Here is a 114361-nt window from a genome sequence, read left to right on the forward strand (position 1 = left end):
GTCCGGCCGCACCAAAATCGTCTCGAAGTGAAACCGGAGAACCCATGGCAAACCTCCATCCGTTTGCCATCTTGAATCAGAAAAACACCGTTCCGGAAAGCCCCTATATGAGTCCCACTCACAGAGACTTGGTATTAGTGACGAGACCGCCGAAAGCAGCAATCGCCGGGCAATATCTGCTGTCAGGGGCAAAACAGACCTACCGCTAACGCGACTGGGAGTCCGGCAATAGTCGCCAGCCGCTTTTCAAATGGTCGACTTTGAATTTGTCGGCGCAACCCACTGCGGCGGATACTGAACGGTCAATCCTATGCTATAAGAAGAACACTTTGAATTTCGCTTCAAGAGAGTACGCGCATGAGTATGAAAGCAGCAGAACGATCAGCTGGCTCAGATCTGGTACTTGCCACGCAGGGACAGAAGTTTGGAACAATCCTCGCCGACCCGCCATGGCAGTTCCAAAATCGAACTGGCAAGATTGCTCCTGAGCATCGTCGACTATCGCGCTATCCGACGCTTACACTGGAAGACATTTGCGCACTGCCCGTATCAGGTTTGGCAGCCGAAATGGCGCATCTCTACCTCTGGGTGCCAAACGCATTGTTACCTGAAGGCCTTCGTGTGATGACGGCCTGGGGCTTTCAGTATAAATCGAACATCGTGTGGCACAAGATTCGGAAAGACGGTGGATCTGACGGTCGGGGCGTCGGTTTTTATTTCCGTAACGTCACTGAGCTTCTCCTCTTTGGAACGCGTGGCAAGAACGTCCGGACCTTCGATCCAGGAAGACGTCAAGTGAATATGATCGAGGCTCGAAAGCGGGAACACAGCCGCAAGCCGGACGAGCAATATGACATTGTCGAGAAGTGCAGCCCTGAGCCTCGCATCGAACTCTTCGCCCGCGGTGGCCGAGAAGATTGGACAGTTTGGGGCAATCAATCGGTAGAATACGTACCGACCTGGTCGACGATTAGATACCGGGAAGTCGCCGTCTAGTATGATTACCCCGGACAAAGGGCCCAGAGCCCGACCCGCTCATGGCTGCAAAGGACGCTGAACCGGTCGCCGAGATTGGTAGCGATACCAGTGGCAGTCTGCATAGACCTTGGATCTGCGTCACCAAGTCGCGCAATATCGTCGATCGCATCTCTCACGTCGGCCCAAAGGTCGCTCAACGTTTCGGGTGGCACCTCGATGGCCCAAAGTCCCCGCGTTTCGCCAATCGGCCTCCACCAAAATTCCAATTCGTTCTCGCGGAAACCTGCCTTCTGGAGCAAATCGTTCGCGGAACCTGTCGCAATCCGAAGAAGCAAGACCGCTCGGGATGTCACCGAAAACACGTCTATCGCTTGGCCAATGGGGGCGTTAGTAGAGTAGTGGAAGATAGTCGGATCTTTTGGGACCTGGCGCCGCAGTAGGAAATCACGCCAACGTTTTGCAGCCGACTGAGATAGTCCTCGGGCGGCAAGTATCTGGTCTACCAATCGAACGAACTCTCGATTGCCGCGGTCGGCGATTGTGCCTGTTGAACCGGCGAAGTGCCGTTCCAAGGCGTACCGCAGGATGTGTCGGTCAATCTCCTCAAAACTTGATGGGATGCTCGGCTCAAGTGCCGCCCAGAGGTCTTGCACAAAACCAAGCCTGGCGGTTGGAGTAATCGTCCACGTGGACGGAATACCATCAGGCCGATAACTAGACTCGTTTCTTGCGTCCCGATCTCTTGTCGCAAGATTTAGATCCATACCCCACTGTTGGAACCAGTCTTGAGCTTGGGGCGCCAGAGTTTGGCTACCACCAACTGGTAGAAACCAATCGTCGAGGGTATGGCCTTCCGGCCGAACAAGCCTCGCAAACAACGCACCAGACGAAGGTTGTTGACTCCAATATTTCAAGGCCGCCCAAGCTATTTGGTGAGTGCCCAAATTCGTGGTGAGGCGGGCCGTCGCATTGACGTCGCTGACAATAAAGTGCCTGTGATTGAAGACCCCAATACCAGCTCCCGCGAGCAGCGACATACCAGCTCGCAGTTCTGCGTAGTAGGCCAAGTGCAGAGCCCGGTGAGCGTCGCCGGTCATTAGACACGCGACCGTGCGCCCCACGTATCCCCATGCATCATTGGCGTGGAGCACCGCGCTGGCCGCGATATATTGGGCCAAATTTCTCTTCTGCCGTTGAGTGAGTGGGTGGTCTCTTTTCAGCCTCTCGACGACGCTTTTTGCATATCGATTGGTTTTTCCGATCCACCGGGAATCTCTCACGAACCGTTTCAGACCGGCGAATGTATCCTGTATGTCCGACCGCGAAAGTGCCGCGATTGGCGTTTGATCTGCAACGGGGAGCGTCATGTCCGCTCCTCGTCTACAAAATGTTTAGCTGCGTCAGCCACCTCACCTTTGCCTTTAGCTAAGTGTTCCAGGAGCTGTGTACGAAGCTCTTTGTATCCACTGCTTCCCCTGAAAACGAGCTTCGCCCGGCGATCTTGTTCCTCTAACTCTGGCGCCGAGCTCGTCCGCCAGTCGAAACCGGCGAGCGACTGGCCGACTGATTTGAGGAAAGGAGCGAAATCCTGCTTTTCAAGAGTCTTCAGATGGCCCTCAACGGACTTGACCGGGTCAGAGGGCGCGCGTTCATTCGGAATCCAATTGTTTAGTTTCAGCACAGTCGCCCGGATGTAGCAAAGGTCGTTCACAACCTGGAGGTAGCCGCGCACGCCCTGATCGGTCGCAATCAGCGAGAACGGACCGTAAAAGGCTAAATCGTCCTTGAATGTTCTCTTCTCTGGGCGTTGCCGCAACTTTTCGGCCCAATCCGCCGTTGATGCTTGGACGGCGGTCTTAAAAATGTTCCAAATGAAGATCAGGAACGCGGACTGTTGGGCTCTACTCCAGCCCAACACCTCGCCGACACGCTTTGAGCGTCCACCAAAGAGACCGCCAGCTTTGCCTGCTCGGCCCTCCCAGGGTCGAACGAATGTGGCGATAAGTGACTTGACCCAGGCGCTCTGCGAAACCCAAGGAATTTGGCGCTCGCCGAGCATATTGATACGATCATACCAAGGGCTCGAAGGATGTGACCAGAGGATCTCTGTCAGTTCCTGTGCCCGGGTCTCTCGGTAGATAGCGTGTCCCTCAGCTCGGTCGAGCCAGTCTTCGCTGCGAAGCAACGGATAGAGGTCGAACGCCAAGCTGGCGTTAATCCGCTTAGGTTTGATGTTGATGGTCCAGAAAAGATAGGCCTGCCAACTAATATCCAGGCCAACAAAGGCCACAACGGGGAGTTCAAAGCCGGCGATCTGCGAGCTGTTGTCGAAGGCCCAAAGTCGGTGCTGGCCATCGATCACTTCGAAAGGCGGCAACTTGGTCGGCGACCAGTCCGCAGTCCACTTCGCGTAGGGAAGCTGTAGCGTGCAGATACCATCAGCGTCTAACATTACAGCCAGGTCGCGATTTTCGATCATCGCTCCGCCGCGTTCACTGCCCTTGACCAGAATATTTAAAACCACCGCTGTCGGCAGCCATCCGGGTTTTCTTAGGTCGTTAAACTCTACACTTAGACGCTTTGTCTTGCTTAGTGTCGACCAAGGGTAGCCGTATTCCACAAACCGGCTGATTTCTTCTGACCGTCCAGGGTCATGTTGACGCTGGATGCCAAGGTCAGCGGTACGAGGCTGGGCGTTCTTAGCCTGGCGACGGACGATCCCGGACAAGCTTCGTAGCTCTCGGGCTGGCAACGAAAATATGTAAAAGTGCGGAGGCGGTTTGGTACGGTATTCAGTGGGATCAAAGTCAATCTTATTCCAACCAGGCAACCACTGGCGGACCTTCAATGCTTGGATTTGGCGAAGTTTGGCTTCAGGCATCAACCAGAACCCTGCGTGTATAGTCCATCAACCTCTTTCGACCTACGATCGGCTATTATCGGCTTGCCATTGCAAACATCCAGTATTCTAACAGAGAAGTCGGTCGTTTTGACCATCGACTATTCACTGTTGAATCTAGATTGAACCGCCACGTATTGGATTCAGTCCAATGTCCACCTAAGGTCGGGAACGGACTTTGAACGATCCCATCAGGAATATCTGGTCCGGGCCAAAGCAGACAAATTAGAGTCAAAGCGAACCACCTTGTTCGACGGCGTCTCCCGTCACACGCGGGAGGGTATGGCGTTCAAGCGCTTGGCCGAACGCGAGGGCTTCCACGAGGCGGCGGCGCTGCGCGACAGTGGCCAAGCGATCCCGGACGGGACCGAGTGATGTGGCAACGAATGCGGCCGTTCGGCGCCGACCTTTTCGGCGTCGAATAGCTGTCGTTCCGAACGTGCTTATCCGTTTTGCCGCTATATGCCGACGCTATCCGGCCCCTTGTCGTATTGCGCGAGATGACCAACAGCGGACATTCTCCAAATGTTACCTTCCAAAAGCATGTACGATGGGGGCAGGCTATCTTGCCGGCCAAATACGACTGCAATAACGAAAGAGGAATCAGGATGAACCGACGTGCCGTTCTAACGATCGCAGCTTCGTGCGTAATGGGATTGACGCTGTTTGCCGGAAGCGCAAGTACACAACAACCTTCCGATATCGAGGCGATCAAGGCCGCGCACCAAGCTTTCTATACGGCGCTTTCCGCGAAGGACGCCAAAGCGATGGAGGCGGTATGGGCAAACAAGCCGTATGTCACCAATATCGGTCCAACGGCTGAGACGATAGCCGTCGGATACGCGAATGCTGTGACCGAGTATTGGCCGGCCACATTCGATTTGTTCTCGCAAATTGATGTTTCTCCGTTGTCGATCGCTCACATTCAGGTCGGCGAGAAGCTGGCTTCGGTCGTGGGCACCGAAAGCGTTGTCCTGCTGCGTAAGGGCGGCGGCGAGCCTCTAGAATTCGAAGCCCTTGTCACGAATGTCTTTGAGGAGGACGGCGATCGTTGGCTGATGATTTCTCATCAAGCGCAAACCGTCAAAAAATAGAATTTGAACCCCAAACACGGGCCAATCCGAGTACCTCGCGAGATCGCTTTGCTATATGGGGAATTTGGCTATTGGGGCTCTGCCGCCAGCCGACCACTTCGGCATCCGCGTCCTAGTGACCGACTTCCATTGTGGGTCGAAGGCCGAAGACAGTCGATCATCCAAGCGCCTCGAAATGGTCCTCCCGGAGGCGCACGGTTCTGTCGGACTGCAGCACCCACAACTCTCGCGTGATTTCGCCATGCGCCTTGTTCATGTTCCATTTGGAGGAGAGGACGGCGGACTCGTCGTCGATCACGTCGATATTGGGGTCGATATAGGCGACATCGGAAAACCCGTCTTCGACCAACTTCGTCCAGAAAGCCTCGATTTCCGCCCGCCCGGTGAACGTGCCGAACGGCGTCGCGACCATGACGGCGTCCTCCTCATAGCAAGAGGCACAGCCGGCCGCATCGCCGCTATTGAAGAAATTTCGCCACCTCTCGCTGGCGGCGATCGTGGCTTCTTCCATCGGGTGGGTCATGACCGTCTCCTGCGTTTACTGTTTCCGCCACCCTTGCTGCTCGGCGATTCGCCAACGACCGGCAGGGTGACCCAATGACTCACGATACCAAAGATGGGCCGGGTTTGCGTGTACCGCGGCGCGCGGTCCGCAGCCGCCCGCACCGTCGAAGCCGGTTCTTCAGGGCACCGGTTGATCTACGGTCTTATAGGCCTCAACCAGACTGGGAGAATCTTCGCAGCGTGTGCGCGGCAGGCCGTCATGCACCTCGAGCCACGGCATCGCACTTTCGACACCCAAATGGTAGGTCGGCGCATAGCCCTTCGGGTCGTCCAGGCTGGCGGTGAAGATCATGGTCCACTTCGTCCACTGCCCGACCAATCCCCGGTACACCAAACCGGTCCCGCAATCAGCGCAAAAACCCCGCTCGGCGATTTTCGAGGATTGATAAAATTTGGGTTCGCCCGCGATGAACCGAACCGATTCCGTAAGAAACGTCGTGCCCGCGACGATCGGCGCGCCGGTGAATTTTTGGCACATCCGACAGTGGCAAAACATCGAGCCCAACTCCGGCTCGGTGATCTCGTAACGAACCGTGCCGCATAGGCATCCGCCGGCGATGCGAATTGTTGTCTCGGCGGGCATGTCGATGAAAGGTCGGAAGGCGACCTTTGGCGACGATTTCGAGGACCCCGCGCTGTAGTGATAGGCGCGGATCGGCTTGGCGATATTCTTCACCTGATGGGCGCCCAAATCGGTGAACGGGTGCTCGATCTCGCCGTCGACGTGGGTGAACACAAGACTTGAGACGCACACGCCGTTCGGTTCGGCCAATTCCTGGAGACGGGCGGCGACATTGACCCCATCGCCATAGATGTCGTCGCCCTCGATCAGCACATCGCCGAGATTGATACCGATACGGAACCTGATTTGCTGGTCTTCGGGCATCTCCGCATTGCGCCCGACCATACCTTTCTGAATTGCGACGGCGCACTCGACCGCATCGACAACGCTTCGAAATTCGACCAGGATTCCATCGCCCATGAGCTTGACGATACGACCTTGGTATTGACCGATGGTTGGATCGATCAACCCATAGCGGTGACTCTGCAAGGCATGCAGCGTGCCGGTTTCATCCTCGCCCATGAGGCGGCTATAGCCGACCACGTCGGCGACCAGGATCGCCGCCAGCTTTCTTTCGATCTTGTCCTGCGACATGGCCGCCGACCTCTGTCCTATTCTCGGTTGCCGTTCAGCCTAGTGAATTCGGCCAAATCTGTCGAACGGCCAGAGCGCCATGGCGGCCACGCGACTGGTCCCGGACCTCGTGCGCTTGCCTTCGGACGCGCGAGCGGGGAAACTCGATGAACCTAGCGGCACCCAAGTTGCAACCCGCCGAGGATGGCCGGTGATCAACGACACAAACCGCAAGTGGTGGATCTTGGCCGCGATGGGCGGCTCCCTGGGGCTGGTCGTGCTCGACGAGACGATCGTCGGCGTCGCGCTGCCGACCATTCGGCAAGACCTGGCCATGACCGTGGTCGCCTCCCACTGGATCATCAGCGCCTATTTGGTGGTTTTCACCGGGCTCGCCGCGGCGTCGGGGAAGACCGGCGACATGGTCGATATCAGGTCCTTCTTCGTCGCCGGCGTGATGATTTTCGGGTTTTCGTCCATGGCTTGCGGCTTCGCCCAGAACGGCGCCTGGCTGATCACCGCGCGTGCCATTCAGGGCATCGGTGCCGCGATCATTTTCCCGACCTCGGTGGCCATGCTGACCAAGGTCTTTCCGCCGGAGCAGCGCGGCCTGGCGTTCGGCATCCACGTCGCCTGCGGCGGCACTTTCATGGCGCTGGGGCCGTTGGCCGGCGGCTTCATGATCGACGTTCTGTCGTGGCGCTGGATTTTCTGGATCAACCTGCCGGTGGCGGCCGCGGTCGTCGTGATCGTGTGGACGGGCTGGGCCGGGGCGACTCGCGCCACCGGCGCGGCGCGTTTCGACTACGCCGGCCTGGTCACACTCGTTTTCGGGCTGGTCGCCATCGTGCTCGGGCTCATGCAGGGCGGCGACTGGGGCTGGTCGGCGCCGGCGACCCTGGCGGCGCTGGTCGGCGGTACCGTTCTGCTCGCCGCCTTCGTCGCCATCGAGGCGCGCAAGTCGGCGCCACTGATCGAAGTCCGGCTGTTCCGCAACGCCACTTTCAGCGGTGCCAACCTGGCGATCTTTGCCGGGCAGTTCGGCCAGATTGCCGTCGTCGTCTTCATCGCCATCTATCTCCAGCACGTGCTCGGAATGAGCCCGCTGAACGCGGGGCTCGCTTTGCTGCCGGGGGTGTTAGCGCTGCCCTTCGCCCCCATTGTCGCCGGCCGGCTCAGCGACCGTTTCGGCGCGCGCCGGCCGGTGCTGGTCGGCGGATTTCTCTTCGCGCTGTCCTTGTTCGGTATCGCCTTTGCCGTCTCGGCAGAAAGCTATGGCTTGCTTGTGGTGCCTTTGATCGTATGGGGTTGCACCATGCCGATGCTCTACGTGCCGACGCGGCGAGCGGTCATGGCAACCGTTCCGGCGTCGGAGCACGGCGAGGCGGGTGGGATCAATCTGAACTGCCCAATTGCTCGGCGGCACCATCGGCATGGCGGTCTGCGGCACGCTGTTTACGATGACTGGCGATTATCGCGTCCTCTTCCTGACCTCGGGCGCCCTCGCGATGGTGGTCTTGGTCATCGCCTGGTTCACCATCGAGCGCCCTGCCGACGGCCAGCCCGCCGGATAGTCGAATTCCCGGCGAGGCAACCTGTCTCACATTGTGAAGGCCTGCCCGCCTCCGACCTGGGTTTCCAGTTCGCGCGCGCCGTGTCTATCCCTCCACCGGGCAACGCACGGAGAGCTCGACGGCACAACGCGCGTCGAGTGTGTTGAAGGTCGCATCGCGCTTGCAATCCCAGCCGCGATAGATCTCTTCCGTCCGCTTCGGGCAATGGGTCGGGCATTGCGGTCGGCGGGCGGCCGCTCCGGCCTCGCCGGCGGCGACCGCGCAGACCCGGTTGCCGAAATCCTGCGCCCCGCAAACCCGCGGCAGTTTCCTACGATTTCCACGTTCGCCGCGTAGATGGTGATGACGTCGCCGCAATCGAGAGTGTTCGGGATGGCCGCCGCATCGGCCGGCACGACGTAGTCGGGGAAGACGAAGGCGCCCATCTCGTTGACGAATGCCACCGCCGCGCAGCCGGCAACCGCGCCAGCCATCAGAATAACGCGCCACTACGAGCGGTAGCCAAAACCTGACCCGGAAATTCTCACAGCGTTCGCACCAGTTCGGACGCAAAAATCACTGCAAAGCAGATTCCCGCGGCGAACAGGGCGCGGAGGAACCGTCGTCTCTTCAACTCGCGCAGTTTCGACACCTTGAGCAGTTCGAAAGCGACCTCATTGATCGGGTCGCAGCGATCCGCACAGTCCCGAATTTCCTCGACGCTGCCATATTTTTTCGGGTCGACATAAAGGATGTGCTGCAAATTCGCGGTTTGCTCATTGGCGAGTTTCGGCGCCTTTTTTCGCGACGGGTATAGGACCTAGCCGAACAGCAGTATTGGCAGAATGACGATGCCCCAGGCGATTAGGATGCCGATAAGCACTCCGTCGGAGGATTTGGGGATCGAGTCGTCGATATTGCCGATAATTCCCAACGCGAAGATGTATCCAATCCCAACGATCTGCGACTTCGTATCGTAAGCACGCACAGTCGTTTGCGCCTCGTTCAAACTATCGCGCAGCAGGCCCAGAGATTGTGGATTCGCCGGTTCCATTCTTGCTCTCGCCAAATCACCGATCGAAAGCGTCACTATCATTATTGCGCCAATCGTTCAAACTCGGTGCAAAATCGGACGCGACGGAACGGAGGCGTGACATGGGCCAAGACGAACAACCTAGGGGGGTCGTCATCACCGGCGCCGCGGGCGATCTGGGCGGCGCTCTGGCCGCCAGCTACGCCGCCGAGGGGTTCGTCGTTTATGGCGCCGATATTCGCCCCGTTGCCGCGGCGGAATCGATTGTCGCGATCGAGACCGACGTCACCGATCGCGATGCGGTCAACGATCTCGCGCGGCGCGCAGGCGGCGGGACGCGGCTCTGCACGTGGATCAACTGTGCCGGCATCTTCGCGCCGGCACGGATCCGCGACGCCGACCCCACCGTCTGGGAGCGCATCATCGCGGTCAACCTGACCGGAACCTTTCATGGTTGCGCGGCCGCGCTCGGCATTCTCGGGGAGGCCGGCGGCGGCAGAATCGTCAATGTCGGATCGCTATCCGGTCATGTCGGCGGCACCGGTGTCCACCCGGCCTATGGCGCCTCCAAGGCCGGCGTCCACGCGCTGACCAAATCCTATGCCCTCGAGGGTGCAAGATTCGGCATTTGCTGCAACGCCGTCGCCCCCGGCGTTCTAGAAGGCGAAATGGGCAGCCAATTTTCCGAGGGCCAACGGCAGCGCCTGATCGACTCGAATCCGCTCCGTCGGTTGGGGACGATGGACGATGTCGTCGACGCGGTTCGGTTCCTCGCCGACCCCGTGCGCGCCGCCTATCTCAACGGTGTCATCCTACCGATCAACGGCGGCGCTTACATGCCGTCTTGAGTATTTGCGGACACGGCGCTAGCGCCGGCTCAGCACCTCTTCGAACATGCCGTCCGCGCGACTGCGCTCGCCGATGGCGACCAGTTTGCCGTCCTTCAGCGCATAGTGAGAGGTGCCACCCGGGTTGCGCTCGGTGACCTTGTGCCAAACGATCCGGATATCGTCGCCATGAACGGACAGCGATATATCGCTCTCATAGGTCCACGCATTAGGCCAGCCGGTCTTGAGCTGACAGCCATCCTTGACGTCGACCTCGGTCTCGACGACCGCGTTGCCGACATAGAAGAAAGGCGCCTGCCGCTCTTTGATGGATATCGTTCCCGACGTCGACTGGACCTCGCATTCGAGGTCCGCCTTGCCGTTGGCCCGCCATCGTCCGATCAGTAGCTTGTCGAGCTCCGGCTCGCTGATCCCTGTCGGTGTCGCGCCGTCCTTGACCGGCGACCGTTGGATCTTCTGCGTCGGAATGTCCAATTCTACCGTCTTCGGAACCGCTGGCTTCGGAACCGCGGCCACCTGCACTTCTTCGACCGGCGCCGGGGGCGAGATCGCTTCCGCCGTCGGCTCGGCCGCGAGCTCTTGCTCGAATACGATTCTTTCTTCTGCCGACGGCCTCAGAGTGGGGGTAATGGCCGGCTGCGGGGGCGCCTCGGCGACTACCGGTGGCTTCTCGGCGGCGGCTTCCGCGGTCGTTTCGGCGCTGTCGGCGGCCTCCGTCGAGCCCTCCTCCCATGGCGCTTCATCGGCCGCCTCGGCAACCGCGGGCAATGCCTCGGGCGGGCTGGCCGTCGGCTCCGGCGGTGCCGCAGCTTCGGGCGCCGCCTCGGCGACTTCGGGCGCCGGATCAGCGACTTCGGGCGCCGGATCAGCGACTTCGGGCGCCGCCTCGGCGACTTCGGGTGCCGGTTCAGAGACTTCAGGCGCCGGCGCCGCGGCCGGTTGTTCCTGGCTTGCCGGCGTCTCGGGCGCCGCCGCCTGCTGGGCCGACTCCGTTTCCTCCTCGGCATCCAACTGCTCGAGCGCCACCGCCGGACCGGTTACCGATAATGCGGCGATCTTGCCCGCGCCGGTTTCGCCCTCGCAAACCGCGCCCCAGGTGATTTCGCCGGTACAGACCGCTCCATTGCAGCGGATCTTGGCGCTCCCGCCCGCCGGCACGGACTTTCTGCTGATGAAGTCGCCGGCCCATTCGTAAGTCACGATCAGGTCGGTCTCGCAAATATTGGAAAACGAGAGCTCGCGCACGACGTTGTCTTCGATCGCGACGACTCGCCCGCCCCCGGCGGATATGCACTCGGCACCCCCGTCGTTGGTCGGCGTACAGGCCAACGCGACACCACTCGCCAATCCGGCGCCCGCGGCGGCGCAGATGGCTACAAACATCCCTTTCCGGATAGACAAGGCCGGCTCCCTTACCTGCTTTCCCCGATCGACGAAGTATACAAGAGGATGCGTCGGCGCGTCGCGCAAAAGTTCATGATTCGACGCCGGTTCCGGAAAAGATCACCGCGAATGCACGGCGTCGATTCGGCGGCCCGCATTCAGCCGCCGGCGCCGATGGCCTCGATGTCGAACGGGGTGTCCTGATACAAAGCGCTGATCCAATTGCCGAATATGAGATAACCGTAAGGTCGCCATATGTTTCTCGGTTCGGCCGCCGGGTCGTCGTTGGGGAAGTAATTGGCCGGAAGCTGGATATCCATCCCCGCCTCGACGTCGCGTTGGTATTCCTGGCGCAGCGTGTCCAAATCGTATTCGAAATGATTGAAAACGTAGAGGTCGCCGCGTTCGTTGTGCTCGATGACGGCGACGCCGGAATCGGCGGATTCGATGAGGATGGCGAGCTTGGCGTGGGCTTCGACATCGGCGCGTCGGGTTTCCGTGTGGCGCGACACGGGCATCGGAAACCGCTCGGGAAAACCCAACAGCGTCCGCCTTCCCTGCGCGACCACGTCCTGCTCGAACACGCCGAAGGCCTTCTGCGGCAGCTCGAATTTGGGGATACCGAATTCGTGGTAGAGCGCGGCCTGGGCACCCCAGCAGATGTTCAGGCTGCGGGTCACGTTGCGCCGCGACCACTCGAAAATACCGCGTAGCTCGGCCCAATAATCGACATCCTCGAACGCCATGCGCTCGACCGGCGCGCCGGTAATCACCAGGCCGTCGAACTTCTCATCCATGACTTCCCGGTGAGTCTTGTAAAACGTCTTCAGATGGCTTGGGCTGATGTTGCTCGGCGTATAGGTCGACGTCGTCAGCAGCGTCAAATCGACCTGCAGCGGCGTATGCGACAGCAATCGCGCCAACTGGATTTCTGTCTGGACCTTCTTCGGCATCAGATTGAGCAAAAGGATCCGCAGCGGTCGGATGTCCTGCCGCAGCGCTTGGTGGCTGTCGATGATCTCGACGCCCTCTCCCTCAAGCACGCGGCGCGCCGGCAAGTCATCCGGGATCTTGATTGGCATCGTCGGTGCTGACCCTCTACAAGCTTAGGTTCGGCGGCGCATACGCGGCATACGCCGTCGGCTCGACGTAGCAAGCACAGCCCGGCGCCAAAATCAACGCCGGCTCGGCCGTGGAGACCAAACCCCCCTGGGATCCACGCTCGCGACGATTGTCACGGTTAACTAGATCGGCTCATTGGCCTTTCAAGTCGAGGAAGGGCAACTAGGTCAGCACTCGGGAACTTGGCGCCCTTCCGGTAGTCGGGTCGCGGCGTCGCCACAGGCGAGGTCGATTTGATACTGGTACAGGGTAGCCCCGGAAAGGTCCGCGCCACGTAGGTCGGTGGCGATGAGATTGGCGCCGCGAAGATCGGCGCCGCGCAAATTGGCCTGCCTGAGATCGGCCTTGTAGAGGTCGGCGCCAAGCAGGATAGCCTCCGGCAATTCGGCTCGCGACAGGTCGGCCCGGCTCAGATCGGCCCGGTAGAGAAAGGCGCCCTTCAGATTGGCCTGATCGGGATTGACCCGTTCCAATTCGATACCCGCGAGTTCGGCCCCGGCGAGCCGGCATTCCGAACAGTTTCCGGTCGAACGAAGCCGCATCACATCGCCGGCCTCGAACGCGCCGGCGCCCGCCAGCGGAACGGTTAGGGCCGTCGCCATGGCAACCAAGAACGTGAGCGTCCGCATCGATTCGACCGCAACCTCAATTGCGCTTCATCCACTTTACCACCAATCGACCAGGCGGCGCGTGTTGCACACGGCGGCTGTTTGTTCTATTTTTGTTCTATCGCTCTTAACCATCGATGGGCGCATTGCCAAACAACGTTAATGGAGCAAGCCGTGGACGACGACCTGCAGGCCAAGGCAAGACGGTTTCATGACCTCCATCACGGCGACGGCGCCTTTATCATGCCCAACGCCTGGAACGCGGGCAGCGCGCGCATCCTCGCGGCGGGCGGATTCGAGGCGCTGGGGACGACCAGCGCCGGTGTCACCTACGGCCGCGGTGTCCCCGAGTACGAATACCGCGTGCCGGGTGAGGAGATGTTGGAGGCGTTCGGCCACATCGCCGCCGCCGTCGATGTGCCGGTCAACGGCGACCTCGAGGCGGGCTACGGCGACTCGCCGGAAGCGGTCGCCGAGACGATCCGTCAATCGGTCGCCCACGGCATGGTCGGCGGCGGCATCGAGGACCATACCGGTGACCCGGCGTCACCGCTCTACGACGCCGAGCACGCGGCCGATCGCATCCGCGCCGCGCGGGCGGCCGCGGACGACACGGGCATTCCTTACACGCTGACCGCGCGCGCCGAATGCTATCTCGTTAGCCACCCCGACCCCTTCGCCGAATCGGTCCGCCGCCTCAACCTCTATCGCGAGGCCGGAGCGGATTGCCTCTACGCGCCGGGGACCAAGGACAAGGACACCATCGCCGCCCTGGTTCGCGAGGTCGACGGGCCGGTCAATGTGGTCATGGGCCTCGCCGGCGTCGCCCTGTCGGCTCGCGAGCTCGAGGATCTCGGCGTCAAACGCATCAGCATCGGCGGGTCGCTGGCCCGCGCGGCGATGGCCGTGGTTCGCGACGCAGCCCGGGAAATGGCCGAAGCGGGCACGTTCACATTCGCCGCCGATGCCATCCCCGACGCCCAACTGTCGGAAATTTTCAGGCGCTACGAGACCCCCGACTCTTAAGTGCGCGGAGACAACGGCGGCTCGGCCGCCCGGCGACCAGACCGCGGCATATTCGAGACGGGCCGGCACCGCATTCGCAACGTCTGCGGTTGGTTCGGAAAAAAGTCACGGAGATTCAACGGAACCGACAAGTTGACGTCGCGATGGGTGGGTATCGTGGCTGCATCCATCAACACGGAGGAACGCCCATGCTCGTCAAAGAAAATGCCCGGCTGATTGTCCGCGCGGTTCACGTCTTTCGCGACGTCGAACGCGCCGAGACTTGGCTCAAGGCGCCCAACGCCTTGCTCCAGGGCGAAACGCCGCTGGAGGCGCTGAAAACCGTCGGCGGCGCGGCGCGGGTCGAACGACAGCTCAATTGGTACGCCGGCGACCGCGTCAAATCCGATAAAACGGATCATCTCCGCTCCGCCTGACCCGGCGCGCGCGTCCACCCGGTGGGCGGTAGGCCGCCGTCGGCCCGCCTTGTATAGTGGCTCCCTTACCCGCCGGGGACGCCTGCCATGGTCGCGCTCGTTCGCCCGTTGGCCGCCGCAATCGCCGTGGTCGCGCTCGCCGGGCCGGCGCGCGCCCAATCGCCGGTCCCGGTCGATGTCGCTTTGGTGCTCGCGGTTGACGCCTCGGGCAGCATCGATGCCGCCGAATTCGATCTACAGAAGGACGGCATCGCCGGTGCCATCACCGATCCGCTGGTGCTGTCGGCGATCGTCAGCGGACCGTTCCAGCGCCTGGCCATCGCCTATGTCGAATGGGGCGGGCCGGCGATGGCCGAGACCGTGGTCGGCTGGCATATCGTCGAGGACCGGCCATCCGCCGAGATGTTCGCCGCCGCGGTGCGCGGCGCCGGCCGTTCGCTGCAGAGCTACAACGCGATCGGCGATGCGATCGTCCACGGTGCGGCGCTGATCGAACACTGCCCGTGCGAGGCGTTTCGCGCCGTCATCGACGTCTCCGGCGACAACCCGGACAACCGCAGCGTCGTCCCGGCGCTCGTCGCGCGCGAGCTGGCCGCCGCCGCCGGCATTACCATCAACGCGCTGGCGATCCTCGAGGGCGGGCCCGTCGGGGCTTCGGGGCGGCCCTATCTGGTCGAGAATTACGAGGCCGAAGTGATCGCCGGACCGGGCGCGTTCGTCATCGCGGCCGAGGATCGGGCCGACTTCGCCACCGCCCTGCGGCGCAAGATGATCCTGGAGATAGCCGGCACCATGCCGGGCAATATGACCGCGGCCGCGATTGGCAGATCGGGCCAGCGCCTGTATGAAGCGTCCTTGATGCCTACCACGATGCGTCGGCGCGGGATCACCGGGCGCGGACGGTCGCTCGGTTGTACTGTGAATGGATACGCATGCTAACATGCGATTAGCTGCGGATTCGGAGCGAATGCCCGGCCGACACCGGACGGTGGGAGTAGTGGCATGGAGGCCTCGAGCGTAACGACGATAAGCGGCCGCGCCCGTGTGGCCAGCATGATCGGCAACGCGCTGGAATGGTACGACTTTGCCATCTATGGCTATTTCGCCGCCATTATCGGCCGCCAGTTCTTTCCCAACGAGGATCCGGCGGTCTCGGTAATCTCCGCTTTCGGTGTTTTTGCGATTGGTTTCCTCGCGCGCCCCGGTGGCTCGATCCTGTTCGGAAACCTCGGCGACCGCGTGGGCCGGCGCCGCGTACTGATCGTTTCCGTTCTTGCGATGGCTGGCCCAACCACCCTCATTGGGCTGATGCCGACCTACGAAGCTATCGGCTTCTGGGCCCCGGCCATCCTGATTATCCTGCGGCTCTTGCAAGGGCTTTCGGTCGGCGGAGAGATGACCGGTTCGATCACGTTCATGGTCGAAGGCGCGCCGAGCGGCCGTCGCGGCCTGGCCGGCAGTTGATCCTATCTCGGCGTCGGCATTGGGTTCCTGCTTGGTTCGGCGGCCGGATCATTGGTCACCGGCCTGCTCAGCCCGCCGGCGGTCGCAGATTGAGGCTGGAGAATTCCGTTCCTCTGCGGCTCCGTCATCGCCGTATGTGGCTATGTGATCCGGCGCCATGGCCTGTCGGAGGGCTATCAACCGAAAGATACCGGCGCCCCCTGGTACACAGGACCGCTACGCCAAGCGGTGACCAAGCATGGCCGGCAGATGATTCAAGCAATTGGAATTGCCGCTTTTTTCGCCGGCGGCTTCTATCTGATCTTCGTTTATCTGACGACCTATTTGACCAGTGTTGTCGGCGACCCCGCGGCCGATGCCTTCGACATCAACTCTATCAATATGGTCATCTATGCGGCGCTCTCAGTGGCCGGCGGCCTGCTCGGAGATCGCTTCGGGTTCGGGCGGGTGCTGCTGTCGACGGCGATCGCGGGGCTGGTCCTTGCGTGGCCGCTGTTTTGGCTTGTCGACCATGGCAATCCGGTGCTGGCGTTTCTTGGCCAGTTCGGCTTCGTACTGATCCTGGCACCCTATGGCGGGCTGTTCGCAACGACCATGGCGCTTCTGTTCCCGCCCGCCGTGCGCATGAGCGGCTTCTCGGTCTCTTACAATGTCGCCTTCGCCATTCTGGGCGGAACCGCGCCTTTGGTTGCGAGCTATTTGGTACACCGCGGCGCGGGCGATCTCTCACCCGCTTACGTCTTGATGATATGCGCCGCAATTTCGATCGCATCGCTCGCCTGGGCCTGGCGCGACCTGCCGACATCCAACAAATCGGCTTAGCCTATTCGTTCGCGGCTAGTCCTCGACATATCGTGGGGGTGGATGTCGCGTCCGGTTCACCTGCCGACGCAGAGGCCCGATACGCCATGCTGGCGCCGTTCTCGAACATGCGCCCTAATATTCGAGCTTCGGATCGACGCGGTTCAAGAGCGGCTTGCCGGCGACGAAGCGCTCGATGTTCTTGAACACGAGGTCGAGCGTCATGCCGAGCATCGTCGACGGATTGAGGCAGACGAAATTGGTTCCCTCCGCGGCATGCCCTTCGAGCGACTTGATATGCGGCAATTCGTGGGCGCGGTCCTCTTCGAGCAACGCCCGGGTCGTCCGGTCGTGGCGTTCTCGCATATTGAACCAATTGCCCTTGGCCGGCTCGTTCCAGTGTTCGATCTTCTTGGCGCTGATCGAGGCCTTGTGGACCATGGGGATGTGATAATCCTCCATCGCGTTCTCGATGTGGATCTTCCAGTTGCAGTCGACCTCATGGATCTTGCGCCGGGTGCAGACCAGGTTTTCGCAACCGTAGGACGCCATGGTCTCCGGAAAATCGCCGAGATAGTCGAGCAGCGGCCCGGCGTCGTGGTCGAAGTTGACGAAGATGAAGCCGCCCCAGGTTTCGAGGCGCAATTCGATGAGCCCGTTGTCCTCGAGCCGGAAGTCTTCGGTTTGGTCCATGCCGCCGGCCCCCTTGAGCCGCCCGTCGAGGTCGTAGGACCAGCCGTGATAGGGGCAGACGAACGAACGGCAATTGCCCTCGCCGCTCATCACCATCGCGCCGCGGTGCCGGCACGTATTGGCAAGCGCACGCACCCGGCCATCCTTGCCGCGCACGATTATGATCGGCACGCCGACAAAGGTCACCGTGAAGAAGTCGCCTGGTTCCGGAATACGGTCGACTCGGCCGAAGAAATTCCACACCTTCATGAACAGGTTTTTAATTTCGGCACGATGATAATCCTCCGACGTGTAACACCACGCCGGCAGCGTTTCCGCCTCGGTGACCGGCAGCCGCGATTTGGCATAGGTCGCGGGGTCGAACATGATCTCCGGGGATACTTGCATCCTGTCATCCTCCCTGCACCTCTGTCGCTGGGCCGTCCCGACGCGACGCCACTCCGGTCGACGGGTGGGCCCGCGGGCGGTCCTTCGCCGCTATTGTTATCGACGTTAATTGATTAATCAATCAATGTTGGGTTTTCGCCCATGCGCCGGTGGTGCTATCATCCGCCGGGCACAGAAAATGCCGAGCCATCACAGGCAGGGAGGACTGAGGAATGCGCAAGTTTACAGCAATGGTCGGGGCGGTCGCGCTGGTTGCGGCAGTGGGTGCTCTTGGCGCCAAGAGCCAGGCCGCCGATCCGATCAAGATCGGCGAAATCAACAGCTACACCGCCCTCGCCGATTTCACGCAGCCCTACAAGAAGGGCTGGGAAATGGCGGTCGAGGAGATCAATGCGAGCGGCGGCGTACTCGGCCGTCCGCTGGAGGTGATCGCCCGCGATGACGGCGGCAAGCCCGGCAACGCGGTCAAGATCGCCGAGGAATTGGTGACCAAGGAGGGGGTCGACATACTGGTTGGGACCTTCTTTTCCCACATCGGCGTCGCCGTCACCAACTATTCGAAACAGAAGGAGAAATTGTTCCTCGCGACCGAGCCGATGAGCGATGACATCGTGTGGAAGCAGGGTCATCGCTATACCTTCCGGCTACGGCCGAGCACCTATATCCAGTCGGCGATGCTGGCCGAAGAGGCGGCGAAGCTGCCGGCCAAGCGCTGGGCAATCGTGGCGCCGAACTACAAGTTCGGCCAGGACGCGGTTGCCGCCTTCAAGAAGGTCATGATGGAGAAGCGGCCGGACGTCGAATTCGTCGAGGAACAATGGCCGGCGCTGTTCAAGATCGATCCCGGCGCCACCGTTCAGGCCTTGGCCCAGGCCAAGCCCGACGGTATCTATAGCGCGCTGTTCAGCCGCGACCTGGCGGCCTTCGTCCGCGAAGCCGAACTGCGCGGCCTGTTGACCGACGACCTCACCGTCGTCGGGCTGTTGACCGGTGAGCCGGAATATATCGACCCGATGGGCGAAGAAGCGCCCAAGAACTGGATCGTCACCGGCTATCCCTGGTATGCGATCACCGATCCCGAGCACAAGAAATTCATCGAAGATTATCAGGCCAAGTACAATGAGACGCCGCGGATGGGGAGCCTCGTCGGCTATGTCTCGATGTATGCGGTCAAGGCGGCGATCGAAGCCGCCGGCGTTGTCGAACAGGAGGCGGTTATCGACGCCATGGAAGGTCTGACCTTCGATTCGATCGTCGGGCCGATCACCTTCCGGGCCAACGACCACCAGTCGACGATGGGCACCTGGGTCGGCCGCACCGCGGTCAAGGACGGACGGCCGATGATGGTCGACTGGAGCTACGAGAGCGGGCCGGCCTACTTCCCCAGCGACGACGAAATCGCGGAGATGAGGGGCTCGAACTAGCGCACTCCGACTGGCGGCGTGGCGCCCACCGATAGCGCCACGCCGTTTTTCCTGCACGGCTTTGCATTGGGGGACCGGTGAGCTTTTACCTTGTCCAGTTCCTGACCGGTCTGGCGAGCGCCTCTTCCTTGTTCCTGGTCGCCTCGGGGCTGTCGATCATTTTCGGCGTCACACGGGTGGTGAATTTCGCCCACGGCTCGTTCTACATGCTGGGCGCCTTCATCGCCTATTCGCTGGTCACTACCCTGCCCTCCGGACCGCTCGGGTTTTGGGGCGGCGTGATCGTGTCGGCCCTGATCGTCGGCGTCGTCGGCGTCGTCATGGAAGTGACGATTCTGCGCCGAATCTATCAGTCGCCGGAGCTTTTCCAGCTGGTCGCCACCTTCGGTGTCGTGCTGCTGGTCAAGGATGTCGCGCTCTTCATTTGGGGACCCGAGGACAAGCTCGGCCCGCGGGCGCCGGGCTTCGATGGCGCGGTCGACATCTTCGGCACCAAGTTGCCCGAATACGACCTCGTCATGATCGTCCTCGGCTTCGTCGTCCTCGGCGCCCTGTGGCTCCTCTTCCACCGCACCCGCTGGGGCGCCCTGGTCCGCGCCGCCACCGAGGACCGGGAGATGCTGGGAGCGCTCGGCATCAACCAGGTCATGCTGTTCACCGCCGTCTTCTTCCTCGGCTCGGTGCTCGCCGGCCTTGGCGGCGCATTGCAACTGCCGCGATCATCGGTCAGCCACCACATGGATTTGGCGATCATCGCGACCGTTTTCGTCGTCGTCGTGGTCGGTGGCATGGGAAGCATCCTCGGTGCCTTTCTCGCCGCCGTCATCATCAGCGAGCTCAACGCCTTCGGCATCCTGGTCTTTCCCAAGATCACCCTGGTTCTGATGTTCCTCGTCATGGTCGCGGTGCTCGTCATCCGGCCCTGGGGCCTGCTCGGCAAACCGGAGAGCGAGGCCGGCGGCGAACAATACGATGACGAGACGCTGGGCCGGCTGCCGGGCCGGCTGACGCGGTGGTTGCTGGCCGGCGTTTTCGTTCTGTTGCTGGCGCTGCCGGCCATCGTGCAGCCCTTCTACCTGGTGCTGATGACGGAGGTCTTCATCTTCGCGCTGTTCGCCGCCAGCCTTCACTTCATCATGGGCAATGGCGGCATGGTCTCGTTCGGCCACGCCGCCTATTTCGGGCTCGGCGCCTATGGCGCGGCGGTGTTCCTGATCTACGGCTCGACGCCGATGGAGCTGGCGGTCTTCCTCGCGCCCGCGGTCGCCGGCCTGGGCGCGCTTATCTTCGGCTGGTTCTGCGTCCGCCTGTCCGGGGTCTATATGGCGATGCTCAGCCTCGCCTTCGCCCAGATCGTGTGGTCGATCATCTTTCAATCGAGCGAGATCACCGGCGGCGAAGACGGCATGGTCGGGGTGTGGCCGGCGGGTTGGGCGAGCGGTCGCATGACTTTCTATTATTTGACCCTGATCATCTCTACCGGCGGCGTGTTGGCGCTGTGGCGGATGCTGTTCTCGCCCTTCGGCTACTCGGTCCGCGCCGGCCGCGATTCGCCGCTCCGAGTGGAATCGATCGGCATCAACTTCCGCGGCCAGAAATGGCTCGCCTTCGTCATCGCCGGTGTTTTCGCCGGCCTGGCGGGCGGACTCTATGCGTTTTCCAAAGGGATCGTCGACCCGACCACGGTCGATATTCCGCGCTCGATCGACGCCCTCATGATGGTCCTGATCGGCGGCGTGCAGACCCTCATCGGACCCCTGGTCGGCGCCCTCACATTTGTCGTCCTGGAGGACCGGCTGGCGACGTTCGAGTTCTGGCGTGCCATATTCGGCATCATCATCATCGCCATCTGCGTCGCCATGCCCAAGGGCATCGTCGGTTCGACCGGCGCCTTGTTCGCCCGGCTGACAGGACGCGAGCGGGCGCCATGACCGAGCTCGCTGTCAGCGACCTGCACAAATCCTTCGGCGGCGTCAAGGCGCTCAACGGCATCGGGTTCACCCTCGGTGCCGGCGAACTCCTGGCCATGATCGGCCCCAACGGCGCCGGCAAGACGACATGCTTCAACTGCGTCAACGGCCAACTCCATCCCGACACCGGTTCGGTCCGCTTCGACGAACACGAGCTCGTCGGCCTGGCGCCGCGCGAGATCTGGCGCCTCGGGATCGGCCGCACCTTTCAGATCACCGCTACTTTCGGCTCGATGACGGTGGCCGAAAACGTGCAAGTGGCATTGCTGTCCCACCACCGGCGGATTCGTGCCTTGTGGCCGCTGGCGACACGGATGTACCGCGACGAGGCATTGGCCCTTCTCGACGCGGTCGGCATGGCGGACCAGGCCGCTCGGCAGTGCGGCGTGTTGGCCTATGGCGACCTCAAGCGGGTCGAGTTGGCGGTGGCATTGGCCCACGATCCGCGGTTGCTGCTGATGGACGAACCGACCGCCGGTATGGCGCCGAAGGAGCGCATCGCATTGATGCAGCTGACCGCGCAAATCGTCAATCAGCGCGACATCAGCGTGCTGTTCACCGAACACGACATGGACGTCGTGTTCGCCAATGCCGATCGGATCATCGTCCTCAACCGCGGCGAGGTGATCGCCGAGGGCACGCCCGAGGCGGTGCGCGAGAATCCGATGGTGCAGGAGATCTATCTCGGCGCCGGCAGCATGTTCGGCGCCGCCGCGGAATTCGGCAATGCTTAGCGTCGCTGGAATCGACACCTTCTACGGCCGCGCCCAGATATTGGTCGATGTTTCCCTGGACGTCGCCGCCGGCGAGGTCGTCGCGCTGCTCGGCCGCAATGGCGCCGGCAAGACGACGACGCTCAAGAGCATCATGGGATTGGTTAGGCCCGCGCGCGGCGAGATCCATTTCGACGGCACGCGAATAAGCGGCCGGCGGTCGTTCGAGATCAGCCGGCTCGGCCTCGGTTACGTGCCCGAGGAACGGCGCATTTTCACCGACCTCACGGTCGACGAAAACCTCGAAGTGGCGCGCCAGCCGCCGCGCGCCGACGCGCCGGCCTGGACCGTCGAGCAGCTCTTCGACCTGTTCCCCAACCTCGCCGAAATGCGTGGGCGGTCGGCGCGGGCGATGTCCGGCGGCGAACAGCAGATGCTGACCATCGCGCGCACGCTGATGGGAAACCCGCGGGCGATCCTGCTCGACGAGCCGTCGGAAGGGCTGGCGCCGGTGATCATCGAGCAAATGGCGAGCACGGTGCGCGAGCTCAAATCGGAGGGCATGACCGTGCTGCTGTCCGAACAGAACCTGCATTTCGCCGGCCTCGTCGCCGATCGCGCGGTGATCATCGAATCGGGCCACATTCGCTATCAGGGCACGATGGCGGAGCTCGCCGCCGACGAAGAGGTGCGCGCGGCCTATCTCATGGTGTGACCGCGCGAACTCGAACCGTCCGCGGTCACCATTTTACCATAAGCCGCGACTGGAGCGCATAGGTGACACCCTCACCGCGCCATTGACCGCGGTCGCGATATCCGATTGAAGAGAGGCATGGGCGGCGTCCGCGCATGGACCATCCGCCACCGGAGAGGTGCCGACGCGATATGACCGTCGCCGTCCAATCGAAGGCCCCGGTCCAGGGTATATTGTGCGTTCTCGTGGCGACCATCGTTTTGTCGCTGCAGGATTCGATCATCAAGTTTCTGAGCCCCAGCTTTCCACTGCACGAAATCGTCTTGTGGCGGGCAACCATCGCCATCGGCCTGACCGTCGTCTTCGCCTATTTCGAAGGCGGCATCCATGTGCTCAAGACGCGACGCCTGGGCCTGCATCTGCTGCGCGGGTTCTTGCTGGTTATCGCCAACCTGACCTTTTTTCTTGGCCTGGCGGCGATACCACTGGCCGAAGCGGTGGCGATATTCTTCGTCGCCCCCCTGTTCATCACCGCGTTGTCGGTTCCGATCCTCGGCGAGCATGTCGGCATCAAGCGATGGCTGGCCGTCGTCACGGGCTTGGTCGGTGTCATCATCATCGTGCGCCCCGCCGATGACGTGTTCGAATTCGCCACCCTGCTGCCGGTGGCCGCCGCCCTTGCCTACGCCGCGATGCAGATGACAACACGCCGCCTCGGTGTCACCGATCGCGCCTCGACCTTGTCCTTCTACATTCAGATCTGCTTCTTCACCGCGAGCATCGCCATCGGCCTCGTCGTCGGCGACGGCCGCTACGCGAGCGGCGGGCACGCAAGCGTCGAATTCCTGTTGCGCGCCTGGTCATGGCCCGACACCGGCCACTTCCTGTTGCTGTCGCTGAACGGCCTCTTGATCGCCATCGGCGCCTACATGCTGTCTCAGGCCTACCGGATCGCCGAGGCCAACGTCATCGCGCCGTTCGAGTACGTGGCGCTGCCGATGGCAATATTCTGGGGGTTCATGATCTGGGGCGACCTGCCCGACGGCTGGGCGTTCGTCGGCATCTCCCTGATCATCGGCAGTGGATTGTTCGTTTTCTACCGCGAAGCCCGCAAGGGGCGAACGATCGCCGCCGCCAGGCCGGGCAGCAGAATTCGATAGCAGGCGGGCGCCGGATCACGGCCGTCGCCTTGTCGGAACCGGTCGGCTCGTTTATTAGAGGGATCGCAGTCGTCATTTGTGAAAGCCACCGGGACCATGACCCTGAGAGTCGCCATCGTTGGATCGGGGCCGAGCGGATTTTACGCCGCCGACGCTCTGGTGCGCGGCCGCGACGACATCGAGGTCGATATCATCGAACGGCTGCCGACGCCCTATGGCCTGATCCGCGGCGGGGTCGCGCCCGACCATCAGACGACCAAAAACGTGTCGCGCAATTTCGAGAAGACGGCGATGCGCGACAACGTGCGCTATTACGGCAATGTTTGCGTTGGCGACGATTTGGGCCTGGACGAACTGCGTGTCATCTACGATGCCGTCATCCTCGCCGTCGGTGCTCCCCACGACAATTTGCTGACCATCCCCGGCAGCGATTTGCCCGGGGTCATCGGATCGGCGGCTTTCGTCGGCTGGTACAACGGCCATCCCGACTTCACCGATCTCGACCCGCCTCTCGATCATCAGGCGGTCGCCGTCATCGGCAACGGCAATGTGGCGATCGACGTGGCGCGCGTGCTGACCAAGCCGAACGACGTCCTGGCCACGACCGATATCGCCCACCACGCCATCGCCGCGATTGCCGAGGCGCCGATCACGGATGTCTATATGATCGGGCGCCGCGGGCCCGTCGAAGCCAAGTTCACCAACGTCGAGCTTCGCGAAATGGGCGATCTGCCGGGCTGCATTCCGGTCGTCGATGCCGACCACCTGCCGGATTCGATCGACGTCGAGATGTCCGACCGCGATTTGCGGCTGAAGGCCAAGAACCTGGAAACCCTGCGCGGTTTCACCGAGTTGCATGACCGCGAACACGAGCGGCGGGTCCATTTCATGTTCTACGCGGCGCCGGTGGCGGTGCTCGGCGACGACCGGGTCACCGGCCTGAGGCTCGAACGGACCAAGGTCGTCGATGGCCGCGCCATGGGTACCGGCGAGTTCTTCGATATCGAATGCGGCCTCGTCGTACCGGCGATCGGCTACCGGTCGATGGCGATCGAAGGCGTCGAATTCAATCACGAGCGCGGCCTGATCGACAGCGACGACGGCCGCGTCGAACGTGGGCTCTATGTCGTCGGATGGGTCAAGCGGGGGCCGACCGGTGTCATCGCGACCAACCGGCCGGACGGCAAGATCGCAGCCGATCTCATTTTCGAAGATTTCGCCGACGGCGACCGGCCGGGCCATGCCGCGCTCGAAGACCTGCTGCGGGGGCGTGGGGTCAAGTGGGTGACCTTCGAGGCGTGGAAGACGATCGAGGCGGCGGAGGTCGCCGCCGCGACCAGCGGCGCACCGCGGCGCAAATTCACGACGATCGAGGACATGCTGTCGGCGCTCGATTAGGACACGGCGACGGCCCGCGCCCGCCGGCCATCTTCGAGCCAGGTGGGTGAAGGCCGGCCGTAATTCCCGGAACCGAATTGAATCGACGAAAGGCAGGGCCGATCATGCTCAATGAACAGCAGGAGAAATGGTGCGCCGAAAGCAAATGGGACTTTTCGGACCTCAAGGCGTTGTTCCTCAACTGCACGCTCAAGAAGTCGCCCGAAATGTCGCATACCGACGGCCTGGTGCGCATGTCGAAGGCCATCATGGAGAAAAACGGCGTGCAGGTCGACGAGTTGCGCCCGGTCGACCACGACATCGCCTATGGTGTCTACGGCGACATGACGGAGCATGGTTGGGACAAGGACGACTGGCCGCGGATTTACGAAAAAGTCAAAGCCGCTCATATCCTTGTCATTACCTCGCCAATTTGGCTGGGCGAGAAATCCTCGGTCTGCACCAAGGTGATCGAACGCCTCTATTCGACCTCGAGCGACCTCAACGACCGCGGCCAGTACGCCTATTACGGCCGGGTTGGCGGCTGCCTCATCACCGGCAACGAAGACGGCGCCAAACACTGCGCTATGAACATTCTCTACTCGCTGCAGCATCTGGGCTACGTCATCCCGCCGCAGGCGGATGCTGCCTGGCTCGGCGAGGCCGGTCCCGGCCCGTCCTATCTCGACCCGGATTCCGGCGGGCCGGAGAACGAGTTCACCAACCGCAACACCACGTTCATGACCTGGAACCTGCTGCACATGGCCCGGATGATCACCGACGCCGGGGGCATTCCGGCCCACGGCAACCAGCGCTCGGCTTGGGAGGCGGGCTGCCGTTTTGACAACCCCAACCCGCTTTACCGCTGATGGCCGAGAGGTGCGCGTCGTTGGCCCGGGGTTGACCCGCACCCGGCGTCGCCATATGACTGGGTTGCTTCTTCGAAGGTATGCACTGCTGACAGGCGCATGGAGATTCCGGTAAACCGAGAACGGCGACGGCGCTGACGTCTCATATGCCTGAGATCGTCGGCGCCGGATCGAGATAATCCTTGATCCGGGATTCATGCGGTATTAAGTCGATTCTGTTACACAGCGAGTCGCATCCCATCGAGTCGCACACCGCGTGATGAATGGTCGCGGGCGAAGGGACCCGCGGGACGAGGGTTGGAACCGATGAACGTTGCCCCGGCGGTACCGCGGCCGCAGGCACCCCGCGAGGAACTCGAAAGCGTAACCGTCCGCTTTGCCGGCGATTCCGGCGACGGCATGCAGCTGACCGGCTCGCAATTTACCTTGGCGACGGCGCTCGCCGGCAACGACCTGGCGACATTCCCCGACTTCCCGGCCGAGATCCGTGCGCCCGCCGGGACGACCTATGGCGTTTCGGCATTCCAGGTCAATTTCGGCGCCCGCGAGATTCGCACCTCGGGCGATGCGCCAGACGTCCTGGTGGCGATGAACCCGGCGGCGCTGAAGGTCAATCTCGACGACATGTGCACCGGCGGGCTGATCTTCGTCGACACCGGCGCGTTTACCAAGCGCAACCTGCAGAAGGCGACCTTCGACGACAACCCGCTCGAGGATTCAAGCCTCGCCAAATTCCGCATCATGCCGATCGACATGTCGGCCCAGACCTTGGGCGCGGTCAAACCCTATGGCCTCAGTAATAAGGAGGCGTTGCGCTGCAAGAACATGTGGGCGTTGGGGCTGGTCTATTGGCTCTATGACCGCGATATACGGCCGAGCGCCGATTGGCTGAGACAGAAATTTGCCGCGCGGCCCGAGCTCGCCGACGCCAACATTGCGGCGATGAAAGCGGGACACGCCTTCGGTGAGACCGCGGAGATGCCGGGCGAGATAAGTGCCTATACGGTACCCCCGGCGAAGATCGAGCCGGGGGAATACCGGGCGGTGACCGGCACCGAGGCGCTGGCCTGGGGCCTGGTCGTCGGTGCCCATCTCGCCGACCTCAAGCTGGTCTTCTGTTCCTATCCGATCACCCCCGCTTCGGCGGTGCTGCACACCCTGGCCAATCTGCGCCAGCATGGGGTGGTGACGTTCCAAGCCGAGGACGAGATCGCCGCCGTTGGCGCGGCGATCGGCGCCTCCTTCGCCGGCTCCATCGGCGTGACGTCGAGCTCCGGCCCGGGGATCGCGCTCAAGGGCGAGGCCATCGGGCTGGCGATCGCCACCGAACTGCCATTAGTCGTGATCAATTCCCAGCGCGCCGGCCCGTCGACCGGCATGCCGACCAAGACCGAGCAATCGGACCTCTATCAGGCGGTCTACGGCCGCAACGGCGACAGCCCGATGTCGGTCATGGCGGCGCGGTCGCCGGGCGATTGCTTCGAAGTCGCCGTCGAGGCGGTCCGCCTGTCGACCAAGCACATGACGCCGGTGATGCTGCTGAGCGACGGCTATATCGCCAATGCCGCGGAGCCGTGGCGCATTCCCGATGTTACCGGTTTGCGACGCTTCGACCGCATGTTCCACAAGGAAATCGAGGGATTTCATCCTTTCATCCGTCATCCGGAAACGCTGGCTAGGCCGTGGGCGCCCCCCGGCGTGCCCGGCCTCGAACATCGCATCGGCGGGCTCGAGCGCGACTATGACAGCGGTGACGTATCCTACGATCCGGCCAACCACCAGCGCATGACCGACGTGCGCGCGGCCAAGGTCGAGCTGATCGGCCGTGACATCCCACCCCAAAACGTCGAGCTCGGCTCGGACAGCGGCCGGCTGGCGATCGTCGGCTGGGGATCGACCTTCGGGTCGATCAACCGCGCGGTCGAAAACCTGATCGATGCCGGCCTCGAAGTCGCCCACATCCATTTGCGCCACATCTGGCCGTTGCCGCCGAACCTGCACACCCTGCTCGACAGCTACGACAAGGTCCTGGTACCGGAAATGAATTCGGGCCAGCTACGCACCGTGCTGCGCGCGGAATACCTGGTTCCGGCGCACGGGCTCAACAAGGTGACGGGGCAACCCTTCCGCATTTCCGAAATCGAAGAGGCGGCGCGCCGCCTGCTGGAGGACTGAGATGAGCGCGCCCAAGCTGCCCGAGACGCTGACGGCGAAGGATTACGCCTCCGACCAGGACGTCCGCTGGTGCCCCGGTTGCGGCGATTACGCGATCCTGAAAGGCGTGCTGAAGACTTTGGCCGACCTGCAGGTGCCGCGCGAGAAGACCGTATTCATCTCGGGCATCGGCTGCGCCGCGCGCTTCCCCTACTACGTCTCGACCTATGGCTTCCACACCATTCATGGCCGCGCGCCGACCATCGCGACCGGCGCCAAGCTGGCCAATCCCGAGCTCGATATCTGGGTGGTCAGCGGAGACGGCGACGCGCTGTCGATCGGCGGCAATCACATGCTGCACATCCTGCGGCGCAATCCGAACATGCAGATCCTGCTGTTCAACAATCAGATCTATGGCCTGACGAAGGGCCAATATTCGCCGACCTCGAAAGTCGGCACGCGGTCGCCGTCGACGCCCCGCGGGTCGGTCGACAGCCCGGTATCGGCGGCGCAGTTCGCGCTCGGTGCCAACGCGCGCTTCGTCGCCCGCGCCATCGATACCGACCAGAAGCACTTGCCGGAGACCCTCAAGCGTGCCCACACCCATGACGGTGCCTCGTTCGTCGAGATCTTCCAGAACTGCATCGTCTACAACGACGGCGTGTTTTCGGCCTTTACCGAGCGCGCCCATGCGGCCGACACCCAGATCCATGTCGAGCACGGCAAGCCGCTGATATTCGGCGCCGACCGCGACAAGGGCCTGCGCCTGGTCCCCGGCACGCTCGATGTCGAGGTGGTCACGATCGGCGACAACGGCTTCACCGAAAAGGATGTCATGTTCCACGACGAGACCAACCACTGGCTGGCAGCGTTGCTGGCGGCGATGGAACCGCCCAACTTCCCGGTCGCCGTCGGTGTGCTGTATTGCGACCCGGCGACCCCCTACGAGGCCAATTTCCCCCAGAACACGCCGCTCGGCGGATCGGTGACCAGCAATGACGACCTCAACGGGATGCTGCGATCCGGCCATACCTGGACGGTATAAGCCTCGGCGTTCCAATCCGCGGCGCCGAACGCCGACCTGAATTCACCGTGATCGTCCGCCTTTTTTTCGTCGCCGCCTTCGCGATTTGTTCGGTGACGTCGCTGGCGGCCGAGGACGCACCCCTCATCGTCGGCGCCGTGTTGTCCGAGACCGGCAAGTTTTCGACCAACGGCAAACATGCCGGCATTGGCTACGATTTGGCGGTCCAGCGGATCAACGCCCTGGGCGGCGTCCGTGTCGGAGATCGCACCCACCGCCTGGAGATCGCTTATTACGACGACGAATCGACGCCGGTTCGCGGTGCCGCCCTGGCCGAGCGGCTGATCAAACAGGACGGCGTCAAATTCATGCTCGGCCCGTACAGCTCGGCCCTGACCCAGGCGATCGCTCCGATCACCGAGGCCTATAGCATACCGATGGTGGAGGGAAACGGCTCCGCCCGTTCTCTGTTCACGCAGGGCTACAGGTACCTATTCGCGGTCCTTTCGACATCGGAGGAATACTTTTCGAGCGCGATCGATCTGCTCGCCGATTTGGCCGAAAGCGGCGGGCGGGCGCCGTCGTCGGTGCGCATCGCGCTCGCCACGGAGAACGACCCGGCGTCCCAGGATGTGCGTGCCGGCGTCCTTACCGATGCCGCCCGCTACGGCATGGAAATCGTCATCGACGACAAGCTGCCGCCGGACGTCAACGACATGACCGCGATCCTGACCAAGGTCAAGGCGCTGCGGCCCGATGCCCTTCTGGTTTCCGGGCATTCGCGCGGCGCGACGATCGCCGTCCGCCAGGTCGCCGAGATGCGGGTCGCCGTACCGGCCCTGATCGTGACCCATTGCGACGCCGCCGACATCATCGGCAAGTTCGGCGGCGACGCGGAGGACGTGATTTGTCCCGCGCAGTGGGACCGCAGCCTGCCCTACTCCGGCCGCTGGTTCGGCGGTGCCGAGGACTACGCCGTTGCGTTCGAGCGCGCGTTCGGTTACGCCCCGCCTTATCAGGCCGCGGAATCCTCGGCAGCCGTGCTGACCCTGGTCGACGCGATCGAACGCGCCGGATCCTTGGACGGCGGCGCCGTCCGGGACGCGCTGGCGGCGACCGATCTCGCCACCTTCTTCGGCCGCATCCGTTTCGACGCCAGCGGCAAGAATATCGCCAAACCGATGGTCTTGTACCAGGTCCAGGACGGCGTGTTCCGGGTCGTCGCGCCGGCGGAGTGGGCGTCGGCCAAGCCTGTCTTTCCGCGCTAAGGGCGTGGCCCGCGAACGCTCTTTCATTTCGGTATCGCCCATGGCGCCGCCATCGATCGGGAATACGCCGATCAACCGGCGCCAAACGCTCCAATCCCGCTTGACCGAACCGGTGATTGTCATAGTTGTAAGGAAACAACAGCCGTCCGATAGTATGGGTCCGTGCATGAGGGTGGCGTGATCGGCCCGAATGGGCGATATAGCGGCATCATGCGACTATGCATTTGGGCCGGCGAAGGGCCGGACCTTTCGGAACAACGCGTTTTCAGGGTGAAATCGATATGCGCAGATACCTTCACATCAAGCTCGACGATCGGTCCGTCGAAACACAGGAATTGGAGGGCGAGGACGTCATCCGCGTCGGTCGCCATTTTATCGCCAAGACCCTGCTCGAACGCGGCGCGGCGACCGTCGATCCGTTGTCCCCGGAAAACCCGCTGATCTTTTCAGCCGGGCCGTTTGCCGGCACCAACTTTTCCAATGCCAACCGGCTCAGCGTCGGCTGCAAGAGCCCGCTCACCGGCGGCATCAAGGAGGCCAATGCCGGCGGCACCTTCGCCTTCGCCCTCGGCCAGCTCGAGATCTCCGGCTTCACGCTCTACGGCGCCGCCGACGATTGGGTCGTCATCCACATCCCCAAGGACGGCGACATCACATACGAAAACGCCGCCCCCTACATGGGCAAAGGCGCCTTCGAGACGGCGAAGTTATTGTTCGATAAATACGGCGACAAGGTCAGCCTCGGCATTTGCGGCCCGGTCGGCGAGTACCTCGGCTTGGTCGCCGGTATCTCGTTCACCGACCCCGAAGGGCGTCCGACACGGCTCGCCGCCCGCGGCGGTGTCGGCGCGGTGATGGGCAGCAAGAAGGTCAAGGCGATCGTCGTCGACCGCGACAAGATGCCGACCTTCAACGACCGCAAGAAGGTGATGGGCGCGGTCCGCGAATACGGCAAGCGGCTGGGCGAAGAACCGGCGATCCAGACCTTCAGCGATTATGGCACCGCGATGATGGCCGATTTCACCAACAAGATCGGCGGCCTGCCGACCCGCAACTTCAGCGCCGGCCAGGTGGTCGATGCCACGGAGAAGACCTTCGAGCTCGGCGGCGACCATATTCGCGAGCGCAACCTGGCGCGCGGCGGCGAGCCGACCCATGCCTGCATGCCGGGCTGCATGATCAAATGCAGCAACATCTACGCCGACGAGAACGGCGAGGAGATGTGCTCGCCGGTCGAATACGAGACCCTCGGCCTGCTCGGCAGCAATTGCGGGCTCGACGATCCCGACGATGTCGCACTGCTCAACAATATCGCCAACGATCTCGGCATCGACACCATCGAGCTCGGCGCCACGTTGGGTGTGCTGATGGAGGCCGGCGAGGGCGCCTTCGGCGATCGCGCCTTCATGGCGGCGGCCCTCGACGACATTCGCCACGGCACCGAACGCGGCCGCATCCTGGCCCAGGGCACCGCCCGGGTTGGCGAGCATTACAACGTGGCGCGCGTCCCGGTGATCAAGAAGCAGGGCATCAGCGCCTACGACCCGCGGGTTATCGAGGTCACCGGTATTTCGATGATGGTGACGGCGCAGGGCGCCGACCACACGACCGGCAACCTGCCCCACTTCCGCAGCGCCGACAAGACAACGGAGGAACTGGTCGAGGTCAGCTACGAGACCCAGGTCGCCTGCGCGGTCGCCGATTCCTTGGGCCTGTGCCTGTTCGGCCGCTCGGTCACGGCGAAGAGCGGCGAGCTCATCGTCAACGCCCTCAACGACGCCCACGGCACCGCCTACGACACGTCGTTCCTAGAGGACCTCGGCCGCGAGGCGCTGCGCATGGAATGGGAGTTCAACAAGCAGGCCGGGTTCACCGAAGATGATGATGAACTGCCGGAGTTCTTCTTCACCGAGGCGCTCGATCCGGCGGGCAAGGTCGCCCGCCATCACAGCGCCGACATCAACCGCCACCTGCGGCCGCTGGCCGAGTCCGGCGGCGCCTAGTCCGGTGGCTTTCTAGGCCAGCGCGGCCAACCGATCGTGAGCCCAGCGGCTGCGCGGGCGTAGTACGGCGCGTTCGGCGAGCAGGCTGCGGGCTAGTTCCGTGCGCCCGTCGCGGATCGCGGCATCGATCAGGATCTGCTGGAAGACGTCCTGCTGCGCGTGGCTGCCGCCGAGCGGCGCCATCTCGTGCCTCATGGGCAGCAACCGATCCACCGCCTTGCCGCACGCTCCCTCACCATAGGCGAGCAAGCCTTCGGCGAGCGGCACGGTAAGCGATGCCGTCACCCCGGCGGCGTCGGCACCGCCGGCGGCGGCGAAACGCTTCAGGGAATCGAGATAGGTCCGGGCTGAGGCGATCCGTCCGGCCCCGGTGAAGGCGAGCATGAAATGGGCGTCGGTGAAGGGCAGGACGTGGTCGTCCTTGCGCTGCTCGGCGATGTCGGCCAGTGCCTCCCAGCGGCCGCCGATATCGACGCCGAGCAGCTCCAGCCGCATCAGCATTGAGGCGGCATTCTGGACATCGAGATAGAAGCCGGTCTCATCGACCCTGACCTCGCGGTCATAGATATCGAGCACGCGGTCGAAATCGCCGAGTTCGAGGGAGAACAGGGCGGCATGCCACCACAGATGATCCTTGAACGGGTTGCGGTCGTCCCAGGTGCCGAACGGCTGATCGAGCCACTGCGTGCCCTCCTCGTGGCGGCACTGCATTTCGAGGACATGGGCCACCGCGTGCACCGCCCACAGATCCTCGCGGTTCAGCTCCACCGCGTGGCGGCCGTAGCGTTCGGCCTCGGCGTAGTCGCCGCACTCCTCGAGGCCGAAGGCCAGCATGCCGAGAACGAAACCATAGCCCGGCATCGCCGGGTCGAGCCGTCCGGCGGCGGCCGCCGGCAGATCGCGTAGGGCGGCACGACGGCCCTGCCAGAAACTCATGAAATGGTGCAGGCGGAGGGCCAACAGGTCGCCCGGCGCCTCGATCAGGATCTCCTCCCACAGCCGACAGGCGTCGCCGACGCGGCCCGCCGCCCAATGCTCGAGTGCCGCCACGTGCCCGGCCTCGCGGGCCGTCGCATCGCCGGCGAGCGCCTTCGCCGCGGCGACCACGCCGGCGACCTTGTCGGCGATCTCGACGGTGCCGAGCTGCATCAGCATATAGCCGCGAAAGCACAGGCCCATGAGGAACTGCGGGTCCGCCCCCAACGCCGCCTTGACGTGCGCCTGGGCGGCGAGGCGGTATTCGAGATAGGCCATCAGCGCGGTGTCGTAGGCGGCGACCGCCGCGGGCGCGCGGGTGGTGACTATCAATCCAAGGGCGTCGGTCTGCATGGGCGGGCTCCCGGGTCGATTTCGATTGCGCTCAGCGCCCGGCATCGCCGCCGCGGGTTTGCGGCAGCTTGCGTCCGAGGAGTCCGCCGGCCACGACCGTGCGCAGGATTTGCGCCGTACCGCCGCCGATGGTGAACATGCGGGCATCGCGGACCATGCGTTCGAGCGGCAGATCGCGGCCATAGCCGGCCGCGCCGAACATCTGCAACGCGTCGTTGGTCACCTTCTGCGCCATTTCGGAGGCGAAGATCTTGGCCTGGGCCGCCTGTACCATGTCCGGAAACCCGTCGCCGGCGCCGGCCGCCGCCTTGCAGATCATCAGCCGGGCCGCCGCGAGCTCGGTCGCCATGTCGGCGAGCATCCACTGCAGGCCCTGGAATTCGGCGATCGGACGCCCGAACTGGTGCCGCGTCTTGACCCGCTCCAGCGCCAGCTCGTAGGCGCCCTGGGCGAGGCCGAGCGCGACCGTGGCGGCACCGACACGCTGCCCGTTATAAGCACTCATCAAATTGGCGAAGCCGCGCGCGAAGCCGTCGGGCGGCACCAGCACCATGTCCTCGGGCACCGCGAGGTCCTCGAAGACGATCTCGGTCTCGGGAATGCCGCGGAGCCCCATGGCGTAGGACCGTTGGCCGACCCGCAGGCCTTCGGCCTCGCCGCGGACGGCGAGAAAACCGGCGATTCCCAGCTCGTCGCCGTGCTCATCGTAAACCCGGGCGAAGATCACATGGAGCCGCGACACGCCGCCGCCGGTGATCCAGTGCTTCTTGCCGTTGAGGACATAACCGCCGCCGCGCCGGTCGGCGCGCGTCGTCATTTCGTTGGCCGCGCTGCCGGCCTCCGGCTCGGTGATACAGATGGCGGGCTTGTCGCCGGCGAGGACGAGTTCGGCGGCGAGACGCTTCTGCTTCTCGCTACCGTATTTCATGATGGCGCCGATGCCGCCCATATTGCCCTCGACCACGATCCGCGCGGTGACGCCGCAGACCTTGGCCATTTCCTCGATCACCACGACGGTGTCGAGATAGGACCGCCCTTGGCCGCCGTATTCGACCGGGATGGTCATGCCCATGAAACCGGCCGCGGTCAGTTTCTCGACATTGTCCCAGGGGTAGGATTCGCTGCGGTCAACCTCGGCCGCGCGCGCGCGAATTGCCGATTCGGCGAGGTCGCGGGCGGCCTGCTGCAGGTTCCGTTGGTCGTCGGTCAGCTCGAACATGGGCGCACTCCCAACCGCTCTCCGGGCGATCGCGAAACCTGCAGGATGGGGTGACGGCGCGGGCGAGGCAAGCCTTCGCGAAAGGCCCTACATGTACCCTTCGACGCGGAGCCGTAGCGCTCCGTGAACGGAGTATGTGCGGATGTGCACACCATACCGGTTGACTTTCGTTGCCGTCCGTCAATAGCGTCGGTTGTACTAATCGAAAGTTTTCCAATCGGGGCCGTGAGTTCAGCGCGCAAAATGCATTGGCCAATCTGAAAAAACACGGACGCACACAGTCCTTGGACAACTGGACTGCAATTGCGGTCTTGCCAGGTCGCTGGTTAGGCATGGTTCTCCTGAACAAGTTTGTGCTGATATTCGCATTCCTGCTCCTGGGAATTTCTGTGCCGTCGTTATCGCGCGGGTCGGCCGCCTCCTTCGATGAAGCTGTGGACAGGCTCGAAGCAGGGGAGTTCGAACTCGCTCAATCTCTTTTGTCAGCATCCGTCATGGACGGCGACACCCGAGCGGCGGCTCTGTTGGGCTATCTACTGGCAGAGGGGACAATTCTGGACGGCGAATATGAGAAAGGGATCCGTCTGCTGGAATTGGCCGCCGAGGACGGTGAACCATCAGCCCTTTACTGGCTAGGGAGCACCTTGCTGTCTGTCCAAGAGGGGCAATCCGATTTACCCACGTTAGCGAAGATTGAAAATCCGCGTGACGTTGGTCTCCAATATCTGCACCTGGCGGCAGATGCCGGCCATCCAGACGCGATGTATCTGTTGGGTGAAACCTACTTGGCAACGTCCGACCCTGGGGATAGCAACGAAATCGCAAGACACTGGCTTGAGAAGGCTGCGGCAAACGGACGCATTCTGGCCAGTTCACGCATCGCCATCATTCCTGCCTTACAGGGCCAGCGTCTGACAACCGAGCAAATCGGCAAGATGGTGGAGATTGCCCCCGACGGTGACGCGGTGCTTCATACGGCTCTTGCGTCTGCATACCTGAACCGAGCCAAGGACGACCACGACACCGAGCAGGGCCTAATGTGGCTCAACGTCGCCATCATGGGCACACCCCAGGCGGCCCTGACGCCACTGGCTCAACTGCTTGCGCAATACCAGTTGGGAGCCCACGCCGCCTCAAATCCAATGGCGGAATTGCTGGCGCAAAATAAACCGATCGACGCTCGCATCCTCGCCAACGCAAGACGCGACGCCGAGGCGTGGCTTTTGAGCGCGGCGGGACGGGGAGATTCTCTTCTATCATCTGCGTCGGCCTGGTGCCAGCGGGAAAGGCCCGGCTCGGTCGAGTGTATTGGCCAATCGATAGTAAGACACCGAATGTGCCAAGTCCCGTATTTCCCAGGCTATTTTCAGGACTACTACTTGTCCTCTGCATACGACAAATGTCGCAGATCACTCGAAGCCAAAGACTGATTCAATCAAACGGAAGGAGCCACTAGGTATGGTATTAATTGCACAAACTCATCCTCCGAAAACAATGATTGAGAGTATGGCAGGTCTTGTGACGGAATTGCTCGGAGAATTAAACAACCCTGTAATTGGTGTTGAGCAGTTTGTGGAAATTTTTCACGTCGAACGTGCAAATAGAGCCACAGAAACATTAGCAAGTGTCGGCGTACCTGGGGAACGAATTCAAGCTCTCGACCTATTTACCTTAGGCATCATAGACGAGGTTATTGCTAAGACGAACACGCCCGGTGCGCCTATCGGCAGGGATGCAACTGTCACGATGGTTCACGCCCGTCGGTTCGGAGAAATCATGAAGCTAGAATTCGATACGTTGATCAGTGCCGGGTTAGACAACGACACAGCACTTCGGCTGGCCTATGACAAGGCCTACGCCCAATACGATCCCGCCGAAATGGAAACCGGGATCATTATTACGGGTGGGATGGACGACGACGATCCCAACGCAATTAGGCTTAGTCCGGCCGATTTTTGCTTCGCGGCCGGGACGTCGATCAAGCTCGCGGACGGATCGGAAAAGCCGATCGAACGGATTAGGGTCGGCGACATGGTCATGGCCTTCGATCCTGAGCACGACAACGGTCGTGGCGGCTTGGTGCCGAAGCGCGTGACCCGCACCTATGTCAATCATAACCAAAGGGTCATCGACTTCCACGGCACGCTGGTCACCCCCGGCCATGTTTATCTGACGGACGGCGGAATCTTCAAACCGCTCATGGACATCATCCGCGAGGACGGCGTCGTCATCCGCGACGATGGCTGCCGCATTCGTGCGGCGACTAACTGCGAGGTCGGCAGCGAAGGGGACCAATTTGTGCAGATCGCCTACATAACTGAATGGGGGCGGCGAGACTGGAAAGCCACCCGCGCCCGTGCCGGAACGCTCCGGTTGAAACCCGATGGGACGGCGACCTCGTTCATCGACTATATCGAGCGCCACCGATACACGCTCCTGCCGAATGGCTTGATCGTTCGCGACGGGGAACAACCGCATCCCTTACCCTATTGCGGGCCGGCACCAAGACCGGAGGACTACGTGCTTCAAAAGAGCGGGCTGACCTTGGCCGATCTCTATGACGACGGCGGCGACGGCAGGACGGTGCCGCCGCGACCTTCGGTAATCGCTGGCGGCGGACTATCGAACCTGTCCGACTGGTCCGATGTGATAAGCGTGTCCGGCGGCGACAGGTCAAATGCCCAGGACGAAGCCGATGGCCGAGTGCAGGTCGAAGCCGTACAACACCAAAGAGCAGGCGAGGTTGTTCACTGACTTTCGGTGCCGGGTCAATCGAATTCGATCGTCGCGGATCGCACCGCGTCCAAGTTCAGGAGACACAAGAGATGTTTGTCAAGGCGAGCTCAGTAGCGCCGCCAGGGAGTCAGCATGGGGTGACGGCGCGGGCGAGGCAAGCCTTCGCGAAAGGCCCTACATGTACCCTTCGACGCGGAGCCGTTCGAAGGCGTCCTCGCTCTCATGGTCCATGGCGCGGCCGGAACGCTCGGCGACCTTGGTGTCGCGAAGTTCGTCGATGATCTCCTCGATCGACGTCGCCGTGCTGGCGACCGGCGCGGTGATGTCCTCGTCGCCGAGCGAGCGATAGCGCTTGCCGTCGGTGGCGAAGTAGAGGCCGATCGTCGGGATGCCCTCGCGCAAGGTGTAACGCCAGATATCGATCTCGGTCCAGTGCAGCAGGGGATGGATGCGGACGTGGGTGCCGGGCGGAAAATCGGTCTTGAACTGATCCCAGAACTCGGGCGGCTGGTCGCGAAAGTCCCACTGGCCGTGATCGCCGCGCGGACTGAACACCCGTTCCTTGGCGCGGGTCGCTTCCTCGTCGCGGCGGATGCCGGCGATGACCCCGGTGAAGCCGCCGTCCTCGATGACCTTCTTGAGCCCCGCCGTCTTGCGCGCCGCCGACCGCGCCGCCGGGGGCAGCGACTGGTCCATGTCCTCGATCGGCGGACATTGGCCCTGGATGAGCATCAGCTCCCATTCCTCCACGTAACGGTCGCGGAATTCGTACATCTCCTTGAACTTCTTTCCGGTATCGACGTGGATCACGGGGAATGGGACATGGCCGAAGAAGGCCTTCTTGGCGAGCCACACCATGACGTTCGAATCCTTGCCCAGCGACCACAACATGCCGATCTTGTCGAGGCGGTTGTAGGCTTCGCGCAGGATGAAGATGCTTTGGCTCTCGAGGGCATCGAGATCTTGGGCCATGATCGCTTCCGTGGTCTGGTGTCGCTTCCCGGGGGATCGGGCGCGCACGTTAATCAGCCCGTGCCGGGTCGTCAACGGCGCTGCGGCACAATACCAAGGCTCGATGATAGGAACCCACCTCACCGCGGGGATTTTGTCCGCTCACTAGAGCCTTGTCGGATCATATGGGATCAATTCTGTTGCGGATTGGGCGGCCATCCGCGGCATTGCCGCCCTCGCCCGATGCGTCGGCATCGCGCTTCGCACCGCGCCTGCCCGGATGACCCGATTTGCGCCCATGAGATGAGTCCCTATCATCGAGTCTTGGTATAAGGGCGCAACCCGGTTGCCGTCGCGATGGCGCTCGACTACCAATCGTCGATATTGCCTACTGGAAACGCCGCCCATGTCCGTGCAATTCGTCCCACCGCCGCCCCGCTACCGGGCGATCGCAATCTGGCTCTTGCTGTGCTGCGCGATGATTTTCGCCATGGTCGTCATCGGCGGCATCACCCGGTTGACCGAGTCGGGGCTGTCGATGGTCGAATGGCGGCCGCTGATCGGCTGGCTGCCGCCGTTGACCGAGGCGGCATGGCACGAGGTGTTCGTCAAATACCAGGCCTCGCCGCAGTTCGAGAAGGTCAATGCCGGGATGTCGCTGGACGACTTCCAGACCATCTTCTGGTGGGAGTACATCCACCGTCTGTGGGGGCGGCTGATCGGCGTCGTCTTTTTGCTGCCGTTCCTGTGGTTTCTGGTCCGCGGCTATCTCGACCGCGCGCTCGCACCCAAGCTCGTCATCATGTTCGTCCTCGGCGGTTTGCAGGGCCTGCTCGGCTGGTACATGGTCAAGAGCGGCCTCGTCGACCGGCCCGAGGTCAGCCAATACCGCCTCGCCGCCCATCTCGGCCTGGCGGTGGTCATCTACGGCTACATGCTGTGGGTCGCCCTCGGCCTGTTGACGCGGCCGGCGACCAGTTTCGGCCCCTCGCATCGCACCGCCGCCGTGCTGCCGTTTCTGGTCTTCGTGACCCTGGTCTCCGGCGGCTTCGTCGCCGGGCTCGACGCGGGTCTCGCCTACAACACCTTCCCGCTGATGGGTGACGCGGTGGTGCCGGAAGCGTACTTCGCCATGGAGCCCGCCATCGTCAATGTTTTCGAGAACATCGCCGCCGTGCAATTCAATCACCGGCTGTTGGCGATCGTGACCCTGGCCGCGACCCTGGCCTATGTTTGCTTCGCGGGGATCTACGGGATCGAGGGGCGGGCGCGCGCTCTCGCCGCGGCCATTGCAATATTCGCCTGCATCCAGGTCGGGCTCGGTATCGCGACGCTGCTGTTGTTCGTTCCGCTGCCCTTGGCCGTCGCCCATCAGGCGGGCGCGCTGGTATTGTTTACCTTGGCCGTGTGGCTCGTCGTCGAATTGCGTCACGGTCAACCGAAATCGGCGTTTTAGAGCGCAACCAATTGGCCACATTGGGGCCATGATTGAAGCTTACCCTGAGGCGAATGAGGAGAACCGCCATGCGCAAAATCGCCCCTGCTCTCTTCGCCTCGAGCCTGCTCCTCTCCACTTCCGCCTGGGCCCAATCGTCCGAGCCGCGCGGCCTCGACGATTATCTCGACCCCGAAACGCGGGAACAGGCCGAACAGATGATGCGCGAGAGCGTCGAGCGCATGCTCGACGCCATGCAGCTGTTCCTCGAGGCCGTCCCGCAATACGACCCACCGGAGATGACGCCCGAAGGCGATATCATCATCCGACGGCGCAACCCGCGCCCGGCGCCGATCATCGAATACGACGAGACCGAAGAATCGACGACCTAGATCGTTCTTGAGATCGGTCGAAGCGGCTCCTCTCTAGTGTCGGGCCGCCGGCGCCAGCAAGGACAGCGCGAACAACGTTGTCGCCGCGACCACGATCGTCGGCCCCGTCGGCGTATCCCATTGGGCTGATCCGGCGAGGCCGAGGACCGAGGCCAGGGCGCCGATGCCGCCGGCGAGCAATGCCATCTGTTCGGGCGTGCGGGCGAAGCGCCGCGCCGTCGCGGCCGGAATAATCAGCAGCGAGGTGATCAGCAAGACGCCCACGATCTTGACCGCGGCGGCGATGACGGTGGCGATCAAGAACATCAACGCAAGGCGAACCGCATCGACGGGAACGCCGTCGACCCGGGCCAGATCCTCGTCGACCGAAAGCGCCAGCAACCAGCGCCACAGGAATGCCAGGGCGGCGATGACGATCGCGCCGCCGCCATAGATCCAAACCAGGTCTCTTCCGTCGACGGCTAGAATATCGCCGAACAGATAGGACAGAAGATCGATACGAACGGTCTCGAACGAGGCGATGACGATAATGCCGATCGCCAGCGCGCTGTGGGCCAGGATGCCGAGCAGCGTATCGCTGGCCAAGGTACGCTGGCGTTGCAGGGCGACCAGAAAAATCGCGAACAGGGTGCAGGCGATAACGATGCCGACATTGAGATCGATGCCGAGGATCAGCCCGAGCGCGACGCCAAGCAGCGCCGAATGCGACAACGCGTCGCCGAAATAGGCCATACGCCGCCACACAATGAAGCAGCCGACGGCGCCGGCAACCAGCGACACGCCGACCGCCGCGGCGAGTGCGCGGAGCAGAAAATCATCCATGGTCGTGGTGGGCCGCGTCGGACGGCGGCGCGCGGCGCTGGCCGACGATGTTGCCGGCGGCGTCGTGATCGTGATCGTGGTCGTGGACGTAGATCGCCACCTGGCGCGCGGCCTCGGGCCCGAACAGTTCGATATAGGCGGGGTCTTGGGCGACCGCATCGGGATGGCCGGTGCAGCAGACATGGCGGTTGAGGCAGACGACCCGGTCGGTCGAAGCCATGACCAGATGGAGATCGTGCGAAACCAGCAGGACACCGCAGCCGCGCCGGTCGCGAAGTTCCGCGATCAAACGGTAGAGGTTCGTTTGGCCACCGATGTCGACGCCCTGGACCGGCTCGTCGAGAACGAGCAGGTCGGGGTCGCGCATTAGCGCCCGTGCCAGTAAGACGCGCTGGAACTCGCCGCCGGAAATGCTTTGGATCGGTGCATCGACGACACCGGCGGCTCCGGTTTCGGCGAGCGCGGCCTCGATCCGGGCCCGACCCGTCGGCCCGGCAAGGGCGAGAAAGCGGCTGACCGACAAGGGCAATACCGGATCGATATGAAGCCTCTGTGGGGCGTAGCCGATCCGCAAGCCGGAGCGGCGATCGATCCGCCCGGTTACCGGCCGCAGCAAACCCAGGAGGGTTCGTACGAGCACCGTCTTGCCGGCACCATTGGGGCCGATAACGGTAACGATCTCGCCCGCGCGGACGGCGACCGAGACCTGAGTGATGACCGTGCGCCCGGCGATGCGGACATCGATCGCCTCCGCACGCACCAAGAAGTCGGGGTCAGTGGGTGGCGGAATCGTCATCGGCGGACGCCGGCCGGTCGCCGCATTGCGGGCACAGGCCGAGCACTTCGACGGTCGAACGCTCGACGCTGAATCCGGCGCCACCGGCGCTCCGCCGTATCGCGCCATCGACCTTGGGATCGTGAAGCTCGGCGGACGCGCCACAGCCATGACAGATGAGGAACTGCCCGCGATGGGGCTGGCCCGGCGCCGGACAGCCGACGAAGGCGTTCAACGACTCGATGCGGTGGACGAGGCCCTGGGCAAGCAGGAAATCGAGGGCACGATAAACCGTCGGCGGGGCCGCGCTCCGGCCGCTTTCACCGAGCGCGGCCAGCAACTCATAGGCACCGACCGGTCGGTGCTCGGCCCACACAAGCTCGAGGATTCGTTGGCGGGTTCCGGTCAACCTGGCGCCGCGCCGCCGGCACAGATCGGCCGCCGACGCCAGCGCCGCTTCGACGCACCTGCGGTGATCGTGTCCCGGTCTGGCGAAACGCGCCACCGGCGGCGATTCGGGAATGCTCATCGGTTTGCCCCGGAGCAGCGGAAGGTGACAATATGTTATACTATAACAATTAGGAATCCGCGCGGCAAAAAGGTATCTTGGGGCGGCAATGAAACGCAGCTTTACCATGATATGGATGATCGCCGTCGCGGCGGTGGCGGGTACTGGCGCAGCCCAGGCCGAATTGCCGCGCGTCGTCGTCAGCATCGAACCCCTTCATGCGCTGGTTTCAGGCATCATGGATCGGGTCGCGATACCCGAGCTCTTGGTGCGGGGGACGGTTTCTCCCCACGACTATCGCTTGCGTTCGTCGCAGAAGCGCAAGCTGAGCGAGGCCGATTTGGTCATTTGGGCCGGCGACGGTCTCGACGATTTCATGGCCGAGGCGGTTGCCGATCTGCCGGAGACGACGCGGGTCATCAAGATCACCGACCTCGATCTGCCGGTCAAACTGCCGCTACGCACGACCGGAATGTGGACCAAGGATCCGGTGCCAGAGGACGGTACGGTCGACCCCCATTTGTGGCTGGATACCGACAACGCCGCGGCGCTCGTCGACGCGTTCAGCCGCGCGCTCATCGAAATCGATCGCACCCACAAGATCGATTACGGACGCAATGCCCGGACCATCAATGCCCGGCTCGGCGGCCTGCACCGGCAGCTGCGGCGCGCGCTCGGGCCCTATCGCGGGATACCGTTCGTCACCCAGCACGACGCGCTGCAGTACCTGGAGCAGAAATACGGTCTCGAGGCGATCGGCGCGCTGATGACCGGTCCGGTGTCTCTGGGATCGACCGACCATATCGATGAATTGATCGAAGAGGCGGAAGCCCTCGACGCGCGCTGCGTGTTGGTTCAGCCGCAATTCGAGGACCTCATGAATGGCGGCGTGGCCGAGGGCGACGCGTTGCGTGCGGTCGAGATCGACCCCCTGCACTCCGACCAGCGGGGTCTTAACGCTTATTTCGAGATGATGCGCACACTGCCCAAGGCGGTCGCCGCCTGCATCGGATAATCAAAACGGTTCAATCGCCGATTTCGCCGCCATCCTGCTTGGTGATGGCAACGACCGACGGCCGCGGCGGCAACGACGGGTCGAAATCGGGCCATCGCGTCGAAGGCCGGTCGAACGTCGACCGCTTTTCGTCGGCCGGATGCTGCACCGAAACGAACAATGTGCGGCCGTCCGGGGTGAATTCCGGCCCCGCCATCTCGGCCCCCCGCGGGCAGCCGAAAAAGAACCGGGTCAGCGCCCTGCCCTCGCCGTCCAGGTCACAGGCATAGAGCCCATCGGGAATCTTTGTTTTGCCGTGGCGGCCCTGGTCGGTCGCGATCCACAGTCGGCCGCGCCGATCGAAAGTACAATTGTCGGGGGCCGCCAGCCAGCCACGATCCGAGACCGCCGTGTGGTATGTGGCATCGGCTTCGGCGGCGCGCGGATCACCGGCCAGGAGCAAGATCTCCCATCCGAATGCGCCGGCGCCGTGGTCGCGGTCGCCGTCGAGCCCTGGCGGCAACAACTCGACGATATGGCCATAGGGGTTGGGACCGCGCGGATTGACGGCATCGGCCCGTCCCGAAGAACGTTTGGAATTCTTCGACAGCATCACGTAGACCCGCCCGGTCACCGGGTTGACCTCGACGTCTTCGGGCCGATCCATCGGTGTCGCGCCCAACAACTCGGCGGCGCGGCGCGCCTCGATGACGACGTCGGCTTGGCTGGCGAATCCGTTGGCGGCTATCAGCGGTCCGCTGCCGAATACCAGGGGTAGCCATGCGACCTTGCCGTCGTCCGCGAATTGGGCGACTGATAACACGCCTTGATCGAGAAGATCCCGGTTTCGCGCCGGGGTCTCCGGATCGAAGACGTCGTCGCTGACGAATCGATAGAGATACTGAAAAACGGCGTCGTCGCCGCTATAGACGACGACCCGTCCGCTCTTGTCGAGCCAAGTCGCCGCCGCCTCGTGCATGAAGCGGCCGAGGGCGGTCCGTTTGACCGGCACCGAATTGGGGTCGTAGGGGTCGTACTCGACCACCCAGCCGAAACGGTTGGGTTCGTTGGGCGCGATCCCGAGATCGAAGCGGTCATCGAATCGACGCCAACCGAACAGACCCTTCTCCTTCACCCCGTAGCGGCGATAGTGGCTGGCCTGATCGCGGTCGGCGATGGCGCCGCCGAAATAGTAATGAAAGTTCTCCTCACAAATCAGGATGGTGCCCCACGGCGTCTTGCCGCCGCCGCAATTGTTGACGGTTCCCAACACCCTGGTGCCGCTCGGATCGGCCGGCGTTTTCATCCGCGCGTGTCCCGCTGCCGGGCCCGAGACGCTGACCGGCGTCATCGCCGTGATGCGGCGTCCATAGGGGCTGTCGGCCACGACCCGCCAGCCGTCCTTGCCGCGCCTGACCTCGACCACCGAATGGCCGGTCGCCTGCATTTCGATTTCGACTTGGGCGCGGGTTAGCCTGTCCTGGGCTTGGCCCCTGTTCTTGAAGCCCGGCCACATCATGTGGGCCAACGTGTATTCGTTGTTGACGCACAGCAAACCATGATCGGACGCCTGCGAACCGAGCGGCAACGGCATATAGGCGATGAAGTCGTTGTTGTAGCCGAACTGCCGGGCCTGCGCCGCCGCGGTCTGCCGGCCCGGGTCAAAGTCCGGCGCACCGGTAACGATCGGATCCCCCCAGCGGACAAGAACCGTCGCCCGGTAGCCGGGAGCGACCCGATGTTTGCCGTCGAGGATCCGCTCCGGTTCGATGAAGGTCAGGCTGGAGGACGCCCCCGCGGCCGACGCGATCCGCGTCGCGATCGTCGTGCCCAGGCCGCCCACCGTCGACAGCACCGCCGCACCGGCACCCAACCCGGTTAGCGCCTGGCGACGGCTGAAACGTGCCGCGGCGACTTCAGCCAACGACGGATTGGCGCAACCAGGCTTCCGATCCTTGCCCATCGCAAGGGCACTCCGTTCTTCCAATATTCTAAGAATAGGCACCAATCGCAGACATTGCACAAAATAATGTCCGTTGTATGACGAGCGGTACACACTAGATACAATCTTCGAGAGCCGATAGGAAAGCGGCTGTTTCGCAGTGCGGAGGAACGCGGCCGATGCGCGTGGTCTTGATCTTGGTAGCACTGATGCTCGCGACGAGCGGCGCGGCGCGCGGCGATCCCGACTCGCCGCCCGACCAGTCGTTCGACATCGTCCGCGAAGGCTCGACGATCGGGTTGCGGACGACCCGATTTCAACACGACGGCGACGACCTGGTGGTCGAGACCGAGACCCAGATCAAGGTCAAGATCGCCTTCGTGACCGTCTACAAACGGTCCGAACATCAACGCGAGGTGTGGCGCGACGGACAATTGATCGACTTCACCAGCAGCGTCGACGACGATGGCGACAAATATCGTGTCACCGCGTCGCGGCAGGCGAATGGATTGGAGGTTCAGGGCGAGACCGGCGCCTACATCGCCCCCGAAGGTACCTTGCCGCTGACGATGTGGAATCCCGCGACCGCCACCGCCGCAAACCTTATCGACATCAAGCGCGGCGGGTTGCTCGAGGTCGCCACCGAACCGAAGGGGTCGGAGCAGCTCAACGTCAACGGTATCGGCGTATCGGCCGCGCGCCATGCGATGACGGGCGACGAAGAAATCGATCTGTGGTACGACGCCGACGGCAATATGGTCTTGGTTCGTACCGAGGCCCGCGATGGCTCGATGATCGAGATTCGCCGCCGTCCCGGCGACTGATCGAGTCCTTCGCGAAACCGGGCCGCCGCCGTACACTCCCTTCCATGACGACCCCCAATAGGCGCTTGGCCGCCATTCTCGCCGCCGACGTGGTGGGCTATTCCCGGCTGATGCGCGACAATGAAGCCGATACCCTGGCGGCGCTGCGGCAGTATCGCAGGGAGCTTTTCGAGCCGGCGGTGACTGCCCATCGCGGCACTGTCATCAAGAGCATGGGGGACGGGTGGCTGGTCGAATTTGGCAGCGTCGTCGACGCCGTCGACTGCGCGACCAAGGTTCAGACCGCGCTTGCCGATTTGCCGGCGATTCGCGTCAGGATGGGAATTCATATCGGCGATATCGTTCACGAGGACGAGGATATCTATGGCGACGGGGTCAACATCGCCGCACGCCTGCAGGAAATCGCCGATCCGGGGTCGATCGTCCTTTCGGCCGCGGCCCATGACGGCATCGCCGGTAACAACCAGGCTAGATTTGTCGACGACGGCACGCGACGGCTCAAGAATATCGATCGGCCCGTTCAAACCTTCCGGTGGCACGGGGAACACCCGCTGCCGCCGGAACGGGCAGCTGCCGAGGTGGTGCCGGCGGGCCACGATGACAAGCCGTCGATCGCCGTCCTCCCATTCACCAACATGTCCGGGGACGCGGAACAGGAATACTTCTCGGACGGTATTACCGAGGACATCATCACGGCCCTGGCGAAGTATCACTGGTTTTATGTCGTCGCGCGCAATACCACGTTCACCTACAAGGGCATGGCCGTCGATGTCGCCGAAATTGGCGGCAAGCTCGGCGCCCGCTACGTGGTCGAGGGAAGCGTCCGCAAGGTGGGCGATCGGGTTCGCGTCAGCGCCCAATTGATCGACGCCGCGACCGGCAACCACCTGTGGGCCGATCGCTTCGATCGCGACCTGGCCGATATCTTCGCGGTCCAGGATGAGATAACGCGCGCGATCGTGGGCGAGCTGACACCTCAATTCATGACCGCCGAGGTGCGGCGCGCGCGGCGCAAGACCGACGGCGAGCTCGACGCTTGGGATCTGGTCATGCGCGGCCGCGAGCACCTTTGGCGGATCAACCGCGAGGACAATACGAAGGCCCAGGATTTGTTCGAGCGGGCGATTGCGCAGGCGCCGGAAAGCAGCCTTGGTCGGGTCGAACTGGTTCAGTCCCTTTTGTGGAAACTCAATTTCGGTTGGACCGACGACCGCGCTGGTACGATAGAACAAATGGGCCGGATGGCAGAGTTGGCGGTCACCGCCGACCCCGACGACGCTTACGCATTGGCGGCGCTTTCCTTCGGCATGACCTACAAGGAACAGATAACGGACGCGGTCGAGATCGCGCAGCGGGCGGTGGCGGCCAACCCCAATCTCGCCATCGCGCATACCGCACTCGGCTTCGCAAACGTGTTTGGCGGCAACTACGAAGAGGGTATCGAATCGGTCCGACAAGCTATTGCGCATAGCCCCCGCGACCCCTTCTTGGCGACCATGCTCGCCACGTTGGGTATCGGCTACTACCTCGTCGAGCGCTACGGGGACTCGGCAAAAACGGCGCGCCAATTGATGCTCGAGCAGCCCGACATGCCGACCGGCTACCGCCAGCTGGCGGCAAGTCTGGCCAAGCTTGGCGATGTCGAAGAAGCGCGCTCCATCATCGAGAAAGAGGTTCTGCGGTTGATTCCGGGCCATACCGCGACGCAATCGGGCCGGCAACTGCCCTTCGGTCGCAACGAGATGGCCCGCCGCCACTGGATCGACGGCCTGGTCGACGCAGGGCTGTCACGAGGATGACGGCCGACACGGCAGCGTTGCCGCATTGCCGCGGCCCGCGCATACGATCATAATCGTGCGGCCGATCACTACCGCCGTGAAGCTTCCCGCATGTTTCGAGAAAATGCCCTGAAAAAGCGACTCGCCGCCGGCCAGCGCGCTCTAGGCTGCTGGTTGTTTACCGGCGACGTGGCGGCCGCCGAAATCCTCGGCAGCGCCGGGTATGATTTCATCCTCATCGACCACGAACACGGACCGGGAGATCCGCTGTCGGCGGTCGGCCAGCTGCGCGCGTTATCGGCGTCGCCGTCGACCGTGCTCATGCGGGTGCCGTGGAACGACCCGGTTCATATCAAGCGCGCGCTCGATATCGGCGTCGAAGGGTTGATGATCCCAATGGTCGAGACCGCCGACCAGGCGCGCGCCGCGGTCGCCGCCTGCCGCTACCCGCCGGACGGCATACGCGGTTGCGCGTCGTCGGTCGTCCGGGCGTCGAATTACGGTCTCGCCAACGACGAATATCTGCGCCGGGCCAATGATGAAGTCCTCATCATGTGCCAGATCGAATCGGTGCGGGCGGTCGACAATATCGCCGAGATCGCCGCCGTCGACGGCGTCGATGCCCTGTTCATCGGCCCCAACGACTTGGCCGCCAGCATCGGCCGACCGGGTCGGACCGGCGAACCGGAACCGCGCGCCTTGATCGAACGTGCCGAGGCGGCGATCAAGGCGGCGGGCCAAAAAATGGCCGCCGTCCCCTATGCCGGCATGACCTGGGCCGAGCTGTTCGCGCGCGGCTATGACCTGGTCCCGGGCGACAGCGACGTCACCTTGCTGCGCGACGGCGCGCGCGCCAGCATGGCCGTCCACCGCGACAATCAGTGAGGTCCGATATGACGACCCCGATAAATCGACAATGGCGGCTCAAGAGCCGCCCGCCCGGCGAACCGAGCCCGGATAATTTCGAACTTCACGAAGCACCGCTGCCGATACCGGGTGACGGCGAGGCGCTGGTGCGGAGCCTTTACCTCTCACTCGACCCCTATATGCGCGGGCGCATGCGCGACGCGAAATCTTATGTTCCCCCGGTGCCACTGGGGGCGGTGATGACCGGCGGCGTGGTCGGCGAGGTCGTCGAATCGCGCGATCCGGCGCTCAAACCGGGCGACATCGTCGAAGGCCTGCTCGGTTGGCAGGAATACGGAACCCTGCCGGCCAAGCAATTGCGTCCTGTCGACCCGTCCTTGGCACCCATTTCGACCGCGCTCGGCATCCTCGGCATGCCTGGCATTACCGCCTATTTCGGACTGCTCGAGATCGGCGCATTGAAAGACGGCGAAACCGTCGTCGTCTCGGCGGCATCCGGCGCGGTCGGCGGGATCGTCGGCCAACTGGCCAAGATCAAGGGGTGCCGCACCGTCGGTACCGTCGGCAGCGCCGCCAAGGCGGCCTATGTCGTCGACGAACTCGGCTACGACGCCGCGATCCTTTACAAGACGGCGGACGATCTCGACGCCGAGATCGCGGCCGCCTGTCCCGACGGCGTCGACGTCTATTTCGACAATGTCGGCGGCGTCGTGTCGGACGCCGTCCTGCGCCGTATCAATGTCGGCGCACGCATTCCCGTGTGCGGACAAATCTCGCAATACAACCTGGAAAAGCCGGAAATGGGTCCGCGCCTGACCGGGCTGCTGCTGGTCAACCGGGCGCGGATGCAAGGCTTCATCGTCTTCGATTTCGCCAAGCGCTATGGCGAGGCGCTCGAGGCCTTGGCCGGCTGGCTGAGTGACGGCCGGCTGAAATATCGCGAAGACATCATCGACGGCTTCGAGAATATGCCGGCGGCATTGATCCGCCTGTTGCGCGGCGAGAATTTCGGCAAACAGCTGGTCCGCATCGCCGCCTCGTGAGTTTTCGGGATCGAACTCACGTAATCGTGAGCGCAAGGCCGGCCGGTCGGCGCAATTCCGCTCGCGGTTCTGCCCAAAGCATTGAAATAACTTGTTTCTCAAGGGGAAATTAGGAGTTTCCTGGCACTCACAAAAAATTTATCATGGGTACGTCATTAGGCCCACGAGGTAACGAGGGGCCTCGCAAATAAGGGGCTGGGAGGACGCCGGGCCATGCAATTGACCCGTTATACCGACTATTCGCTGCGTGTACTGATGTATCTCGGCCTTCACCGCGATCGCCTCGTCACGATCAGCGAAATGGCGGAAATTTACGGTATTTCACGGAACCATCTGGTCAAGGTCGTGCACAACCTGGCCCGCGCCCGCTATATCCACACGGTGCGCGGCAAAGGCGGCGGCATGAAATTGGCCCATGAACCGGTCGATATCAATGTCGGGGAGGTGGTGCGGCGCACCGAAAAGGGGCTCGAAATTATCGATTGCGCGGCATTGAACTGCCGCCTGGAGCCGGCATGCCGACTGAAGACGGCACTCGACCGGGCCCGCGACGCGTTCGTCGAGGTTCTCGACGGGTATTCCCTGGCCGACCTCCTGATCGAGCGCGATGCATTGGCCGCGCTTCTCGAACCGGCCGCGGCGCCACCGCCACGGCGGGCGCGCCAGGCACGGAGCGCCGCCTCGTAGCAGCGTCACCCCTTTAGGTCGCCAAGCGCCCGCGTTCGGCGGCGAAGGCATCGAAGAAATAGTCGAGGACCGCGCGGATGCGCGGCGTGCGTCTCAGGTCGCGATGGGTGAGCACCCACAGGCCGGATACAAGATCGGCGCGCAGCGGCCACAAACGTTCGAGCCCATCGTCACCAACCACGAAACAGGGCAACAAGCCAATGCCGAGTCCGGCGCGGACGGCGTCGTGCTGGACCACGAAGCTGTTGCTGCGAAGCACCACATTGCCGCCATCGTCATAGCGTTTCAGCCACCGCGCGACGGCGAGGTGGGCCAAGCTGTCGTCACATGCGATCAGCCGATGGCGGCGCAGATCGCTGGGCCGGGAGGGGCGCCCCATGCGGGCCAGATACTCGGTCGCGGCATAGGCGGCGATGGCGATATCGGCGGCCCGTCGACCGACCATATCGCCTTCCGGATCCCGGCTCGGCCGGATCGCGATGTCGGCCTCGCGCCGCGACAGATTGAAGAAACGGTTGGCGACGATCATCTCGAGGCGGATTTCCGGGTAGGCGGCGGCGAACCCGTTCCACTGGCGCGCGATGAGGAACTGGGCGATGTCCTCGGTCGTCGTCATGCGGACGACCCCAGACAACCCGGGATCGGCGCTCATGATGTGGCGCTCGACACGATGGATTCCGTCTTCCACGTCGGCCAGCGCCGCCTGGACCGCTTCGCCGGAGGGCGTCAGGACGTAACCCTCCGACCGGCGGTCGAAGAGCCGCACCCCCGCCGCCGCCTCGAGGGCCGCGATGCGGCGAAACACGGTCGAATGATGGACGCCGAGGGCGCGCGCCGCGGGGGCCAACCCGCCGTGCCGGGCAACGGCGGCGAAGTAGCGATAGCCATCCCAATCGAGATTGTGCATTTTTGCAAACAATAATGACAAAAATACCGACTTTATTTGCAGATAAGCACACACTAATTGACCGGTCAACGGGAGATCCCGAGACACTCGCACGACGGAGAAAGCTATGCCCATCAATTCGACCGATGCCGCCCGCGCGGCCTTCCTGCTTCGCATCACGCTGGGGGTGATGTTCCTGGCCCACGGCGTCGTCTTGAAATGGTTCGTCTTTACCCTGCCCGGAACCGCCGCCTATTTCGAAAGCCTCGGTCTCCCAGGCCTACTGGCCTATGCGGTGTTTGCGGCCGAGGCCGGCGGCGGCGTGCTGCTGATTCTCGGCATCGCGACGCGCTGGGTGGCGCTCGCCGTGATCCCGATTCTGCTCGGCGCAACCTGGACCCATGCCGGCAACGGTTGGGTGTTTTCGGATGCCGGCGGTGGCTGGGAGTACCCGGCCATGCTCGTCATCCTCGCCATCGTCCAGGCCCTGCTCGGCGCCGGCGCCTATGCGTTGCGCCCCGGCGCGATCACCCTATCGAAATCGGCCGCGGCGTCGGCAGCCGGCCGCTAGAGCATCAGTGGAGGACCTCGATATGCCCATCAAAGCCATGGTCGACGGAATCTGGCATCCCCAAATCGAGGACAGCCCGGCCTTCCGCGCGCGGCGCGTCGAGGAGCGGAAACGGGCCTTCCACGGCCGCATCACGACCGACGGCGAGACGGGTTTTCCGGCCGAGCCCGGCCGCTACCATCTCTATGTCTCCTACGCCTGCCCGTGGGCTCATAAGACCGTCATTTACCGCTCGCTCAAGGGGCTCCGGAAAATCGTCCCGATGTCGGTCCTCGACCCCCGCTGGAGCGGGCCCAACGGATGGACTTTCGGAAACCAGGACGACGCGACCACCGGCATTACGCGCGACCATGCCAACGGCTTCGCCTTCCTGCACGAGGTCTATCGCCAAGCCAAGCCGGATTTCACCGGCAAGGTCACCGTGCCCGTCCTCTTCGACCGCAAGACCGGGACCATCGTCAGCAATGAATCCAGTGAAATCATCCGCATGTTCGACGATGCCTTCGCCGCCATCGCGCCGGAAACGCCGAATTTTCGCCCCGAGCGGCTGCGTCCCGCGATCGAAGCGCTCAATGGCTTCGTCCTCGACCGTATCTGCTTGGGCGTCTATCGCGCCGGGTTCGCCGACGACCAGGCGTCATATGACAAGGCGGTCGGTGACCTGTTCGGGGCGCTCGACGAAATGGAAGCGCGCCTCGCCGATCGCGACTTTCTTTTCGCCGGAACCGTAACCGAAACCGATCGGCATCTGTTCGCCACTTTAATTCGGTTCGACGCCGTCTATCACGGTGCGCTGCGTTGTAACCTCAGACGGCTCGTCGACCACCCCAACCTGTGGACGTATACCCGCCGCCTTTATGCGCTACCCGGCGTTGCCGCGACGGTTCGCCTCGACCACGTCAAGCGCCACTACTACGACGATCTCGGTCTGGTCGATCCGACCATCGTTCCGGCCGGACCGGCGCTCGAATTCGGCACCGCCAAGGCGGCGGCGTAGGATCGGTCGAAGACGTTTCCCGAGGGTCCGGACGTCACCACTATACGGTGCCCTTCGCCAAGGCCGCTATTCGGCTGCGGATGGCGTCGAGGCGCTCCTCCACATCGCGCATGCTGCCCTGCGCGATTTCGCGTTCGCGGCCGGCAAGCGCCTGGTTGGCGGCCAGCGCCTTGAGCGCCGTCTCGGTGTCGCGCGAGCGGCCGCCGGCGCGCTCGAGCGCGTCGCGATGACGCCGCGCCTGGTGGTCGAATTCGCCGAGCGACGCGGCGAGCTCACGGGCCTGAACCTCGAGCCGCGCGAGCTCGGCTTCCAACGCCGCCGCCTCGGTGCGTAGCTTTTCCAGCTCCGAAATCATCCTTTTTCCGTCATTTGAATCGCCACGCCACCCCAACAACATTGTAGCATAATCGAAATTTTTGTCGTAGAAGCGACATAACCCCGGGCGTGACCCGGGGTCATCCGGCGGCCAGGGAGAACCGTCCATGCCGGAGGGCAACTCGGCGCAGGCACCACAGGAAGCCGCGACCTGCAGGAAGATCGCCTTCTTCCTTATTCCCAATTTCTCGATGATCGCACTGATCTCCGCCATCGAGCCGTTGCGGGTCGCCAACCGGATGAGCGGCCGCGAGCTTTACCGGTGGCTGATGTTCTCGACCGATGGCGGACCGGTGACGGCGAGTAGCGGTATCGAGGTCAAGGTCGACTGTCCCATCGCCGAGGTCGAAACCTGCCGCATCGTCTTTGTCTGCGGCGGTGTCGAGATTCGCCGATTCGACGATCGCAAGACCTTTTCATGGTTGCGCCGCCTCGACCGTTACGGCGCCACCGTGGGCGCGCTCTGTACCGGCACCGACGTGCTGGCGCGGGCCGGGCTGCTCGACGGTCATCGCTGCACCATCCACTGGGAAAACCTGCCCGGGCTGGCCGAGGAATTTCCCGAGCTCGACCTCACCTATGAGTTGTTCGAGATCGACGGAAAACGGATGACATGCTCCGGCGGAACCGCGGCCCTCGATCTCATGCTCAACCTGATCGGTCTCGACCACGACCGCGACCTGGCGATAGCGGTATCCGACCAGTTGATTCACGAGCGCATCCGCGATTCCCGCGATCACCAGCGCATGACCCTTCGCTCGCGGCTCGGTGTCAGCCACGCCAAGCTGCTGGCGGTGATCTCGCAGATGGAGGAAAACCAGGAGGAGCCCCTGAGCTGCGCCGAGTTGGCCCAGTTCGTCGGCCTCTCGACACGCCAGATGGAACGCCTGTTCCGCAAATATTTCAAGCGCACGCCGACCCGTTTCTACCTCGAACTTCGCCTCGACCGCGCGCGGCTGCTGCTGTCGCAAACGACGATGCCGGTCCTCGACGTGGCGTTGGCCTGCGGCTTCGTCTCGGCGTCCCATTTCAGCAAATGTTACCGCGAACACTTTGGCCGTACGCCGCGCGAGGAACGTCGCCTGGTGCATTAAAGCGATCGGCGCAGGCGTCGATATCGAACCGCGCCGCCGGCAACCTCAGACCCCGCGAAAGCGAAGAAACGATGGCAAACGCCGGCGGCGTTAACCGCTCCGCCGGCGGCCGCGGCGGCGCTCGCGGGCATCGGCGAGCTGTTTGGGCTCGGGCAGCTTGACCGCTTGAGCGAGGTGGGGAAACGAATGGGACGAATGGGGAATCCCCATGGCGCCGACGAAATGCGCCTGGAAGGTCGGTTCGACTGCGGTCTCGACCTTTTCGACGCGGCGAATGACTTGTTCGATCTCGTCCCGCGCCCGCTGGTTGAGCAGAGCGATCAGGGCCCCGGTGCCGGCCGCGTTGCCCGCCGACGACACTTTCTTGAGGTCGCAGTCGGGGATGAGGCCCAGTACCATCGCGTATTTGACATCGATATGGCTGCCGAAGGCGCCGGCCAGAACGATGCGGTCCACGGCCTCGATACCGAGCCGGTCCATCAACAGCCGCGCGCCGGCATAGAGCGCCGCCTTGGCAAGCTGGATCGCGCGGACATCGTTCTGGGTGATGCGCACGCGCGGCTCGCCGTCCCGCAGCAGATAGGCAAAGGTGCGACCGTCGCTCTCGATCCGCGGACTGCGCGCGGCCATTTCGCCGTCGATGGTGCCGTCGGTGGAAAGGATTCCGGCGAGGTACATCTCGGCCAGAACCTCGATGATGCCGGAGCCGCAAATACCGGTCACCCCGGTCTGGGCGGTCGCGGCATCGAATCCGTCCTCGTTCGACCACAAGTCGCAGCCGATAACCTTGTAGCGCGGCTCCAAGGTTTCGGGCTCGATGCGCACCCGCTCGATGGCACCGGGCGCGGCACGTTGACCGGCGGCGATTTGCGCGCCCTCGAAGGCGGGCCCGGTCGGCGACGACGCCGCCAACAGCTTGTCCTTGTTGCCGAGGACGATCTCCGCATTGGTGCCGACATCGACGACCAACATGATCTCATCGGACAAATGCGGCCCCTCGGACAGGATCACACCCGCGGTGTCGGCCCCCACGTGCCCGGCTATGCAGGGCAGGAAATAGGCGCGCCCGTCCGGATTGATGTTGCAGTCGATCTCGGTGGCCCACAGGGTTATGCCGGAATTGGCCGCCAGCGCGAATGGCGCGCCGCCGAGCTCGGTCGGGTCAATGCCGAGCAACAGGTGATGCATGATCGGATTGCCGACAAAGGTGGCATTCAGAATTTCGACGATATCGACCCGGGCCACCGCTGCGACTTCGTCGATCAGCGCGTTGATCGCGGTGCGCACTTCGCGGGTCATCTCGGCGTCGCCGCCGGGGTTCATCATGACGTAGGACACGCGGCTCATCAGATCCTCGCCGAAGCGGATCTGGGGGTTCATCCGGCCGGCCGAGGCGACCACCTTTCCGGTCGACAGATTGGCCAAATGGGCGGCGATCGTGGTCGAGCCGACGTCGACCGCCAGGCCGAAGGCGCGGTCGTGGAACCCCGGCCAAATATAGGTAATGCGTTGCCCGCGGTGGACGGCGACGGTGACTTTCCAGTTGCCCTCGCGCAAGGTCTTTTGCAGCTTCTGCAAGGTGCGGAGATCGCACTCCAAAGCCGGCAGATCCCACTGCGCCGCCAACGCGCGCTGCAAGCGTTCGAGGTCGCCGGTGGGATTGTGCATGTCGGGTTCTTCGACCTCGACATAGTGGAGGCGGATGGCGGGGTCGACATGGATGTCACGGGCCTCCGCCCGCTTGCGCACGACCTGTTTGTGAACCTGGCTTTCCGGCGGCACATCGACCACGAGGTCGCCGGTGATCACCGCCTGACAGCTCAGCCGCCGGTCGGCCGCCAAATTCCGGCGATCGGCGTAGTTCTGCTCGACTTCGTTTATCGAGCTCAGATTCTCGGCGCTGCTGGTGATCCCATGCTTGGCGAAGGATCCCTCGCTAACCGTGATCTGGCAGCGACCGCACAGCGCCCGCCCGCCGCACACCGAATCGATATCGACTCCGAGCTGGCGGGCGGCGGTGAGAACGGCGGTCCCGGTGGGGAACCGGCCCCGCTTCCCGGACGGGACGAAAACGACGAGCGCGTCGTCAGGCACGACGGCGACGCCCTTCGCGACGACGCGGTTCGGCGCCTTCGGCGAGTGGTTCGCGGAACTTGCGAATCCAGGCCCGGCAGTCGCGGTCGCGGCCCATAACGATATTGGCCCCCATCACCGCGGTCATTTCCTCGGTGTGGAGCGGGTTGGTGATGGCCGAGGTCAACCCGGCGCCAATCGACATCGACAGAAATGCCGCGTTGAGGCCGTGGCGGTTTGGCAGTCCGAAGCTGAAATTCGACGCACCGCACGTCGTATTGACCTGCAATTCCTCGCGCAGGCGGCGGATCAACCGCATCAATTGGCGGCCCGCATCGCCGAGTGCGCCGACCGGCATGACCAGCGGGTCGACAACGATATCGGCGTGCGAGATGCCGAAATCCTCGGCTCGCTCGACGATCTTCTTGGCGACTTCGAATCGGACATCGGGATCCTCGGAGATGCCGGTCTCGTCGTTGGAGATGGCGACCACCGCCGCACCGTATTTTTTGACCAGGGGCAACACCGTCTCAAGGCGTTCATCCTCGCCGGTCACCGAATTGACCAGCGCCTTGCCTTGATAGACCGAGAGGCCGGCCTCCAACGCCGCGACGATCGACGAATCGATCGACAACGGGACATCGGTCAGCGATTGCACCAGCTGAACGCACTCGGCGAGGATTCGCGGCTCGTCGGCGAGCGGAATGCCGGCGTTGACGTCGAGCATCTGCGCGCCGGCTTCGACCTGGGCGATGGCGTCGGCCGTGACCCGGCTGTAGTCGCCGTGGCGCATCTCCTCGGCCAGCAACTTGCGGCCGGTCGGGTTGATGCGCTCGCCGATGATGACGAACGGCCGGTCGAAACCGATCACGACCTCCTTGGTCGCGGAACTTAGGATGGTATCGGTCATTGGAGGCCTTCTCCTATGCTTGCTCGCTGCTGCCCGCCGCCGGGGTCGTTTGTTCCCCGGCGTGGGCAACGATTTCGGATACGGTTTCGACGACAAACGGATCGTCGGGCTTGGGTTCCTTGGTCCACGGCCGGCGGCCCTTGAGCACACCCGACTCGTGAACGATCTCCGCGACCAGCTCTTCTTGGCGATAGGCCATGACGTGGACCCCGGCGACGCCCGGGATTTCGCGCACCTCTTGGATAATGTCAATGCATAGCTGCTTGCCTTCACGCTTTTGTTTTTCCGCCCCTTCGAGGCGGGCAATCACGGCATCGGGAATGTGAATGCCGGGAACATTGGAGCGGATCCATTTCGCCGCCCGGGCCGAGGCCAATGGTCCGGCGCCGACCAGGATAAAGCATTCCTTATCGAGGCCCATGTCGCGCACACGGTCCATATAGGCCCTCAACATGGGTACGTCGAAACAGTACTGGCTCTGCACGAACTGAGCGCCGGCGGCGATTTTCTTGGCCAGGCGGTATGGCCGGAAGTCATAGGGCGGCGCGAAGGGGTTGATGGCGGCGCCGAGAAAGACCTGCGGTGGCAGATCGATCTTGCGGCCGGAAAGAAATTGCGATTCGTCACGCATGGTGCGGATGGTCTCCAGCAGCGACATGCAATCGAAATCGAATACCGGCTTGGCGCCCGGTTGATCGCCGGCCTGGACCCCGTCCCCGGTCAGGCACAGGACGTTGCCCACACCCATCGCCGACGCACCCAGCACATCGCCCTGGATCGCGATCCGGTTTCGGTCGCGACAGGAGATCTGCATGATCGGCGCATAGCCGACACGGGTAAGCAGGGCGCAGATACCGACGCTCGACATGTGGCAGTTGGCGCCGGAGCCATCGGTGGCATTGATGCCGTCGACCCAACCATCGAACACCGCACCGCGGTCGTAAACCTCCTGGGGGTCGGCGGAATCCGGCGGATTGAGCTCGGCTGTGACGGCGAATTCGCCGCGTCGCAGGATGCGTTCGAGCCGTCCGCGCGAGCTATGTCCCGGAAGCGGATCGAGCGGCGCCTCGGGATCATGGAACAGAAAGTCGCCGGTCATGACCGCGGCTCCGGCGCGCCGGCCTCCCGCGCCCGCGCGGCCTCGGCGGTAACCCGCAGCCACGACGACGTGTTCCACAGGCTCTGATCGGCCGGTTTCTGCACTTCCATGATGCTGTCGCCATCGCGCATTTGGCGACTGCCCAACCATGCCTGGACCCAGACGCACGGCATCTCGGGCTCGACCTCGCAGTGGCCGTTTTCGCGCACCCCGCCACAAGGCCCATTGCGTAGGCCCTTGGGGCAGTTCATCGGGCACGACATGCCGGTCGTCGACAATGCGCACTGGCCGCACATCCGGCAATCGAAGAGCAGCGATTTGACCGCTCTTTCGACCGCCACTACCGGCCGCTCGACGCGGCGATAGCCGATCGCGTTCCACAGCGGATGGAGGTGCAGCATGGCATCGGCAAACGTGCGGTAGATGGTTTCGAGGAAGCGGGCGTGGCGGACCGACCACAGCCGGATCGAGTAGCGCGCCCGCGTGCGCCCGACCTGGCTGACCCCCGAGGGTTCGTACGCCGAGGCGCTTGTCATATCAGACCGCCTCTTGTCCGCCCGCGGCGACCAATCGCGTTAGTCGTTCATCGTCGTATTCGGCCTCAAGCGCTGCCGCGGCCTTTCCGGCTTCCGCGTCGACGTCGTCGGCGCAATCGACGGGCTCGGCACGCCGCCATTCGGCAAGGTAGGAATCGGTGTCGCTCAACTTGGCCTTCAACGCAGCGCGGTCGATCGATTTCTCGAAGCGTTCCGACAACGGCACGCGCGCCGTACGACGACCCGCTTTGACCGTGACCTGCGCCGGAATGTCACGCCAATAGACGATCGTCAACTTCGCCATTCTCGTTCCTCGGTTCGAGAAAGGCGGCAAGGCCGCCCATCCCGGTGAATCGGTATTCGTAACAAAGGCCGAGACGTTCCGCGGCCTGCTGCGCCTTGGCCGCCAACGTCGCGTCCTCGACCTGGGCCAAATAAACCAAACGCCGGTAATTGCCGAAATATTCTTCGAGCAGTTGAGGATAGCGGTCGATGCCCAGGCCCTTGATGATCAGGGTGTCGAAATGACGCGCCAAATAATCGGTTAGAAAGAATGTCCCCGGTTCCTCGTCCATCATGGCATCGAACTCGGAAAGTCCGCTGTAGAAGCCGTAGCAATGGGTGCCCGCGATGCGTTCGACGCCCTCCTCTTCGAGTACTGCGTCGAGATGGCCGCCGGTGCCGCAGTCGGCATAAAGGACCATGATGCGGTCGTAGTCGGGGCGCACCGCGCGAATCTTGTCGCGCACCGCACTTGCAATCCGTTCCGGACGGTTATGCAGGTCGGCCGGCAGACAGGTCACCGCATAATCGGTCCAGCCATTGGCCTGGATCAGCGCTATGATTTCACGCGCGAGGGCCCCGCACGCGATCAGAATGGTGCGCGGCCGTTCGGGCATTCAATTATCCTCCGGCGGAAGCCTGCGCATCGACCGAACCCTGTCGGCGGGCCATGAAGCTCTTGGCCGTCTCGACGGCGACCGCGGCATCGCGGCAATAGGCGTCGGCGCCGATGTTCTCGGCGAATTCCTCGTTGAGCGGCGCACCGCCGACGAGCACGATGTAGTCGTTGCGAATACCCATTTCCTTCAAGGTGTCGATGACGACTTTCATGTACGGCATGGTCGTCGTCAGCAGCGCCGACATGCCGAGAATATCCGGTTGGTGTTCTTCGATCGCCGCGAGGTAGTTTTCGACCGGGTTGTTGATGCCGATGTCGATTACCTCGAACCCGGCACCCTCCATCATCATCCCGACCAGGTTCTTGCCGATATCGTGGATGTCCCCCTTCACGGTGCCGATGACCATCTTGCCCATCTTGGGTGCACCGGTCTCGGCCAGAAGCGGGCGCAATATCTTCATGCCTGTCTTCATCGCATTGGCGGCGAGAAGCACTTCGGGGACGAACAGAATACCGTCGCGGAAGTCGATGCCGACGATCCGCATGCCTTCGACCAAGGCCTTGGTCAGAGTGTCATAGGGGGTCCAGCCGCGGCCGAGCAGGATCTGGGTGCCTTCGGCAATCTCATCGGCAAGACCGTCATAGAGGTCCTCATGCATCTGTTGCACGAGTTCGTCGTCGTCCAGCGTGTTCAGGTCAAGTTCTTGTTCATCAGTCATGCAAACACACTCCCCCGGCACAATCATGCGGGAATGATGATCTCGACACTCCCGGCATAGGCACTGTTGGCATCCCGCGCTGTCGCGCCGTAGACATGATATCTCCGGAACACGACATCAACCGCGTCAAAACCCTTTATCAGCAATGAATTGGCGTGGAAATATGAAGATTTCCGCGAACAGACCGCTAGTTCCGGATACCGCGCATCCGCTCGTTGCGACGCCGCAACAACTCGAGGGACGTCAGCAAGGCGATCGATATCGCGACCAGAATGGTCGCCACCGCCAAAATGGTGGGACTGATCTGTTCTCGGATGCCCGACCACATCTGCCGCGGAATCGTGCGTTCCTCGACGCCGCCCAGGAACAGTACGACGACGACCTCGTCGAACGACGTGACAAAGGCGAACAGAGCCCCGGAAATCATCCCCGGCAGCACCAGCGGCATGGTCACCTTGAAGAAGGTACGCGTCGCATTCGACCCCAAATTTGCCGACGCGCGGGTCAGCGAATGGTCGAATCCGACAAGTGTCGCGGTCACCGTAATGACGACGAACGGCGTGCCAAGGACGGTGTGCGCGATGATCAGGCCGGGCAGGTTGTTGGTCAGCCCAAGCTTCACATAAAAGAAATACATGCCGACGGCGGTAATCACGATCGGCACGATCATCGGTGAAATGAGGAGGCCCATGATCAGGCTCTTATAGGGTAGGTTCGCCTTGCTGAGCCCGAGCGCCGCGATGGTCCCAAGAGTGGTCGCCAATATGGTCGCGAAGAAGGCGATGATGACGCTGTTCTTGACCGCCAGCAGCCACAATTCGTTGTCCAGGATGTCCTGGTACCAGCGCATGCTGTAGCCAGGAATCGGATAGGTAAAATAGGGCTCGGAATTGAACGACAGCGGAATGATGACCAGGATCGGCAAGATCAGGAACAACAGGATCAGGCCGCAAATCACACGGAAACCGTAATACCAAGTCCGGCCAAGCGGTCCGACATAGGGTGGTAGAGCGGCCATCGTCTTATCCCAGTTTCATGTTGTCGATGCCGACGATACGGTTGTAGATCAAGTAGACCGCCAACACGCATCCAAGCAGGATTGCGCCGAGCGCCGAGGCGAGGCCCCAATTCAACGACCGGTTGGTGTGGTCGGCAATAAAGTAGCTGATCATCTGATCGGTCGGCCCGCCGACCAGCGCCGGCGTGATGTAGTAACCGAGGGCGAGGATGAAGACGAGAATCCCGCCGGCGCCGATGCCGGGTACCGTCTGCGGGAAGTAAACCCGCCAGAACACGGTCCAATCGGTGCCGCCGAGCGACTTCGCCGCCCGCACATAGGCCGGCGAGATATTCTTCATCACACTGAAGATCGGCAGGATCATGAACGGCAACAGGATGTGGGTCATCGCCACGACGACGCCGAATCGATTGAAGATCAGCTGTATTCGCTCGCTGATGATATGAGTGAACACCAAGACGTCGTTGAGCACACCTTCGGTCTGCAGCACCACGACCCATGCCGTGGTCCGGACCAGCAACGAGGTCCAGAACGGGAGCAGCACGAAAATCATCAGCAGGTTGCTCCATTTGAGCGGCAGGTTGGCCAGCAGGAATGAGACCGGATAGCCGAGCAGGACACACATCGCCGTGACCAGCGTGCTGATCCACAGCGTGCGGATGAAAACGGTGACATAGATCTTTCGGTTATCCGGAACCGAGACGATCCCGCCGAAATCGTCGTAGGACAGGTCGATCGCCGAAAGATAGTGGACCGGCGTAATCTTCGAGCCCAACTGCTTGAACGTCGCCCACACCTCGCGGTCGCCCCAATCCTTGTCGATGTCGAGGAAGATCGTCTTCCAATCTTCCTCCTGATAGGGCCCGGCCTGCATTGTCGAGATCTTGCGCGCCGACTTGGTGAACAGGCTGCGAATGCCACCGGTCTGGAAGTTGAGCTGGGTGGCGACCCCGCCGACCGTGCGAGCCTTGTAGGCTGCCGCGAGCTCGCCCGCGAACGCGTCATAGACCTCTTTCGGCGGCGACGGTGCACCGCTGGGATCCCAGTTCTGGAGCGCTTCGACCGTATCCGGGAATGAGTCGACAATTTCCGGATTGTCGACGCTGCGGAACAACATGGTCCCGATCGGCAAGAAGAAGAAGACAACGATGAACAGGAAAAGCGGCATGACCAGGCCAAAGGCCTTCAATTTGTTGCGCCGCTCGGCCTTCGCCAGCTTCGCCTTGAGCGAACTCGCGTCGGCGACCTGATAGGCGGCGCTTTGCATCGTCGTGCTGGTCATCGCGATCTTCCTCGCAAAACTCGCATACTCACCTTCGGCGCCGACATCCGGGATAATTCCGCCAGCGCCCGGTCACGCGCCGAATCGTACTGTCAAACGAAAGGGAGGGCGGCAAAACCGCCCTCCCGATCGAACTACTTAGCCAACCAAGTGGCGAAGCGCTCGTTGAGTTCGTCGTTGTTGTCGGCCCAGAACTCGAAGTTGTTCTGCAGCGCGCTGCGGAAATTATCCGGCGCCGTCGGCAGGTGCGGTTTCACCTTTTTGCCGACCAACGCGAAGGAAGATTTCCGGACCGGACCGTAGGAGATGTAGTTGGTCTGGTCGGCCAAACGCTGCGAGTCGGTGGAGAACTTGACGAAATCGAGGATCACGTCGAGATTGGGCGCGCCTCTCGGAATCGCCCACAGATCGATGTCCCAGACTTGGCCGTCCCAGACCAGCTGGAAATTCTTGCCCTCCTTGAAGACGGCATTGAACAGTCGACCGTTATAGGCCGAGGTCATCGCGACTTCGCCGTCGGCGAGCATTTGTGGCGGCTGGGCTCCGGCTTCCCACCACACGACACTGTCCTTGATGGTGTCGAGCTTGGCGAAGGCGCGATCGACGCCTTCCTCGGTTTCCAGGACCTCATAGACCTGATCGGCCGGAACGCCGTCGGCCATCAACGCCCATTCCAAATTGACCCGCGGCGATTTGCGCAGGCCGCGCTTGCCCGGGAAATTCTCGGTGTCGAAGAAATCAACAAGAGTCTTCGGCGCGGCGTCGCCCTTCATCTTGTCGCCGTCATAGGCGTAAACCGTCGACCATACGATTTCTCCGACCGCGCAATCGACGAGCGTGTTGGTCAAGAAATCTTGTTCGGCCGGCGTGCCATCGACGCCCGGCGGCAGGATCGAGGCATCGATTTCCTCGAGCAGACCCTCGTCGCAACCCTTGATGGCGTCAGACAGCTCGACGTCGACCAGCGACCACGTCACGTTGCCGGAATCGACCTGCGCCTTCACCTGGGCCAAGCCGCCGTTGTAATCCTCGGACAGCAGCTTGACGTCGGGGTTCTCTGCCATATACGGCTTGTGATAGGCCTCGACCTGGCTCGCCGTATAGGCGCCGCCCCAGGATACGATGGTCAGCGTGGTTTCCGCCGATGCCGCGGTGACCAAGCCAAGGGTGGCTGCACCGGCCACGGCAAACGCCGTACTCTTCAAAACCTGTTTCATTGAACGTCTACTCCCTGAGTTTGCCGGCACGGCCGGCCGTTGACGAGTTCACCTTACATTGCATGGCGCTACAGCGAACGCGCTGCGCACATTTGCTCACACTCCTCCCTCATACACGTCGAGAGCGCGGCAATCTTCCATCGTCCAGCCGAGATTGACGGTCTCGCCCTCCTTGAGGGATTGATGACCGGCCGCATTCGGCACCTTGACGATGATATCGTCATGTCCCAGCAGATTGACGCGGGTGCGGATATGGTCGCCGAGATAAATCAGCTCTTCCACACGAGCGTCGAAATTGTTGGGAAACTTTCCGTCCGGCGGGTTCAGTTCAACCCGCTCGGGACGCAGCGACAGCGTCGTCGCCTCGCCATTCTGGCGCACATTGACAACGAGCGCCTCGACCTCGCCGCCACCCTCGACATCGACCGTGCAACTTTGGCCGTTCATGCTCTTGACCGTACCGAACAGCTTGTTGTTCTCGCCGATGAACTGGGCGACGAATGCGTTGTCCGGCGCCTCGTAGAGGGTATCCGGCGGTGCGAGCTGCTGAATGATGCCGTCGTTGAACACCGCAATTCGGTTCGACATGGTCAGCGCTTCGGATTGGTCGTGGGTAACATAGACCACGGTCACGCCGAGACTCTGGTGGATGTGCTTGATCTCGTACTGCATGTGTTCGCGCAAGTTCTTGTCGAGCGCGCCCAGCGGTTCGTCCATCAGCACCAATTCGGGCTCGAACACCAGCGCACGGGCTAGCGCCACCCGCTGCTGCTGGCCGCCCGACAGCTGTGCCGGCCGGCGGCTGCCGAATTCACCGAGCTGAACCATGTCGAGCGCCCGGTTGACCTTTGTTTCGACGTCGGCCTTGCTCAGTTTCCGAACTTCGAGCGGAAAGGCGAGGTTCTCGGCCACGGTCATATGCGGAAACAGCGCATAGTTCTGGAACACCATGCCGATATTGCGCTTGTGCGGCGAGACATTGTTGATCGGCTTGCCGTTCAACACGATTTCGCCGTGGGTCGCGGTTTCGAACCCGGCCAGCATCATCAGGCACGTCGTCTTACCCGAACCCGATGGCCCAAGCATGGTGACGAACTCGCCGGCGGCGATGTCGAGATTGAGGTTCTTGACGACAAGGATCTCGCCGTCATAGCTCTTCTGTACGTCGACGAAGCGGACATAGGCCTCGTTGCTGCCGCCGCCGCCATCAGTCATTTGCTCAGCCATCGACGTTCACCACCTCTTCCTTTCGGCATAGATCATGCAACTCTTTGCGTTCCATCATTGCGGGCCTACAGGCGCGTATTCAAATACGATTCCTGTCGCATGGTCCGCACATCGACATTGATGATCGCTCCGGCCCCGACAGAGACCGAATCCACGTTGGTGCTCAGGCACAGAAAATCTCTCCGTCGCAGATCCCAGCCTGCTTCTCCCTGACCTTATTCCCGTTCATTGCCGCCGATTGCTTGCTTTCTCGGGCAGTCTTCATCGTTGCCGCTATTATCCACAGTGATCTCGATTCCGCAACAAGACTCACTGTCCGGCTAGCGACGGTCTTTGGTGTCGATGCGACCGTCCGCCCCGCCGAAATCCCCGAGTCTGTTCGAATTAGCGCCGGTTCGACGACTTGCTCCGATCCCCGGCTCCAGGCGCGCAGTCTTATATTTTCCCGATCCCGCGGCGATTCGGCGATGACCGTCGCCCGCCGGCGATCGCCGAGAATTTCGATTTCCAACTCCGTGCCAAGTTCCGACAGCGCCGGACGGACCATACCGAGGGCCAGGCTTTTTCCGTCCGCCACCTGTAATTACCTCTCCCGCATACCCGACCGGCCGGGCCGAATTGGGGCGGCACAAATCCCGTTGCGTCCCGTGTCTAGCCCTGTAGCCTAACGTACCACTAGCATTCGTGCGACTGCCACTAGCGCCAATGCGGCGCCGTGCCCGTCACGGGCACCGCGAGGGCGTGTGGAAATCACAATGAGGCGCGAATGGACTAGTCATTGGGTGCGCCAGCGGCATAGCTTCTGCTTTCGCAGCAGCCTGTCGTTCGCTGCGGTGCATCGACGAGGAGACTTGGATCATGAGCGAAGCCGGAGCGCGTCGTCGCGGTGGACGGGATGCCCGGCGGCAAGCGCAGCCAAGCGCATCAAGCCTGCAACGGCCCTTCATAGTGCGCCGTATCCCGTGCTCCGAGATATTGACCGAGGAAGGTCTCGAGATCATCGAGGCCAATGCCGAGACGATCCTCGAGGAGATCGGTATCGAGTTCCGCGACGACGAGGAATGCCTGCGGCTGTGGAAGGATGCCGGCGCCGATGTGCAGGACAGCCGCGTACACGTGCCGCGCGGCCTCGCCCGCAAGATCCTCGAAACGGCGCCCCGCGAATTTACCCAGCACGCCCGCAATCCGGAACGCAGCGTGAAGATCGGCGGCAACGCTACCGTTTTCGCCCCGGTCTACGGCCCGCCCTTCGTCCGCGACCTCGACAATGGACGGCGCTACGGCACGATCGAGGATTTCCGCAATTTCGTGAAGCTCGCCTATCAGGCGCCGGCGATCCATCATTCCGGCGGCACGGTATGCGAGCCGGTGGATATCCCGGTCAACAAGCGCCACCTTGATATGGTCTATTCGCATATCCGCTACAGCGACAAGCCGTTCATGGGTTCGGTCACCCACCCGGAACGCGCCACTGACACGGTGACGATGGCCAAGCTCGTCTTCGGCGACGACTTCGTCGATGGGAATTGCGTCGTCCTCAGCCTGATCAACGCCAATTCGCCGATGGTATTCGACTCCACCATGCTGGGCGCGCTCAAGAATTACGCCCGCCACAATCAGGCGACCGTGGTCTCGCCTTTTATCCTCGCCGGTGCGATGAGCCCGGTCACGGTGTCGGGAACGCTGGCGCAGCTGTTCGCCGAGGCGCTGGCCGGCATGTGCGTGACGCAGATGGTACGACCCGGATCCCCAGTCGTGTTCGGAACCTTTGCCAGTTCGATCTCGATGCAATCGGGGGCGCCCACCTTTGGCACGCCGGAGCCGGCCCTGGTTCTCTTCGGCGCCGCCCAATTGGCGCGGCGGCTTGGTGTTCCATTCCGGAGCGGTGGCTCGCTGTGCGGATCCAAGATCGCCGACGCCCAGGCCGCCTATGAAAGCGCGCAAACGCTGTTGCCGACGCTGCTCGGCGGCGTCAACTTCGTGCTGCACGCCGCCGGCTGGCTCGAGGGCGGGCTGTCCTCCAGCTACGAAAAGTTCGTCATGGACGCCGACCAATTGGGCATGATGCAGGTCATGGCGGAAGGCATAGACCTATCCGAGAACGGGCAGGCCATGGACGCGATCCGCGAGGTCGGCCCGGGCGCCCACTATCTCGGCTGCGACCACACCCAGCGCAACTTCAAGACCGCCTTCTACCGCTCGAACATCGCCGACAACAACAGCTTCGAGCAATGGGAAGCCGATGGCGGCCTCGACGCGGCACAACGGGCGAATGTGGTGTGGAAGCGCTGGCTCGCGGAATATCAGGCGCCGCCGCTCGATCCGGCGATCGACGAGGCGTTGCTGGCGTTCATGAGCGAGAAAAAAGATTCGATGCCCGACGCCTTCGCCTGATTGCGGAAACGCCGCCCGTGGGGTAACAACGCCGCCGTCGTCACGGCATGACGGACCAATCTTGGGCTTGGATGACCGACCGCATTCGCGACCTCCTCGATGAAAAAGGGCTGCTGCTCGCCGATGGCGCGACGGGCACGAATCTCTTTGCCCGGGGCCTGGTCTCGGGTGAAGCCCCCGAGCTGTGGAACATCGATCGGCCCGACGAAGTCAAGGCCCTGCACCAAGGCTTCGTCGATGCCGGCTCGGATATCATCCTGACCAACACCTTCGGCGGCAATCGTCATCGCCTCAAATTGCATGGCGCCGAGGACCGCATGGCGGAGCTGAACGCGGTCGCCGTGACCTTGGCGCGGGCAGTGGCCGACGGGGCCGGTCGTCCCGTCGTCGTCGCGGGCTCGATGGGCCCGACCGGTGAACTGATCCAACCTCTCGGCGCGCTGTCTCCGGAGGACGCGCGCGACGCCTATGCCGAGCAGGCGGCCGCGCTCGCCGCCGCCGGCGTGGATGTGCTGTGGATCGAGACCCTGTCGGCAGCCGAGGAGCTTAGCGCCGCCATCACCGGCGCGGCGGTCGCCGGACTGCCCACCGTCTGCACCATGACCTTCGACAGCGCCGGCCGCACCATGATGGGGCTCTTGCCCAACGCCTATGCCCGGCTCTGCGGCGAGCTTCAACCGCCGCCATTCGCCTATGGCGCCAATTGCGGGGTCGGGGCGCCCGAGCTGCTGCATACGCTCCTCGGCATGAAGAGTGCCGCCGACGCCGACGACATCCTCATCGCCAAAGCCAATTGCGGCATACCGCAATATGTCGACGGTGCCCTGGTCTATAGCGGCACCGTAGAGATCATGGCCGACTATGCCCGCTTGGCGCGCGATATCGGTGCGCGGATTATCGGCGGCTGTTGCGGCACGACGGCGACCCACGTGCAAGCGATGCGCGCGGCACTCGATCATGGCCCTGCCGGACTGGTGCCGGACCTGACACAGATTTCCGCTCGCATGGGTACGCCCTGGGCCGGCCTTGCCATAGCGGAAGGCGGAGACAATGCCGCGCCACGGCCGCGACGGCGTTCCCGCCGCCGGGCAGATTAGCGCCGCGTCGCCGCCCGCCGCCCGGCGGCAAAACGGACGGCCTGGATTGCCGCCATCGCCACGGCAACGATGGGCAGATACGGGTCGGTGACGTAGTCCCACAGATTGGGCGATCCGAAAAACCCGACCTGATAGGCCAGAACGGCACAAACCAGCACCCACGCGGCGGCGCGGCGACCGGCCGCCCACATACCGATGGTAACGACCAATAGGACGACGGCCAGGGTCATCGGGGCATAGCCCCAGCGATAGAGATCGACGGGAAGAAATCCCAACGCCGACGGATACAGGGCCACGGCGAGCAAGGCACCGACGGCGATCAGCGCGTTCCGGTTGCGCCGATCGAGGAGCGCCGACCAAGCGCCGACCGGCCCGAGCGACACCGAAACGAGCAGCGCGAGCGTGGGGACGCTCAGGCCGCCAATGACGACATGCGCATATCCAGCGAGAGGGACTTCGTTTACCGGGATCAGGACGGCAACCACGCACACCACCGCGACTGCAATTCGCGCGCCAACGCCGCCGCCGAACCGGCGCGCCGCGGCCTGCGACACGGCGAGCACGAGCAGATACGGTCCGAGATAAGCCGGACCGTGGATCAGCACCGCGGAGATTTCGCTCATGATCCCAACGCGCCGTCGAGCCAGGCTTGGTTGAAGGTCACGTGCTCGATGGCGGCGCGGGCATAGCTGTAGAAAAGGTGATAGAGGCCGTCGCTGGTGCGCAACAGATACGGATAGGACACGGTGAACGGCCGGTCGGGCCAGGGCGGCACCCACGGGTCCGGGCTTTCGTCGATCCGCACCCGGGCCGGCCATGTCTCGCCGCCATCGCCCGATAGCGCGAGGTCCAAATTGGCGCGCCAGCCTTGGTGATCGTTCCACGCCATCAGAACGGTGTCGCCTTGCGTACGCAGGCCGGCGACCGACGCGCGCGGATTGATCAGGTTGGTGGCGATCGTATCGCTCCACGTCCGTCCGCCGTCATCGGTCCGCGCCAACATGACGCGGTACGGCGGCACGGCTGGCCGCATTAGCGCGATCGCGCGCCGCGCATCGAGTGGCACCACCGATGGCTGTATCGATTGCCGACCACGGGTTATGCGAACCTTGTCGATGATCGATCCATCTTCATCGAGCACCGCCAACTCGCTCATCTTGCGAAACGTCTCGTGATAGATCGGCAACCCGATCCGGCCATCGCGATAGTGAATGGGAGCGCCTCGGACGAGCGTGCTGAAATTCCAGCCCGGGACGGTATAGAGGCGGCGCGGCGGCGACCATGTGCCACCGTCGTCGGCGGATACGATGAATTCCACCCAGGCGGTGCTCCAGCCGCCGACCGTGGCGACATACAACAACCAAATCCGCCCTTTCCGGTCGCGGGTGAGGACAGGGTTCCCTATCGATTTCACGTACAGCCCGGAGGCATCTCGCGACGCCGCACGGTCGACGATCCGGCGCGCCGCGGTCCATGACCGGCCGCCGTCCGACGAGCGCGACAGATAAACGCCGACGTCTTGGGCCCGTTCCCGGGTGCCGCCGAACCAGGCGGCGAGGAGAACACCCGGTTCGACTTCCACCGCGCTCGGCGCATGCACGATTTCGGTGGGGAACGATTCGACAAGCGGTTGGGCCGTAAAAACCGGCGTCGGCACCGCATCGACCGGCGTTGCGACCATCGGTTCGTCGGCGATCTCCCACGCAAAATCGCTGCCCGGCGCATTCAGTGCGAACGGCGCGAACGCCGCGAGGACGGCGGCGCAGAAGATGATCGTCGAAATACCCTTGTTCATATCCCGCGCCCGCGCCCCGGCCACGTCTCATGCGACGCCGGCTGGCCGGCGCGGCGGGCGGCAAAGGCCGACCACATGGCTCGACACCGCGACGGCCGACCGCGCGGCGAATAACCACCGGGGAATGGAGCGGGCGACCGGGATCGAACCGGCGACATTCAGCTTGGGAAGCTGACGTTCTACCACTGAACTACGCCCGCATGCTCGACAGAGCCCCGGCGGAGGAGGAATTATAGGAGGCGCACCCAATGCCGCAAGGGACTATGATGACGACCGGCATCTCGGCTAGATTCCGCCCCGACGGTCAACGGAATGTGATTTCCGGTTTACCGGCGGTCGGTCAATATGAAGCCGGTGCCGAGAGGCTTTCGATCCGAAGCGGCGGGATTTTTCTATCGATGAATGTTGCGGTGTCCCATCCGGACCTGAAGACAGAGCCAGACGGCCAGCCGCCGCTCGACCCGCGCAAGTTCGTCGACCGCGACCGCACGGCAGGCGGCGAACCGCGGGCGCAGGTCGACTTCGCGGGCCTCGAGACATTGTGGTTCAATACCGGAACCCAGTGCAATCTGACCTGTCGCAATTGCTATATCGAATCGAGTCCGACCAATGACCGGCTGGTCTATTTGATGGCCGACGAAGTGCACGCCTACCTAGAGGAAATTCGCGACAACCGCTGGCAAGTTCCGGAGATAGGCTTTACCGGCGGCGAACCTTTCCTCAATCCCCAGTTCATTGCGATGGCCCGCCGAGCCCTGGAGTATGGCCATCGGGTCCTGGTGTTGACCAATGCAATGCGTCCGATGATGGTGCGGTCCGACGCATTGATGGAATTGCGCGAGCGCCACGGCGACCGCCTGATACTGCGTGTGTCTCTCGATCACTACTCGCGGCAGGTTCACGAGGCGGAACGGGGGCCTCGCAGCTGGGATCCGGCGATTGCCGGTTTGAATTGGCTGTCAGCCAACGGATTCCGCGTACGGGTCGCCGGTCGCACCTTTACCGAGGAGGGCGAAACCAGGATCCGCCAGGGGTTTGCGCGCCTTTTCGCCGCTCATGGTATCGGCATCGACGCCGATGATCCGATTGAGTTGGTGCTTTTCCCGGAAATGGACGAACACGCCGACGTTCCCGAAATTACGACCGCGTGTTGGCAACGGCTCGATATCGATCCGCGAACCGTCATGTGCGCGAGTTCGCGTATGGTGGTCAAGCGCCGCGGCTCGGACCGATCGGTGATCACGCCGTGCACGCTGATCCCTTATGACACCCGGTTCGATCTCGGAGAGCGGCTGCGCGAGGCCGCCGGTCCGGTCAAGCTCAACCACCCCCATTGCGCGCGATTCTGCGTTCTTGGCGGCGGGTCGTGCAGTGTTTCCGAGGGCGCGGCCTAAGCCGCCCTCGATCGATCTGGCTGGCGCACGCGGGTAAACTTGAGCGGACCCCAATCGACGGACGCTGGACAACGATCCACGGCTGTCTAATATGGTGACGCTCCTGGACATCGCATTGCCGGATACGGTCATGTATTCGAAGATCACGCACTCAATCGAAGTGAACGTCGAGCCGATCTACCTCGATGAGCAATCGTCGCCGGAGGAAGGGCATTACGTGTGGGCCTACCAGGTAAGAATCGAGAACAAGGGCGGCGTGAAGGTCCAATTGATGAACCGCTATTGGCGCATCACCGATTCGTTGGGCCGGATTCAGGAGGTGCGCGGCGCCGGCGTGGTCGGCGAGCAGCCGGTGCTGGGACCGGGGGAGGTGTTCGAGTACACCAGCGGCACGCCGCTGCCGACACCGTCCGGTTTCATGGTCGGAACCTACGAAATGATGTGCGACGGAGGCGGCCGGATCGAGGTTGAAATCCCGGCGTTTTCGCTTGACAGTCCACACGAAGCCTCCCAATTGCACTAAGCAATCGGCGGGCCTCAAGGGGATGTGCAGTGAAGGTTCAGAAAGTGGTTCTTGCGGATAGCGACGCCGCCAGCGACGCACGCCCGAGCCGTGACGACGCCGAAGAGGCGGTACGGACGCTGATTCGCTGGGCCGGCGACCTGCCGGACCGCGAGGGCCTGCGCGGAACCCCGCGGCGGGTTATCGATTCCTTCGCCGAATTCTACTCCGGCTACGGCGAGGACCCTCACATCTACTTGCAGCGCACATTCACCGAGACCGACGGCTACGACGAGATGGTGGTTTTGCGCGACGTCCGCTTCGAATCGCATTGCGAACATCACATGGCGGCGATCATCGGCAAGTGCCATGTCGCCTACCTGCCGGACCGCAGGGTCGTCGGCATCAGCAAGCTGGCCCGGGTCGTCGATGTCTATGCCAAGCGCCTCCAGATCCAGGAGAAACTGACCGCGCAGGTGGCCAATGCGGTCGAGGAGGTGTTGGAACCGAAAGGCGTGGCGGTTGTCGTCGAGGCGGCCCACCAATGCATGACCACGCGCGGCGTTCACAAACCCGGCGTGACCATGGTGACGAGCCGGATGCTGGGTGCTTTCCGGGACGACCCGACGACGCGGCGCGAGTTTCTGGCCATGATCGGCGATCCGGCCACGCGCCACGCGAGCGACATCTAGGGCCCGTTGTGGGCGCTCGGATCGAGCGCCCACGTCAGGGTGTCAGCGCAATGTCCAGTTCGCGCCGATCCGGGGTTAATTCGTTGATCCACTGCTGACGGGGACGGCTGTGGCAACCTTTCAACCCGTTCTCTACATAATCGGGCTGTTGCTGACGACGCTGGCCATCGCCATGGGGATCACCGCCGTTGCGGACCTCGTCACCGGCAATCCGGATTGGCAGGTCTTCATTGCCTCGGCCGGCATCACGGTCTTCGTCGGCGTGGCGCTGGTGCTGTCGACCAGCTCCACCTGGAGCAAGTTCACCATTCGCCAGGCCTTCTTGTTGACCACTCTGTCATGGCTCGTGCTGGCCGCCTTCGCGGCGTTGCCGTTCGCGTTCTCGGAGCTCAATTTGAGCTACACCGACGCCTTCTTCGAATCGATGTCGGGCATCACCACCACCGGGTCGACCGTTATCGTCGGCCTCGACAAGGCGCCACCCAGCATCCTGCTGTGGCGGGCATTGCTGCAATGGCTCGGCGGAATCGGCATCATCGTGGTCGCCGTGGCCATTCTGCCCATGTTGCAGGTCGGCGGCATGCAGCTGTTCCACATGGAATCGTCCGACCGTTCCGAAAAGGTGCTGCCGCGCGCGGCGCAGATCGCCAGCGGGATCGCCATAATCTATCTGATCGCGACGATCGCCTGCGCCGTCGCCTACTGGCTCGGCGGCATGTCGGCTTTCGAGGCCTTCACCCACGCGATGACGACGATCGCGACGGGCGGTTTCTCGACCTCTGATTCGTCGGTCGGCGTGTTCGATTCGGTGGCCATCGATTGGACTGCCACCTTTTTCATGGTCATCGGCGGCATGCCCTTTGTTTTGTATCTCCAGGCGGTACGCGGCAAGCCGATGACGCTGCTGCGCGATTCCCAGATTCATTGGTTCCTTTCGATCATCGCGCTGGCCATCGTCGGGCTGTCGTTCTGGCAGTGGGCAAGCGTCGGTACCGACCTCGACGATGCACTCCGCTATTCGGCCTTCAACGTGGTCTCGGTGATCACCGGCACCGGCTATTCCACGGTCGCGTTCGATCGGTGGGGCGGCTTCGCGGTGACGGTGTTCTTTTTGCTGATGTTCATCGGCGGTTGCGCCGGATCGACGTCGTGCGGCATCAAGATCTTCCGCTTTCAGGTCCTTTACGCCAATGCACGGGTTCAGCTCGCCCGCCTCCTGCAGCCCCACGGCGTCTTCATTCCATACTTCAACCGGGCGCCGATTCCGGAAGGCGTGACGAGCGCCGTTCTCGGTTTCTTTTTTCTATTCATCTGCGCCTTCGGCTGGCTGGCGATGGCGCTTGGGCTGTGCGGGCTCGACTTCCTCACCGCGGTCTCGGGTGCGGCGACATCGATCGCGAATGTCGGACCCGGGCTGGGATCGATTATTGGACCGGCCGGAACTTTCGCGCCGCTGCCCGACGCCGCAAAGTGGCTCCTGTCCGCCGGTATGTTGCTCGGACGGCTCGAACTGTTTACCGTTTTGGTCCTGTTCCTGCCCTCGTTCTGGCGCAAATAAGGGGATCCAAATGGACGCGCGAAATCCGGCATCTCGCGACTTGATCGAGCGGTTGGTCGGATTCGATACGACGTCGTCGAAATCGAATTTGGCGCTGATCGACGAGGTCGCGGATTATCTGCGGGACCACGGCGCCAGGGTTCATGTCCTCGCCAGCGACGACCGGACCAAGGCCAATCTGTTCGCCAGCGTCGGACCGGATGTGGCGGGCGGTATTTGCTTTTCCGGCCACACCGACGTCGTGCCGGTCGACGGCCAGCCGTGGGACAGCGATCCTTTCGAGGTCGTCGAGCATGACGGCAGGCTCTATGGCCGCGGCACCGCCGACATGAAGAGTTTTATCGCCGTCGGGCTGGCCCTGGTGCCCGAGATGACGGGACGGCAATTGTCGGCGCCGATCCATTTCGCGCTGTCCTATGACGAAGAGACCGGCTGTCATGGCGCGCCCCATATCATCGCCGCATTCGACGATGCCCTGCCCCGTCCCGATTTGGTCATCGTCGGCGAGCCGACCGAGATGAAGGTGGTCAATGCCAACAAGGGCATCGTCGTCGTCACCACCGTGGTTACCGGGCTCGAAGCGCATTCCAGCCTGACCGACCGGGGCGTCAACGCGATCTTCCAGGGCGGCCACCTGTTGCGGTATCTCGAAGACCAGGCGCTCGAGTTTCGAACTCACCGCGACGCGGATTTCGACCCGCCCTATTCGACGCTCAGTGTCGGCACCATCGCCGGCGGCACGGCGGTCAACATCATCCCCCGACAATGCACCATTCAGTGGGAGTTCCGTCCCCTGCCCGAGGTCGATATCGCTGCCGTTGTCGCCGCATACGATGATTTCGCCACCGAGACCGTGTTGCCGGAAATGCGCGCGGTGCACCCCGAAGCCACCATCGAAACCACTCTCGTCGTGTCCGTCCCTGGTCTCGCACCGGATCCGGATTCGGCGGCCGAGGCACTGGTGCGCCGGCTGACCGGCGCCAATCGCAGCCACACCGTCTCGTTCGCCGCCGAGGCGGGGCTGTTCCAGGCCGCCGGTATTCCCACGGTCATCTGCGGCCCCGGCGCGATCGGCCAGGCTCATCAACCCAACGAATTCATCGCCCTCGATCAAATCGCCAAGTGTGAGGACTTCATGCGCCGGGTTATCGACGACGTTGCATGAGGCTTGGTGCCGGTCTACTCGTTCAGGGCGGCGATCGTGTCGTCGTCGAACCGATACATCCGCCCACAAAACTCGCAAGTAACGACGAGTTTCCCGTCTTCATCGAGCTCATCGAGTTCGGACCGATCGAAGGCGCGCAGCACGTTTTCGACCCGCGCCCGGGAACATCGGCATTGGGCGCGCAGCGGCGCCGTCTTGAAAACCCGAACACCGTCCTCGTGGAATAACCTGAACAACAGGTCGGTCGGCGGCAGATCCGGATCCAGAAGCTCGGCATCGCTAACACTCGACATCGGGACGCGGGCCCGATTCCATCCGTCGGGGTCGATCTCGACCTTGCCGTCGGCCGGCAGTCGCTGGACCATCAGGCTCGCCGCGCGCCACGCCGAGCTACCCCCGGCATAGTCGATGCGCCCGGCAGCGACCTTCAGCGCCGCATCGATCTGCTCCGATTGCTTGAAATAATGGGCCGCGCATTGGCCGAGCTGCGCCCCGTCGAGATGGACGATGCCCTGATAGCGATCGCTGCCGGCGCCCTGATCGACGGTGAACGCGAGGTAGCCCTCGCCAAGCAGCAGCGGCACCGAATCGCCGATCGGCCCGTCGTGGGAGGCGATCAAACGGTCGAGCCGCTCGCCATCGTATTGGGCGTAACCCCGCATGTCGCCGTCGCTGGTCATATCGGCGACGAGCATCGAAATCGGCCCGTCGCCCTTGGTCTGGAGCGTGAACACGCCGTCGAATTTCAACGCCCCCGCGAGCGCGCCGGCCAACGCCAGCGCCTCGCCGAGCATGACCGCGACCGGTTCCGGGTAATCGTGGCGCGACAACACTTCGTCGACCACCGCGCCGAGCCGGACCAATCGCCCGCGCACATCGGGCGCGACCACGACGAAGGGTTGGATCAGGTCATCCGTCGAATTTTCACCGCTGACGATCGGCGCCGTCATTCAGCTCAGGCACCACAGCAGGATGCCTTTCTGGGCGTGAAGCCGGTTCTCGGCCTCGTCCCAGACGATCGATTGGGGGCCGTCGATCACCGACGCACTGACCTCCTCGCCGCGGTGGGCCGGCAGGCAATGCATGAAGACCGCGTCGGGCTTGGCCGCCGCCATCACCGCATCGTTGACCTGATAAGGCATCAGCACTTGTTCGATGTTCGCGACATAGGAATCGCCCATCGAGAACCAGACATCGGTCACCACGCAATCGGCACCGGCGACGGCGTCCATCACGTTTTCCGTGACCACGACCCGGCCGCCGTTGGCGGCCGCCCAATCCACCACCGCTCGGGGCGGACGCATCGGTTCCGGGGTCGCCACGCGAAGCTCGAAGCCGAACCGGGTCGCGGCGTGGACCCAAGACGAGGCCATGTTGTTGCCGTCGCCGCTCCACGCCACAACCTTGCCGGCGATCGGGCCGCGATGCTCTTCGAAGGTCATGATGTCGGCCATCAGCTGACAGGGATGGGTCTTGTCGGTAAGGCCGTTTATGATCGGCACCGTGGCGTGCTCCGCCAACTCGAGCAGTTTCCGCTCGTCGGTGGTGCGCAGCATGATGATATCGACGTAACGCGACAGGACGCGCGCGGTGTCGGCTACGGTTTCGCCGCGACCGAGGTGGCTCGAATCGCGTTCCAGCACGATGACGTCGCCGCCGAGCTGGTCCATGCCACGTTCGAAAGACACCCGCGTCCGCGTCGACGGCTTCTCGAAGATCATGCCGAGAGCCTTGCCGGCAAGCGGCTTGTCGTGATCCGGCAGCGCCGCCTTGTAGCGCGTCGCGAGGTCGAGGATATCGCGAAGCGTCTTGGTGTCGAACCGGTCGAGGTCGAGGAAATGCTTCGGCTCAGCCATCGCCACTCTCCAGTTGGCGCGCCGTAAGATCGAGAATGGCGATCGCTTCGTCGATGTGGCTGTCGTCAATGATCAGTGGCGGCAGCAGCCGCACCACGTTGGCGCCGGCGCCGACGGTCAGCATCTTGTTGTCGCGAAGGCGGGCGACGACATCTGCGCTCGGCACCACGCACTTGAGCCCCAGCATCAGGCCAACGCCCCGCACCTCCTCGAAAACCTTGGGATGGTCGGCGACAAGTTCCTCGAGACGTCGATGAAGGCGCTTCGAGGTTTGCCCGACCCGATCGAGGAACCCGGGTTCGAGGACGATGTCGAGAACCGCGTTGGCCACCGCCATCGCCAGCGGGTTGCCGCCATAGGTCGAGCCGTGGGCACCCGGCCGCATGCCGACCGCCGCCGCTTCGGTGGCCAGGCAGGCGCCGACCGGGAAGCCGCCGCCGATGCCCTTCGCCACAGCCATGATGTCGGGCGCGATGCCGGCCTGCTCATAGTAAAAGAAAGACCCGGAACGGCCCATGCCGCATTGGATTTCATCGAGCATCAACAACAGGCCGAACTCGTCGGCGACCGCCCGCAGGCCGCGCATGTAGTCGATTGTCGCCGGCGTGATGCCGCCCTCGCCCTGGATCGGTTCGATCAGGATCGCCGCCGTTTCATCGGTGATCGTCGCTCTCATTTCATTGAGATTGTTGAACGCGACGTGATCGAATCCTTCGACATCGGGACCGAAACCGTCGGTCAGCTTGTCCTGGCCGCCGGCCGCGATCGTCGTCAAGGTCCGGCCATGGAAAGACTCGGTTGCACAGATGATCCTAAATTTGTCCGGGTTGCCGGTTTCGTCGTGGTATTTGCGGATCATCTTGATACCGCATTCGACCGCCTCCGCACCCGAATTGCAGAAAAACGCAGTGTCGGCGAACGTCGCCGCGACCAGGCGCTCGGCCATCCGCTCCTGATCGGGGATCTGGAAGATGTTCGAGCAATGCCAGATCTTCTCGCCTTGGCGCTTCAGCGCTTCGACGAGATGGGGATGGGCGTGGCCGAGGCAATTGACGGCGATGCCGGCCATGAAATCGAGGTAGCGGGTGCCGTCGGCGGTAAAGGCATGCGCGCCTTCGCCGCGTTCGAATGCTATCGCACAACGGTTGTAGTTGGGCATCAGAGCTGGAATCACGGTTGCCTCCATCGCGCGCGCCCGCACGTTTCTTAGCCTAAGGTCTGCGGAAAGCCGGGAGTATCTTCACCGGCCCCGTCGCTGTCAACGACGGTCGACGGAGTATGCTCAGGGCTTCAGGTGATAGCCGGTGGCGAACATGCGCAGGGTGATCAGCCACAACACGACGTTGACGACGAACACGACCACCATGCCCGTAATCAGGGAAACGTCGGCGTGTCCGATGAAACCGTAGCGAACCCCATCGATCATGTAGAAGAACGGGTTGAGCTGGGCGATGATGCGGCCCGCTTCGGGCAATCTCTCGATCGAATAGAAAGTCCCCGACAGGAAGGAAAGCGGCGTTATGACAAAGTTCGTCACCGCGGCGATGTGATCGAACTTCTCGGACCAGATGCCGCCGATCATGCCGAGAAGCGACAGCATCAGCGAACCCATGACGGCATGATAGACGACGAAGAAGGGGTCGTGGATGCGGATCGGGACGAATACCCACATCGCCAAGCCGACGCTGAGGCCGACGATGACGCCACGGGTCGCGCCGCCGAGCGCAAAGCCGAAGGTGAGCTCGTTGGCGCTGAGCGGCGGCATCAGCACGTCGACGATATTGCCCTGGACCTTGGCGATAACGATCGAGGACGAGGTATTGGCGAAGGCGTTCTGAACCATGGCCATGACGATCAATCCGGGGGCCAGGAATTCGATGAAGGGAACGCCGCCCATGACATCGACGGCGCGACCTAGGGCCAACGCGAAAACCGCCAGAAACATCAACGTGGTCGCCACCGGGGCGATGATCGTCTGGGTATAGACATTGAGGAATCGGCGCACCTCCTTGATGTAGAGGGTCCAAACGCCGAGCCAATTTACGACCCCGAAGCGCCGCGCGGTGGGCATTCCGTAATTGATGGCCATATCGAAACTTCCTTTGCCAATTGCCGCACCTTTAGCCCGCGCCGCGGGAGGCCACAAGGGGTGCGCTTTGCGACCGCCGGCCGGCCGTGCGAGTGTGCCGGCATGACCGAGCCGGAGAAACAACCGAAACAGCGACGTCGGCGCGTTCCGCGGCGGGCGACGGCCGATCGGCTGGAACGCGCGGCGCTCCATTACCTCGAGCGGTATGCCAGCTCGGCCGCCAATCTGCGCCGGGTGTTGCTGGCCCGGGTCGACCGCTCGGCGCGGTTCCACGGCACCGATCGCGAGACCGGCGCCGGCTGGGTCGAGGACATCATCGCCCGCTATCTCCACGCCGGCCTGCTGGATGATCGCGCTTATGCCGATTTGCGCGCCGCACGGCTGTCGGCTCGTGGCTATGGCCGCAAACGCATTGCCTACAGCTTGCGCCAGAAGGGTGTCGACCAGGATACCATCGCCGGCGCCCTCGAACGATTGGCCCGCGACGAGGCCGATCCCGACCTGATGGCCGCAATCCGCTATGCCCGGCGCCGCAATCTTGGCCCATTCCGCAGGCGCGAGCGGGCGGAACGCCGCGAAAAGGATTTGGCCGCCCTGGCCCGGGTCGGATTCAATTATGATGTGGCGCGTCGGGTCATCGACGCCGGGGACGTGGACGACTTGGAAATGCAGGCCCGGGACGGCAGCTAATTCAACCAGCCGTGCGCGCTCAATTGTAGATGCCCGCGACGCCGGATCGTGTTATCCGAAACATCATGATGACACTCGAGCTGTATCTGGCATTCGTCGTCGCGACCGCGATCCTGATGCTGATTCCGGGACCGAATGTCGCGGTGATCGCCGCGCACAGCATCGGCCACGGTACCCGCTACGGCCTGTTGACGGTCGCCGGTTCCTGTTCGGCGATGGTTATCCAGCTCACGCTGACCGTTCTCGGCATGGCGGCGGTGCTGGCGGCGGCGTCGGAATGGTTCGAATGGCTGCGCTGGGCCGGAATCGCCTACCTCATCTTCCTCGGCATCCGATACTGGCGCATGGCGCCGCCAGATGCCAACGGCACCGAGCGAGCCGCGGTATCACCGGATCACATTTTCTGGCGCGGCTTCTGGGTTTCGGCCGCCAACCCCAAGACGTTGATGTTCTATGGCGCCTTCTTTCCTCAATTTATCGCACCCGGCGGCAACGTCAGCGGCCAATTGATCGTTCTGGCCGTTACCTTTCTGGCCGTCGCGGCGGTTCTTGATTCGGCCTGGGCGGTGTTTGCCGGCTCGGCACAGCGGCTGTTGGCGGATCGGGCGCGCCTGCGCGGCCGCCTCACGGGCACCTTCCTCATTGGCGCCGCGCTTGGATTGGCCTTGGCGCGAAAATCCTGACCGCGGGCCGAACCCCGCGCCAGGGGTGCGTCGACAGGGACGCGTCCTTAACGCACTTCGTCGTCGTAGCCGCGCTTATGGCTGTAGAAGACCAGCCACATCAGCCCGGCGCCGAGCCCAACCGTCGCAACGACACCGGCGATCAACGCGACGATACCGGCGCGGCTCATCTCGACGTCGCCCAACTGCCACCACATATAGGCGCCGATGGCCGCGGCCAACACGAGCAAACCGAGCATGACAACAACGAGAACAATGTGACGCATCGAGAAATCGCTCGTATTAACCTGGGCCGCCGAATGAAATAAGCTGCGTCCCGGTCGGTTGAAAGACAGAGGGGGAATCTATGCCTGTGACAATTTACCACAACCCGCGCTGCAGCAAGTCGCGTCAAGCACTCCAATTGCTCGAGGATCGGTCCATCGAGCCCGAAATCATAGAGTACCTGAAGACGCCGCCGACCGTTGCCGAGCTGCGCCGCGTCCTCGATCTCCTAGGAATGGCCCCACGCGAGCTGATGCGCACCAAGGAGGCGGCCTATAAGGAAGCCGGCCTTGACGATCCATCGCTCGACGACGCGGCGCTGATCGCGGCAATGGTGGCCCACCCGATCCTGATCGAGCGGCCGATCGCAATCAGCGGCGACCGCGCCGCGCTCGGCCGTCCGCCCGAAAACGTTCTCGATATTCTCTGAATCGATCTCTCATGCACGATCTTTACCTCGACGACTTCGCCGTCGGCGACCGGTTTGTCACCGCGGGCGCCACCGTTACCGAATCGCAGATTCTCGATTTCGGCCTGCAGTGGGACCCTCAGCACTTCCACATCGACGTCGAATCGGCCAAGCAGCACGAGATGGGCGGCCTGCTCGCCAGCGGCCTGCACACGCTTTGCCTCACCTTCCGGCTGTTCGTCGTATCGGGCGTGCTCGCGGCCTGCAACATTACCGGCGGCGGGGTCGACAATCTGCGCTGGCTGCGGCCGGTGCGGCCCGGCGACACGTTGCGCGTCAACTCAGAAGTGACGTCCGTGCGCGGCTCCCGATCGAAACCGGACCGCGGCACCTTGACCATGCACTATACGACCATCAATCAGCGCAACGAACCGGTGCTGGAATTGGACCTCATCCATATCGTGCGCCGCCGCCCCGACGGAAAAACGGATCAGATCGCTGGATAGGCGCGCCAGCCGATCTCCCGGTGACCGAAGCGGAACGCGCCGGGATGAAAAATCTCGGCCAAGATCTCAAGTGATTCGACGAGGCGCGGACCGGGCCGGTTGAAATATTGGTTGCCGTCGGTGAGGTAGACGTCGCCATTGCGGACCGCCCGCAGATCGCGCCATCCCGGGCGGGCGGTGAGCGCCGGCATCTCCACCATGCTGCGGGCAATATCGAAGCCGCACGGCATGACCAGGACAATATCGGGATCGCCGGCGGCCAGTTGGTTGAATTCAAGCCACGGCGAATGTCGGCCGGCGGCGCCAAACATGTTTTCGCCGCCGGCCGACGCGACCAGTTCCGGCATCCAATTTCCGGCCGCCATCAGCGGATCGATCCACTCGACGCAGGCGATCCGCGGCCGCCGCGCCAGCCGCCCTGCGGAACGCGCAACGGCGTCCATGCGCGCGCGCAGCTTGGCGACCAAGTCTCGGCCCTCTTTCAGCCGCCCGACCGCCATCGCGACGCGGCCAATATCGGCCCACACATCATCCAGGCAGTCGGGTTGGAGCGACACGATCTCGGCGTCGATCCCGGTCAGGCCGCCAACCGCGGCGGCGACATCCTCGGGGGTGACGGCGCACACTTCGCATTGGGTCTGGGTCAGTATGACATCGGCTCGGAGCGCCTTCAGCGCCGCGCCGTCGACGCGATAGACCGACAAGGCTTGCGCCACCAATTGCCTGACCGAACGGTCGATGGTGCGGCTGTCGGCCTCGGTATCGATGATCGGGGCCGAGCAGGCGGGCAGGTCGCGCACCCAGTCGGGGTGGTCACATTCGTGGGAGCGCCCGACCAGCTCGGCGGGGCCGAGACCGAGGGCGGCCGCTATTTCGGTGGCGCTCGACAGCAACGAAACGACGCGCGGTCCGGTCATCGCGCGGTCCACGGGATATTCCCCGACAAGCGAAGGACGAGAGGCGCTCTTCGTTGGCGGCCGTCGCCGGTTGTCAACATTGCGCTCCCACCAAGCATTTCGGAGTATCCTTTGAGGCGATTATACTCGGCCTCGTCGGGAGAACTACATGACAGCCCACGCCTTCGAATTTACCGCGATCAGCGGAGACCGGCTCCCCCTTTCGGCATTTGCCGTCACGGCCGTTTTGGTCGTCAACACGGCCTCGGAATGCGGCTACACGCCGCAATACGCAGACCTACAGAAATTGGCCGATAGCTATGGCACCGCCGGGCTTGTCGTGCTCGGCGTGCCGTCGAACGATTTCGGCGCCCAGGAACCGGGCGACGAAGCGGCAATCCGCGCGTTCTGTAGCGACCGCTACGGGATCGCGTTTCCGATGACGGAAAAAGTCGCCGTCATCGGTGTCGAGGCGCACCCGCTTTATCGCTGGATTGCGGAGACCCTCGGTGAGGACCATGCGCCGCGGTGGAACTTTCACAAATACCTGATCGGCCCGGACGGCGAATTGGTCGGTGCCTGGCCGTCCGCGGTGAAGCCGTTGGCGCCCGAGATTACGGCAGCGGTTGAAGACGTTCTCGGCTAACGGTCCCAATCCTTTGCCCGCTTCATCCGACACCGGCGCCGTGCGCGACTTTCTTGACGCGGTCATCGCCGGCGCTTGGCCGCCGACGGCGAACACCGATCCCGACGACGCGGCGTGGACCGCATTCGAAGCCGTGCTGGAAGAAACCGGCCGGGAGATTTCGTGGCCGCCGGGGCTCATCGCGCGGCCATCGCCGGCGGCGGCACCGATCTGGCATCGCGACCGCCTGCGCGACCCGCGATTGCGCCAGGATGGCCCCGCGAACGGGGTGCGCGCCGCCTATCACGCCCGCTGGTTGGCCCATTTGCTTGTTCCGGAGGAGCCGGGATACCGGCCACCGGTAAGTGTTGTCGTCCCGGTCTACAACCGCGCCCGGTCGGCCAGCCAGGCGGTCGCGTCGTGCCTCGCCCAAAGCTATGGCCCGGTGGAGATCATCGTCGTCGACGACGGCTCGACCGACGACTTGGGGTCCGTCCTGTCGACCTATGGTGATCGCATCCGCATCATTACGCAGGACAATCGGGGTGTCGGCGCCGCGCGCAATGCGGGGATCGCGGCCGCAACCGGCGATTACATACATTTTCTCGATTCCGATGACGTTCTCCACCCCGACTGCCTGACCCGCAAGATCGCCGCTCTCGCCGCCGTTCCCGATGCCGACCTCTGCTTTCACCGGCTGATCGAAATCGGACCACGCGGGCTTCGCTTCTCCTCGATGCGCCAAGCGCCGCCCGACGGCGGGCCCGCCTGCCCGACCACGAACCTAATGGCCGCGGTCGCGCGCCGCATGCCGTTTCCGCCGAGCGCAATGATGATGGCGCGGTGGCAGGCGCTGGCGGCACCCGGATTCGACGAGGATATCCGCCTCGGCGAGGATCACCGCTATTTGTTCACCCTGGCCAGGCGGGGGGTCAAGGCGTGCGGGCTTCGTGATCGGCTGACGCTGAAACGGGAAAGCCGGGACAGCCTGTCGGTCGACGAAGCGCGGAACGTGCCCAGCCTGCGACTGGCACGCCTGCGCACGCTGGTCGATATCTTCGAGACCCCGGCCGAATGGCGCTATCTGCCGGCGGTGCTCAGGCCGGGTTCGATCGCCACCATTCTGTGGACGCTCGGTTTTCCGGCCGCGGATCGCGCTCATGACAGCCTGTGCCGCCGCCTCCTCGAGGCGGCCGCGACCTATGGCGACGGCGAGACCCGCGACGGCCGGTCGCCGCTGATCGTTCTCCACCTCCTGCACATCGCGGCCGGCGGCCGGCGGGTGTCGAAGCGGGGCCGGTTTCGCGAAGGCACGTTCAATGCCGTTTTGGTCGACGCGCTGCACCAGGCGATCGCTGGCGCGGCGCCGTTGGCCGAATCGGACCTAACCTACTGGCGCGATGCGCGGGTTTCACGGTCGCCCGAGAACGGCGCGCTCGCGCTCGTCGCGGACGAGCGGATCGCGCTCGGCTCCGATGAAGCGCCCCACTTGTTGACCGAGGCGATCCGGGCCTGGAGTGTCGAATCCGGCCCCCGGCGATGGACAATCATGTGCCGCCTCGCGCCGCGATATGGCCTCGTTCGCGGTATCGCTTTGACCGACCGGGTTGCCGCCCTGACCGCACCAGACCGGGTGTTGGGCCGAGTGCTGACCGGGTCGGCCGTGGCCCGCGACGCGACGGCGCGGTTCTTCCGCGTCCCGTTCCGTCTGGCTCGTGTGGCGATTCGTCGCATTCGATCGGCTTGGCAGCGCGAGAGGACCCTGCGCGACGCCGGATTTCCGCCAATCTGACCGACCCTTCCGCAATGGGCCGAGCGACCGGAAATTTGGTCACAAAAATGTCAGTGGACCGGTCGTCTTGTTCGACTAAGTCATCCCCGACGAGCGATACCCGGGGAGGGATTGAGAGCGATGATTGGCCGCATTGCCAGTGTTTCCGGTCTAACTATTGCGTTGTGGGGCCTGCTCATGTCGAGCGGCAACGCGGCCTCGCCGATTGCCAAGACCGAGCTCGATTGCCTTGCCCTCAACGTCTATTGGGAAGCGCGATCGGAACCGCCGACGGGACAGCTCGCGGTGGCCCATCTGACCCTGAACAGAGTCGCGGCGCGTCAATTTCCCGACAGCATCTGCGATGTGGTTCGCGACGGCGCGGATAGCGGCAAACCCTACTGCCAATTCTCGTGGATCTGTGACGGTGCGCCGGACAATCCGACCGAGGCCAAGGCGTGGCGGGTCGCGCACCAATATGCCCAAAAGGCGTTGGCCGGCGAGACCCGGGACCCGACGGACGGCGCCCTGTTCTTCCACCTGACCGAGGTACGGCCCAAATGGGCGTCGCGCCTCGATTTTACGCGCCGCATCGGCGCCCATCTCTTCTACAAATAGAGCCTTCCCCGCCGGTTACGAAATAACCTGCGAGAAGACGACGAAGAGGCCGGCGACCACGATATACAGGCCTATGTTGTGGTACATCCGAGCATTCCTTCGATTGCCCATTTCCACTCAGTTTAAGTCGTTTCATCGCGCCCGGATGTGACCGAACGCACAATCGGCGAACCGGGCGACGCTCGATTTCAACGGCGGCCGCAATCTATACTGGCGGCGGCCTTTCCCCTCGACGGCAGCGGAACGGGGGCGTGAGGCCGGGGAGAATCGGTCGATGCCACAGCAAGATCTCCAGGCGCTGTTGGACGATATCGTCCAGGCCGTCCGGCCGGCGACCCGGCGCGGACGCGTGGCCGACTACATACCGGCGCTTGCCGCGGTGCCGGCGGACCGCGTCGGTATCGCGCTCCATTTTGCCGACGGGCGCACCTTCACGGCGGGCGATGCCGAGGAGTCATTCTCCATACAAAGCGTTTCCAAGGTGTTTACCCTGACCATGGCGCTCAATCATGTCGGCTACCCGCTGTGGAAGCGGGTCGGCCGCGAACCGTCGGGGAACCCGTTCAATTCTCTGGTCCAGTTGGAGCGGGAGAACGGCATTCCGCGCAATCCCTTCATCAACGCCGGCGCCCTGGTGGTCATGGATGCGTTGATGGCGAAATTCGCCGACCCGGCATCGGCATTTCGCAAGCGCATGATCGATCTCACCGGCAACAAGACCTTGCGGATCGACAAGACGGTCTACGAATCGGAGCTGGACTACGGAGATCTCAACCGTGCCATCGCCTATTTCCTCAAGGCCCACGGCAACCTCCACAACTCCGTCGACGCCGTGACCCGCGCCTATTTCAAGCAATGCTCGCTGGCGATGAGTTGCGCCGACCTCGCTCGCGCCGCGTTGTTCCTCGCCAATCGTGGCGTCTCCTTCAGCGGGGAACGCGTCTTGTCATCGCGCCAGACCAAGCGCGTCAATGCGGTGATGGAGACCTGCGGGCTCTACGATGCGGTCGGCGAATTCGCCTATCGTGTCGGCACGCCCGGCAAGAGCGGAGTCGGCGGCGGTATCGTCGCGGTGTTGCCCGGGCTGATGTCGGTCTGCGTGTGGTCGCCGGCCTTGAACCGGCAAGGCAATTCGGTCGCCGGCCTGCGTGCCTTGGAAATTCTGACTACGCGGCTGGGCCGGTCGGTTTTTTAGTCGGCCTCGGACAAGCGGGTATGCGTTAGCGAAGTGTTAGCGATTAGCGCGAAAAACTGGCCGTCGCCGCGACATAGGCGGCGAGAGGAACCGATCGCGACGCCGTTATGCTGGGAATGACGTTCAAATTGTTGGCCGGCATTGGACTGGCGGTATTCGCCGCCCACATGGCCGGCATATTCGACCTTCCCGTCGCGGCCGAACGGGACAAGGTGTCGGTCGCCATTGCGCCGGCCGAGACCGACGAAAATGCCGTCGCGCGCGAAATTCGCATCGACGCCCACCAGAGCGGCCACTTTCTGGTCGATGTCGCGGTCAACGGTGTCGAACTTCCGTTCATGGTCGATACCGGCGCCAGCTTGGTTACGCTGTCGAAGCAAGATGCCGAGAGAGCCGGGATCGAGACCGCCTGGCTCGACTACACCGAGCGTATGCAAACCGCAAACGGCATTATCCGCGCGGCGCCGGTCGAGCTGGACGAGCTCCGCATCGGCGATTTGGAACTGCGCGACGTCAAGGCGACCATCAACGAATCGCCGATGGGCATCTCGCTCCTCGGCCTGAGCTTCCTCGAGCGCCTCGACGGGTACGAGGTCCGAAACGAAACCCTGCTCCTACGCTGGTAGGCCCCGCGGAGAAGGTCCTGGCTGACAGGCCCTGTCCTTTGGATTACGCCAGCATGGAATAGCCGAGGTCGCGGGCCGCGCGGTCGTTGGCGACGATCCTCTCATAGGTGGCATCGGTCGTATCGGCAAATCCCTTGATCAATAGAGCCTCGGCGGGTTCCCTATCCAGGTCCTCGAATGCCTCGGCGACCGCGTCGCGGACCTGCGATCGCACGGTGGCGGGCCGGTGACCGGCGGTGGTGATCGGCAATCCCGGAAGACGCGGCGTTTCACAAAGCACGCGGAGACGCGCCACGGCCTCGGGGTCGTGGCGGCCGGCGAGGGCCCAGCAGACGGCATCGATGGCGGCAACGTCGGCGTCGCTGGACGCGACGGCGGCAATAGACCGGCGATGGCTGCCGGTTTCGCACACCGTGTCGAAAAAGCGCCCATCGGCGGCGAACGGCACGACAAGATCGCGCAGCGCCGCATATCCCGACTGGGAGTGTTCGGCATTGACCGCAGCCCGCCGGCCCCGCAGGTCAGCCGGCGACCGAATCCCATCGTCGCGGCGCACGACGATCACGCTGTAATAGGATCCCGCCGCGGCATCGATCGCGTAGGCCGGTGTGCCGACCAGCGCGACCCGTTCGCGCAGGTCACGGACATAGGGCCTGCCGCAGGTCTGGGCGACCAGCAGCCGGTCGGATTTCCACCCGGTCCATAGATCGATGCGCCGGTCGAGCGCGGCCGGCGGTCGCAATCCGCGCCGCACGAGATTCGCCGCCACGAGCGCCCATAGCCGGTCGGTCGCCCATTCCGTTTCCGGCCAGTCATACATCGGCAGAAACGCGATCGGGTCATTGTCATCGCGAACGCGGGTCATGATGAGGGGATATCAGATCGGTGGCGGCCGACAAAGACCAATGGCTGAAATCAAAAGCCGCGTCCCCCTTCGGCCAACACGCGACCGCAGCGGAATCTTCCGAACCGCCGCCCGGCGCCATCGATGTCGTCGGGCCAGCCCTATCGATCGGTTTCGGAGACTATGCTATGGCCGTCAGCGTTCATCAGCGGAGACCGATCCCCTTTGAGCCGTCTCGATGCCAATAACACGCGCCTTGTCAGGCGGCGCATCGCCTTCGCCCTCTTCATCCTGGCCTGGGTCACCTACATCGATTTCTTCAATGCGGGTGGCAGCACGAACGTGGTCAGCCGGCTGGCGCTGACGGTGTCGCTCGTGGAATCGCACGAGGTGTCGATAGACCCCTACGCACCGCACACGTTGGACAAGGCCCATCGCGACGGTCACTATTATTCCGACAAAGCGCCGGGGATCGCCTTCCTGTCGATCCCGGCGGTGATCGGCGGGCGGGCGCTGTTCGACACGTTCATCCCCGAACAAGATCGCTATCTCGGCTATCCCTGGTTCAAGGACGAGAAGCTGTCCTACCGGTGGAATCAGACCGCCAGGCTGGCCACGATCATGACGTCCGCGTTCTTGACCGCCCTGGCGGTCGCCGCACTATTCTCGGTCGGCGCGGCAATGACGGGTAGCCTCGTCGCCGGGCTCTTCGGTGCCCTCTTGTTCGGCTTCGCGACACCGGCCTGGGGATGGGCGACGACGCTGTTCGGCCATGCCTCCGCCGGCGCCCTGCTCGTTCTCACCTTCGCCACCCTTTACCAGGTCCCCGCCGCCGCCGAGTCCTCGCCGCCGCGCGGCGTATTGCGGTCGGCGCTCGCGGCGTTCATGGCCGCGGCCGCGATAACCGTCGAATACACCTCGGCCCCGGCGGCCGGCCTGCTCGCCGTCTATGGCTATTGGCGGCTGCGGACGCTGCCACCGCGACGGCGGCTTTTGATGGTCTGCGCGGCAGTCGCCGCCGGTGGCGTGGCGTTGGCGCCGCTGCTCATCTACCACCAGGCCGCCTTTGGCTCGCCCTTTGCCACCGGCTATCAATTCGTCGTCGGCTTCGAAGGCATGGCGGAAGGGCTCCTCGGCATTGGCGTGCCGGACCCGTGGCGCCTCGGAATGATTCTATTCAGCGGCAATCGCGGCTTGCTGTGGATTTCGCCTATTCTCATCCTTTCGCCGGTCGCCTTCTATGCGCTGTGGCGCCGGCACAATACCCGTGACATCGCGCTCCTCACGACGGCAATGGTCGCCTACTACTTCCTGCTCAATGCGGGCTATGTCTATTGGGACGGCGGCTGGTCGACCGGACCGCGCCATGTGACGCCGGTCTTCGGCTTTCTGTGCCTACCCTTTGCGATGCTGTGGTCGCAGGCACGCCGTCCGCTGCGTGCGGCCCTTGTCGTGCTGGCGGCGTTGTCCGTGGTCATCTCGATGGCCTGTGCCGCCGTCACTATGATCGCGAAGCCCGGGAAGGCGCCATTGATCGGGCACTATATCGGGCCGCCCTTTCTCAACGGCCAGATACCCGGCGTGACTTTCGATTTCGGGCTTCCCGGCCTGGCCGCGCTGGTGCCGTTGTTGGCGGTCTGGGCAATCGCCGGCCTCTACCTTTGGCACATGCTGGCCCGGGCACCATCGACGGCGCGCTGACACCGGCCGGCGGCGACCGCACTGTCGATACGCGATTCACTGCCATCTGATCCACATCAATTCGCGATCCCGCCGTCGATCTAGAATGGCAGACGCAATCGTGTACCTGACAGTGGATGGGAGCCCCTCAATGCCTCAGTCGACCGGTCGTCTCGCCCGTCAGCGCCCGCGCGCCCTGCGCGGCTATTCCTGCGTCGCCTTGATCGCCATCACCCTCGCCGCCGTCGCGATCGGCAGTCCGGTTTCGGCGTCGATGGACGACGGACCATCGATCCTGGTGCCGGATGTCGACGCCGCCCGCGGCCGCAAATTGTTCGTCGCCAAGGGATGCGTGACCTGCCACAGCGTCAACGGCGTCGGCGGACGCGCGGCACCGGCGCTCGACGCGCCGGCCACCGGCGAGGCGATCGACTTGCTCGGCTTCGCCGCGCGCATGTGGCGGGGCGCGGCGGCGATGCAGGACTTGCAATCGTTCGAGCTCGGCTATCGCATCGAATTGAGCGGCCGTGAGATCGGTGACCTAGCGGCGTTCGCATCCGACCCCGCGGCGCAGAAAGATTTTTCCATCGACGAGGTACCGGACTTGCTCAAGGACTGGTTCTTGGACCAGGCCTATTGGGACGAGGAGAATTGGCCGGCCACCGACGAGTGGCGGTTCCCGATGGAGGCGAACTGACATGCCCGGCACCGGTTTCCGTTTCGCGGTCGCGGCCATGATGGCTTCGGGCCTGTGGCTTGATGCGGCATCGGCGGATTGGGCGGGCGACGCCACGGCGGACGGGCGCATCCTGGCCCAACGCTGGTGCGCGTCATGCCATGTCGTCGATCCCGCCCAATCGGGGGCAAGCGATGTGGCGCCGCCGTTCGTCCATATCGCCAACGATCCGACCAAAACGAGCGAAGGCCTGAAGGCTTGGCTCGCCGATCCGCATCCGCCGATGCCCCAGCTCAACCTCGACCAGTACGAGATCGATAGTCTGGTCGCCTACATCGAAAGCCTGCGCGGAAACTGATCCGGCCCGCTAAGCCACCGGCCCGGGGCATAATTCGGCACCGCCCAAACGCTCGTCTTGACATCGGCTTCTATGACGCATCGGCCTCCGACAGCCCGGTGCCGCCATAGAGCCATTCGAGTCCGGTGTAGAAGTCGGCGGCGGATTTGGCGCCGAGAACCGAATTACGCACCAATCGCGCGACGCCGCTGGCATGAAAGACGTAGCCAAGCATGCGCGAGGACAACTGAACCCGGCCGGTGCGCACGACGCGCTCGGTCTGATAGGCCTGAAATGCCGCCGTAAAGTCACCCGACGCGGCGGCCACCTTGGCCGACAGGCAGACCGCGTCCTCCATCGCCATACACGCGCCTTGGGCGAAGTACTGGAGCATGGGGTGGGCCGCATCGCCGAGCAAGGTGACCCGGTCGTCGGTCCAATTTTCGACCGGCTCGCGGTCGCACAGCACCCAGCGCCGCCAGCGCCTGGGCCGTTCCAAAATACTGCGCGGCTTGGGGCCGACGTCGCGGAAGCGATCGAGGATCTCGTCGCGGTCACCTTCCTCGTTGGTGCCGGGGGTCTTGCGGTCGCTGTGGTAGGTGGCGACGATATTGAACAGCTCCCAGCCGCGTAGCGGATAGTGGACGAGATGGGTGTTGGGACCCGCCCACAGCGTGGCGGCGTTCCACCGCATATCTTCGGGCATCTCATCGATCGGCAGCACGGCGCGGTAAGTGATGTGGCCGGAAACGCGGGGATCGCCGTCGCCGACGATCCGCTGGCGGATGTTCGAATAGAGCCCATCGGCACCGATGATGGCGGCGCCTGCATGGCGGTTGCCGTCGGCTGTCATCAGGTGGATGTCGTCGCCCTCCTGCTCGAAACCGGCAACGTCCTGTCCCGGCAGTAACTCAATGCGCGCATGGGCCCGGCAGGCGTCGAGAAGCACGCCATGGATATCGGCGCGATGGATCACCGCGTAAGGGTTGCCGAACCGTTCGCGGAACGGCGCATCGACCGGGATCAGCGCGACGCGGTCACCGCTGAGGCTGTCCATCATGACCAAGCCGTCGATGAACACCGCACGCTGGCGGGCGGCTTCGCCGACGCCGAGATAATCGAGGGAGTGAAACGCGTTCGGTCCAAGCTGGATGCCGGCGCCGAACTCGCCGAATTCGGCGGCCCGCTCGAAGACCCGGACGGCGTAGCCCGCGTTGGCCAAGCCGAGCGCGCAGGCCAGCCCGCCGATGCCGCCGCCGGCGATCAGGACCGCGCGCGCCCCTGAAATGGTGTCATTCATGACCCGGCTCCCCCGCCTGTCCTCACTGATTGCCAAAATCCTTTACCCAAGCTATCTAATGAGTATACTGAGTATCAGTATACTGTCAATATCGCCGGACGCCGCCGGAGAATGATGATGGCACTCGATGACCTCCATACGACGCCGGGCCATTTGATTCGCCGCTGTCAGCAGATCGCGGTCGCCATCTTCCTCGAGGAATGCGCCGACGATAGACTGACCCCCATCCAATTCGCCGTCCTCTACGCCCTGACCGATACCGGCCCCATCGACCAGGTCACGCTCGGCGGCATGTTGGCGCTCGACCGCAGCACGCTTGGCAATGTCGCGGCGCGCCTCGAGGACCGCGGGCTATTGACGCGCGGCGAAAGCGCCGCCGACCGGCGCGCCAAGCAGTTGGTCCTGACGGCTCAGGGCCGCGCCTTGGTCGATCGCGCCCGCGCGCCGGTGATGCGGGCGCAGGAACGCCTGCTCGCCGGCCTGACGGCGGACGAACGGCGTCAATTCGTCGACCTCCTGGTGCGGATCGTCGTCGCCAACAACGACGTCAGCCGCGCCCCAATGCGGCTTCAGCACAGCAATAACAGTTGAATAACGCCCTACGACCGAAACCGAACCATTCTGGACACCGCATTCCCTAGTGCGCTCCCCCGCCTCAAAGACGCAAAGACACCCTGTGGCCGCCTTCATTGCCGTTGAGTAAGATGAACCATCGTAAGGGGGACACGGCACTCGACGATATTCTGAAGGGGAGATTTGGCAATATGTCTGGTATTTTTCTACGACTTCTTTCAACTCGATGAGAAGAGTTCAGGCAACTGATGCGTGAGTCGCACAGCAGCTTTGTTACCCGTCAGTTCCTTAGATCCGTCTGGGCGCTCGACTATGAGGCATACAAGGACAGTGACGAAGAACGGGCGCTTTGTGATAGGCTCAATCGTTGGTCGGCTCGTACCGACCTCAAAGAAAGCTCTGCCGAGGCGGCACTACTAGAAGAGTTTTTTCGGCAAACCTGGGGCTATGTTCAATCCGGACAGGAGGGCGCGGGAGACGCATTCACGCTCTATCCGCAGTTCCCCGTTCCTGGCGGTGGAGCGCGCGGGCGGCAGGGTAGTGCCGATGCAGCGTTGGGAAACTTCACGAGTGCAGCGGAGAACCTGACCCCTCAAGTTCTCTGCGAGTTTAAGGACATCAAGAGTGCACTCGACGCACCGCAGAAGCGAAAAGGCGACAACCGATCTCCGGTCAAACAAGGGCTCGACTACTTAAGCGCGTCACGCCGAGGCCTGTTTGGCAACGAGCCCATTTTGCCGACATGGGCCATCATCACAGATATGAACGAGTTTCGGCTCTATTGGGCCGATCGTGGGCCACGTCAATTCGTTCGCTTTACGATTCGACCGGTTGACCTGTTCCAGGGACCATCCCTGATTGAGGACGATGAAGAAGCGCGATTTGATCGCTTCCTATTTTACCGACTGTTTCACAGAGATACGCTGCTGGTCCATGGCGCCAGCGGCCGTAGCCTACTTACACAGTTGGTTGCCCAGCAATGGGTCATAGAACGTCAACTCGAAAACACATTTTATCAAGAATACAGGGCGTACAGGGAACATCTATATCTCGCCCTTATTGAAAATAATGGCGTTGGCTCGGATCGTTTTCCCGGCACGCGAGGTCGCCTTGTTCGGCTTGCCCAGAAGATTTTGGATCGCTTTATTTTTATTTTCTTTTGCGAAGATATGGGCCGCGCACTGGGCTTTCCACCGCAACTTCTTCGTGACTTTCTAATCTACGAAAGTAACGATGCTTATTTTGATCCTGAGGCAAATACGATTTGGCCGCGCCTCTTAGGCCTTTTCAGGGCCATGAATGACGGCTCGGCTTTTGGCGGAAATCAACTCAACCAATTCAATGGTGGTCTCTTCGCATCCGATCGGGCCCTTGAGCAACTAGTCATTCCGAACAGGGTTTTCTGTCAGCAGGGGCAAGGGCAAAACGAAGCGAGCCTGTATACCTACCAATTAACGCTGCTCTATCTCTCGGCATCGTACAATTTCGCTTCCGATTGGGCCCAAGGACTGAGCAATCCACCTGTCGTGGAAACGACAAGGCTCGGCGACGCGGCCAAACGTGACCCTGGCAAGAGCCTCGGGCTCTACATCCTTGGCCGTATCTTCGAACAATCGATTACAGAGCTCGAAATTCTTGAAGCTGAGGCGGAGGACCGACCATCGATAAACAAAGAAAGTAAGCGCAAGCGGGACGGCGTGTACTACACGCCCGAATGGGTTGTAGAGCACATCGTGACCGAGACCATTGGCAGTCGGCTTGCTGACCTAAAGGCCCAGGCCGGGTGGCCTGATGCCGGCGGTAATGATCTGCCGACTGAAGCCTCGATCCTCTCTTATGAACAGGCCCTAAAATCCATCCAGATTGTTGATCCGGCATGTGGGTCGGGCGCGTTTCTCATCACGGCACTCCGTTACCTCGTGGACGAATGGCACGCCTTACAGGAATTACGCAAACAAGTGAGCCGAACTTACACCACACGCGATGGAGAAGATGACCGAATCATCCGGAATATCCTCCGGAACAATCTCTACGGCGTCGATATCAACTCGGCATCCGTGGAAATTACGAAACTGGCTCTGTGGCTCCACACCGCGCGCGGCGACCAGCCGCTATCGTCGCTCGACGACCACATCCGAGAAGGAAACAGCCTGATTGGAAGCAATTTCTATGACGGCCTTGCTCCCTACTCCGAAGACGAGCAGGAACGAATCAACGCCTTCGATTGGAGAGACGCATTTCCACAAGTGTTCGAAAACGGGGGATTTGATGCCGTAATTGGCAATCCACCCTACGTGAAGCTTCAGAATTTCCGCAAGGTACATGCGGATATGGCGGCCTTTCTCAAGACCGACGCGGCGGGTAGTGAGACGTATGCAAGCACTCAGACGGGCAATTTCGACCTTTTTCTGCCCTTCATTGAGAAAGGAATCGACCTTCTGAATGAGGACGGACGGCTCGGATATATCGCACCCAGCCTTTGGACCATGAACGAATATGGAGAAGGTCTCCGCGATCATATTCTTGAAGGGCGGCATCTGTACGGCTGGATCGATTTCCAATCGTTCCAAGTGTTCGACGAAGCGACGACCTACACTGCTTTACAATTCTTCTCCAGGACGCCGAATGACTTCGTACGGGTGGCTCTTGTGCCTGACGGCGTCATTCCCGAGGAGCCGTGGGCCGGCAACGATTCGAGATTGTCCTATGACCAGTTGCCGTTCGGTAACCGATGGTTGCTGACGACGGGGGCGGATCGGGACCTGATTGACGGGCTGTACCAACGCTGTGTCCGGCTCGATCACCCAGAGATAACCCGCAACATCTATCAAGGCCTGATAACAAGCGCAGATGCCGTATATCACCTGACCAAGCTGGCGCCAGGTCGGTACCTCTGCAAGCCCAATCGCGACGACGGGCCGCCATACGAAGTAGCGATCGAGGACGAAATTATGAAACCCCTGGTCTCGGGCACCGAGGCGAAGCGTTACATCGAACCCAAGACTGACACTTACCTCCTGTTCCCCTATTTAGTCGATGATCAGGGGGCACATCTGATTCCCGTCTCCCGAATGGTCGCCGCCTATCCGCAGGCGTGGGTTTATCTCCGATCATGGGAGGAGAAATTGCGTGCGCGGGAAAACAGGGCACTCGACGATGATCAATGGTACCGCTTCGGGCGACATCAAAATCTCGATAGACAGGAAATAGAAAAGCTGATCGTCGCGCAAACTGTGCCCTCGCTGCGGGTTTGCGCCGATCCGACCGAACAGCTGTATCTGAACAACGTTCGCGTGAATGGGATCATTCCAGCCAGTGATGTTGGCGCCTGGTATGTGCTCGGACTGCTAAATGCGCCGGTGTGCGACCATGTTTTTCGCCGAATAGCCAAACCCAAAGATGGCGGATGGTTCGAGGCGAACAAGCAATTCATAGCGCCTCTCCCAATCGCGAGAGCATCAGATAAGGATCAGCTATCGGTTACGGCGCATGCCCAAAAACTCCAAGCCCTGCACACGGAGCGACGCGATTTACTGGCGGACGACCAGCGCCGTCTTCAGGTCGTGCGATATCGGAATAGGCCGGAAATTTGGCTTTTCCCCGATCTCACGCCCAAACGAGATCTCCAGCAAGAAGCGCCCGCTCGGCTGGAAGCGGCGGAAAAACGAGAATGGGCAAAGAAGCGCTATGAGCAGGATCGTGACGCCCATATCGAAGCTTTGGGGGCGCGGCTGAGGCCGGGCGTTTCAATGGATGCGAGCTTTAAAGGTGGCGAACTCAAATTCTTCGTGGACGGCGCACCAGTCGTCGAACGGATTTTTCTGTCCGATGTCGAAGGGCGGTTCATCCTCGCTCAATGGAAATTGCTCGCCACCACATACTCGGTGACGGAAAAAACAGATGGCAAGAGGCTCGCGAATGCCCTGCGAAAGATCGGCGAAACCGACAGCGCAGCCGTCGTAGATCAAGTTGTCCGCCTTCAGCAACACGTTTCCAGTGTCGAAGAAGAGATTGATCGAATTGAGACAGAACTCAACGCGCTGACATACAGACTTTATGATCTTACGCCTGACGAGATTCGGCTTATTGAGGGTGGATAGCCCGCGCGCTCCGCCAATGGGAAATTGAAAATGTGCCGCACCTTCAAACGCCGTCCCATAAGAATTTCTTTTGGACAATCCCGACAGGCCCAGAGCTCAACGCGATGAGCGTGTCAAATTTGCGCCACAGCCTCGACGGCGCCGAACGCATCATCATTAGATTGCGCGAGGAGAACACGACAGCCCGATATCGGGTGCACCGGCAGGAAGACCCTCTCGACTAGATGGAAAGTCGGACAGTCGGCCCAAATAAGTCGGACAATCATGGTTTGTTCTTTGAGCCGCCCGGCCTAACCCCTTGAAATCACTGGCGCGCCCCGGAGGATTCGAACCCCCAACCTCCTGATCCGTAGTCAGACGCTCTATCCAGTTGAGCTAGGGGCGCATGCGTGATAGCGGCCGGCCGGGTACCCGGCGGCGGGGCGCGACACTAGCCAAAACGATCCTCGAACGCAAGCGAACATGCCCCGGCTAAGTGGTTCCACCAGCGAAAGAATCCAACTTGTGGCGGCGGATGCCATCGGGTACCATCGAAATGTTGCCTGGGAGCCCGAGCTTTCGCATGCTCCCGTGCTCCTGTATGGACGGCGACCGTTCGCCGCCCCGTATTATCGGGGAGACACCAAGGATCCAGAATGATGATAGCAAATAGACTGATCGTCGTTGCCGGCGCTACGTTGGCCCTGGCCGCCTGTAGCTTCGCCGACGAAGTCCTGTGGCCCGGTGCGACGGGCGAGGAAAGTGCGGCGCAGACCCAGACGACCAGCGGCGGGCGGGAAGTGCCGATTCAACCGTCCGCGGGCGAGACCGCGGCGCAGACCGATGCCGCCACGACGGGAACCGCCGCACAATCGGGTCCGATCGTGGCCTCGCAGTTGCCGTCGGGCAGCGCGACCGGCACCATCGTCGGCGCGCGCGTTGCCGAGTTGCAGCGCGAATTGGCGCAGCTTCAACGCTCGGTCGCGTCCGATAACGGCGAGCTGCAGCAGCTACGCGGCCAATCGGCCAAGAACGGGCAGTCCTACAATTCCAGCGTCTCGGACGTGCGCTCGCGGCTCCAGGTCGGCACCACGCCCGGCAATCCGGAAGTCATCGCACTGTGGAACAAGGCACAGAACCGGCTTGATTCGGTCAACGCCGACATTGGCCCGATGACCAACCTGGCCAGCAAGATCAACAACGACGTCACGGTTTCCAGTTTCCTGCTCGATTCGATTCGCGCTTCGTTCAACCTGGCGGGCGGCGTCGATGCCGATCATCGCAACCTGGAAAAACTCGAGAATGCGGCCACCGAGAGCCTGCAGCAGGCGAGCCAGATGCAGGCCGCGATCAATGGCGAGATCACCCAGCAGGCGGCCTATGTATCGAGCGAGCGCCAGAACATGACCAGCCTGGCGATGGCCATCGATAAGGGGCATTTCCTCAACGCGCCCGGCAATGGGCGCAGCTTTGCCGGCACCGCCGGTGGCGGCGGCAACCAGGTGGCCTCGGTCGCGGAGCGGCGCCCGCTGGTCATGATCCGTTTCGACCGCGCCGATGTGCAGTACGAGGAGCCGTTGTTTTCGGCGGCCAATCAGGCGCTGCAGCGCTTCCCCAACGCCCAGTTCGACCTTGTCGCGGTGGCGCCGGCGGGCGCGTCGCCAGCGGTCCAGGAATCGTCCCGGCGCAATGCCGAGAAGGTCATGCGCTCGCTGACCAATATGGGCGTGCCGGCCAATCGGGTGACGATGTCGGCGGCGGCCAGCCCGACCGTGGCAACCGAAGAGGTCCACATCTTCGTGCGTTGATCGCCGACGACGGCCATCGCTGCGTTGGGACTCCGAATAGCGAAGCTCATGTGCCGCGAACCGTGACCCGTTCCGATGCGGGAAACGGACCGGACGACTTCGACGCGCATTGCGGCAATTTTTCCGACCCATCCGCCTCGGCTTCTGCGTTAACAGCGACGCGCTGCGATTTCACACATGGTGAATGGCCTCGCGGGCGACCGAAATCGACACTTTCGATACACGGGAGACAGTCATGGCAACAGAAAAAGTGGCGATCGTGACTGCGGGCGGCAGCGGCATGGGCGCTGGCGCCGCACGCAAACTCGCGGCCGACGGATTTCGCGTTGCCATCCTGTCGTCTTCCGGCAAGGGAGAGACCCTGGCCGAGGAACTCGGCGGCATCGGCGTGACGGGGTCGAACCAGTCGAACGACGACCTCGCGCGATTGGTCGATCAGACCGTGGAAAAGTGGGGGCGCGTCGACGTCCTGGTCAATAGCGCCGGACACGGGCCGCGGGCACCTGTCCTCGAGCTATCGGACGAGGACTGGCACCAGGGCTTGGAGGTCTATTTCCTGAACGTGGTCCGCCCGACCCGGTTGGTGGCACCGATCATGGTCCGGCAAAAGTCCGGCGTGATCATCAATATCTCGACCTTCGCCGCCTTCGAGCCCGATCCCGTATTTCCGACCTCCGGCGTCTTTCGCGCCGGGCTGGCGGCTTACACGAAGCTGTTCGCGGACAAATACGCGGCCGACAACATCCGCATGAACAACGTGCTGCCCGGCTTCATCGACAGCCTGCCGGAAAAGCCCGAGTTCCGCGACCGCATCCCGATGCAGCGCTATGGAAAAACCGATGAGATCGCCGCCGTGATCGGCTTTTTGGCCTCCGACGGCGCCGGCTACATCACCGGGCAGAACATTCGGGTCGACGGTGGGATCACCCGGTCCGTCTGATCCGATAAGGCTCTAATAGCCGGCGACGGCGCCGTCGCCGCGCGGGTCGTTGGCGCCCTCGATCGTTCCCGACGCGTGGCATACCAAGGCGCCGGCGTGCCCCATGATCTCATCGAACGCTTCGGTAACGACGACTTCGTGTCCGGCGGTGCGGAGGGCGTCGAGGACCGCGGGGTCGAAGCGGTTCTCGAGCCGCAGCGCGGTGGTCGTCTCGCTCCACCGTCGGCCGAGCAGCCAGCGCGGCCCGCTGACCGCCTGCTGCAGGCCCTGGCCGAAGCGGGCGTAGCGGGAGAAAACCGCCGCTTGGGTCTGCGGCTGACCGTCGCCGCCCATGGTGCCGTAGACCATGACACGGCCGTCGTCGAGCCGGGCCAGCGCCGGGTTGTTGGTGTGGAAGGGTTGCCGGCCCGGCGTCAGCGGGTTCGGCGCCGCTTCATCGAGGGCGAAACTGACGCCGCGGTTCTGCCAGGTGATACCGGTTTGCGGCAACACCACGCCGGCGCCGAATTCCCAATAGATCGAATGGATGAAACTGACCGCGCGTCCCTGTTCGTCGATCGCGCCGAGCCACACCGTATCGCCGGGATTGGCCGGTTGCGGCCACGGCGCCGCGTGCGCGGGATCGATTCCACCGGCCGCGCGGGCCAGCGCCTCGTCGGAAAGATGGCCGACCGGATCGGTGACGGCGAACGCCGGATCGGTGATCTCGTCATCGCGAACCCGAAACGCCTGCTTGGTCGCCTCGACCAGAAGATGGACGTGTTCGAAATTATCCGCCGCGGTGCAGTCAAAGCGGTCGAAAAGCGCCAGGATCATCAACGACGCCAGGCCCTGGGTCGGCGGCGGCAGATTGTAGATTGTGGCGCCCGTGAGGGCGACCGACAGGGGGGCGGCGGCGGTCACCCGATGGCCTTCGATATCGTCCAGGGTCAGCAGGCTGCCGGCACGCTCCAGATCGGCGGCAATGGCGCGGGCTATATCGCCACGATAGAAATCTTCGAGACCGGCCGCGGCGAGACGGTCCAACGTCTCGGCGAGCGCCGTGTTGCGGAACAGTTCACCGACATCTGGTACGGTGCCGCCGGGCAGGAACAGGTCGGCGAAACCCGGCACGTCGGCGAGCTCGTCGCGCTTGGCGGCGGTGTTCTCGTGCTGCGAACGACTGACCGGAAAACCATGCCGCGCATAGTAGGCCGCGTCCGCGAGAAGCCGTGTCAACGGCAAGCGGCCATCCCACGTCCGGCTGATATCGAGCGCGGCTTGCCAGCTCGAAACCGTACCCGCCGCGGTGATCGCCGCCTGCGGGCCGCGCGACGGAATAGCTTCCAGGCCAAGCTCCCGGTAGTGGTCGATGGTAACCCGTTCGCCCGCGCGCCCGATGCCCATGATGCCGCGGGGCGGACCATTGCCATCGTCGATCAACCAGAACCCGTCGCCGCCGATCCCGTTCATATGCGGATAGACCACCGAAATCGTCGCCACCGCCGCGACCATGGCCTCGATCGCGTTGCCGCCTTCCCGCAGCACCGCCAAACCGGCTTCGGCAGCCAGGTTGTGGGATGCAACCACGGCGCCGCGGCGCGCCCGCGTTGTCCAGATCATGTCCCCTCCCGACTTCCCCAAAGGGCTGAGAGCTACCGCGATCACCCGGCCGGGGCAAGCATGGCTTGCTTGGCGATGCGGGCGCCGCGGCGTATTGTGGACCGATAGGAGAATGCCGGTGACCTTGCTGCGCTTCATAACGATCTGCGTTCTCGTGTTCGGGACATCGGCGGCCGCCGCCGCGGACGAGAACAGCGCGCCGTCCGAGGCCGCTCGCGCGGCGATCGAGGCGACCATTAGCGCGCAGATCGAGGCGTTTCGGCGGGACGACGGCGAGACGGCGTTTTCCTTTGCCGCACCAGCGATTCGGGCCCGATTCGGCGATGCCAACACCTTCATGAAAATGGTCAGGTCCGGCTATCAGCCGGTCTATCGGCCCCAACTGGTCGAATTCCTGACCCTGGCCCCGATTGGCGGCCGGCTGATTCAGCGGGTGCTCGTCGTCGGCCCGGACGACGCCCTTTACATCGTGCTCTACGAGATGCGGCGGCAAGCGGACGATAGCTGGCGGATCAATGCTGTTGCACTGGTTCCGGCCGCGGACGAGGCAACCTAAGCGACGGGAATGACGATGGACGCGACAAGCGACAAGACCGACGAACGCTATGTGAAGAACTATCCGGTTTCGTGGCAGGAACTGCACCGCGACGCCAAGGCGCTGGCCTGGCGGCTGATGGAGAAGGGACCGTGGAAGGGTCTGATCGGGATCGCCCGCGGGGGCTTGGTGCCGGCAACGATCGTCGCCCGCGAGCTGGAGATCCGGATGGTCGATTCGGTGTGCCTGGTCAGCTACGACTACCAGCAGCAGGGCGAGGTCAAAGTCCTCAAGGCACCGGTCCTCGAAGACGGCGGCACCGGCTGGTTGGTGGTCGACGACCTTGTCGACACCGGCCAGACCGCGCGCAAAGTCCATGAGCTGTGGCCGAACGTCCATCTGGCGGCGATTTTCGCCAAACCGGCGGGCCGCCCCGAGGTCGATACCTACGTCACCGAGGTCAGCCAGGACACCTGGATCAATTTCCCGTGGGACACCGACCTCAGTTTCGTTCAGCCAATCGCCGGCATGACGGGGCGACCCTGAGCGACGAGGTCCAGAACGCTCTAGGTTTCGATATCGCCGCCGGTTCCAACCCAGGCCTGGAATCCCCCGGCGATATTGGCCACCTTATCCAGCCCCATATCGGCCAGCGTCTTGGTCGCCAACACCGATCGCCCGCCGGAGCCGCAATAGATCATCAGCCGTTTGCCCGAACTCAGTTCCGGCTTGTGCATCGGACTCGCGGGATCGGCGATAAACTCGAGAAAACCGCGCGGCGCATGGACGGCGCCCGGTATGCGTCCCTGCATCCACTCCTCGGTCTCGCGGACGTCGACGAAAATGGCGTCGCCGTCCTGATGGGTGCTCATCGCCTCGGCGACATCGATCGTCGGGACCGCGGCGTTCGCTTCCGCCATCAATTGTTGAAACCCCTTCATCGCCATCATACGTGTTCCTCTGTTTCGTGGCGGCGCAAGGCGACGTTGTCGATCAGCCGCGCCCGCCCCAGGTGGCCGGCGCCAAGCACCCGGCCGGGTCGGTCCGGTCGTTCGATCGGCACCAGGGTCGCGGCATCGCAGACGGCGACATAGTCTACCGATTCGAACCCCGCCGCCTGCAAACTTTCGGCGCCCCACGCGGCCGCCTCGCTGCCGGATTCGACGTCGTCGACGACGGCCCGGGCGACCGCACAGAGCGTTCGGTATAGGACCGGTGCCACCGCCCTTTGCTCCGCCGTAAGATAGGCGTTGCGCGACGAAAGTGCCAATCCATCCGCCTCGCGTACGGTGGGCACGCCGACCACTTCGATCGGGATATCCAAATCGTGCGCCATGCGGCGGATGACCTGCAGTTGCTGGTAGTCCTTCTCGCCGAAATAGGCCTTGTCGGCCTGGGTCTGCAGAAACAGTTTGCTGACCACGGTGGCGACACCTTCGAAGTGGCCGGGCCGATGAACGCCATCGAGGACGTCGGTTAGTCCGCCGACGATCACCTGGGTCGAAAAGCCGTCCGGGAAGACTTCGTCGACCGGCGGGATATAGACGACGTCGGTCCCGGCGGCGGCCAGCTTGTCGAGATCCGCCGTCTCATCGCGAGGATAGGCGGTGAAGTCTTCGCCCTCGCCGAATTGCTTGGGATTGACGAAGATCGTCACGACCACCCGGTCGGCCGCCGCGCGAGCGGCTTCGGCGAGGGCCAAATGACCGGCGTGGAGCGCCCCCATCGTCGGCACCAGCGCGACTTGGTTCGAGGCCGCACGCCATTCCGAAACCGTGGCCCGGACGTCGGCGGCACGCCGAACGATCACAGGTCGGGATTGTGTCGCCATGCGGACGATCCGCCCGGCCGGTACGGGCTAGCCCGTCTGCCGCATCCCGAAGCAATGATCGGCATCGGGGAAACGGCGATCGCGGACGTCGGCGGCATAGGCCGCGGCGGCGGCGCCGATCTGGCCGCCCAGATCCGCGTAGCGCTTCACGAAACGGGGTTTGAAATCCGAAAACAGACCGACGAGATCTTCCGTCACCAGGATTTGGCCATCGCAGGCGGGCGACGCACCAATGCCGATCGTCGGGATCGACAGGCTTTCCGTCAAAGCCCGCGCCAACGGCTCCATTGTGCCCTCGATAACGATGGCGAAGGCGCCGGCGTCGGCGATCGCCTGAGCGTCGGCGCGTATACGCGCGGCCTCCAATTCGGACTTTCCCTGGGCCTTGAACCCGCCCTGGGTGTTGACGGCTTGCGGCATGAGGCCGACATGGCCGAGCACCGGGATACCCCGTTCATTGAGGAAACGCACGGTGTCGGCCATTTCCGCGCCGCCCTCGATCTTGACGCCGGCGCAACCGGTTTCGCGCATGACCCGCGCCGCCGTGCGGAACGCCACGGGCGGCGATTCCTGATACGAACCGAACGGCAGGTCGACGATAACGCAGGCCGTCTCGGAGCCGCGGACGACGGCGGCGCCATGATTGATCATCATGTCGACATTGACGCCGAGCGTGTTCTCCATGCCGTAGATGACCATGCCGAGCGAATCGCCGACCAGCATAAGATCGACATGCGGATCCAATATCTTCGCAGTGAGGGCGGTGTAAGCGGTCAGGCAGACAATCGGTTCCGAACCCTTGCGGGCGGCGATCTGAGGGACCGTGATGCGGGATCTTTCCTTGTGAACGCTCATCGCACAATTCCCCTGCGGCAATAAAACCAGCTTCGACCGGCCGCTATCTTAATCAATTATGCTGCATTGCACAATAAGAGCGCGGCGACCAACCGCCAGCCCAACATTTCCGCGGACTTGCGTCCGGGCGATCGCTAACTCCGGGGCAGTATGATGCGGAACCTGGCGCCATCGGGGCCGCTGGAAACGAGCTGCAATTCACCGCCATGCGCGCGCACCAGCTCGTCCGATATGGCGAGCCCGAGCCCGGTCCCGCCGGGCCGAGTCGATCCCGAAAACGGTTGGAACAGGTTTTTTTTCGCCTGGTCCGACAAGCCGGGTCCATTGTCGCCGACCTCGAGGCGGAGCTCCGCATCGTCGACGTCGGCATCAAAGGTCACGCATGTCGCGCCGGCTTCGCGTGCGTTGTGGGCGAGGTTCGCCAAGACCCGGTAGATCTGGTCGCGATCGGCGACCGCCTCGAGGCCGGCATCGATGTTGTTCCGCCATTGTAGCGCTTGGTCGCCATCAGCGGCCTCGAACGCACCGCCGACCTCATCCGCGAGGGGCCGTAGCTGGAACCGCGTGCGATCCAGTTGCGGCCCCGAATCGGTCGCGAAATTGAGGGTTTGCACACTGAGATCGACGGCACGGTCGATCGCACTGACCAGTCGGGGCGCGATCCGCTTCACCTCCGGGTCCTCGCTGCCGACGAGACGGTCCGACAGCAGCTGTGCCGGCGATAGGATATTGCGCAGATCGTGGTTGATTCGGGCCACCGCGGAGCCGAGCGCGGCGAGACGGGCCCGTTCCTTCAGCGATCTCCGGATCGAGCTTTGCATGTCGGCCAGAACGCCGACGACGACGCCGATCTCGTCGGCGCGGCGCGTCGGCTCGACCGTCGTATTCGGATTTTCCGGGTCGTCGCGGAAGCGCACGATGCTCTCCGTCATGCGCCGCATCGGATAGACCATCAGCAACTGCAGACTGAGATAGACCAGCGATGCCGTAAACAGCGAGATGATCACCGAGAGTTGGAGGATGCGCTCGGAATAATCGTACATCTCCAAGCGCATCGGCGTTTCGTCGATCAGCACCTCGATGGTGGTGCTGGCATCGTGCGGCGACGAACCTGTGACCATCAATACGCGGTTGCCGCTTTGGAAAAGGGTTTCGAACCCGTCCATGAGGAACGACATGAAGCTTTGTTGGCCCAGGTCGATGCTGAGGTCAGGTTTCGGCGCGCCCGACATCATCAGGATCCGTTTCGGCTCGCCCGGCTGCGACAGGGCGATCTGCCGCGCCTTGGCCTGGCGCAAGACTTCGGCTTCGAGTTCGGGCCCGAGCATGTGATCGGGGGTGGCTTCGAGGGTCAAGGTCGCGAGATGCGCATCGGCGACGCGTTCTTCCAGATAGACCTTACGATAACGTGCCACCGACGGCGCATAGATGAACAGCTCGCTGAGCATGACAAAAAATATGGTCAAGACCAGCAAACGCGCCGATAGACTCTTGATCGCTGGCGGAAGCCGGAAGGTCTTCCTGTTCATGACGTCGAGAATAGCCGGGCTCGGGCCCGCGCGCCAAACGCTATCTGACCCGCGAACCAGCCGCCATGCCGGTCAGATTCTGCAAAAAGAAAAGCGGCGCCCCATGATTTGGAGCGCCGCCCGCAAAAGCTAGATTCTTGGCCGATGCGTTAGCTGGCCTTACACGGATTGCACGGATTGCACGGGTTGCACGGATTGCACGGATTGCACTTGGCCGCGCACGGATTGCACGGATTGCACGGATTGCACTTGGCCGCACCGCAGGGGTTACATGGATTGCACTTGCTCGCGCCACAGGGGTTACATGGATTGCAGCTTGCAATCTGAACCGGTGCGCTGTTGGAGCTTGCCGCGGCGGCGGGCAGGGCAACCGTACCGGCGGCCAATGCAGCAACACTCAACACTGCAACAGTCTTCTTCATCATGTCCAAGGTCTCCTCAGTCAGTGGATCGCGTCTCCGCGTTCGTTGCGTGGCGCCCCGCCAATTATTTTCCACTCGGAACCCGATGCCGTGGACGGGGGCCTTGGTACGGGCGGCATAACCCGCAAACACATTGATATGATTGGGATTCGGCGTGACATTCGCGAATCAATTACCCTAACGCGGGGTCACATTGTTGTGAGGGCGATTACCCGAACTTGGCGAGAAATCGCACAATCGCCCGCGTCCGCTCGCTAAACAGGCTTGGCGTGTAGAAGCTGCCGGCGGCCCGCTTGCCGATTTCGCCAAGGGTCGGATAGGGCATGATCATGTTGGCGATATCGCTGATCTTGAGGCCTTTGCCGATGCCCAGGACCCATGGGTGAATCAACTCGCCGGCGTGGGCCCCGACGATCGAGGCGCCGAGGATCTTGCCCCGTTTGGTGGTAACCGCTTTGATCAGCCCTTCGGTTTCGCGCTCGGCCTGGGCTCGGTCGTTTTCCGCATAGGGCCAGCGCAAGATACGTATCGCGCCGTGCTTCTCCTTAGCTTGGATTTCGGTCATGCCGACATGGGCCAATTCCGGATCGGTGTAGGTGACCCACGGCAAGGCCCGATAGTTCACCTTGGCCGGCAGCCTGAACAGCGCGTTGCGGATGACGATACCTGCATGATAGCCGGCGGCATGGGTGAATTGAGGGCCGCCCGCGACATCACCGATGGCGAAGATCTTCTTGTTCGTCGTCCGCAGGCGGTCGTCGACTTCGATTCCCTTCTTGGAGAAGGCGACGCCGGCGTTGTCCAAATCGAGGCCGTCGACGGTCGGAAGCCGCCCGGCGGCGACCAGAAGGTGGCTTCCGGCGATTTGCTCGGCCGCGTCACCCTCGCCGAGTTGGACCCGGAACGCGCCCGGTTCGCCGGCGACATGATCGATCTTGACGTTCTCCCGCATATCGATGCCGTCGGCCTGCAAACGGCGCTTGACGATCGCTGTCAGTTCGGGATCGTCCTTGCCGAGGACCGTGAATGCCTCGAGCAAGGTCACCGGAATGCCGAGCCGCCGGTGGGCTTGGGCAAGCTCGGCCCCAATCGGACCGCCGCCGATGACGATCAGGTGTTCGGGCCGCGTGGTATTGTCGAAGATCGTCTCGTTGGTCAGGTACGCCACCTCGGCAAGCCCCGGTATCGGCGGTGCCGCGGCCCTTGAGCCGGTAGCAATGACGAACCGCCGGGCGCGCACTTTGTAGCCACCTGCGGCAACCTCATCCGGTCCGGTGAAGGCCGCGCGGGCGAGAAGGACCTTGACCCCGAGACCCTCGAAACGGTCGACCGAATCGACCGGCGCGATGGCCGCGATAACACCGTGAATGTGATCGTGAACGCCCTTGAAATCGATTTCGGGCTCGACCGCCTTGATGCCGAAGCGATCGGCGCGGCGCATCGATTCGGCGGCGTGCGCCGCTGCGATCATCGATTTCGACGGCACGCACCCGTAGTTAAGGCAATCGCCGCCCATCTTGCCGGCCTCGATGAGCACGGTCGACGACCCCATCTGGGAGGCCCCGGCAGCGACGGCCAAGCCGCCCGAGCCGCCGCCGATCACGCAGATATCGGCATTGATTACTTCAACCATGGTGGAGGCTCCTCAGGGGTCAGGATTGTTCGCCGTCGGCCTTGCCGGAGAACCGCTTGTAAAGGATCGGAACCAGCGACAGCAGCGCCAGGCCGATCAGCGGCAGCAAAATCTCAAGATCGAAGATGATGCCCAAATCGGGACTACGGCCGGCATCGAGCACGGCACCCAATCCGTTGCCGACGCTGACGTAGACCACGGTCCCCGGAATGATCCCGATCAGCGTCGCCAGCATGTAGACCGACAGCGGGATGTTGAGCAGTGCCGGCACCAGGTTCACCAGCCAGAACGGAAAAACCGGGATCAACCGAAGAAACAGCAGGTAGCTGAATGCATTTTTCTGGAAGCCGTCTCTCATCCGATTGACCGCCGCCCCGGCCCTGGCCTGCAGGACTTCGCCGAACGCGGTCTTGGCGGCAACAAAAAGGGTGGTCGCGCCAATGGTCGCGCCGACAATGGTCAACACGCTGCCGATGGCGATGCCGAACAGGAAACCGCCGGTCAGCGACAGGATCGCCCCGCCGGGCAGCGAGAATGCAATCACCGCGATATAGCCGATCGTGTAAATCAGGGCTGCGGCGACAAAGTTCTCCGCCACGTATTGAGAGAGGAAATCGCGGTTGTCGCTCAAGATATCGAATGACAGATAGACATCGAGATCGAAGACGAAAAAAGCCACCAATCCACCTACCAGGAGAGCAACCGGTAGCAGCCGCCAGATCGAAAATCGGGCCTTCTGGCCGCCGTTCTCGGGTGTCGTCATGCCGTCGGCCCCCAATTCTCGTATGCCCATTTCCATCGTGCCGCTTCGCTGCCGAGTGTCCTCTTCCACGCCGCGAAATTTGGGGGCACGGCAAATCTACCACCAGTCACTTCGCCATCACCTTAGTGTGATTGTACGGGGTGCGCCACGGCCGCCTTGGCCACGGTCAAAGGCGCCGTCCGCCTTGCATTGACTTGCTTCGCCCCAGCCACTATACAGCGGGCCAATTGACTAGGTTGCCGATGACGGAGGCTACCCTTGAAACGCACATATCAACCGAGCGTGCTGGTACGCAAGCGCCGCCACGGATTTCGCAGCCGCATGTCGACAGTCGGTGGTCGCCGCATCTTGGCGCGCCGCCGCGCGAAAGGCCGCAAACGCCTGTCGGCCTAAATACCGGATCATGACGATCGGACGTCTAACCAAACGTCCGCAGTTTCTCGAAGTCGCGGCCAAAGGAAAAAAGAAGGCGACGCCGGGACTGGTGCTGCAGGCGTATTGCCACGGCAACCCCGAATGGGGCCCCCGGGTGGGCTTTACGGCGAGCCGCAAGGTCGGCAACGCGGTCGCCCGCAACCGGGCGCGGCGGCGTTTGCGGGCGGTGGCGGAGAGAATTCTACCGGTGGCGGCGGCGCCGGCCTATGACTATGTATTGATCGCAAGGAAGGCGACACCAGAGCGGCCGTTCACGGCCTTGATGGCGGACCTGGAGGATGCATTGAGGCGGCTGGACCTGTACAGGAACTCCGAGTCGGCGGCGGAACCGGCAATACAGGGGTCTCGGGGCGAATGACCTTGCTCGGTTGGATCGCCGCGGCACCTGTCCATGTCTATCGTTGGACGATAGGGCCTATGGTGCCGAAAGTGTGCCGCTTCGAGCCGAGCTGTTCGGGGTATGCGGCACGCGCCCTGGTATTGCACGGACCGTTTCGGGGCGGCTGGTTGACGCTGCACCGCCTTCTCCGATGTCACCCCTGGGGCGGGTACGGATACGATCCGGTCCCCGGCGACCATGACTGTCACGGACACGGTCGTTAGGGTCCGCCGATGGAACAGCGCAACCTCCTGCTCGCCATCGCAATTTCGCTCGCGGTCATCTTCGGGTTCCAGTTTTTCATGGATTCGATGTATCCGGAGCGCGACCAGCCGGTGCAAACCACGGATTCGTCAACACCAATCGGCGATTCGATCCCACGTCCGGCCGCCCCCTCCGGAGCCGCACCCACACCCGAGACCGACCGTGCCCAGGTGCTGGCAGAATCTCCCCGCGTCGAAATCGACAATCCGGTGGTCGATGGGTCGCTTGCCTTGCGGGGCGCCCGGCTCGACGACCTCAAACTCAAGAAATTCCGCGAGACCGTTGACCCGACGAGTCCGGAGGTCACCTTGTTGTCGCCGGGCGGCAGTGACAAGCCCTACTATTCGACTGTCGGGTGGGTGTCCGATCAGGCCGATTTAGTCCTTCCCGATGGCGACACCTTGTGGCAGTCGGACGGCGACAAACTGACCGACAAGACGCCGGTGACCTTGACTTGGAACAATGGCGCCGGTTTGATCTTCACGCGAACGATCTCGATCGACGAAAGCTACATGTTCGAGATCACGCAAAGCGTTCGCAACGTCGGCAACCAATCGGTAAACCTGTTTCCCTACAGCATCGTTTCGCGGACCGATCCGCCGCCGGTGCTTGGCTTTTTCATCCTGCACGAAGGTCCGATCGGCGTCCTCGACGGCACCTTGAAGGAAATCGATTACGACGAGCTCCAGGATGAGAACACGATCGAATTCAAGAGCAATGGCGGGTGGATCGGGATTACCGACAAATACTGGCTGGTATCGCTGATACCCAACCAGGATGCCGGGTCGACCGGGCGATTCAGCTATTCGGTCGCCGACGGCCGCAACCGCTACCAGACCGACTTCATCGGCGGCGGCCGCGAAATCGCGCCGGGTGCGACCATCACCGTGACCAGCCATCTTTTCGCCGGCGCCAAGGAAGTCCAGGTGCTCGACGCCTATTCCGAGCAATACGGCATCGACAAGTTCGATCGCGCGATCGATTTCGGCTGGTTCTACTTCCTGACCAAACCGCTGTTCTACGTCCTGATCTACATCAACGAGATGGTCGGCAATTTCGGCGTCGCCATCCTGTTGCTCACCGTGTTGATCAAGCTGATCATGTTCCCGCTGGCCAACAAGTCCTACCGCTCGATGAGCCGGATGAAGGCGTTACAGCCGGAAATCATGTCGCTCCGCGAACGCTTCGGCGATGACAAGCAGCGTCTCAATCAAGAGATGATGGCGATGTACAAGGATAAGAAGGTGAGCCCGGCATCGGGCTGCCTGCCGATCGCCGTCCAGATTCCGGTGTTCTTCGCCCTCTACAAAGTGCTTTTCGTTACGATCGAGATGCGTCACGCGCCATTTTTCGGCTGGATCCAGGACCTCTCGGCACCGGACCCGACGACGGTCTTCAACGCCTTCGGCCTGATTCCGTTCACCCCGCCCGAATTCCTTTTGATCGGCGCCTGGCCGTTGATCATGGGCATCTCCATGTTCCTCCAGCAGAAGCTGAACCCGCAGCCGCCGGACCCGATCCAGGCGCGGATCTTCATGTTCCTGCCGATCATCTTCACCTTCCTGCTGGCCCGCTTCCCGTCCGGCCTGGTCATCTATTGGGCGTGGAACAACGTCCTCTCCATCGGCCAGCAATGGATGATCATGCGCGGCGTGGCCAAGGCCGACGCGGCAGCGGCGGCGAAGAAGGCGGGGTCACCGGCACCGGCCGCGGCGGGCAACACGTCCCAGGCCGGCGATAAATCAACAAAGGAAGACGAATCCGAGGCGGAGGACAACGACGGCGACGAGACCGAACACGAGGAGGCCGCACCCGCCGCGACCACGACCAGCGCCGCGCGCGGCAAGAACCGGGGACGCAACAAACGCCGCTCACGTGGCGGCCGCCGCTGAGCCGGGGCGGTCCTGGCGGCCATGGATGAGGACGCCATCGAACGGGGCCGCCTTCTGTTCGCCCGGGAGTGCCGGTTTGTCACCGGTGCGGCCGGTCTCGACGACCTGCCGGCGGCCGACCTGCCAGAGGTAGCGTTCGCCGGCCGCTCCAACGTCGGCAAATCGAGTCTTTTGAACGCGCTGACCGGCCGCAAGAACCTGGCGCGCACATCCAACACCCCGGGCCGGACCCGGCAGCTCAACTTCTTTGATCTCGGTGGCGAGTTGATGCTCGCCGATCTCCCCGGGTACGGCTATGCCCGGGCGTCGCGCAGCGAGGTTCGAAGCTGGACCCGGCTGACGATGGATTATCTGCGCGGCCGTCCCACTTTGCGGCGGGTTTTCCTGCTCATCGACGCCCGACACGGCCTGATGCCGACGGACAACGAGATCCTGGATCTGTTCGACAATGCGGCGGTCGCCTACCAGGCGGTTCTCACCAAGGCCGACAAAACCAAGCCTGCCGAACTCAGCGACCGGCTAACCGAGATCGCGCGCAGCCTTGCCAAGCATCCGGCGGCACACCCCGAGGTGATCGCTACCAGTGCCGTGCGCAAGACAGGCATAGCCGAGTTGCGGGCATGGCTCGCCACCTTGGACGATACCGAGAGTTTGAGCTAGGGTCGCCAAGCAACAAGGAAGTTGGACCATGACCGAGGCGAGAAAAATCGGTGAAACCAAGCATTGGCTGAGGACCGCCAAAACACTGATCGAAGCGTTGCCGTATCTGCGCCGCTACGCCGGACGGTCGTTCATCATCAAATATGGTGGCCACGCCATGGGCGACGATCGGCTGGCCAAGGATTTCGCCAACGATATCGTGCTGCTCAAGCGCGTCGGCATAAACCCGATCGTCGTCCATGGCGGCGGCCCGCAAATCGGCGCAATGCTGAAACGGCTGAACATTGAAAGCGATTTCGTAGACGGCCTTCGCGTAACCGACGCAGCCACCGTCGAAATCGTCGAGATGGTGTTGTCGGGAAAGATCAACAAGCAGATCGTCAGTGCGATCAATGCCGCCGGCGGCACCGCGGTCGGCATCTCCGGCAAGGACGGCAATTTGATCGAGGCGCGCAAGCTACGGCGGACCAAGCGCGATCCCGATTCGAACATCGAGAAAATTCTCGATCTCGGGTTCGTCGGCGAGCCCCGTCAAGTAAACGCCGAGATCCTGGAGGAGCTGGTCGTTTCCGACATGATCCCCGTGGTCGCGCCGATCGGCGTCGGCCCATCCGGTGAAAGCTTCAACATCA

112 protein-coding genes, 2 tRNA genes and 1 pseudogene (1 of these 115 cut by a window edge) are annotated in these 114361 nt (G+C 63.0%); 65 read left to right on the forward strand and 50 right to left on the reverse strand.

Annotated features, from left to right (window positions below; genetic code table 11):
* The first annotated feature begins 357 nt into the window (after positions 1 to 357).
* Positions 358 to 996: an S-adenosylmethionine-binding protein gene (locus tag GY791_15255; protein MCP4329784.1), complete on the forward strand. Its 639-nt coding sequence runs from the start codon at positions 358 to 360 to the stop codon at positions 994 to 996.
* A 5-nt stretch (positions 997 to 1001) separates the two neighbouring features.
* Here the strand turns inward: GY791_15255 and GY791_15260 are convergent, their stop codons facing one another.
* A complete protein-coding gene (locus GY791_15260; protein MCP4329785.1) occupies positions 1002 to 2345 on the reverse strand; it encodes a hypothetical protein in 1344 nt (447 codons plus the stop codon).
* Complete coding sequence (locus tag GY791_15265; GenBank protein ID MCP4329786.1) at positions 2342 to 3859, reverse strand: DGQHR domain-containing protein; 1518 nt, start codon at positions 3857 to 3859, stop codon at positions 2342 to 2344. Before GY791_15265 ends, GY791_15260 begins: the two co-directional genes overlap by 4 nt.
* Positions 3860 to 4120: 261 nt before the next feature.
* Here GY791_15265 and GY791_15270 point away from each other — a divergent pair.
* A pseudogene (locus tag GY791_15270) lies at positions 4121 to 4252 on the forward strand (enoyl-CoA hydratase).
* 233 nt (positions 4253 to 4485) lie between these two features.
* Positions 4486 to 4971: a nuclear transport factor 2 family protein gene (locus GY791_15275; protein MCP4329787.1), complete on the forward strand. Its 486-nt coding sequence runs from the start codon at positions 4486 to 4488 to the stop codon at positions 4969 to 4971.
* Between the two features lie 157 nt (positions 4972 to 5128).
* Here the strand turns inward: GY791_15275 and GY791_15280 are convergent, their stop codons facing one another.
* Together GY791_15280 and GY791_15285 are read right to left on the reverse strand one after the other, a co-directional pair.
* Positions 5129 to 5494, reverse strand: a complete 366-nt coding sequence (locus GY791_15280) for a DUF4440 domain-containing protein (protein ID MCP4329788.1) — start codon at positions 5492 to 5494, stop codon at positions 5129 to 5131.
* A gap of 159 nt (positions 5495 to 5653) precedes the next feature.
* On the reverse strand, positions 5654 to 6691 hold the full coding sequence (locus GY791_15285; GenBank protein ID MCP4329789.1) for a hypothetical protein: 1038 nt from the start codon (positions 6689 to 6691) through the stop codon (positions 5654 to 5656).
* A gap of 190 nt (positions 6692 to 6881) precedes the next feature.
* On the opposite strand from GY791_15285, the gene GY791_15290 reads away from it, so the two are divergent.
* The gene (locus tag GY791_15290) at positions 6882 to 8390 is read left to right on the forward strand and encodes an MFS transporter (GenBank protein MCP4329790.1); all 1509 of its coding nucleotides are present in this window, start codon (positions 6882 to 6884) and stop codon (positions 8388 to 8390) included.
* A 377-nt stretch (positions 8391 to 8767) separates the two neighbouring features.
* On the opposite strand, the gene GY791_15295 is transcribed toward GY791_15290, so the two are convergent.
* Together GY791_15295 and GY791_15300 are read right to left on the reverse strand one after the other, a co-directional pair.
* A complete protein-coding gene (locus GY791_15295; GenBank protein ID MCP4329791.1) occupies positions 8768 to 8986 on the reverse strand; it encodes a hypothetical protein in 219 nt (72 codons plus the stop codon).
* A gap of 57 nt (positions 8987 to 9043) precedes the next feature.
* Positions 9044 to 9277, reverse strand: a complete 234-nt coding sequence (locus GY791_15300; protein MCP4329792.1) for a hypothetical protein — start codon at positions 9275 to 9277, stop codon at positions 9044 to 9046.
* A 101-nt stretch (positions 9278 to 9378) separates the two neighbouring features.
* Between GY791_15300 and GY791_15305 the strand changes: the two genes are divergently transcribed.
* Positions 9379 to 10104, forward strand: coding sequence for an SDR family oxidoreductase (locus GY791_15305; GenBank protein ID MCP4329793.1), 726 nt, complete (start codon positions 9379 to 9381; stop codon positions 10102 to 10104).
* Positions 10105 to 10122: 18 nt separating this feature from the next.
* On the opposite strand, the gene GY791_15310 is transcribed toward GY791_15305, so the two are convergent.
* The 3 genes from GY791_15310 to GY791_15320 form a co-directional block, all read right to left on the reverse strand.
* Positions 10123 to 11487: a hypothetical protein gene (locus GY791_15310; GenBank protein MCP4329794.1), complete on the reverse strand. Its 1365-nt coding sequence runs from the start codon at positions 11485 to 11487 to the stop codon at positions 10123 to 10125.
* 158 nt (positions 11488 to 11645) lie between these two features.
* Positions 11646 to 12569, reverse strand: a complete 924-nt coding sequence (locus GY791_15315; protein MCP4329795.1) for a homoserine O-succinyltransferase — start codon at positions 12567 to 12569, stop codon at positions 11646 to 11648.
* Positions 12570 to 12776: 207 nt separating this feature from the next.
* Complete coding sequence (locus GY791_15320) at positions 12777 to 13238, reverse strand: pentapeptide repeat-containing protein (GenBank protein MCP4329796.1); 462 nt, start codon at positions 13236 to 13238, stop codon at positions 12777 to 12779.
* 141 nt (positions 13239 to 13379) lie between these two features.
* Here GY791_15320 and GY791_15325 point away from each other — a divergent pair, with 141 nt between their 5' ends.
* The 5 genes from GY791_15325 (at position 13380) to GY791_15345 (ending at position 16945) form a co-directional block, all read left to right on the forward strand.
* A complete protein-coding gene (locus tag GY791_15325) occupies positions 13380 to 14243 on the forward strand; it encodes an isocitrate lyase/phosphoenolpyruvate mutase family protein (protein ID MCP4329797.1) in 864 nt (287 codons plus the stop codon).
* A gap of 188 nt (positions 14244 to 14431) precedes the next feature.
* Positions 14432 to 14659, forward strand: a complete 228-nt coding sequence (locus GY791_15330) for a DUF2384 domain-containing protein (GenBank protein ID MCP4329798.1) — start codon at positions 14432 to 14434, stop codon at positions 14657 to 14659.
* A gap of 87 nt (positions 14660 to 14746) precedes the next feature.
* The gene (locus GY791_15335; GenBank protein ID MCP4329799.1) at positions 14747 to 15598 is read left to right on the forward strand and encodes a DUF1194 domain-containing protein; all 852 of its coding nucleotides are present in this window, start codon (positions 14747 to 14749) and stop codon (positions 15596 to 15598) included.
* Between the two features lie 63 nt (positions 15599 to 15661).
* Positions 15662 to 16123, forward strand: a complete 462-nt coding sequence (locus GY791_15340) for an MHS family MFS transporter (protein MCP4329800.1) — start codon at positions 15662 to 15664, stop codon at positions 16121 to 16123.
* 249 nt (positions 16124 to 16372) lie between these two features.
* Positions 16373 to 16945, forward strand: a complete 573-nt coding sequence (locus GY791_15345; GenBank protein ID MCP4329801.1) for a hypothetical protein — start codon at positions 16373 to 16375, stop codon at positions 16943 to 16945.
* Positions 16946 to 17059: 114 nt separating this feature from the next.
* Here the strand turns inward: GY791_15345 and GY791_15350 are convergent, their stop codons facing one another.
* On the reverse strand, positions 17060 to 18004 hold the full coding sequence (locus tag GY791_15350; protein ID MCP4329802.1) for a Rieske 2Fe-2S domain-containing protein: 945 nt from the start codon (positions 18002 to 18004) through the stop codon (positions 17060 to 17062).
* 212 nt (positions 18005 to 18216) lie between these two features.
* Between GY791_15350 and GY791_15355 the strand changes: the two genes are divergently transcribed.
* From GY791_15355 to GY791_15405, 11 genes are all read left to right on the forward strand, one after another.
* Positions 18217 to 19428 carry an ABC transporter substrate-binding protein gene (locus GY791_15355; protein ID MCP4329803.1) on the forward strand — a complete coding sequence of 404 codons (1212 nt, stop codon included), beginning with the start codon at positions 18217 to 18219 and terminating at the stop codon, positions 19426 to 19428.
* Positions 19429 to 19505: 77 nt separating this feature from the next.
* Positions 19506 to 21359 carry an ABC transporter permease gene (locus tag GY791_15360; GenBank protein MCP4329804.1) on the forward strand — a complete coding sequence of 618 codons (1854 nt, stop codon included), beginning with the start codon at positions 19506 to 19508 and terminating at the stop codon, positions 21357 to 21359.
* Positions 21356 to 22132 (forward strand): ABC transporter ATP-binding protein, encoded by a 777-nt coding sequence (locus GY791_15365; GenBank protein ID MCP4329805.1) that lies wholly within the window; start codon positions 21356 to 21358, stop codon positions 22130 to 22132. Before GY791_15360 ends, GY791_15365 begins: the two co-directional genes overlap by 4 nt.
* The gene (locus tag GY791_15370) at positions 22125 to 22826 is read left to right on the forward strand and encodes an ABC transporter ATP-binding protein (protein MCP4329806.1); all 702 of its coding nucleotides are present in this window, start codon (positions 22125 to 22127) and stop codon (positions 22824 to 22826) included. The genes GY791_15365 and GY791_15370 overlap by 8 nt, the downstream gene beginning before the upstream one ends.
* A gap of 170 nt (positions 22827 to 22996) precedes the next feature.
* Entirely contained in the window at positions 22997 to 23965 is a 969-nt protein-coding gene (locus tag GY791_15375) for a DMT family transporter (GenBank protein MCP4329807.1), read from the forward strand.
* 96 nt (positions 23966 to 24061) lie between these two features.
* A complete protein-coding gene (locus GY791_15380) occupies positions 24062 to 25363 on the forward strand; it encodes an FAD-dependent oxidoreductase (GenBank protein MCP4329808.1) in 1302 nt (433 codons plus the stop codon).
* A gap of 104 nt (positions 25364 to 25467) precedes the next feature.
* Positions 25468 to 26211, forward strand: a complete 744-nt coding sequence (locus GY791_15385; protein ID MCP4329809.1) for a flavodoxin family protein — start codon at positions 25468 to 25470, stop codon at positions 26209 to 26211.
* A 306-nt stretch (positions 26212 to 26517) separates the two neighbouring features.
* Positions 26518 to 28386: a 2-oxoacid:acceptor oxidoreductase subunit alpha gene (locus GY791_15390; GenBank protein MCP4329810.1), complete on the forward strand. Its 1869-nt coding sequence runs from the start codon at positions 26518 to 26520 to the stop codon at positions 28384 to 28386.
* 1 nt (position 28387) lies between these two features.
* Complete coding sequence (locus GY791_15395) at positions 28388 to 29410, forward strand: 2-oxoacid:ferredoxin oxidoreductase subunit beta (GenBank protein MCP4329811.1); 1023 nt, start codon at positions 28388 to 28390, stop codon at positions 29408 to 29410.
* A 47-nt stretch (positions 29411 to 29457) separates the two neighbouring features.
* On the forward strand, positions 29458 to 30657 hold the full coding sequence (locus GY791_15400) for an amino acid ABC transporter substrate-binding protein (protein ID MCP4329812.1): 1200 nt from the start codon (positions 29458 to 29460) through the stop codon (positions 30655 to 30657).
* Positions 30658 to 30938: 281 nt separating this feature from the next.
* The gene (locus GY791_15405) at positions 30939 to 32660 is read left to right on the forward strand and encodes an aldehyde ferredoxin oxidoreductase (protein MCP4329813.1); all 1722 of its coding nucleotides are present in this window, start codon (positions 30939 to 30941) and stop codon (positions 32658 to 32660) included.
* A 12-nt stretch (positions 32661 to 32672) separates the two neighbouring features.
* Here GY791_15405 and GY791_15410 read toward each other — a convergent pair whose 3' ends face one another.
* Both GY791_15410 and GY791_15415 read right to left on the reverse strand, forming a co-directional pair.
* Positions 32673 to 33989 carry a tetratricopeptide repeat protein gene (locus GY791_15410; protein ID MCP4329814.1) on the reverse strand — a complete coding sequence of 439 codons (1317 nt, stop codon included), beginning with the start codon at positions 33987 to 33989 and terminating at the stop codon, positions 32673 to 32675.
* A gap of 31 nt (positions 33990 to 34020) precedes the next feature.
* Positions 34021 to 35208 carry an acyl-CoA dehydrogenase gene (locus GY791_15415; GenBank protein MCP4329815.1) on the reverse strand — a complete coding sequence of 396 codons (1188 nt, stop codon included), beginning with the start codon at positions 35206 to 35208 and terminating at the stop codon, positions 34021 to 34023.
* 248 nt (positions 35209 to 35456) lie between these two features.
* Between GY791_15415 and GY791_15420 the strand changes: the two genes are divergently transcribed.
* Entirely contained in the window at positions 35457 to 36638 is a 1182-nt protein-coding gene (locus GY791_15420) for a sel1 repeat family protein (protein ID MCP4329816.1), read from the forward strand.
* 28 nt (positions 36639 to 36666) lie between these two features.
* On the forward strand, positions 36667 to 37962 hold the full coding sequence (locus GY791_15425) for a hypothetical protein (protein ID MCP4329817.1): 1296 nt from the start codon (positions 36667 to 36669) through the stop codon (positions 37960 to 37962).
* A gap of 156 nt (positions 37963 to 38118) precedes the next feature.
* On the opposite strand, the gene GY791_15430 is transcribed toward GY791_15425, so the two are convergent.
* On the reverse strand, positions 38119 to 38916 hold the full coding sequence (locus tag GY791_15430; protein MCP4329818.1) for a sulfate adenylyltransferase subunit 2: 798 nt from the start codon (positions 38914 to 38916) through the stop codon (positions 38119 to 38121).
* A 385-nt stretch (positions 38917 to 39301) separates the two neighbouring features.
* Here GY791_15430 and GY791_15435 point away from each other — a divergent pair, with 385 nt between their 5' ends.
* Together GY791_15435 and GY791_15440 are read left to right on the forward strand one after the other, a co-directional pair.
* The gene (locus GY791_15435) at positions 39302 to 40351 is read left to right on the forward strand and encodes a heme A synthase (protein MCP4329819.1); all 1050 of its coding nucleotides are present in this window, start codon (positions 39302 to 39304) and stop codon (positions 40349 to 40351) included.
* A 68-nt stretch (positions 40352 to 40419) separates the two neighbouring features.
* Entirely contained in the window at positions 40420 to 40722 is a 303-nt protein-coding gene (locus GY791_15440; GenBank protein ID MCP4329820.1) for a hypothetical protein, read from the forward strand.
* Between the two features lie 33 nt (positions 40723 to 40755).
* Here the strand turns inward: GY791_15440 and GY791_15445 are convergent, their stop codons facing one another.
* The 3 genes from GY791_15445 to GY791_15455 are packed head-to-tail and all read right to left on the reverse strand — an operon-like array spanning position 40756 to position 42848.
* The gene (locus GY791_15445; protein ID MCP4329821.1) at positions 40756 to 41544 is read right to left on the reverse strand and encodes an iron chelate uptake ABC transporter family permease subunit; all 789 of its coding nucleotides are present in this window, start codon (positions 41542 to 41544) and stop codon (positions 40756 to 40758) included.
* Positions 41537 to 42340 carry a zinc ABC transporter ATP-binding protein ZnuC gene (gene znuC, locus GY791_15450; protein ID MCP4329822.1) on the reverse strand — a complete coding sequence of 268 codons (804 nt, stop codon included), beginning with the start codon at positions 42338 to 42340 and terminating at the stop codon, positions 41537 to 41539. The genes GY791_15445 and znuC overlap by 8 nt, the downstream gene beginning before the upstream one ends.
* Positions 42318 to 42848, reverse strand: a complete 531-nt coding sequence (locus tag GY791_15455) for a transcriptional repressor (protein ID MCP4329823.1) — start codon at positions 42846 to 42848, stop codon at positions 42318 to 42320. The genes znuC and GY791_15455 overlap by 23 nt, the downstream gene beginning before the upstream one ends.
* An 88-nt stretch (positions 42849 to 42936) precedes the next feature.
* On the opposite strand from GY791_15455, the gene GY791_15460 reads away from it, so the two are divergent.
* Positions 42937 to 43842: a zinc ABC transporter solute-binding protein gene (locus GY791_15460; protein MCP4329824.1), complete on the forward strand. Its 906-nt coding sequence runs from the start codon at positions 42937 to 42939 to the stop codon at positions 43840 to 43842.
* A 10-nt stretch (positions 43843 to 43852) separates the two neighbouring features.
* Here GY791_15460 and GY791_15465 read toward each other — a convergent pair whose 3' ends face one another.
* Positions 43853 to 45784 (reverse strand): PhoX family phosphatase, encoded by a 1932-nt coding sequence (locus tag GY791_15465; protein ID MCP4329825.1) that lies wholly within the window; start codon positions 45782 to 45784, stop codon positions 43853 to 43855.
* Positions 45785 to 45942: 158 nt separating this feature from the next.
* On the opposite strand from GY791_15465, the gene GY791_15470 reads away from it, so the two are divergent.
* The 5 genes from GY791_15470 (at position 45943) to GY791_15490 (ending at position 50962) form a co-directional block, all read left to right on the forward strand.
* Positions 45943 to 46587, forward strand: coding sequence for a hypothetical protein (locus GY791_15470; protein MCP4329826.1), 645 nt, complete (start codon positions 45943 to 45945; stop codon positions 46585 to 46587).
* Between the two features lie 44 nt (positions 46588 to 46631).
* Positions 46632 to 48386: a tetratricopeptide repeat protein gene (locus tag GY791_15475; GenBank protein ID MCP4329827.1), complete on the forward strand. Its 1755-nt coding sequence runs from the start codon at positions 46632 to 46634 to the stop codon at positions 48384 to 48386.
* 90 nt (positions 48387 to 48476) lie between these two features.
* Positions 48477 to 49250, forward strand: a complete 774-nt coding sequence (locus GY791_15480; GenBank protein ID MCP4329828.1) for a 4-hydroxy-2-oxovalerate aldolase — start codon at positions 48477 to 48479, stop codon at positions 49248 to 49250.
* 8 nt (positions 49251 to 49258) lie between these two features.
* Complete coding sequence (locus tag GY791_15485; protein MCP4329829.1) at positions 49259 to 50275, forward strand: NADP-dependent oxidoreductase; 1017 nt, start codon at positions 49259 to 49261, stop codon at positions 50273 to 50275.
* 213 nt (positions 50276 to 50488) lie between these two features.
* The gene (locus GY791_15490; protein MCP4329830.1) at positions 50489 to 50962 is read left to right on the forward strand and encodes an Rrf2 family transcriptional regulator; all 474 of its coding nucleotides are present in this window, start codon (positions 50489 to 50491) and stop codon (positions 50960 to 50962) included.
* 13 nt (positions 50963 to 50975) lie between these two features.
* On the opposite strand, the gene GY791_15495 is transcribed toward GY791_15490, so the two are convergent.
* Entirely contained in the window at positions 50976 to 51869 is an 894-nt protein-coding gene (locus GY791_15495; protein MCP4329831.1) for a LysR family transcriptional regulator, read from the reverse strand.
* Positions 51870 to 51975: 106 nt separating this feature from the next.
* Between GY791_15495 and GY791_15500 the strand changes: the two genes are divergently transcribed.
* Complete coding sequence (locus GY791_15500) at positions 51976 to 52419, forward strand: DoxX family protein (protein MCP4329832.1); 444 nt, start codon at positions 51976 to 51978, stop codon at positions 52417 to 52419.
* Positions 52420 to 52441: 22 nt separating this feature from the next.
* Positions 52442 to 53416, forward strand: a complete 975-nt coding sequence (locus GY791_15505; protein MCP4329833.1) for a glutathione S-transferase family protein — start codon at positions 52442 to 52444, stop codon at positions 53414 to 53416.
* A 40-nt stretch (positions 53417 to 53456) separates the two neighbouring features.
* On the opposite strand, the gene GY791_15510 is transcribed toward GY791_15505, so the two are convergent.
* Positions 53457 to 53771, reverse strand: a complete 315-nt coding sequence (locus tag GY791_15510) for a hypothetical protein (protein MCP4329834.1) — start codon at positions 53769 to 53771, stop codon at positions 53457 to 53459.
* A gap of 127 nt (positions 53772 to 53898) precedes the next feature.
* Here GY791_15510 and GY791_15515 point away from each other — a divergent pair, with 127 nt between their 5' ends.
* On the forward strand, positions 53899 to 54885 hold the full coding sequence (locus GY791_15515) for a GlxA family transcriptional regulator (GenBank protein MCP4329835.1): 987 nt from the start codon (positions 53899 to 53901) through the stop codon (positions 54883 to 54885).
* A 90-nt stretch (positions 54886 to 54975) separates the two neighbouring features.
* On the opposite strand, the gene GY791_15520 is transcribed toward GY791_15515, so the two are convergent.
* The 12 genes from GY791_15520 to GY791_15575 form a co-directional block, all read right to left on the reverse strand.
* A complete protein-coding gene (locus GY791_15520) occupies positions 54976 to 56979 on the reverse strand; it encodes a DUF4445 domain-containing protein (protein ID MCP4329836.1) in 2004 nt (667 codons plus the stop codon).
* The gene (locus GY791_15525; protein ID MCP4329837.1) at positions 56972 to 57868 is read right to left on the reverse strand and encodes a dihydropteroate synthase; all 897 of its coding nucleotides are present in this window, start codon (positions 57866 to 57868) and stop codon (positions 56972 to 56974) included. Before GY791_15525 ends, GY791_15520 begins: the two co-directional genes overlap by 8 nt.
* Before the next feature lie 13 nt (positions 57869 to 57881).
* Positions 57882 to 58967 carry a methylenetetrahydrofolate reductase gene (locus tag GY791_15530; GenBank protein ID MCP4329838.1) on the reverse strand — a complete coding sequence of 362 codons (1086 nt, stop codon included), beginning with the start codon at positions 58965 to 58967 and terminating at the stop codon, positions 57882 to 57884.
* Positions 58964 to 59503 carry a methylenetetrahydrofolate reductase gene (locus GY791_15535; protein MCP4329839.1) on the reverse strand — a complete coding sequence of 180 codons (540 nt, stop codon included), beginning with the start codon at positions 59501 to 59503 and terminating at the stop codon, positions 58964 to 58966. The genes GY791_15530 and GY791_15535 overlap by 4 nt, the downstream gene beginning before the upstream one ends.
* A 1-nt stretch (position 59504) precedes the next feature.
* The gene (locus tag GY791_15540; protein MCP4329840.1) at positions 59505 to 59807 is read right to left on the reverse strand and encodes a hypothetical protein; all 303 of its coding nucleotides are present in this window, start codon (positions 59805 to 59807) and stop codon (positions 59505 to 59507) included.
* Positions 59776 to 60402: a DUF1638 domain-containing protein gene (locus GY791_15545; protein ID MCP4329841.1), complete on the reverse strand. Its 627-nt coding sequence runs from the start codon at positions 60400 to 60402 to the stop codon at positions 59776 to 59778. Before GY791_15545 ends, GY791_15540 begins: the two co-directional genes overlap by 32 nt.
* Positions 60403 to 60406: 4 nt before the next feature.
* Positions 60407 to 61123: a cobalamin-binding protein gene (locus tag GY791_15550; GenBank protein ID MCP4329842.1), complete on the reverse strand. Its 717-nt coding sequence runs from the start codon at positions 61121 to 61123 to the stop codon at positions 60407 to 60409.
* 187 nt (positions 61124 to 61310) lie between these two features.
* On the reverse strand, positions 61311 to 62141 hold the full coding sequence (locus GY791_15555; protein MCP4329843.1) for an ABC transporter permease: 831 nt from the start codon (positions 62139 to 62141) through the stop codon (positions 61311 to 61313).
* A 4-nt stretch (positions 62142 to 62145) separates the two neighbouring features.
* Positions 62146 to 63408 (reverse strand): ABC transporter permease, encoded by a 1263-nt coding sequence (locus GY791_15560; GenBank protein ID MCP4329844.1) that lies wholly within the window; start codon positions 63406 to 63408, stop codon positions 62146 to 62148.
* A 149-nt stretch (positions 63409 to 63557) separates the two neighbouring features.
* Complete coding sequence (locus GY791_15565; GenBank protein ID MCP4329845.1) at positions 63558 to 64640, reverse strand: ABC transporter substrate-binding protein; 1083 nt, start codon at positions 64638 to 64640, stop codon at positions 63558 to 63560.
* Between the two features lie 96 nt (positions 64641 to 64736).
* Positions 64737 to 65855: an ABC transporter ATP-binding protein gene (locus GY791_15570; GenBank protein ID MCP4329846.1), complete on the reverse strand. Its 1119-nt coding sequence runs from the start codon at positions 65853 to 65855 to the stop codon at positions 64737 to 64739.
* A gap of 175 nt (positions 65856 to 66030) precedes the next feature.
* The gene (locus tag GY791_15575; GenBank protein MCP4329847.1) at positions 66031 to 66414 is read right to left on the reverse strand and encodes a hypothetical protein; all 384 of its coding nucleotides are present in this window, start codon (positions 66412 to 66414) and stop codon (positions 66031 to 66033) included.
* 311 nt (positions 66415 to 66725) lie between these two features.
* Here GY791_15575 and GY791_15580 point away from each other — a divergent pair, with 311 nt between their 5' ends.
* Positions 66726 to 68261, forward strand: coding sequence for a trimethylamine methyltransferase family protein (locus tag GY791_15580; GenBank protein ID MCP4329848.1), 1536 nt, complete (start codon positions 66726 to 66728; stop codon positions 68259 to 68261).
* A gap of 71 nt (positions 68262 to 68332) precedes the next feature.
* Entirely contained in the window at positions 68333 to 69358 is a 1026-nt protein-coding gene (gene bmt, locus GY791_15585; protein MCP4329849.1) for a betaine--homocysteine S-methyltransferase, read from the forward strand.
* Here the strand turns inward: bmt and GY791_15590 are convergent.
* The 3 genes from GY791_15590 to GY791_15600 all read right to left on the reverse strand — a co-directional run bounded on the left by GY791_15590 (position 69355) and on the right by GY791_15600 (position 71353).
* On the reverse strand, positions 69355 to 69981 hold the full coding sequence (locus GY791_15590) for a hypothetical protein (GenBank protein MCP4329850.1): 627 nt from the start codon (positions 69979 to 69981) through the stop codon (positions 69355 to 69357). The genes bmt and GY791_15590 overlap by 4 nt on opposite strands.
* Entirely contained in the window at positions 69978 to 71153 is a 1176-nt protein-coding gene (locus GY791_15595; protein MCP4329851.1) for a hypothetical protein, read from the reverse strand. The genes GY791_15590 and GY791_15595 overlap by 4 nt, the downstream gene beginning before the upstream one ends.
* A gap of 125 nt (positions 71154 to 71278) precedes the next feature.
* A tRNA-Gly gene (locus GY791_15600) sits at positions 71279 to 71353 on the reverse strand.
* A 198-nt stretch (positions 71354 to 71551) separates the two neighbouring features.
* Between GY791_15600 and GY791_15605 the strand changes: the two genes are divergently transcribed.
* The 5 genes from GY791_15605 to argE all read left to right on the forward strand — a co-directional run bounded on the left by GY791_15605 (position 71552) and on the right by argE (position 76464).
* Positions 71552 to 72547, forward strand: coding sequence for a radical SAM protein (locus GY791_15605; protein MCP4329852.1), 996 nt, complete (start codon positions 71552 to 71554; stop codon positions 72545 to 72547).
* 130 nt (positions 72548 to 72677) lie between these two features.
* On the forward strand, positions 72678 to 73070 hold the full coding sequence (apaG, locus tag GY791_15610; GenBank protein ID MCP4329853.1) for a Co2+/Mg2+ efflux protein ApaG: 393 nt from the start codon (positions 72678 to 72680) through the stop codon (positions 73068 to 73070).
* A 29-nt stretch (positions 73071 to 73099) separates the two neighbouring features.
* Positions 73100 to 73741, forward strand: a complete 642-nt coding sequence (gene folE, locus GY791_15615) for a GTP cyclohydrolase I FolE (protein ID MCP4329854.1) — start codon at positions 73100 to 73102, stop codon at positions 73739 to 73741.
* Positions 73742 to 73913: 172 nt separating this feature from the next.
* Complete coding sequence (locus tag GY791_15620) at positions 73914 to 75299, forward strand: TrkH family potassium uptake protein (GenBank protein ID MCP4329855.1); 1386 nt, start codon at positions 73914 to 73916, stop codon at positions 75297 to 75299.
* Between the two features lie 10 nt (positions 75300 to 75309).
* Complete coding sequence (gene argE / locus GY791_15625; GenBank protein ID MCP4329856.1) at positions 75310 to 76464, forward strand: acetylornithine deacetylase; 1155 nt, start codon at positions 75310 to 75312, stop codon at positions 76462 to 76464.
* Positions 76465 to 76478: 14 nt separating this feature from the next.
* On the opposite strand, the gene GY791_15630 is transcribed toward argE, so the two are convergent.
* The 4 genes from GY791_15630 to GY791_15645 all read right to left on the reverse strand — a co-directional run bounded on the left by GY791_15630 (position 76479) and on the right by GY791_15645 (position 80391).
* The gene (locus tag GY791_15630) at positions 76479 to 77414 is read right to left on the reverse strand and encodes a molecular chaperone Hsp33 (protein MCP4329857.1); all 936 of its coding nucleotides are present in this window, start codon (positions 77412 to 77414) and stop codon (positions 76479 to 76481) included.
* Entirely contained in the window at positions 77415 to 78320 is a 906-nt protein-coding gene (gene argF / locus GY791_15635) for an ornithine carbamoyltransferase (protein MCP4329858.1), read from the reverse strand.
* Positions 78313 to 79479 carry an aspartate aminotransferase family protein gene (locus GY791_15640; protein ID MCP4329859.1) on the reverse strand — a complete coding sequence of 389 codons (1167 nt, stop codon included), beginning with the start codon at positions 79477 to 79479 and terminating at the stop codon, positions 78313 to 78315. Before GY791_15640 ends, argF begins: the two co-directional genes overlap by 8 nt.
* A 123-nt stretch (positions 79480 to 79602) precedes the next feature.
* On the reverse strand, positions 79603 to 80391 hold the full coding sequence (locus tag GY791_15645; protein ID MCP4329860.1) for an ABC transporter permease: 789 nt from the start codon (positions 80389 to 80391) through the stop codon (positions 79603 to 79605).
* Positions 80392 to 80511: 120 nt separating this feature from the next.
* On the opposite strand from GY791_15645, the gene GY791_15650 reads away from it, so the two are divergent.
* The gene (locus tag GY791_15650) at positions 80512 to 81099 is read left to right on the forward strand and encodes a RecX family transcriptional regulator (protein MCP4329861.1); all 588 of its coding nucleotides are present in this window, start codon (positions 80512 to 80514) and stop codon (positions 81097 to 81099) included.
* 65 nt (positions 81100 to 81164) lie between these two features.
* Positions 81165 to 81782, forward strand: coding sequence for a LysE family translocator (locus GY791_15655; GenBank protein ID MCP4329862.1), 618 nt, complete (start codon positions 81165 to 81167; stop codon positions 81780 to 81782).
* A 47-nt stretch (positions 81783 to 81829) separates the two neighbouring features.
* Here GY791_15655 and GY791_15660 read toward each other — a convergent pair whose 3' ends face one another.
* The gene (locus GY791_15660) at positions 81830 to 82048 is read right to left on the reverse strand and encodes a hypothetical protein (GenBank protein ID MCP4329863.1); all 219 of its coding nucleotides are present in this window, start codon (positions 82046 to 82048) and stop codon (positions 81830 to 81832) included.
* Between the two features lie 80 nt (positions 82049 to 82128).
* Between GY791_15660 and arsC the strand changes: the two genes are divergently transcribed.
* Entirely contained in the window at positions 82129 to 82476 is a 348-nt protein-coding gene (gene arsC, locus GY791_15665; protein ID MCP4329864.1) for an arsenate reductase (glutaredoxin), read from the forward strand.
* An 11-nt stretch (positions 82477 to 82487) separates the two neighbouring features.
* Entirely contained in the window at positions 82488 to 82961 is a 474-nt protein-coding gene (locus tag GY791_15670) for a MaoC family dehydratase (GenBank protein ID MCP4329865.1), read from the forward strand.
* Here GY791_15670 and GY791_15675 read toward each other — a convergent pair.
* The gene (locus GY791_15675) at positions 82946 to 83878 is read right to left on the reverse strand and encodes a cobalamin-binding protein (GenBank protein MCP4329866.1); all 933 of its coding nucleotides are present in this window, start codon (positions 83876 to 83878) and stop codon (positions 82946 to 82948) included. The two genes, GY791_15670 and GY791_15675, sit on opposite strands and share 16 nt — an antisense overlap.
* Before the next feature lie 148 nt (positions 83879 to 84026).
* Between GY791_15675 and GY791_15680 the strand changes: the two genes are divergently transcribed.
* The 5 genes from GY791_15680 to GY791_15700 all read left to right on the forward strand — a co-directional run bounded on the left by GY791_15680 (position 84027) and on the right by GY791_15700 (position 88692).
* Positions 84027 to 84503 (forward strand): glutathione peroxidase, encoded by a 477-nt coding sequence (locus GY791_15680; protein ID MCP4329867.1) that lies wholly within the window; start codon positions 84027 to 84029, stop codon positions 84501 to 84503.
* A gap of 304 nt (positions 84504 to 84807) precedes the next feature.
* Positions 84808 to 86274 carry a glycosyltransferase gene (locus tag GY791_15685; GenBank protein MCP4329868.1) on the forward strand — a complete coding sequence of 489 codons (1467 nt, stop codon included), beginning with the start codon at positions 84808 to 84810 and terminating at the stop codon, positions 86272 to 86274.
* 120 nt (positions 86275 to 86394) lie between these two features.
* Positions 86395 to 86871 (forward strand): cell wall hydrolase, encoded by a 477-nt coding sequence (locus GY791_15690; GenBank protein MCP4329869.1) that lies wholly within the window; start codon positions 86395 to 86397, stop codon positions 86869 to 86871.
* Between the two features lie 274 nt (positions 86872 to 87145).
* Positions 87146 to 88066: a glutaminase gene (locus GY791_15695; GenBank protein MCP4329870.1), complete on the forward strand. Its 921-nt coding sequence runs from the start codon at positions 87146 to 87148 to the stop codon at positions 88064 to 88066.
* Positions 88067 to 88173: 107 nt separating this feature from the next.
* On the forward strand, positions 88174 to 88692 hold the full coding sequence (locus tag GY791_15700) for a TIGR02281 family clan AA aspartic protease (GenBank protein MCP4329871.1): 519 nt from the start codon (positions 88174 to 88176) through the stop codon (positions 88690 to 88692).
* 43 nt (positions 88693 to 88735) lie between these two features.
* Here GY791_15700 and GY791_15705 read toward each other — a convergent pair whose 3' ends face one another.
* Positions 88736 to 89557 carry a PhnD/SsuA/transferrin family substrate-binding protein gene (locus GY791_15705; protein ID MCP4329872.1) on the reverse strand — a complete coding sequence of 274 codons (822 nt, stop codon included), beginning with the start codon at positions 89555 to 89557 and terminating at the stop codon, positions 88736 to 88738.
* 204 nt (positions 89558 to 89761) lie between these two features.
* Between GY791_15705 and GY791_15710 the strand changes: the two genes are divergently transcribed.
* From GY791_15710 to GY791_15720, 3 genes are all read left to right on the forward strand, one after another.
* The gene (locus GY791_15710; protein ID MCP4329873.1) at positions 89762 to 91237 is read left to right on the forward strand and encodes a hypothetical protein; all 1476 of its coding nucleotides are present in this window, start codon (positions 89762 to 89764) and stop codon (positions 91235 to 91237) included.
* Positions 91238 to 91367: 130 nt separating this feature from the next.
* Positions 91368 to 91913, forward strand: a complete 546-nt coding sequence (locus GY791_15715; GenBank protein ID MCP4329874.1) for a c-type cytochrome — start codon at positions 91368 to 91370, stop codon at positions 91911 to 91913.
* 1 nt (position 91914) lies between these two features.
* A complete protein-coding gene (locus GY791_15720) occupies positions 91915 to 92250 on the forward strand; it encodes a cytochrome c (GenBank protein MCP4329875.1) in 336 nt (111 codons plus the stop codon).
* A gap of 70 nt (positions 92251 to 92320) precedes the next feature.
* Here GY791_15720 and GY791_15725 read toward each other — a convergent pair whose 3' ends face one another.
* On the reverse strand, positions 92321 to 93529 hold the full coding sequence (locus tag GY791_15725; GenBank protein ID MCP4329876.1) for a 3-hydroxybenzoate 6-monooxygenase: 1209 nt from the start codon (positions 93527 to 93529) through the stop codon (positions 92321 to 92323).
* Positions 93530 to 93646: 117 nt separating this feature from the next.
* Here GY791_15725 and GY791_15730 point away from each other — a divergent pair, with 117 nt between their 5' ends.
* Together GY791_15730 and GY791_15735 are read left to right on the forward strand one after the other, a co-directional pair.
* Complete coding sequence (locus tag GY791_15730) at positions 93647 to 94120, forward strand: MarR family transcriptional regulator (protein MCP4329877.1); 474 nt, start codon at positions 93647 to 93649, stop codon at positions 94118 to 94120.
* A 230-nt stretch (positions 94121 to 94350) separates the two neighbouring features.
* On the forward strand, positions 94351 to 98202 hold the full coding sequence (locus GY791_15735) for an N-6 DNA methylase (GenBank protein ID MCP4329878.1): 3852 nt from the start codon (positions 94351 to 94353) through the stop codon (positions 98200 to 98202).
* 308 nt (positions 98203 to 98510) lie between these two features.
* Here the strand turns inward: GY791_15735 and GY791_15740 are convergent.
* A tRNA-Arg gene (locus GY791_15740) sits at positions 98511 to 98587 on the reverse strand.
* 250 nt (positions 98588 to 98837) lie between these two features.
* Between GY791_15740 and GY791_15745 the strand changes: the two genes are divergently transcribed.
* Together GY791_15745 and GY791_15750 are read left to right on the forward strand one after the other, a co-directional pair.
* The gene (locus tag GY791_15745) at positions 98838 to 99989 is read left to right on the forward strand and encodes a hypothetical protein (GenBank protein MCP4329879.1); all 1152 of its coding nucleotides are present in this window, start codon (positions 98838 to 98840) and stop codon (positions 99987 to 99989) included.
* A 235-nt stretch (positions 99990 to 100224) separates the two neighbouring features.
* Positions 100225 to 100929: an SDR family oxidoreductase gene (locus GY791_15750; GenBank protein MCP4329880.1), complete on the forward strand. Its 705-nt coding sequence runs from the start codon at positions 100225 to 100227 to the stop codon at positions 100927 to 100929.
* Positions 100930 to 100941: 12 nt separating this feature from the next.
* On the opposite strand, the gene GY791_15755 is transcribed toward GY791_15750, so the two are convergent.
* Positions 100942 to 102531, reverse strand: a complete 1590-nt coding sequence (locus GY791_15755; protein ID MCP4329881.1) for a gamma-glutamyltransferase family protein — start codon at positions 102529 to 102531, stop codon at positions 100942 to 100944.
* Positions 102532 to 102643: 112 nt separating this feature from the next.
* Here GY791_15755 and GY791_15760 point away from each other — a divergent pair, with 112 nt between their 5' ends.
* Together GY791_15760 and gpt are read left to right on the forward strand one after the other, a co-directional pair.
* Positions 102644 to 103087 carry a DUF4864 domain-containing protein gene (locus tag GY791_15760; protein MCP4329882.1) on the forward strand — a complete coding sequence of 148 codons (444 nt, stop codon included), beginning with the start codon at positions 102644 to 102646 and terminating at the stop codon, positions 103085 to 103087.
* 15 nt (positions 103088 to 103102) lie between these two features.
* Positions 103103 to 103612: a xanthine phosphoribosyltransferase gene (gpt, locus tag GY791_15765; protein ID MCP4329883.1), complete on the forward strand. Its 510-nt coding sequence runs from the start codon at positions 103103 to 103105 to the stop codon at positions 103610 to 103612.
* Between the two features lie 20 nt (positions 103613 to 103632).
* On the opposite strand, the gene GY791_15770 is transcribed toward gpt, so the two are convergent.
* The 6 genes from GY791_15770 to GY791_15795 form a co-directional block, all read right to left on the reverse strand.
* Positions 103633 to 104013, reverse strand: a complete 381-nt coding sequence (locus GY791_15770) for a rhodanese-like domain-containing protein (protein MCP4329884.1) — start codon at positions 104011 to 104013, stop codon at positions 103633 to 103635.
* Positions 104013 to 104897 carry a pantoate--beta-alanine ligase gene (locus GY791_15775; GenBank protein MCP4329885.1) on the reverse strand — a complete coding sequence of 295 codons (885 nt, stop codon included), beginning with the start codon at positions 104895 to 104897 and terminating at the stop codon, positions 104013 to 104015. Before GY791_15775 ends, GY791_15770 begins: the two co-directional genes overlap by 1 nt.
* A 27-nt stretch (positions 104898 to 104924) precedes the next feature.
* Complete coding sequence (gene panB / locus GY791_15780; protein MCP4329886.1) at positions 104925 to 105752, reverse strand: 3-methyl-2-oxobutanoate hydroxymethyltransferase; 828 nt, start codon at positions 105750 to 105752, stop codon at positions 104925 to 104927.
* Positions 105753 to 105886: 134 nt separating this feature from the next.
* Complete coding sequence (locus tag GY791_15785; protein MCP4329887.1) at positions 105887 to 107281, reverse strand: HAMP domain-containing histidine kinase; 1395 nt, start codon at positions 107279 to 107281, stop codon at positions 105887 to 105889.
* Between the two features lie 630 nt (positions 107282 to 107911).
* Positions 107912 to 109336 carry an FAD-dependent oxidoreductase gene (locus tag GY791_15790; GenBank protein ID MCP4329888.1) on the reverse strand — a complete coding sequence of 475 codons (1425 nt, stop codon included), beginning with the start codon at positions 109334 to 109336 and terminating at the stop codon, positions 107912 to 107914.
* Positions 109337 to 109355: 19 nt separating this feature from the next.
* Positions 109356 to 110099, reverse strand: a complete 744-nt coding sequence (locus GY791_15795) for a TVP38/TMEM64 family protein (GenBank protein ID MCP4329889.1) — start codon at positions 110097 to 110099, stop codon at positions 109356 to 109358.
* 258 nt (positions 110100 to 110357) lie between these two features.
* On the opposite strand from GY791_15795, the gene rpmH reads away from it, so the two are divergent.
* The 6 genes in view from rpmH to argB are tightly spaced (at most 28 nt apart) and all read left to right on the forward strand, a layout consistent with a single transcriptional unit that may run on beyond the window.
* A complete protein-coding gene (gene rpmH / locus GY791_15800; protein ID MCP4329890.1) occupies positions 110358 to 110492 on the forward strand; it encodes a 50S ribosomal protein L34 in 135 nt (44 codons plus the stop codon).
* Between the two features lie 10 nt (positions 110493 to 110502).
* Positions 110503 to 110892, forward strand: coding sequence for a ribonuclease P protein component (gene rnpA / locus GY791_15805; GenBank protein MCP4329891.1), 390 nt, complete (start codon positions 110503 to 110505; stop codon positions 110890 to 110892).
* The gene (gene yidD, locus GY791_15810) at positions 110889 to 111137 is read left to right on the forward strand and encodes a membrane protein insertion efficiency factor YidD (GenBank protein ID MCP4329892.1); all 249 of its coding nucleotides are present in this window, start codon (positions 110889 to 110891) and stop codon (positions 111135 to 111137) included. The genes rnpA and yidD overlap by 4 nt, the downstream gene beginning before the upstream one ends.
* A 9-nt stretch (positions 111138 to 111146) precedes the next feature.
* Positions 111147 to 113069, forward strand: coding sequence for a membrane protein insertase YidC (gene yidC, locus GY791_15815; GenBank protein MCP4329893.1), 1923 nt, complete (start codon positions 111147 to 111149; stop codon positions 113067 to 113069).
* A 21-nt stretch (positions 113070 to 113090) separates the two neighbouring features.
* On the forward strand, positions 113091 to 113729 hold the full coding sequence (locus GY791_15820) for a YihA family ribosome biogenesis GTP-binding protein (protein ID MCP4329894.1): 639 nt from the start codon (positions 113091 to 113093) through the stop codon (positions 113727 to 113729).
* Positions 113730 to 113757: 28 nt separating this feature from the next.
* Positions 113758 to 114361: the 5' portion of an acetylglutamate kinase gene (gene argB, locus GY791_15825; protein ID MCP4329895.1), read on the forward strand. The gene runs 308 nt beyond the window's last position; only the first 604 of its 912 coding nucleotides appear in the window; the start codon lies at positions 113758 to 113760; the stop codon falls past the right edge of the window.

The sequence above is a fragment of the Alphaproteobacteria bacterium genome, from assembly GCA_024244705.1.
Lineage (GTDB): Bacteria > Pseudomonadota > Alphaproteobacteria > JAAEOK01 > JAAEOK01 > JAAEOK01.

Coding starts and splice junctions, on each gene's coding strand:
- GY791_15255 (MCP4329784.1), top strand. CDS start 358: ATGAGTATGAAAGCAGCAGAACGATCAGCTGGCTCAGATCTGGTACTT.
- GY791_15260 (MCP4329785.1), bottom strand. CDS start 2,345: ATGACGCTCCCCGTTGCAGATCAAACGCCAATCGCGGCACTTTCGCGG.
- GY791_15265 (MCP4329786.1), bottom strand. CDS start 3,859: ATGCCTGAAGCCAAACTTCGCCAAATCCAAGCATTGAAGGTCCGCCAG.
- GY791_15275 (MCP4329787.1), top strand. CDS start 4,486: ATGAACCGACGTGCCGTTCTAACGATCGCAGCTTCGTGCGTAATGGGA.
- GY791_15280 (MCP4329788.1), bottom strand. CDS start 5,494: ATGACCCACCCGATGGAAGAAGCCACGATCGCCGCCAGCGAGAGGTGG.
- GY791_15285 (MCP4329789.1), bottom strand. CDS start 6,691: ATGTCGCAGGACAAGATCGAAAGAAAGCTGGCGGCGATCCTGGTCGCC.
- GY791_15300 (MCP4329792.1), bottom strand. CDS start 9,277: ATGGAACCGGCGAATCCACAATCTCTGGGCCTGCTGCGCGATAGTTTG.
- GY791_15305 (MCP4329793.1), top strand. CDS start 9,379: ATGGGCCAAGACGAACAACCTAGGGGGGTCGTCATCACCGGCGCCGCG.
- GY791_15310 (MCP4329794.1), bottom strand. CDS start 11,487: ATGTTTGTAGCCATCTGCGCCGCCGCGGGCGCCGGATTGGCGAGTGGT.
- GY791_15315 (MCP4329795.1), bottom strand. CDS start 12,569: ATGCCAATCAAGATCCCGGATGACTTGCCGGCGCGCCGCGTGCTTGAG.
- GY791_15320 (MCP4329796.1), bottom strand. CDS start 13,238: ATGCGGACGCTCACGTTCTTGGTTGCCATGGCGACGGCCCTAACCGTT.
- GY791_15325 (MCP4329797.1), top strand. CDS start 13,380: ATGGAGCAAGCCGTGGACGACGACCTGCAGGCCAAGGCAAGACGGTTT.
- GY791_15330 (MCP4329798.1), top strand. CDS start 14,432: ATGCTCGTCAAAGAAAATGCCCGGCTGATTGTCCGCGCGGTTCACGTC.
- GY791_15335 (MCP4329799.1), top strand. CDS start 14,747: ATGGTCGCGCTCGTTCGCCCGTTGGCCGCCGCAATCGCCGTGGTCGCG.
- GY791_15340 (MCP4329800.1), top strand. CDS start 15,662: ATGGAGGCCTCGAGCGTAACGACGATAAGCGGCCGCGCCCGTGTGGCC.
- GY791_15345 (MCP4329801.1), top strand. CDS start 16,373: ATGATTCAAGCAATTGGAATTGCCGCTTTTTTCGCCGGCGGCTTCTAT.
- GY791_15350 (MCP4329802.1), bottom strand. CDS start 18,004: ATGCAAGTATCCCCGGAGATCATGTTCGACCCCGCGACCTATGCCAAA.
- GY791_15355 (MCP4329803.1), top strand. CDS start 18,217: ATGCGCAAGTTTACAGCAATGGTCGGGGCGGTCGCGCTGGTTGCGGCA.
- GY791_15365 (MCP4329805.1), top strand. CDS start 21,356: ATGACCGAGCTCGCTGTCAGCGACCTGCACAAATCCTTCGGCGGCGTC.
- GY791_15370 (MCP4329806.1), top strand. CDS start 22,125: ATGCTTAGCGTCGCTGGAATCGACACCTTCTACGGCCGCGCCCAGATA.
- GY791_15375 (MCP4329807.1), top strand. CDS start 22,997: ATGACCGTCGCCGTCCAATCGAAGGCCCCGGTCCAGGGTATATTGTGC.
- GY791_15380 (MCP4329808.1), top strand. CDS start 24,062: ATGACCCTGAGAGTCGCCATCGTTGGATCGGGGCCGAGCGGATTTTAC.
- GY791_15385 (MCP4329809.1), top strand. CDS start 25,468: ATGCTCAATGAACAGCAGGAGAAATGGTGCGCCGAAAGCAAATGGGAC.
- GY791_15390 (MCP4329810.1), top strand. CDS start 26,518: ATGAACGTTGCCCCGGCGGTACCGCGGCCGCAGGCACCCCGCGAGGAA.
- GY791_15395 (MCP4329811.1), top strand. CDS start 28,388: ATGAGCGCGCCCAAGCTGCCCGAGACGCTGACGGCGAAGGATTACGCC.
- GY791_15405 (MCP4329813.1), top strand. CDS start 30,939: ATGCGCAGATACCTTCACATCAAGCTCGACGATCGGTCCGTCGAAACA.
- GY791_15410 (MCP4329814.1), bottom strand. CDS start 33,989: ATGCAGACCGACGCCCTTGGATTGATAGTCACCACCCGCGCGCCCGCG.
- GY791_15415 (MCP4329815.1), bottom strand. CDS start 35,208: ATGTTCGAGCTGACCGACGACCAACGGAACCTGCAGCAGGCCGCCCGC.
- GY791_15425 (MCP4329817.1), top strand. CDS start 36,667: ATGGTATTAATTGCACAAACTCATCCTCCGAAAACAATGATTGAGAGT.
- GY791_15430 (MCP4329818.1), bottom strand. CDS start 38,916: ATGGCCCAAGATCTCGATGCCCTCGAGAGCCAAAGCATCTTCATCCTG.
- GY791_15435 (MCP4329819.1), top strand. CDS start 39,302: ATGTCCGTGCAATTCGTCCCACCGCCGCCCCGCTACCGGGCGATCGCA.
- GY791_15440 (MCP4329820.1), top strand. CDS start 40,420: ATGCGCAAAATCGCCCCTGCTCTCTTCGCCTCGAGCCTGCTCCTCTCC.
- GY791_15445 (MCP4329821.1), bottom strand. CDS start 41,544: ATGGATGATTTTCTGCTCCGCGCACTCGCCGCGGCGGTCGGCGTGTCG.
- znuC (MCP4329822.1), bottom strand. CDS start 42,340: ATGACGATTCCGCCACCCACTGACCCCGACTTCTTGGTGCGTGCGGAG.
- GY791_15455 (MCP4329823.1), bottom strand. CDS start 42,848: ATGAGCATTCCCGAATCGCCGCCGGTGGCGCGTTTCGCCAGACCGGGA.
- GY791_15460 (MCP4329824.1), top strand. CDS start 42,937: ATGAAACGCAGCTTTACCATGATATGGATGATCGCCGTCGCGGCGGTG.
- GY791_15465 (MCP4329825.1), bottom strand. CDS start 45,784: ATGGGCAAGGATCGGAAGCCTGGTTGCGCCAATCCGTCGTTGGCTGAA.
- GY791_15470 (MCP4329826.1), top strand. CDS start 45,943: ATGCGCGTGGTCTTGATCTTGGTAGCACTGATGCTCGCGACGAGCGGC.
- GY791_15475 (MCP4329827.1), top strand. CDS start 46,632: ATGACGACCCCCAATAGGCGCTTGGCCGCCATTCTCGCCGCCGACGTG.
- GY791_15480 (MCP4329828.1), top strand. CDS start 48,477: ATGTTTCGAGAAAATGCCCTGAAAAAGCGACTCGCCGCCGGCCAGCGC.
- GY791_15485 (MCP4329829.1), top strand. CDS start 49,259: ATGACGACCCCGATAAATCGACAATGGCGGCTCAAGAGCCGCCCGCCC.
- GY791_15490 (MCP4329830.1), top strand. CDS start 50,489: ATGCAATTGACCCGTTATACCGACTATTCGCTGCGTGTACTGATGTAT.
- GY791_15495 (MCP4329831.1), bottom strand. CDS start 51,869: ATGCACAATCTCGATTGGGATGGCTATCGCTACTTCGCCGCCGTTGCC.
- GY791_15500 (MCP4329832.1), top strand. CDS start 51,976: ATGCCCATCAATTCGACCGATGCCGCCCGCGCGGCCTTCCTGCTTCGC.
- GY791_15505 (MCP4329833.1), top strand. CDS start 52,442: ATGCCCATCAAAGCCATGGTCGACGGAATCTGGCATCCCCAAATCGAG.
- GY791_15510 (MCP4329834.1), bottom strand. CDS start 53,771: ATGATTTCGGAGCTGGAAAAGCTACGCACCGAGGCGGCGGCGTTGGAA.
- GY791_15515 (MCP4329835.1), top strand. CDS start 53,899: ATGCCGGAGGGCAACTCGGCGCAGGCACCACAGGAAGCCGCGACCTGC.
- GY791_15525 (MCP4329837.1), bottom strand. CDS start 57,868: ATGACCGATACCATCCTAAGTTCCGCGACCAAGGAGGTCGTGATCGGT.
- GY791_15530 (MCP4329838.1), bottom strand. CDS start 58,967: ATGACCGGCGACTTTCTGTTCCATGATCCCGAGGCGCCGCTCGATCCG.
- GY791_15535 (MCP4329839.1), bottom strand. CDS start 59,503: ATGACAAGCGCCTCGGCGTACGAACCCTCGGGGGTCAGCCAGGTCGGG.
- GY791_15540 (MCP4329840.1), bottom strand. CDS start 59,807: ATGGCGAAGTTGACGATCGTCTATTGGCGTGACATTCCGGCGCAGGTC.
- GY791_15545 (MCP4329841.1), bottom strand. CDS start 60,402: ATGCCCGAACGGCCGCGCACCATTCTGATCGCGTGCGGGGCCCTCGCG.
- GY791_15550 (MCP4329842.1), bottom strand. CDS start 61,123: ATGACTGATGAACAAGAACTTGACCTGAACACGCTGGACGACGACGAA.
- GY791_15555 (MCP4329843.1), bottom strand. CDS start 62,141: ATGGCCGCTCTACCACCCTATGTCGGACCGCTTGGCCGGACTTGGTAT.
- GY791_15560 (MCP4329844.1), bottom strand. CDS start 63,408: ATGCAAAGCGCCGCCTATCAGGTCGCCGACGCGAGTTCGCTCAAGGCG.
- GY791_15565 (MCP4329845.1), bottom strand. CDS start 64,640: ATGAAACAGGTTTTGAAGAGTACGGCGTTTGCCGTGGCCGGTGCAGCC.
- GY791_15570 (MCP4329846.1), bottom strand. CDS start 65,855: ATGACTGATGGCGGCGGCGGCAGCAACGAGGCCTATGTCCGCTTCGTC.
- GY791_15575 (MCP4329847.1), bottom strand. CDS start 66,414: ATGGTCCGTCCGGCGCTGTCGGAACTTGGCACGGAGTTGGAAATCGAA.
- GY791_15580 (MCP4329848.1), top strand. CDS start 66,726: ATGAGCGAAGCCGGAGCGCGTCGTCGCGGTGGACGGGATGCCCGGCGG.
- bmt (MCP4329849.1), top strand. CDS start 68,333: ATGACCGACCGCATTCGCGACCTCCTCGATGAAAAAGGGCTGCTGCTC.
- GY791_15590 (MCP4329850.1), bottom strand. CDS start 69,981: ATGAGCGAAATCTCCGCGGTGCTGATCCACGGTCCGGCTTATCTCGGA.
- GY791_15595 (MCP4329851.1), bottom strand. CDS start 71,153: ATGAACAAGGGTATTTCGACGATCATCTTCTGCGCCGCCGTCCTCGCG.
- GY791_15605 (MCP4329852.1), top strand. CDS start 71,552: ATGAATGTTGCGGTGTCCCATCCGGACCTGAAGACAGAGCCAGACGGC.
- apaG (MCP4329853.1), top strand. CDS start 72,678: ATGTATTCGAAGATCACGCACTCAATCGAAGTGAACGTCGAGCCGATC.
- GY791_15620 (MCP4329855.1), top strand. CDS start 73,914: ATGGGGATCACCGCCGTTGCGGACCTCGTCACCGGCAATCCGGATTGG.
- argE (MCP4329856.1), top strand. CDS start 75,310: ATGGACGCGCGAAATCCGGCATCTCGCGACTTGATCGAGCGGTTGGTC.
- GY791_15630 (MCP4329857.1), bottom strand. CDS start 77,414: ATGACGGCGCCGATCGTCAGCGGTGAAAATTCGACGGATGACCTGATC.
- argF (MCP4329858.1), bottom strand. CDS start 78,320: ATGGCTGAGCCGAAGCATTTCCTCGACCTCGACCGGTTCGACACCAAG.
- GY791_15640 (MCP4329859.1), bottom strand. CDS start 79,479: ATGCCCAACTACAACCGTTGTGCGATAGCATTCGAACGCGGCGAAGGC.
- GY791_15645 (MCP4329860.1), bottom strand. CDS start 80,391: ATGCCCACCGCGCGGCGCTTCGGGGTCGTAAATTGGCTCGGCGTTTGG.
- GY791_15650 (MCP4329861.1), top strand. CDS start 80,512: ATGACCGAGCCGGAGAAACAACCGAAACAGCGACGTCGGCGCGTTCCG.
- GY791_15655 (MCP4329862.1), top strand. CDS start 81,165: ATGATGACACTCGAGCTGTATCTGGCATTCGTCGTCGCGACCGCGATC.
- GY791_15660 (MCP4329863.1), bottom strand. CDS start 82,048: ATGCGTCACATTGTTCTCGTTGTTGTCATGCTCGGTTTGCTCGTGTTG.
- arsC (MCP4329864.1), top strand. CDS start 82,129: ATGCCTGTGACAATTTACCACAACCCGCGCTGCAGCAAGTCGCGTCAA.
- GY791_15670 (MCP4329865.1), top strand. CDS start 82,488: ATGCACGATCTTTACCTCGACGACTTCGCCGTCGGCGACCGGTTTGTC.
- GY791_15675 (MCP4329866.1), bottom strand. CDS start 83,878: ATGACCGGACCGCGCGTCGTTTCGTTGCTGTCGAGCGCCACCGAAATA.
- GY791_15680 (MCP4329867.1), top strand. CDS start 84,027: ATGACAGCCCACGCCTTCGAATTTACCGCGATCAGCGGAGACCGGCTC.
- GY791_15690 (MCP4329869.1), top strand. CDS start 86,395: ATGATTGGCCGCATTGCCAGTGTTTCCGGTCTAACTATTGCGTTGTGG.
- GY791_15695 (MCP4329870.1), top strand. CDS start 87,146: ATGCCACAGCAAGATCTCCAGGCGCTGTTGGACGATATCGTCCAGGCC.
- GY791_15700 (MCP4329871.1), top strand. CDS start 88,174: ATGCTGGGAATGACGTTCAAATTGTTGGCCGGCATTGGACTGGCGGTA.
- GY791_15705 (MCP4329872.1), bottom strand. CDS start 89,557: ATGACCCGCGTTCGCGATGACAATGACCCGATCGCGTTTCTGCCGATG.
- GY791_15715 (MCP4329874.1), top strand. CDS start 91,368: ATGCCTCAGTCGACCGGTCGTCTCGCCCGTCAGCGCCCGCGCGCCCTG.
- GY791_15720 (MCP4329875.1), top strand. CDS start 91,915: ATGCCCGGCACCGGTTTCCGTTTCGCGGTCGCGGCCATGATGGCTTCG.
- GY791_15725 (MCP4329876.1), bottom strand. CDS start 93,529: ATGAATGACACCATTTCAGGGGCGCGCGCGGTCCTGATCGCCGGCGGC.
- GY791_15730 (MCP4329877.1), top strand. CDS start 93,647: ATGGCACTCGATGACCTCCATACGACGCCGGGCCATTTGATTCGCCGC.
- GY791_15735 (MCP4329878.1), top strand. CDS start 94,351: ATGCGTGAGTCGCACAGCAGCTTTGTTACCCGTCAGTTCCTTAGATCC.
- GY791_15745 (MCP4329879.1), top strand. CDS start 98,838: ATGATGATAGCAAATAGACTGATCGTCGTTGCCGGCGCTACGTTGGCC.
- GY791_15750 (MCP4329880.1), top strand. CDS start 100,225: ATGGCAACAGAAAAAGTGGCGATCGTGACTGCGGGCGGCAGCGGCATG.
- GY791_15755 (MCP4329881.1), bottom strand. CDS start 102,531: ATGATCTGGACAACGCGGGCGCGCCGCGGCGCCGTGGTTGCATCCCAC.
- GY791_15760 (MCP4329882.1), top strand. CDS start 102,644: ATGCCGGTGACCTTGCTGCGCTTCATAACGATCTGCGTTCTCGTGTTC.
- gpt (MCP4329883.1), top strand. CDS start 103,103: ATGGACGCGACAAGCGACAAGACCGACGAACGCTATGTGAAGAACTAT.
- GY791_15770 (MCP4329884.1), bottom strand. CDS start 104,013: ATGGCGATGAAGGGGTTTCAACAATTGATGGCGGAAGCGAACGCCGCG.
- GY791_15775 (MCP4329885.1), bottom strand. CDS start 104,897: ATGGCGACACAATCCCGACCTGTGATCGTTCGGCGTGCCGCCGACGTC.
- panB (MCP4329886.1), bottom strand. CDS start 105,752: ATGAGCGTTCACAAGGAAAGATCCCGCATCACGGTCCCTCAGATCGCC.
- GY791_15785 (MCP4329887.1), bottom strand. CDS start 107,281: ATGAACAGGAAGACCTTCCGGCTTCCGCCAGCGATCAAGAGTCTATCG.
- GY791_15790 (MCP4329888.1), bottom strand. CDS start 109,336: ATGGTTGAAGTAATCAATGCCGATATCTGCGTGATCGGCGGCGGCTCG.
- GY791_15795 (MCP4329889.1), bottom strand. CDS start 110,099: ATGACGACACCCGAGAACGGCGGCCAGAAGGCCCGATTTTCGATCTGG.
- rnpA (MCP4329891.1), top strand. CDS start 110,503: ATGACGATCGGACGTCTAACCAAACGTCCGCAGTTTCTCGAAGTCGCG.
- yidD (MCP4329892.1), top strand. CDS start 110,889: ATGACCTTGCTCGGTTGGATCGCCGCGGCACCTGTCCATGTCTATCGT.
- yidC (MCP4329893.1), top strand. CDS start 111,147: ATGGAACAGCGCAACCTCCTGCTCGCCATCGCAATTTCGCTCGCGGTC.
- GY791_15820 (MCP4329894.1), top strand. CDS start 113,091: ATGGATGAGGACGCCATCGAACGGGGCCGCCTTCTGTTCGCCCGGGAG.